Genomic DNA, 111,477 nt, shown 5'->3' with positions numbered 1-111,477 from the left:
CACGGCGACCACGATGGCCACTGACATGGCCAGATTGACAAGGAAGTCGTTCGAGGCCTGCTCGACCACCACATGCTGCTGATAGATCGGCAGAATATCGACACCGAAGGGGATGTTCGCATCCAGCTCGGCGAACTTGGCGTCAGCCCGTTTGCCGACCTCGACGATGTTTTCCGTCGCCAGACCGGCGATGCCGAGGGTAAAGGCTTCGGTCCCGTTAAAGCGGATCATGATGTCCGGATCGTTCTGACGCGCGCGATAGACGTCGGACATGTCGAACAGGTTGATCACCTGCCCTTGCGAGCCGACAGACAGGCCCGCAATGGCCGAGACACTGTCCGAACCCTCGGCCGTCAGAATGGTGGTGCGGGTATCTTCAGACCGCAAAGACCCCGAGGAATTCACCGAATTCGCATTGGCTATGGCTTCGTTGATCGCTTGCAGCGGGACGTTCTGGTTCACCGATATCGCCAGGTCGGGTTCGACAAAAATCGCCTCGTCCGGCAGGCCCTGAACCTCGACATCGGCAACGCCGTCCACGGTCAGCAGTTCCCGACGCAGAAACGTTGCCAGTTCATGCTTTTCGGCGTCCGAGAACCCTTCGGCGGTCACCGCATAGAACAGGCCGAACACATCACCGAACCCGTCATTCACGTAAGGTTGGCTGACACCCGACGGAAGCCCCCGGGCGGCATCACGCACCTTGGCCCGCAGGCGGGTCCAGATATCGGGCAGTTCGGTGCCGTCGTAGGTCGACTTGATCTCTACTTCGATCAGCGATTGTCCGGGTTGGTTGACCGAGGTGATGACATCCACCTCGCCCATCTGCTGGATCGCGGATTCAAGGGGTTCGGACACTTCCAGCGCCACCTGTTCCGCCGTCGCACCGGGATACTGCGTGGCGATGACCGCGTTCTTGATGGTGAAAGCCGGGTCTTCCAAACGACCAAGCGACGTGAACCCCCAGATGCCCCCAAACAGAGCGATAAGGATGATCAGCCATGTGTAAAGCGGTCGATCAATCGAGGCGCGCGCGATGTTCATCTGTCAGCCCCTCAGTTCGCGAAGCCGGTGAACCGGCGCACGGGCTGACCGTCTGTCAGCACGGCGCCGCCAGCCACAACAACTTCGTCACCGTCGGACAAGCCCGTCAACACCCGAACATCGCCCGTCTGCGTGGGCTCAATCGTCACCGGAACGCGGCGGACCGTGCCTTCATCCGCACCAGCGGGCGAGAACACCATGACGCTCAGCTCGCCTGTTGCATCAGCAACAACGGCCGTCGCTGGCACAACGATGCCTGTGCGGTCATCCTGAACCTTTACGTTGACGGTGACGGACGAGCCGGGAAGAATTTGCAACCCCTCGGGCGGGGTCAGGCCGAACTGGATGCGGAAGGTCTGCCCGACGCTGGAGGTTTCAGCGTCGAATTCACGAATTTCCAACGGGAAGACTTCATCACTTACCGGGAACTTGGCAGTGATGGTGATGTCGTCATTCTGGCCCGAGCGTTGGAACAGGATCTCGGGAACGTCGACCTCGATGCGCAATTCGGACATGTCGTGAATGCGGACGATGGGCGTGCCTGCCGATACGGTGGTGAAAGCTTCGACCGCGCGGCTGGAAACCAGCGCGTCAAATGGTGCGGTCAGTGTTGCGTGTTCCAGTTCGTATTCCGCGTCGCGCAGAGCGATTGCGGCCAGTTGCGCTTCGGTCTCTGCGTCATCGACCGCCACCTGACTGGCCGTGGTGCCACGCAAACGCGACAGGCGCGCGACGGTTCGGTCGGCCTGTTCCTTTTGCAGCCGCGCCCGCTCAAGCCGCAGTTCGAATGGCTCCTGATCCAGTCGCGCGATCAGGCCGCCTTTGGGGATGACAAACCCTTCGTTGACCGGCATCTCGACGATCTGACCCGCGACCTGAAAGGCAAGATCGACCGTCTGCCGTGCCGCAACACGGCCGAAAAACTGGCGGGTGAAACCGGGCGCCGTTTCGCGCACCTGCATCAGCTTGACCGGTTTCGGAGTATCTTGAGCGGCAATCGGAGTTGCCAGAACGGCCAGTGCAAGGCCCAGAGAGCTCAGGAGTTTCATTTCTTCAGTCCCTCGGGAATTCCCGTTTTCAAAACGTTGTCACGGATTTTGCGCGCCAGTCGCGCGAATTCGGCTGTTTCTTCGTCGTTCAGGCCCGAGGCCCTGTGAAACAGGTCCCCGGCCTCGGCCACCAGCATGTTGCGGGCTTCTTCACCCTGCTCGGTCAGCACCAGCAACCAGGCGCGGCGGTCTTCTGGGTCACGCTCGCGCGTCAGATAGCCTGCTTTTTCCAGCGAATCCGCGGTGGCGGTGATTGTGGACGGCACGCTCAGCATATCCGCAGCCAGGACCCCCATGCGTTTCGGCTGATCCAGCTTGATCAGCATGTGGCATTCAGGGTGGCTCAGGTCGGTCTCGATGCAGTCAAACGTCTCTTCCAGTTTCCAGTACAGGGCATACACCCCCATGATCGCCTGAATCTCGGGGCTGAGGCGGCCAAGTCTGGTACTGATATCGTCGGGCATGGGGGATCTCCGCGCGCGTTGGGGCGTCATATACTTCAGTTTCTGAACTATTCAAGATATGAAACTGCCGCGTTGCGCGCATTCCCTTAGGTCAACATACCTTGATCAAATCACACCGTGACTGCATTTTGGGCAAATCCGAAACATTCAGGGCTCGCCATGTATACCCCCGCCATCACCGGTACCGGTGTCTTCACGCCTCAGAACGTCATCACCAATGCCGAGCTTGTCGAGGCATTCAACGCTTATGCCGACAAGCAGAACGCCAAGAATGCCGAAGCCATCGCCGCCGGACAGATGGAGCCGATGCAGCATTCATCGGAAGAGTTCATCGTCAAGGCATCGGGGATCGAGAACCGTTACGTGATGGACAAGAGCGGCGTGCTGGACCCGGACGTGATGCATCCAATGCTGCGGCAGCGCAGCGATGATGAACCCGGCATCATGACCGAAATGGCGGTGGACGCCTGCAACAAGGCGCTGGCACAGGCGGGGCGCACGGCGGAAGATGTTGATCTGGTGATCTGCGCGGCCTCGAACCACGAGCGCGCCTATCCGGCAATTGCGATCGAAATTCAGCAGGAACTGGGGATCGACGGGTTCGGCTTTGACATGAACGTCGCCTGTTCGTCGGCCACGTTCGGCATTCAGGCTGCGGCGGATATGGTGCGGTCAGGATCGGTGCGTGCGGCGTTGGTGGTGAACCCCGAAATCTGCTCGGGCCATCTGGAGTGGCGCGACCGTGATTGCCATTTCATATTTGGCGATGTGGCGACAGCGACGCTGATCGAACGGATCGAAGACGCCAAAGGCCCGCATTTCGAGATCTTGTCGACTCGTTGCGCCACGGCGTTTTCCAACAATATCCGCAACAACAACGGATTTCTGCGCCGCTCGCGCCCTGACGGGCTGACCGACCGGCGTGACATGCAGTTCATGCAGAACGGTCGGAAAGTATTCAAAGAGGTACTGCCGATGGTCAGCAAACATATCAGCGACCACATGAATGCCGAAGGGGTCAGAAACTCTGATCTGAAACGCCTGTGGCTGCATCAGGCCAACAAGACGATGAATGACTTCATCGGCAAGAAGGTTCTGGGCCGCGAACCCGAACCGGGCGAGCAACCAAACATCCTTCAGGATTATGCCAACACGTCATCTGCGGGGTCGATCATCGCGTTTTCGAAATATTCCGACGACTTGCAGGAAGGGGATCTTGGCCTGATCTGTTCCTTCGGCGCCGGGTATTCCGTTGGGTCGGTGATCGTGAAACGCCACGCCTGATGGCCGGTTCTGTCCGGCCTAGCGTGCCGCCGTCACTTTGAAGACCTGGAACGCCGCATCTTCCGTAGTTTGTACCCGCGTGAGGTAGCCAGGGATTTCACCTGCAACCAAGTGCGATTGCAAACCACGACCCTGTGAGGCCCAGGACCAGAATTCGGCACGCGGCGCGGACGTGCAGAGCATGACGTAATCCACATCCAGCTCGGTCAGACGTGATCCGATCTGAGAAGCGTCCGAGCGGAACAGTTCGATCTGCGCCAGAATTCCAGCCTGATTCCGATGGTAATTGCCCGCCAGAACGGAATGGTCGGTATGGCGCAGAACGTTTGCGGCAAAGTCGAAATCAACAAGAACTCTTCCGGCTGGAAGATCACGCAGGGCCGCATAGGCTTGGGGCGTTTTGCAGGATGCGCCCGAGTTTTGCTGTGACTGTCGGGCCGGCATCGCGGATGCGGCAAGGGACGGCCCGGCAAAGCGCCCCAGTTGCTCATCGATACTGGCCCCGGTTTTCGGCGAGATGCAGAGGATGAAAGCAACCATCGCAAGCCCTGACAACGCGCGGCGACTGCTTGCATAAGAGGTGTACAGGACACGCAGGATCTGCGCCTGGACGGCCACCAGCGAAACACCCAGGAATGTCATCATTCTGGACTGATAGAGGAACACCACCAGGCCGGTCACGATCAGGGCCAGAAACAGGGCGTATTCCAGTTTGAACGGGGATCTGACTGCAAAAATCAGGGCGGCTGCCATGCACAGGATCGACATTGCGATCAGGGCCAGCGCTTCGCCCCGGTGCAGTTGCAGAATGACGTTGATCTTCTGGGCTTCCGCCACCTGGCTCAGCCAGTAGTCGCGCATGTCCTGAGGCAGGGCTTCGATCGGGTTGCTGAGACAATGCGGGGCGAAACCGTAAGCGCAGGCCAATGTCACCACTCCGACCGCAACACATGCGCCGATGCGGCCCCAAAGCGACCAGCCAGACCCGATCCAGGCCGCAATGCAAAGACCCACCGCGGCAACGCTCGCCGGCAACGCCACACTGAGTGTCAGGGCGTCACAGCTTGGAAACAGAAAGGCCTGGTGTCCGGTTGTTGCGAGGCTGGTCAGTACAAGCGTCAGGACCAACCCGACGCCAAACGCCATGGTCGGGCGACGGGCCGGGTCGCCGTTGACGATCCAGTCAATGGCAAAAAACACGGCGACGAGTGCGATCTGCAATATCGATTCGGTGCCTATCGATACCGAAAGCGCCAGGCAGGCACCCAACAACCATCCGGCATATGGTTTGTCCCTGCGCAATGCGAACAACATCAGGGCCGTGGCGAACAGAAGAATCTGAGCATTGTGGTGATCAAACGAAAAATAGTCGAACTTCCGCGAGTGTTCGAGCGCCAACACACCCACAACCAGCGCCGAAACAGCACCTTCCCGCGCGCCCAAAACGCTGCCCGTCACCGCAAAGGCCCACAAGGTCAGACCCGCCAACAGTGAGGGCCAGACGAAAGCCGTCACCTGAAGGGCCATATCGGGCGGCAAAACCAACCCGAATGTTCCGTAGAGCAAGGCAATCGGCGCGTCGATCAGTCGGGACCAATGCATCAACGTACCGCCCTCGGGGCCCAGCCGATACTGATGGCTGTCGAACCAGCCCTGCCCCTGCAACAGATCCTGCACGACCACCCAGCGCATTACGTCATCAGAGCCTTCCTGATGACCTCTCAGGGCCATAAGAACCAGAAGGGCCGCATAGGCGCATACAAAAAATCGCAGAACCACACGGTCTGCGAAAAGACTGTATGTTCCCTGCGAATTCTGCATGGTCCTCTGCCCTTGACGCTCTTACCCGCGACGGACCTTAAAGGACAGACGTGACTGAATTGAGGCAAAAAACACAGTCAGCGTTTCTGCCTTCTCGCGCATGAAACCGGTTGGGCTGCACAGGCGGAATGTGGCCAGTCATGGGCGCAACGGCTCCCGGATCCCGGCTAGCTGACGCTTTCTTCTTCCAGATGCAGCTTCATCTCGATCAGAACCTGTTGCAGCAAGCTGGTTTCTTTCAGCAGCCGCTTGGCTTCGTTGACCGTGATGATTCCGTCTTCGATTGCGGCCTGATATTCGGTCATCAGCATTGCGAATCTTTGGCTGAGTGCGATGACATCCGAATTCACACCACCGGTGCGCGGTGTTTCAGTATTGCGGTCGCTGTAGGACAACGTGATGTTTTTCAAATCCGCCAGGGCCGACGTCACATGCGGGTAAGTCGCCGCGTTTTCAAGGCGGGCCACCGCATCCACGGGCATGAACCTGTCTGCGTGTTCGGCATTGTCGGAATAATACCGGCCCAAAGTGGCCTTGGATTTCCCGGTAATCTCGCACGCGGCTTCGATTCCAACATCTTTGACCAGCGCTTCTGTGTGTTTTTTCAGATAGGCCCCGATATCTGCCATTGTTTTACCTTTGTTACCTGCAAACGCCTGCCCGATGTCCAAACGGGGGAAAGCGTGGGTAAATTTCCCATAACCAAGTCATAATTGAAATGTCATACATTGGCTATCCCTCAGATATGCGGGGGATTTTGTGAGTGAGTGGCGGCAGTTCAAGCCGGTAACGAGTAATTGCAGGGCGGTATTGTTGAGCCTTGCTCCGTTTTGGCCACATGTTGGCCGACGGCGTCGCTGTTGCAGATGTGGGGGTTCCATCCCCTAGAGCGTAGCTCGGCCTCTGCGAACGCAACGGCGACGTCGCTCCATCAAAACGATTGATATCTTGTTCCTTTTCCCCAAGCGTTTTAGACCCGCGTCATGGCAAAGCTGTACTTCAACTATTCAACCATGAACGCGGGGAAATCGACCGTGTTGCTGCAAGCCTCGCACAACTATCGCGAGCGCGGGATGCAGACCTACCTGATGACCGCAGCCATTGACGGAAGGGCGGGTGCCGGACGGATCGCATCGCGCATCGGCATCTCGGAGAAGGCCGATACCTTCACGCCCGGCGACGACGTCTTTGCGATGATCCGAAATCGTCTGAACGAAGGTCCCGTAACCTGCGTGTTCATCGACGAGGCCCAGTTCCTGTCCGAAGCGCAGGTCTGGCAATTGGCGCGCGCCGTCGACGATCTGGACGTACCGGTGCTGGCCTACGGGCTGCGGGTGGATTTTCAGGGCAAGCTGTTTCCGGGATCAGCGGCGCTGCTGGCGCTGGCCGATGAGATGCGTGAAGTCCGCACCATTTGCAAATGCGGGCGCAAGGCCACGATGGTGATACGTCAGGACGAAAACGGCAAGGCCATCACCGAAGGTGCCCAAGTGCAGATCGGTGGCAACGAGACCTATGTTTCGCTTTGCCGCAAACACTGGCGCGAGGCGGTGGGCGACTAGACCGGGTTGGGCAACGCCTCGCCCGCCACAAAGGCCACCACGTTATCCAGGGCCATGTGTCCCATGCTGCTGCGCACCTCTTCGGTGGCCGTGCCCAGATGGGGCAGCAGGGTGACGTTTTCCATTTCACAAAGGGCCTGGGGTACTTCGGGTTCGAACTCGTAGACATCCAGCCCGGCCCCGGCAATCTGACCCGATTGCAGCGCCGCGATCAGGGCCGCTTCGTCCACGACCTCGCCCCGCGCGATATTGACCAGAATGGCCGAAGGTTTCATCGTCTCAAGAACCTGCGCATCGATCAGGTGTCGGGTTTCTGCACCGCCGGGAACGGCGAGCACAAGGAAATCGACCAACGCGGCGAGTGTTTCAAGGTCAGGTGTGAACTCGGCCGGAAAGTCCAGTTGCTTGGCGCTTCGGGATTGATAGGCCACCTGCATTTCGAAACCGAAATGGCACCGGCGCGCGATGGCCTGCCCGATACGGCCCATCCCGACGATACCGACGCGTTTGCCCGTGACATGATGGCCCAGCATCTGCGTGGGATGCCAACCCTGCCATTGGCCTGCGCGGACCAGCCGTTCGCCTTCGCCCGCACGCCGGGCCGTGCTCAACAGCAGGGTCATGGCGATATCCGCCGTGGCGTCGGTGACTGCGCCGGGCGTGTTGGTCACTTCGACGCTTGCTGCGCGCGCCGCCTCGACATCGATGTGGTTGTAGCCGACGCCGAAATTGGCCAGGAGCTTGCACCGAGGCGCGCCTGCATCCGTAAAAATCCGAGCCGAAAACTGATCGCCCAGCGTGGGCACGACCACGTCGAAATCCGTCAGAGCCGACAGCATTTCCTGTCGCGACATGGGCGCCGTATCTTTGCGAATCTCTACGTCGAACGCGGCGCGGGCGCGGGCCTCGACTGCCGGCGTCATCGGGCGCGTGATCAGCAATTTCATCAGTGCATCCGCCCGCCTGTCGGAACTCGGCCGTCGGGGCCGATCAGAACAATCTCGCCGTTTTCATCGGGCAGACCCAGCACCAGAACCTCGGACATGAACCTGCCGATCTGGCGAGGGGGGAAATTGACCACGGCCATGACCTGTTTGCCCACCAGAGTCGATGGATCATAATGCGCGGTGATCTGGGCCGACGTCTTGCGTTCACCGATCTCATCACCGAAATCGATCCACATCTTGATCGCGGGTTTGCGGGCTTCGGGATAAGGTTCGGCGCGGATCACCTCACCCACGCGGATATCGACCTTGAGAAAGTCGTCGAAAGAAATCTCACTCACGTGACAGCTCCTTGGATCGGTCGGTTGCGGCCTTGACGGCACGGTGCAGCAAGTCAGGGAAACCGCGTTCTTCATGCATCAGCACCTCAAGCGCGGCCTGGGTCGTGCCGTTCGGCGAGGTCACGTTGATCCGCAGTTGAGACGGATCCTCGTCTGCGGCCTTGGCCAGCGCTCCGGCCCCGGCCACCGTGGATTTGGCCAGTTTCATCGCAAGGTCATGCGGTAGACCCTGCGCCTCGCCTGCTTTGGCAAGCGTTTCAATCAGATGGAACACATAGGCAGGACCGGATCCGCTGAGGCCGGTGACCGCATCCATCTGCGCCTCATCCGTCAACAGAACCGTTTCGCCAATGGCCGAGAGCAGGTTTTCCGCAAGCGTCAGATCATCAGGGGATGCGTTTGAATTCCCGATCAGCGCGGTGATGCACTGACGGATGGCGGCGGGGGTGTTGGGCATGGCGCGAATGATCGGCGTATCGCTGCCCAGAACGGATTCGAAGGTGGCAATCGAGGTGCCCGCCGCGACCGAAACAAACAGCGTGCTGCCACCGCCCAGCGCCTGAATGGCGGGCAATGCCTCGCCCATCATCTGCGGCTTGACCGCGACCAACACCACGGCGGGGGCTTCGGGCAGGGGTGTGTTGATGTTGACGCCCTGCGCTTTCAACCAGTCGGATGGGTGCGGATCGATCACCCAAACGGACGCTGGCGGGAGGCCGTGTTCCAGCCATCCCGCCAGCATTGCGGACCCCATCTTTCCGCACCCCAGAAGCACAAGCCCCTGTTCGGCCACACGCGTCATGTCCATTTGCCCCTCCCGCGTTACATGTCGGTTCGGGGCAAAGCTTTACGCCCGGCCGTAGGCCTCTGCAATGGCCACTTGCATGGCTTCTTCTGGTCCTCGATTGCCCCAGGTGACCAGTTGGATCGCCGGATAGTACCGCTCTGCACTCATGACGGCGGCGGTGATCATCGTGTCGATCTGTTCGGCGCTGGCTGTCTGCCCGCCTGCAAGGACCAGCCCATACCGGTACACCATCAGCTTCTGGTTCGCCCAATAGGTAAAGGCACCTGCCCAGCACTGATCATTCATCTTGTTGAGCAGCTCATAGAGCTGCATTTCCCGCTCGGCCGGCGGTTCCATTTCGAACGAGCACACCATCCGCAGCGTTTCGTCATAGTTGGACCAGGCGAGTGTGATCGAATACGTCCGCCACTGGCCTTCGACGGCCATGGCGATCTGATCGTCCCCAATGCGGTCAAAATCCCAGTCGTGATGTTCGGCCAGATGTTCAACAATGTCGATCGGATGAATGTCTTCTTCGAGATACTGCTCGGAAAGGGCCATAATGCCACCTCACTAATCTCTAGCATTTCGGGGCTGGCAGCGCCCCAGCGCTAGTTGCCTGCTCTACAAACCGGGCTTCCCCCATAGGCCTGTACTAAATATGGTGCGATGTGGCGTTGGTTCTGGCAACCCTATTTGTTGGGGATAACAGCAATAAGTTGTGGACAGAAGGCAACGGGGATCAAAATATTGGATGTCGGGTCAGCTTTGTCTTGATTTAATCCCGCGATGCTTCAGAATGCACGGCACCGCACAATCCCGGCTGGATTGCGCGGCGACAGAGTTTGCCCAAAATTGTGAAAACAGGGAACGCCCGGGGCGTCACTTGTCCTGTTTTGCCTCAAGCGCGGCAATGCGGGCTTCGAGTGCGGCGTTTTCTTCGCGCGCTTTCTGGGCCATGGCGCGGACGGCATCGAATTCTTCGCGGGTGACGAAATCGCGGTCGGCAAGCCAGCGGTCGATCATCGACTTCATCGCGTTCTCGGCCTCTTCCCGCGCGCCCTGCGCGACACCCATGGCGTTTGTCATCAGTTGGGACACGTCGTCCAGGATCTTGTTGCGGGTTTGCATATCTTTACTCCGGTATCGCGGTTGAACTCTATATGGGGAAAGATTGCCGCAGGCTCAAGGTTGACTTGCCCCGCAAACCCCGGGCAATGAGACGCACATGCAGGCTGTTCTGAATTTCCCCGATCTGTCGCCCGAACTGTTCTCGATCTCGCTGTTCGGGATGGAGTTCGCGTTGAGGTGGTATGCGCTGGCCTATATCGCGGGCATCCTGATTGCGTGGCGGCTGGCGGTCGTGGCGTTGCGCCGCCCTGCCCTGTGGCCAGCCGACGGTCCGCCGATGAAACCGGACCAACTGGAAGATCTGGTCACCTGGATCATTCTGGGCGTGATCCTGGGCGGGCGGCTGGGTTTCGTGCTGTTTTACCAACCCGGCTATTACCTGTCGCACCCGCTTGAGATCTTGAAGGTCTGGCAAGGCGGCATGGCGTTTCATGGGGGGCTGCTGGGCGTGATCCTGGCCTCGTACCTGTTTGCCCGGCGCCATCGGATCCCGGCCCTGTCACTGGGCGATCTGGTTGCTTACACCGTGCCACCCGGCCTGCTGCTGGGACGGCTGGCCAATTTCGTCAATGCCGAGCTGTGGGGCCGCCCGAGCGAGCTGCCATGGGCCGTCATCTTTCCCGGTTTTGCCGCACAGGACTGCCCCGGCGTGGTTGCGGGAATGTGTGCCCGACACCCCTCGCAGTTGTACGAAGCGGCGCTGGAAGGTGTTTTGCTGGGCGCGCTGTTGCTGTGGCTGGTCTATCGACGCGGCGCGTTTCACAAACCGGGCTTTGTCATGGGCACGTTTCTGGCGGGTTACGGCGCATCGCGCTTTATTGTTGAATTCTTCCGCCAGCCCGATGCGCAGTTCGTGTCGCCCGGCAATCCGCTGGGGCTTGCATGGCATGTGGGCGGATATGGTCTGACCATGGGGCAGATCCTGTCGCTGCCCATGATCGCGCTTGGCCTGTGGTTTGTCCTGCGCGCAGGGCGGGCAAAATGAGCCTGACCGATCACCTGATCGCCCGCATCCGACAGGATGGACCGATGAGCGTGGCCGACTACATGGCCGAATGTCTTCTGCATCCCACGCTGGGCTATTACACGACGCGTGACCCGCTGGGGGCTGCTGGGGATTTCACCACGGCACCGGAAATCAGCCAGATGTTTGGAGAACTGATCGGGCTGTGCCTTGCGCAATGCTGGATGGATCAGGGCCGTCCCGCGCCATTCACCCTGTGCGAATTGGGGCCCGGGCGCGGCACTCTGATGAGTGATATACTGCGTGCCACCCGAACCGTGCAGGGATTTCACGATGCTGCCCGGATTGTGCTGGTCGAGGCCTCGCCTGCCCTGAAGCAGGTGCAGGCGGGCACCCTGAAGGATTACACACCGAACTGGGCCGACAGCGTCGCAGAGTTGCCGGACCAGCCCCTGCTGCTGGTGGCGAACGAGTTCTTCGACGCGCTGCCTGTCCGGCAGTTCCTGCGCGACGGTGACGGCTGGAGCGAACGCCTAGTCGGCGAACGCGACGGCGAATTGCTGTTTGGGCGGGGCCCCAACGGGCCGCAAGTGGCGCTGACTGACAGGCTTTCGGACACCAGGGATGGTGATCTGGTCGAGCTGTGCGCGGCAGCGATCCCCATTCTGACCGTGATTGCCGGTCGGATCGCCAGCCACGGAGGCGCCGCGCTGATCATCGATTATGGCGACTGGCATTCCTTGGGCGATACGCTGCAAGCCCTGCAAAACCACGAGCCCGCCGATCCGCTGGCGTCACCCGGCCAGGCCGACCTGACGGCACATGTGGATTTTGAGCCTCTGGCCGTTGCGACCCGCGCCTGTGGAGCCAGGCATACACGCCTGACTCCGCAGGGCGTGTTTCTGGAACGGCTCGGCATAACCGCCCGGGCACAGGCTTTGTCCCGGACGCTGAGCGGTTCCGAGCTGGACGCCCTGATTGCAGCGCATCGCCGGTTGACGCACCCGGACGAAATGGGAAATCTGTTCAAGGTGATGGGCCTGTATCCGGCCTATGCTGCGCCACCGCCGGGATTGGAGCCATGACACTGGAAATACTGACTTCGGACTTGCTTTCCCCATTTCGTCACGGGTTCTTCACCCGTCGCGGCGGGGCTTCTTCCGGTATCTTCGACGGGTTGAATTGCGGTTATGGATCGTCAGATCAAACCGAAATTGTCGCGCTGAACCGCCGGCGGGTTGCCGACGCGATGGGTGTTGCGCCCGAGGCGATGATCGGCGTGCATCAAGTTCATTCCCCAACAGTTCTGACGGTTGAACAGCCCCTGGAAGGTGAAAAACCGCGCGCGGACGCGGTCGTCACGGCGACACCCGGTCTGGCGCTGACGATTCTGACGGCAGATTGCCAACCGGTTCTGTTTGCCGATCCCGCGGCCAATGTGATCGGAGCCGCCCATGCGGGCTGGCGCGGCGCGCTTGACGGCGTGCTGGAGGCGACGCTGGACGCCATGGAAGCACTTGGCGCGACGCGCCGGAATATCAACGCCGTCATCGGCCCCAGCATTTCCCAACGCGCGTATGAGGTAGGCCCCGAGTTTCTGGACGCATTTATCGCCGATTCTCCGGAGAACAGCCGGTTCTTTGCAAACGGACAGGATGACCGGTTGCAATTCGACCTGCCCGCCTTTGGTTTGCACCGATTGCGGCAGACCGGTGTCGGGCAGGCGGAATGGACCCGGCACTGCACATATTCCGACCCGGACCGGTTCTATTCCTACCGCCGCACAACACACGCAAACGAGGCCGATTACGGGCGACTGATCTCGGTCATAAGATTGTGATTTTGGCCCAGATTTAGGCACGTCGCCACTTTTACGCCACATTTGTTGTGTTTATCGGACTTAGAATCGTAACGAGTTTTGCCAGCTATCAGATGGTCTTCTGACGTCCCTGTTTCGGACGCTGGCGTGTTGAGTGAAAGGATGGACCGACCATAAATTTCTTGTCTGCAAAACATCCCGGATAAGCCTTATCCATGCCGCAAACGTGCGTCACAAAAGGTTCATAACGGATGCGGGAAACAAACCCGTTCAGAGCAGGACCAGAACATGAAAACCAAGTCTCGCTTTCTCAAAGCCATGGTTGCCGCCACGCGGAGCCAGAAGCTGGAAATGCCGTGGAAGCGGGTATCAAGCCATTCTGTCAGGGTCGCCAGCCGCATCGCGGCACGACGCTGAAACAGAAACACCCTGAGGCCAAGCTGCCGGTCTCGATGGGGTGAACGCGCTTCGGGCATGCTCCTGCCCGATGTGTGGTGCGTCACGATCTGAGGGGGTCGAGGCGAATTCAGGAGTTGTGTGTGTGCGGGCAATTTTCGCCCGTGAAGTACGAGTTTGTCTGGGGGGTCAGTGTGTTGACCATTGGAAAGCGAGATTTTGTCGCAATGCGGGGTCCGACCGGCCGCCGCCCATGTGTCATCCATTTGTTTCAAGACAAAGAACCAGTTCGCCAGGTTGGCCTGTACGGGGATACGCCGCGCCTGACCGGACAATTTGAGGGGACGGAATATTTATGACTATTCCTAGTTCACTGGCCCGTGCGGCCAGAAATGCGATCGAAACGACAGCCATGCTGCGGGAAGCACCGCGGCCGGTTGCGAAACCAAAGGCCCAGCTGCGCCGGTATGAAGTCAGCAGCCTGTTGAAAAACGGAAACGTGGTCCAGACCAGACACATCGCGCCTGCCTTGCCGATGTTCGAAGACGCATTTTGTGCCTTCACGCGCGGATCGCTGGTTGAAACGGAACATGGGCCGATGGCCATCGAAGACCTGATGCCGGGGGATACGGTCCTGACCCAGGATGGCGCGTCCGAAACCGTGCTGTGGAAGGGATCTGTCACTCTGATCCCCGGACGTCCGGATTCGCGGGGCCGCACGCGGCCGCTTACGCGCATAACGGCGGATACATTCGGGATGCAAAAGCCGATGTCGGGTGTAATCGCCGGGCCTGCGGCGCGGATCGTGGGCACGCCGACGCATTTGCGGCATCTGCATGGGAATGGCCCGATTCTGACCCCTGTGTCCGAATTCCAGGATGGAACGGGCGTGATTGAAACAATGCCGCCGACGCCAGTTGAACTGTTTCACATTTGCCTAAAACGGCATTCCGTTATTCGGGTAGATGGTTTACAGTTCGAAACGTATCACCCAGGTGTGAACGCGGTCCGGATGATCAGCCACTCGTTGCGGTCGGTTTATCTGAACCTGTTCGCGCATATCGAATCGCTCAACGATTTTGGTCCGCTGCTGATGCCGCGCGCCGGAGACGGGGAAATCGACGCGATGACAGCCTGAGTGCGATAGCGATTACTGCATTATGGGGGGCATCATGCAGCTGGTACTAAGTTGGATTCTATCCTTGGCGGTGGCTGCCATGCTGCCACCAAACACCGCACCTGCAAAACGTATGGGGGTTACGCCGTCCGGTTCATTCGTTCTTCCAGAACGTCGAACGGCACGCCTGGTTCGTCTTTTGCGCCGCGGATAACAAGCGATGTCTTGACGCTGGCCACGTTTGGCGTGGTCAGCAGTTCACCGGTCAGGAACTGCTGAAAACTGCTGAGATCAGGTGCGACGCATTTCAGGATGAAGTCCACCTCGCCGTTCAGCATGTGGCATTCCCGAACCAGTGGCCATTCGCGGCAGCGCTCTTCGAACGCGCGCAGTTCGGTCTCGGCCTGACTGTCGAGCCCGACCATGGCGAACACCTGCACTTCGAATCCCAGCTCGCGGGAATTCACTTCGGCGTGGTAACCGGTGATATAGCCGGATTCCTCCAGTGTGCGCACCCGGCGCAGACAGGGCGGCGCCGAGATTCCGACCCGTTTGGCAAGTTCGACATTGGTCATACGACCGTCTGCCTGCAATTCCGCCAGAATCTTGCGGTCGATATCATCCAACCGAGTCGTGACCATCAAATGCTCCTGATTTTTGCGGTTCTTATATCAGCCCCCCACGCGCACGCAATAATGTTTCGCACATGCGCAATTTTCTTTGTTTTCAAATCCCTCATTTTCCCCGCACCCTACGCAGGGTCGCTTGCGAGGCCATAAACAGTAAGGGGCTTTAAGCCGGGTCTGTCGGTCGCTATATCGGGGCGACGGGCCAAAAGCCCAATTCAGGCAATTCGAGCGGGGATACCATGGCCGACACACGACACACCAAGGTTCTGATCATCGGATCGGGGCCCGCAGGATACACTGCGGGCGTTTACGCAAGCCGCGCCATGCTGGAACCCATTCTGGTACAGGGCATCGAGCCCGGCGGCCAATTGACGACAACGACCGAGGTCGAGAACTGGCCCGGCGACACCGAGGTACAGGGCCCCGACCTGATGGTACGGATGCAGGATCACGCCAAGGCCATGGGTTGTGACGTGATCGGTGACATCATCAACGATCTGGATCTCAGCCAGCGCCCCTTCACCGCCAAGGGCGACAGCGGCACCACATACACGGCGGACGCCGTCATTCTGGCGACCGGCGCGCGCGCCAAGTGGCTGGGCCTGCCGTCGGAAGAGAAATTCAAGGGCTTTGGCGTTTCAGCCTGCGCCACCTGCGACGGGTTCTTCTATCGCGGACAGGAAATCGTGGTGATCGGCGGCGGCAACACGGCCGTGGAAGAGGCCCTGTTCCTGACCAACTTCGCCAGCAAGGTGACTCTGATCCATCGCCGCGATGAGCTGCGCGCGGAAAAGATCCTGCAAGACCGGCTGATGAAGAACGACAAAATCGAACCGCTGTGGTTCCACCAGCTGGAAGAAGTGATCGGCACCGATGCGCCACTGGGCGTCGAGGGCGTTCGCGTCAAGCATGTCAAAACCGGAGAGATCACAGAAATCCCCTGCAAAGGCGTGTTTGTTGCCATCGGCCACGCGCCCGCGAACGAGCTGGTCAAAGACACGCTTGAAACGCATATGGGTGGCTATGTCGTCACCAAACCGGGCAGCACGGAAACCTCGGTTCCGGGCGTGTTCGCGGCGGGCGATCTGACCGATCACGTCTATCGTCAGGCGGTCACAAGCGCCGGTATGGGCTGCATGGCGGCGCTGGATGCCGAACGGTTCCTGGCGGAAAACGAATAACGCGCGTTCTGAATACTCCGGGGCTGACCCGGCATTTTCAGAACCGCAGGCCGTCAGCCTTTTTCAGGACAGTGCCCCCGGGGTTTAAGGGGGCACCGCACAGCACAAGTTGCGGTGCAATCTCTGATCAGCAGCCGACGCCGCCTGCCAATCCCTTGACCCCCAGCCAGCGGCGTATCAGGATTGCTGAGGGAAAAGCGAAAAGCAGGTGAGCATTTGAACAACGCTCTTTGGCGCGGCGGGTGGTCAACCCGACTCAGGATCGTCAGTGGTCTTGTGTTGTTTGTTTTCGCATTCTTCCATTTCATAAACATTGGCTTGGGCCTGTTTCACACGGATTACCTGCACGGGATGCAGGACGGTCGGAAGGCCATCACCCGCCACAATGTCATCAGCGTGCTTTTCTATGCTGCTCTTTTCACGCATGCAGGTCTGGCCCTGACGTCGATCGCACAACGCAGAACCCTGCGGATGCCCTTCAGCACGGCCTTGCAGGTCGGACTGGGCTTGCTGATTCCGCTGCAACTGATCTCGCACATCGTTCACACGCGGGTCGCGCACGAGGTCTATGACGTCAACGACGAGATGGGATACATCATCATTCTGATGTGGCCCAGTATCGCCGTATGGATGCAAAGCGCCTTGTTGCTGATCGTTTGGATACACGGCTGCATCGGCTTGCATATGTGGCTGCGGCTGACCCGGTGGTGGTCGCGGGTCGCGCCCTATCTGATCGGTGTTGCGGTTTTCGTGCCTTTTTTCGCGTTGGCCGGCCTGCTGACCGAGGGGCGCCGCATATGGGCCGACTTCGCTGATGAATTCCTGCGCGAGCAATATATCGAGCACTACAATTGGCCGTCGCCCGAGACCTTCCAGACCCTGTTCAGTGTAAAAGACTATGGCCTTATGGTGTTCTGGCTGGCCCTTGGTGCAACGGGTCTGGTTTACATCGGGCGCAAACTGTGGCGGCGCAGGCATTCGGTGCGCGTGCGTTACGCCAAAGGGCCTGAAGTTGTCGCGGAAAAAGGCATGACCCTGCTTGAGATTTCGCAGGTAAACGGCGTCCCGCATGCGGCCCTGTGCGGCGGAAAGGGGCGCTGCACCACTTGCCGTGTCATCGTGGAGGATGGCAACGACGCCCTGCCGCCGCCCGGCGATGTCGAAGCGCGCAGCCTTGCTGCTGTGGGTGCATCGTCACAGACGCGACTGGCCTGCCAGATACGCCCGACAGAACCCACCACCGTTTTTCGGGTCTTCAGGCCAGATGGCGGACGCATACGCGGACATGCCAGTCAGGGTCAGGAACGCCAGTTGGCTGTTCTGTTTCTGGACATGCGCGGCTTTACCGCGCGCACGACCGGCCAATTGCCTTATGACATCGTGTTCCTGCTGAACCGGTTTTTCGACGCCGTCGTGCCTGCCATCACCAAGGAAGGCGGTGTCGTGGACAAATACATGGGAGACGGGCTGCTGGCCGTTTTTGAAAAGCCGAATGCAGCGGCGTCCGCCCGTGCCGGATTGAAAGCCGCCATCGACATCAGCCACGCCCTCGATGAATTCAATGCACAGCTCGAGGCCGAAGGCAGCCCCGGCATTCGCATCGGGATGGGTCTGCATCTTGGGGATCTGGTGGTGGGTGAGATCGGCGCGGCGGGGCATGCGTCGAAAACCATAATCGGCGACGCCGTCAATGTCGCCAGTCGCCTTGAAAGCGAAACCAAGGCGCTGAAGGTCGAACTGCTGGTCTCGGAAGCGTTGCTGAAGGCCGCAGATGTCGTCGTGCCACAGGACGAAATCAGGTTGTTCCAGTTGCGCGGCGTGTCTGAACCGATTCCCGCCCTGCCAGTCACCCGTGCGTCCATACTTGAGCAAAACGTCACAAAACAGGAACAGAAATACTCCGCTTGAACGAATAACCTCTGATTGCAAGGATCAGATCATCGATTTGACTTGTGAATTAGAAATTTCTTCCAATTCAAAAATATTCGGCGCATATCCTCCTTTGTTACATTGACGCCTGTGGACTTCGCCTGTCAGCCGGTGCAAACGCCTCGAAACCGCCCGATATCCACTGGCAAATCAACACTGCTACAAGAGTATTCCGATGACGATGTTAAGCAATCTGGCCCCGATCTCCGAACTGTATGTGTCATACGATTCGGCGCAGAAGCTGAAGGTGGAAGCTGCCGATCTGACCAGCTGGGATCTGAGCCCGCGTCAGATCTGCGACCTGGAACTGCTGATGAATGGTGGCTTCAACCCGCTCAAGGGATTTCTGAGCGAAGCAGATTACGACAATGTGGTCGAGAATATGCGTCTGGCCGATGGAACGCTTTGGCCAATGCCCATCACTTTGGATGTCAGCGAAGACTTCGCGGATCGGATCGAACTTGGGCAGGACATCGCTCTGCGCGATCAGGAAGGCGTGATCCTGGGCACCATGACCGTGACCGACCGCTGGACCCCGGACAAGGCGCGCGAGGCCGAGAAGGTCTTTGGCGCCGATGACGACGCTCACCCGGCGGTGAACTATCTGCACAACGTGGCCGGCAAGGTCTATCTGGGCGGACCGGTGGTCGGAATCCAACAGCCCGTGCATTACGATTTCCGTGGCCGCCGCGACACGCCGAATGAATTGCGCGCCTATTTCCGCAAACTGGGCTGGCGCCGCATCGTGGCCTTCCAGACCCGCAATCCACTGCACCGCGCGCATCAGGAGCTGACCTTCCGCGCCGCCAAAGAGGCACAGGCCAACCTGCTGATCCACCCGGTCGTGGGCATGACCAAACCGGGCGACGTCGATCACTTTACCCGTGTGCGCTGTTATGAGGCGGTGCTGGACAAGTACCCCGCCTCGACCACCTCGATGAGCCTGCTGAACCTGGCCATGCGCATGGCTGGCCCGCGCGAGGCCGTCTGGCACGGCCTGATCCGCGCCAACCACGGCTGCACCCACTTCATCGTTGGCCGCGACCACGCGGGCCCCGGCAAGAACAGCAAAGGTGAGGATTTCTACGGCCCCTATGACGCGCAGGATCTGTTCCGACAGTTCCAGGACGAAATCGGCGTTGAAATGGTGGATTTCAAGCACATGGTCTATGTGCAGGAACGCGCCCAGTACGAACCGAATGACGAGATTCTCGACAAGGACAACGTCACGATCCTGAACATCTCGGGCACCGAACTGCGCCGCCGCCTGCGTGAAGGGCTGGAAATCCCCGAGTGGTTCTCGTTCCCCGAAGTGGTCGAGGAACTGCGCCGCCGCTTCCCGCCGCGCTCCAAGCAGGGTTTCACCGTCTTCTTCACCGGCTTTTCGGGCTCGGGCAAGTCGACCATCGCCAACGCGCTGATGGTCAAACTGATGGAGATGGGCGACCGCCCGGTGACGCTGCTGGATGGCGACATCGTGCGAAAGAACCTCAGTTCGGAACTGGGCTTCTCGAAAGAGCACCGCGACCTGAACATCCGCCGCATCGGGTATGTGGCCTCCGAGATCACCAAGAACGGCGGCATCGCCATCTGCGCCCCGATCGCGCCCTATGCCACGACACGCCGCGCGGTTCGGGAAGAGATCGAACAGTTCGGTGCCTTCTGCGAGGTGCATGTGGCCACCAGCATCGAGGAATGCGAACGCCGCGACCGCAAGGGCCTTTACAAGTTGGCGCGCGAGGGCAAAATCAAGGAATTCACCGGAATTTCGGACCCTTACGATGTTCCGGAAGACCCGGAACTACGGGTCGAAACCGAGAATGTCGAGGTCGACAATTGCGCCCATCAGGTGCTGCTGAAACTGGAAAGCATGGGCCTGATCGCAGCAAACTGATTGCGGTCTCATCTGATTGCATTGGGCGGCCTCCGGAGATTCCGGGGGCCGTTTTTTTGGCTTTCAAATGACGATAGCCGCTGGTCCTGATGCTGTTCAGGACCTCAAGGCGGGTGTGAAACTGAGATAGCGAACAGATCTCCGACCATTGTCAGCTTCTGGTTTGGATCCGACCTGAGCTTGTCGGAGCACCTCTGCCTTCAGTCCTTTCCGGATCAAGGACACCGCTTCGTCCTGTGCGTCGCATCCGAGGTCCGCGACCTTTGAACTTATGCTGGATTCTGTTTTGTCGGCAAACCCGACCCAACCCAGGCGTGAGCCCAGATTACGGCTGTGCTGGATGTAACCTGCCGCCTCCGGCCAGAATGTCGGGGGCAGCCCTCGGTCAACGCCCGCTCATTTTATCGGCGCTTCCGGCAGGTCAACCTGCCCGCGCATCAGGATATGCCCCTGACCAGAAACCTTGATGCCTGTCATCGCATCAGGCGGGCCGACACGCGTGACGATGGCTTTCCCGGGGCGCCCCATATCGTGACCCTGCTGGGCGATGAAGCTTTCCTTTTTCATCAACCCGTGTTTCCACAAATAGGCGGCCATCGCACCGGTGGCAGACCCGGTAAACGGATCTTCGGGCGGGCTGGGCGGAGCCAGAAGAAGGCGCGAAAACGTATCCCCCTCATCGGTTGCTCCTTGCAGCGTGACAAGAAACGGTTCGGCCATATCCGAGCCGGAATACCCCGCGGTTTCAGCCACTTTGCGCAATGGGCCTTCAACCAGTTGAGCGGCCCGCAATGCCGTATGATCCCGCAGAACGGTGATGCAGAACGGCAAGCCGGTTGAAACCATCTGAGGCGGCGAAATGATGGCTTCCTGTGGCAGGCTGATCGCCTTCGCCACCAGTTCCGCAGGCACATGCGCACCGAATTGCGGTGCGACCTGAGTCATTTCGATCTGCTCATCCTGCAACCGGATCGAGACCAGACCCGCACCGGTTTCCAGCGTCAGACTATCGCCCGAGATCATGCCGCGGGATCGCATCGCCGCGACGGTGGCGATAGTCGGATGCCCCGCGAAAGGGATTTCGCGGCTGGCCAGAAAATAGCGGACGCGGATGTCAGCCACCTCGGACGGGCCGGTAAAGGTGCATTCGACCAGAGAGGTTTCGCGCACATAGGCCATGCAGACCTGTTGCGTCAGGCGCGCACCTTCGTGGACGACGGCACATCCGTTGCCGCCGAAGGCGCGATCACTGAAGGCGTCCACCCAGTCAAAGTCAAACCAGCCCATGATGCCGCTCCTGCCTGTGCATGTGCGGCAAGATCACCGCATGAAAAGAAAATGCCACTTCGTTTCAGCAGAGATTTCGGCCGCCTAGTGAACGGCCACCGGAGACAGATCATGTTCGCGCGCCAGCACAAAGGCCAGCTTGCGGTCTGCGACCAGCGCCAGTTGCTGCCCGTCGGAATCGTGGACGGCGTAAAGCTGATCCAGATCGCCTGCCTGTTCACGAACTTCCCGAGGCAATTCAGATACTTCAACCGTTTTGACATAGACAATACGGTTGCCTTCGGTGTTGATTTCAATCGGTGTATTCATTGCTCTTACCCCTTCCGTATGTTGATCGTCTGAACCACGGTTTCCGGCACGGCGCGGGTCAGATCCACATGCAGCAGACCGTTTTCCATGATCGCCTCGCCCACTTCGACACCGTCGGCCAGCACGAACATGCGCTGGAACTGACGCGCCGCAATGCCGCGATGCAGGAATATGCGCCCCTCGCTGTCGTCGCGCTGACGGCCCCGGATCACCAACTGGCGATCTTCAATCGTGATCGACAGATCCTCTTCGGCAAACCCGGCCACCGCAAGAGTGATGCGGTAGGAGAAATCCGAAGTCTGTTCGATGTTGTAGGGCGGGTACCCTTCATTTCCGGCCTTTGCAGACCGTTCCAGAAGGCGTTCCAACTGCTCGAACCCCAAAAGATGCGGGTATGAGCCAAGAGTAAGTTTCGACACGTATTTTCGTCCTTCTTTGCCAAAGCGACGTGGTGTGCGGCCCCGTTCTGGCAACCGCCTGCAATAGAATATGGGAAGAAACCAGGATGTCCACAAGGTCTGGCGCGATAACGTCTGACACACTATCTTGTTGGCCAAGCACCACAACCAACTCGAGTCGCCAATGAACGCGCCTACCGATCTTTCGATGAAAACAGATGAAGTATTGCGCGTTGAGCTTGAGGTTTTCCGCCGGCAGCACCGCGATCTGGATGAGGCGATTCAGGCATTGCATGACAAAGGAACGGCCGATCAACTGACCTTGCGGCGCCTGAAAAAAGAGAAACTGCGCCTGAAAGACATCATCCGCCTGATCGAAGACCGCCTGACCCCCGATATCATCGCCTGAACGCCCTGTACCGCATTGCCAGCCAACCGGATTTGGCTATAGTGCGCGCTCTTTCTGAGCGCGGGGACGTATGCGGATGAGCGAAGTGAAAGTGGGGATCATCATGGGCAGCCAGTCGGACTGGCCCACGATGAAGGAAGCCGCGGATATTCTGGACGAACTGGGCGTCGCCTACGAAGCGCGCATCGTATCGGCCCACCGCACGCCGGACCGGCTGTGGGACTATGGCAAAACCGCAGTTTCGCGCGGGTTGCAGGTGATCATTGCAGGTGCGGGCGGGGCGGCGCATCTTCCGGGCATGATGGCGTCGAAAACGCGGGTGCCTGTGATTGGCGTCCCGGTGCAGACCCGCGCCTTGTCGGGCGTGGATTCGCTGTATTCCATCGTGCAGATGCCCAAGGGATTCCCGGTGGCAACCATGGCGATCGGATCCGCCGGCGGGGCCAATGCCGGCCTGATGGCGGCGGGCATTCTTGCATTGCAGGATGATGCTTTGGCGGAACGGCTGGACAACTGGCGTGACGCGTTGTCAGCATCGATCCCCCAGGAACCGCAGGGATGAGCCGGATCGGCTTTGTCGGCACCGGCCATATCGCCGCGCCGATCGCGCGGCTGATGGCCGCCAAGGGGCACCAGATCAGCGTGACCGAGCGCAACGCCAAAGTTTCTTCTGCCTTGAAGGCGGAACTGGGCGCGACCATCGCCAAGCCTCAGACCGTGATTGACACCTCGGACATCGTGTTTCTGTGCCTGCGCCCGCATATTGCGGCCGACGTTCTGGACCCGCTGATCTTTCGTGCCGATCAGCAGGTCGTGTCGGTCATGGCGTCGGTGCCCGCCGAGCAACTTGCCGCGCTTTGCGCCCCGGCATCGGATTTCGTGCAGACCATCCCGCTGGGGTTTCTGGAAACCGGCGGCTGCCCGATGGCGGCTTTTGGCAATGACCGCCTGCTGGCGGATCTGTTTGAGCCCGAGAACCCCGTGGTCAAGGTTGCGGATGAAGCCGCGCTGAATGCGCATTTCGCCATTTGTGCCATGGTTCCCGGCATTCTGGACCTGATGGCAACGGGTGCCGAATGGCTGGGTGACGCAACCGGAGATACGGACGGGGCCGAGTTCTATACAACACAGTTGATGGCGGGCTTTCTGGCCTCGATGAGAAAAGGCGCAGCCGGCCGGTTGGCGCAGGAGCGTGACGCCCTGGCGACAGAGGGCACGCTGAGCCTGCAAATGACGGACGCCCTGAAGGACGGGCGCGCGCATGAGGCGCTGCGTTCCGCGCTTGGCGCTATTGGCAAACGTTTGGAGAGTTGAAGATGGCGGAAATGCTCGCCCAAGGTGCAGTGATCGGGATTCTGGGGGGCGGTCAGCTGGGCCGGATGCTGTCCGTGGCAGCCGCCAGGCTGGGTTTTGTCAGCCATATCTACGAACCGGGTGCGAACCCGCCGGCGGGGCAGGTTGCGGATCGCGTCACCACTGCGGCTTATGATGATGCAGAAGCGCTGAAAGCCTTTGCCGGTGCCGTCGATGTCATCACCTATGAGTTCGAGAACATCCCGACCGAAGCACTGGACATTCTGGAAGCGCACCGTCCGATCCGCCCCGGGCGCGAGGCATTGCGGGTCAGCCAGGACAGGTTGACCGAGAAGACATTTCTGCAAGAGCTGGGTCTGAAGACGGCCCCGTTTGCGGATATTGCCGACCTGAACAGCCTGAATGCGGCGATCGAACAGATCGGGACGCCCGCCATCCTGAAAACCCGTCGCTTCGGCTATGACGGCAAGGGACAGGCCCGGCTGCGCAAGCCTGAGGATGCCGAGGCCGCTCTGGCCGATATGGCCGGTGCACCAGCCATTCTGGAAGGGTTCGTGGATTTCTCGCACGAGGTGTCGATCATCGCGGCCCGTGGTCTGGACGGTCAGGTTGCCTGTTTCGATCCGGGTGAGAATGTGCACCGCGATGGCATCCTGCGCACCACCACCATCCCTGCCCGCCTGTCCCCCGCCCAGCGCACAGACGCAATCCTGCTGGCGGCGAACATCCTGAACGCACTCGAATATGTCGGCGTGATGGGGGTCGAGCTGTTCGTGACGCCCGGTGGCCTGATCGTGAATGAGATCGCTCCGCGGGTTCACAATTCGGGCCACTGGACGCAGAACGGCTGTGCTGTCGACCAGTTCGAACAGCATATCCGCGCCTTGGCAGGCTGGCCTTTGGGGGACGGACAGCGCCATTCCGATGTGGTGATGGAGAACCTGATCGGCAACGACATGGACCGCGTACCAGAACTGGCCCGTGAGCGGGACGTGGCGCTGCATCTCTACGGCAAGGCCGAGGTAAAGGCCGGGCGCAAGATGGGGCATTTCAACCGCATCAAACGTTGAGGGTGTCGCGCCTGCGCGCGACGCCTTCAGCGAGAGTATTTGGGAAAAGATGAAGGTTTTGCGGGTCTACCCGAAAAACCGGGCGGCGATGTCGCCTGACATGTAACTGACGCGCCCACCAGCCAGGGTGGCAGCAACGCGATGGGTATCCGCATCCAGGATGACCAGATCCGCGCGTCTTCCCGGCGCGAGCGTGCCCCTGTCCTGCATGTCCAGCACCCGCGCGGGGCCGGACGAGACCAGCGCCCAAGCATCGGCCAGATCCAGCAGACCGGTTCTGGCCAGCATCAGCGCCGCGCGGCGCGGGCTGGGATAGTGGTAATCCGAGGCCAACGCATCACAAAGCCCCATTGCGATCAGTTCGACGGCGCTGGCATTCCCCTTGTGCGACCCGCCCCGCACAACGTTGGGAGAGCCAAGGATAACGTGATCCCCGGCGGACCGCGCGGCCTCGGCGGCTTCAAGCGTTTCGGGGAATTCGGCAATACGCACGCCTTGGTCGCGCCACCATGCCCTTGTCTCGGCGGTCGCGTCATCATGGCTGCCCAAGCGCACCCCCATTGACACAAGTTCGGCGCTGAGTGCTTCGACGGCAGCGGGAACCTGGCTCCTGCGGGCATGCATATTGAGCAGCATCTCAAAATGCGCGTCCGGGTTGCGTCCGGCCTTCAGTGCCTGACCGGTCAGGCGCGGTGGCTTTTTGCCCTGCGCCAAACGATCATGCGGCAGGTGATCATTGAACACCACATAAGGCACCTGCCATTCGGCGATGCGACGGGCCAGACCCTCGTAATCCCCTAACATGTTGGTTTCGAAACGCAATTGCGGGATCAGATCGGTGACGGTGCTGTCCTTGACCGCAGCTATTGCCCGAAACACCTGCGCGGCAAACTCGGGGCCGCGCACGCCACCTTCCCAACTGTAGAACTGGGCCAAAACGGCGGTGGTGATGCCATTGGCGGCCAGTTCGGCTTCGGCTGCCAGAATGCCTTCGTTCATCTGCTTCATCGCGCCGCGCCGAGGGGCGATGTGGCGTTCGAACCCGTCCCCGTGCAGATCGACGATACCGGGCAGGACAAGATAACCGCTCAGGTCAACCCTGCGCCCGGTCCGATCTTGCTGAATGACGCCCTCTGCTATCGAGAGATCGCAGCGCGAAAGACCCTCCTCCGGCAACAGGACCTCTGCGCCGGTCAAAACCAGGTCCAGTGCAGTCATCGTGTGGACTCCGAGTCAGGTTCCGAGCAATCCTGCCCGATGCAGATCTCGTCGATTATCTCCATCACGCCGTCCAGCCAGGTGATCTGCCGATCGAACCGGCCGAATTCGATGAAATGCAGCGCCTGTGCCATAACCAGCGGGTTGTTCATCATGAAGGTGTGGGTCACAGGCAGAACAATGTGATCGGCCATCCCTTCGACCTTGGTGGTTTCAACCGAAACCTTGCCGTCATCCGGCCCGTCGATCAGCGATGAAAACAGCGGGTTGAGCGAATTCTCACCCGCGATCACCCCCAGTTCAAAATCCACCGGCGGCAGGCGGCGCGGAATGCCTTCGGGACCGGTGCCCAATTGCAGGCCCGCCGGGCCGTTCAGATACCCGAACACTTCCCATGCGCTCAGTTCATCGACCAGTTGGCTGCCCTGATTGGGCGGGCCGAGCATGACGACACGACCCAGGTTCTCGGGCCGATGGTCCTTGAGCCAATAGCGCAACAGAATACCGCCCATGGAATGCGCAACGACATTGGCTTTGTCATCGCCACAGGCTGCAAGCGCGTCCGGGATGGTTTGCTCTGCCAGTTCCGGAATACCGATTTCAGTCGATGGATACCCGTGGCGCACAACAGTATAGTCATGCGCCTTGAACAGCTGCTCCATCACGGTAAACGAGGCCTCGGTGCGCGCAAGACCGTGCAGAAGGATCACGCATTTCGCACTGGCTGCGGCTGGAACGAGGCAGAAGAGCAAGGCAATCAGAAGTTTCATAACCGCCAGATAAAGCCTATCGGCCCTCGATAAAAGCCCTAGCCCCGGTGACGTCGCAGCACGGCCAGCGCGATACCGCCCAAAACTAGCGTGGCGCCGATGATCAGCCGTGCTCCGGCAATCTCGCCCAGAAAGGCGACACCGCCAAGAATTGCGATCACCGGCACGCTGAGCTGAACGACAGCCGCCACGGACGGGGCCAGTTGAGGCAAAACACGATACCACAAAGCATAGCCAAGCCCGGATGTTACCGCACCGGACAGGACGGCCAGCAGATACCCCACCCCATTCATCTGCCAAACGCCGCCGGTGGCCAGCATCGCCAGGGCAGTCAGTGGCAAAGCGACAATGAAATTGGCGGCCGTCCCCTCCAGCGGGTTTTTCTCTGATCGGCCCGCTATCGAGTAAAGGGCCCAACCAATACCGGCGGCGGCCATCAAAGCCGCGCCGTTCAGGTCGACCTGAACGGTGCCAGTCGGCCACAGCACATAGGCCAGACCGGTAAGCGCAACACCCGCCCCCGCCACCTGCCGGGCGGTCGGAGTCGCGCCCGTCAGTGCGCCGATCGAAAACATTGTAATTTGCACCGTGCCAAACAGGATCAATGCACCCAATCCGGCATCCAGCGTCAGGTAGGCGATCGAAAACCCGATCATGTAGAGCGTCAACGACCCCGCGCCAATGATCCGCCTTCGATTGCGCAGCGGAAGGCGCCCCCCGCGTGCCAGCACAAGAGCGGCCAGCACCACGGCCCCCGCCAAAACCCGCAGGATGGCAAATCCGGTCGGATCGCTGGCTCCGCTGTCGATGGCCAACCGGTTCAGAATGGAATTCGCCGCGAAGGCGCACATGGTCAGGGCGGTGAGCAAAAACAATCTCATGCCATCCGCATAGCCGTTTGGGCCGGGTTTGCACACTCACTTTCCCGAAGGTCGCAAGACAGACCAACTGCGCTTGTCGAAGCTGCGTCGCAACCCGCTGACAAAACAGAACGGTCAATACAAAACGGGGCCGCCCGAAGGCGACCCCATTCTTAAGCTCAAGGGCTTCCCTTTCGGCAGCTTGGTCATACCGCCAAGCGCCTGTCGGGTCGTCAGAATTCCCCAGAGGCGAATTCGACGTGCTTACATCATGCCGCCCATGCCGCCCATGTCGGGCATGCCACCGCCAGGTGCCGCGCCTTCTTTGGCCGGCTTGTCGGCAACCATTGCTTCGGTAGTGACCAGCAGGCCAGCAACCGATGCGGCGTCTTCCAGAGCGGTCCGAACCACTTTGGCCGGGTCGATCACGCCGAACGAGAACATGTCGCCATATTCTTCGGTCTGAGCGTTGAAACCGAAGGCCGCGTCGTCGCTTTCGCGAACTTTGCCAGCGACAACCGCACCGTCGACACCTGCGTTCTCGGCGATCTGGCGCAGCGGCGCTTCGATAGCCTTGCGAACGATGTTGATACCTGCGTCCTGATCGGCGTTTGCACCTTTCAGAGCTTCCAGTGCTTTACCGGCCTGAACCAGAGCAACACCACCGCCCACAACAACGCCTTCCTGAACGGCAGCGCGTGTTGCGTTCAGAGCATCGTCCACACGGTCCTTGCGCTCTTTCACTTCAACTTCGGTCATGCCGCCGACGCGGATCACGGCAACACCGCCTGCCAGTTTGGCAACGCGCTCTTGCAGCTTCTCACGGTCGTAGTCGCTGGTGGTTTCTTCGATCTGAGTACGGATCTGGGCAACGCGTGCTTCGATCTCGGCCTTCTCGCCAGCACCGTCGACGATGGTGGTTTCGTCTTTGGTGATTTCGATCTTCTTGGCGGTGCCCAGCATGTCCATGGTGACGGACTCGAGCTTCATGCCCAGATCTTCGGAGATGACCTGACCGCCGGTCAGGATTGCGATGTCCTGCAACATGGCCTTGCGGCGATCACCGAAGCCAGGTGCTTTGACGGCAGCAATTTTCAGGCCGCCGCGCAGCTTGTTGACAACCAGAGTTGCCAGCGCTTCGCCTTCAACATCCTCGGCAATGATCAGCAGCGGTTTCTGCGACTGGATCACCTGTTCCAGCAGCGGAACCATCGGCTGCAACGAGGACAGTTTCTTTTCGTGCAGCAGGATCATGCAGTCGTCGAGCTCTGCGATCATCTTATCTGCGTTGGTGACGAAGTAAGGCGACAGGTAGCCACGGTCGAACTGCATACCTTCGACAACGTCGGTCTCGGTTTCCAGACCTTTGTTTTCTTCGACGGTGATGACGCCTTCGTTGCCGACCTTCTGCATCGCGTCTGCGATCTGCTGGCCGATTTCGGCTTCGCCGTTGGCCGAGATGGTGCCAACCTGAGCAACTTCTGCCGAGTCTTTGACTTCGCGCGAGGCTTCTTTGATGCCTTCAACAACCTTGGCGGTTGCCAGGTCGATGCCGCGCTTCAGGTCCATCGGGTTCAGACCCGCTGCAACCTGCTTCAGGCCTTCTTTTACGATCGCCTGTGCCAGAACGGTTGCGGTGGTGGTGCCGTCGCCGGCTTCGTCATTGGTGCGGCTGGCGACTTCTTTCACCATCTGCGCGCCCATGTTTTCGAACTTGTCTTCCAGTTCGATTTCCTTGGCCACCGAAACACCGTCCTTGGTGATGCGCGGCGCGCCGAAGGATTTGTCCAGAACCACGTTGCGGCCTTTGGGGCCCAGGGTCACTTTAACCGCGTCGGCCAGGATGTTCACACCCTTCAGCATACGGTTGCGGGCATCGGTGTCGAATTTGACGTCCTTTGCAGCCATGTCGTTTCTCCTTGAGAAATAAGTTTGAAATGAAGATCAGAGAAAGCGCGCGGGCTTACTCGATGATCCCCATGATGTCGCTTTCTTTCATCATCAGCAGCTCTTCGCCGTTGACGTTGACCTCGGTGCCCGACCATTTGCCGAACAGGATCTTGTCCCCAGCTTTGACAGCCATTGCGATCAGTTCGCCGCTGTCCTTGCGCGCGCCTTCGCCGGTTGCGACGACTTCGCCTTCGCTTGGCTTTTCTTTTGCGCTGTCAGGGATGATCAGGCCGCCTGCGGTTTTCTCTTCGCTCTCTACGCGGCGAACCAGCACACGGTCATGAAGCGGTTTCAATGCCATCTTTGCAGCTCCTTGGGCTCAAAGTTTATCTATCCTCCCCTCACCGGATGGCGAGGCGTTAGCACTCGGAGTGTGTGAGTGATAACGACGCATAGCTAGGGAGTCTGAAACTCCGAGTCAACAAGTTGTGAGAGATTTTTTGCAAGATGGATCAGTCAGCCTGTTCCCAGCTATAGGCCCAGTGTTTCAAGCCTTCCGCTCCGGCTGACGTAAGCCCGTAGATGCCTTTTTCAACCTTCTCGAACCACCCATAGTGATTTTCCCGCATAAGCCGGGTGGCAACCGGGACGCCGACCGACTTGGCGACGTCTGATCCCTTGGTCGGGCCATTCTCGGCCAAAAAGGCCGCACATTTCAGTGCATCCTGCCGATACGCCGTCACGATACCATGGCGCGTCGCGCCCCCGGCGTTCGGGTCACCTTCCAGCCGGTCGAATTCCCGCAGCAACCGTGCGGCCCTGGCTTTGTTCTTGCGGGGCGCATAGGGGCCGGGATCGCACTGAACCTCGACCGTGCCATCAGCCCGCACGGTGATCAGGCCCAGGCCAAGCCTTCGACACAGTGCCAGATTATCTTTCAGCGCCCGCCGGGCCGTTCGGCCCGTGGGTTTGCAGACTGCGATATAGACCAGATCGGTGAGTTTCAGCCGGGTGATCGCCTGATGAAACAGGGCCAGCGTGAAACGCAGTTTCAGTTCGACAATCACCGGCGCATCCCCATCGCGCACCGCAACGATGTCGGCTGCGCCGACTTCGCCCTTGACGGCGTATCCCTGCCGCTCCAGCAGCGCCTTGACCGGGGGATAGAGATCCTGCTCGCGGTTCATGTGGCCATGCTACGCAGATTGTCGGGGAATACCAGACGGGCGGCTTGAACATCGGCAGGTGGCGTGGCTAAGTCTGGGTTCAACTTCTTGACACCATTCAGGCTGGCTCCATGCGTTTGCTCACTTTTCTTGCGTTCCTTCTGTTTCCGATCTCGGCTCAGGCCGCGTGCGAGGGGGTGGACCTGCGACCGCAACTGCCCGAGGAAACCCGGACCAAATTGCAAAGTGCAGTGGCCCAGATCGCTTATCCCGAAGGCAATCACTGGATTGCACGCAAGGGCGACACGGTTTTGCACATCATCGGCACGCTGCACAGTTACGATCCGCGCATGGAAGGCGTAATTGACCGCCTGTCGCCCGAACTCAGCAAAGCGGACGCCTTTTATTTCGAAGTCACCCAGGACGACATGGACGCCTTCGAAAAGACCATGGCCAGCGACCTGAGTGCGGTGATGATTACCTCGGGCCCTACGTTGATCGACCTGATGGCGGAAGACGACTGGGATGCGCTGTCCGCAGCCCTGGCCCAGCGCGGCATCCCCGGCTGGATGGCTGCGAAGATGCGCCCGTGGTTCCTGACCATGATGCTGAGCATTCCGCCCTGCATGATCGAGGACCCGAATGCGACTTATGGAATGGACGCCCGCCTGAACGATCTGGCCGTCGAACAAGGTATCCCGCAGCACTCGCTGGAACGAATCGAAGACCTGATGGCCATGTTCGACAGTCACCCTCTGGAAAAACAGGTCGAGTCGCTTGTGCGCCTGTCCAGGGCGATGCAGGGCAATGCGGACCAGTTGGCCACCATGGCCAACGCGTATCTGGAAGAAAAGCACGCCGAGATCATACAGCTTGCCCGCCTACAGGGGCTGGAGCAGTCGGGCCTGAGCCCCGAGGCCTTTGACGCGGAATGGCGCAATTTCGAGCAGCAGATGCTGGTGCAGCGAAACGCCAACTGGATGGCGCAGATTCTGGACATCAGGGATCAGACAGTTGTGATTGCAGTCGGCGCAGGGCACCTGAGCGATGATTACGGCCTGCTGAACCAGTTGGAAGAAGCCGGATACGTTCTGACACGCGCCGCATTCTGAACGGGCCCGGCGGTTTTCAGACCAAGCGTCGCAGACGGTGGTCTGCGGCGTGACAACGGCATCTACCCGCCCTATAAGGCGCGCAAATTTCCATTCCGCAGGACTCTGACATGACGACGCTAGTATTTGGCCACAAATCCCCCGACACAGATTCCACAGGTTCGCCGATCCTGTGGTCGTGGTACCTGAACGAGGTCAAGGGTGAGCAGACCGAACCCGTACTGCTGGGTGAACCCAACACCGAAGCAACATTCATGCTGGAAAACTGGGACCTGCCCAAGCCGCGGATTCTTGAGGACCTTGCCGCAGGTACCCCGGTAGTTATCGTCGACACCAACAACCCCGCCGAACTGCCGGCCAACATCAATGACGCCGACATCCGCGCCATCATCGACCATCACAAGTTGGTCGGTGGCCTGGAAACCAAAGGCCCGATCGATATCACCGTGCGCCCCCTGGCCTGCACCGCCACCATCATGGTCGATCTGATGGGCGAAGATGCGGCCAAGATGCCCGACGCCATCAAAGGCGCCGCGCTTACCTGCATTCTGTCGGATACTCTGGAGTTCCGCTCTCCCACCACCACGGCGCATGACCGCGAGGTTGCAGAACGTCTGGCGGCCGAGCTCGAGCTGGACATTTCGGCATATGCAGCCGATATGTTTGCGGCGAAATCGGATGTCTCGTCCTTCTCGGACGCCGAGTTGATCCGCATGGACAGCAAGGAATACGAGGTCGACGGCACCAAATTCCGGGTCTCGGTTCTGGAAACCACCGCCCCCGGCGTCGTTCTGGACCGCAAGGCCAGCCTGGCGGACTCGATGGTGGAAGTTGCCAAGGAAGACGGCGTCGATCAGGTGCTGCTGTTCGTGGTTGATATCCTGAACGAAGAGGCCACCCTGCTGGTCCCCAATGATCTGGTCAAAGCCGTGGCCGAGAAAAGCTTTGGTGTTACCGTGGACGGGGACGCCGTCGTTCTGCCCGGCATCATGAGCCGCAAAAAGCAGATCATTCCGAACCTCAAGGTCTGATTTCCGTACAAATCGAATTCATAGGGCGCCCCAGCGGCGCCCTTTTTAGTGTTCGACCGCCTCAGATTCTTCCGACCAAAGGTACAGATTTCCGTCGCGGCGATAGAAGATCATTTTGTGATCTTTGAACAAGTCATCCTCGGTGATCTCTTCCCAATCCGTGGAGTCGCTATTCAGGACTTTGCGGAAATATTGAATACACAGATTGGTCACACCCACCCACAAGAGATCACCGGGGCATGGTTCTCCTTGTTGGGGCTCAAAGGTGTCAGCCCGGAACTCAAAACACGTCTCGAACGGGTAGATACCCCTGCATCTTTCGGCGGCATAATAGAAAATTTGATACGTGAAGAAGTTTGCTCTGGCTGTATTCGCAAGGAACAGAATTTCGCTCCACTGAGTTTCATTCCTTTCGAGATAATAGTACGGCGTGAAAATCTCATAGGCAGTTGCAAAAGCAAAAACCCTTTCGCCAATATCCCTCATATATTTGTATGGCCTGTATGTCAGCGTACTCCAGTCTCGAATGTCAAAACGATCGTCTGGCCTCTTGGGAATGACATCCTCTTCGGCAAAGTTTGCCTTGGCAAAAATAAGGTTCACACCCTTTTGCCCGGAATTGCGGGCTGACGTTGTAATCTTGACCGGCACAATCCCTTCACCCACGGGCTTACCAACATCTGCTGAAACGTTCACTTCGAGCACGTAGTTCTTTTTGACCTCGAACAGACCAAATTGAAAAACTGCCCATAGCCCGGCAAGCGTGATGGCAACGATTTGGAACCATCGGAAAAGCACATCGGTCGTACTGTGGGTTTTGGAATTATCCCCCATGTCACGCTCCGCAAATTCTTTAAAACATTCGCATTACTATACCACAGAACCCTTTTTCGACGAATTACAGGACCGCAGGCGAAGGGTGCGGGATGGTCATTTGGCCCGTGCTTTGGCATAGCTGTCGCCAACGCGATATCAGACCCAGAGGCCCCCATGACCCAGATCGTTTCCTCGCTTTCCGAGATCTCGGACCGTTACAAGGCATTGTTCGTCGACCTTTGGGGCTGTGTTCACAACGGCATCACGGCCTACCCCGAGGCCGTCGAAGCGCTGAAGGCCTATCGTGCCAAGGGTGGACTGGTGGTTTTGGTCACGAACTCTCCCAAACCTCGCGCCGGGGTGGCAGAGCAACTCGTGCAATTCAACGTCCCCGCCGACGCGTATGACACCATCGCCACCAGCGGGGATTCCGCGCGCTCGGCGATGTTCCGGGGTGCTGTGGGGCGCAAGGTTTACTTCATGGGCGAGTGGCAACGTGATGCGGGCTTTTTCGAACCGCTGAAACTGCTGGATCATCCCATCCATATCGAGCGTGTGCCGCTGAAGGAAGCCGAGGGTATCGTCTGCTGCGGCCCGTTCGATCCGATGGCCGACCCGGATGTGAACCGGCCGGATTTCCTGTACGCCAAGCAGATGGGGATGAAACTGCTTTGTGCGAACCCTGACATTGTTGTCGACCGCGGAGAGGTGCGCGAATGGTGTGCCGGTGCTTTGGCCAGGCTGTACACCGAAATGGGCGGTGAAAGCCTGTATTTCGGCAAACCGCATCCCCCGATCTATGACCTGGCCCGACGCCGGTTGCAGGAACTGGGGCACGATATCCCCGACAGCGACATTCTGGTGATCGGCGACGGCCCCCATACGGACATTCTGGGCGGCATGGGAGAGGGCATTGATTCTCTGTTCATCTCGGGCGGGCTGGCTGCGGCCGAGACAAAAACGTCGCATCATCCGCATCACGAATCCCTAACCGCCTATATTGAAAGGGAAAAGATCAATCCAACCTACACGATCGGGCGCTTGAGGTAGCAAGAAAAGACTTGATTTTCTGCAACTGCGAAGTAATAAAGTTGCCAACCTTGGCCAAATGATGGTTTTTTCTTTCACGGCCGATTTCGAGTGAGGGCAACATGTTGGACAATCTTCCGCGCGGAACGATCTGTATCGAAGACATCGAAATGGGCATGTCCCGCCACCTGCGCAAAGTGGTGACGGATGAAGATATCGAAATGTTCGCGCAGGTCTCGACCGACCGGAATCCGGTGCATCTGGACGACGACTATGCCCGCGATACGATCTTCGAAGGCCGTATTGCCCACGGAATGCTGACGGCGGGTCTGATCTCGGCCGTGATCGGTGAACAACTGCCGGGCCACGGCACCGTCTACATGGGTCAGTCACTGAAGTTTCTGGCGCCTGTGCGCCCGGGTGACATGGTCTATGCCGAGGTGAAAGTGATCGACATCGATTTCGCCAAGCGCCGCGTCAAGCTGGACTGCCATTGTTCGGTCGAGGGCAAGAAGGTCCTGATCGGCGAAGCCATGGTGCTTGCCCCGTCGCGCAAGTTCGACTGACCCGCAAACACAGTCTTGCAAAAGGCGCCCGACCGGCGCCTTTTTTGTTTGGACACTCAACTGCACAAAAGGTCGTCAGGAAGAACGGGTTCGTTTTCGTCCCTTCAGCGCACCTGATTCCAGTATGATTTCAGACACCACGTGTTCACGCCTGTAGGCCATCACGTGAACCCCGGAAACACCGGCGATGTCCCGGATCTGCTGGATCAGTTCGATACAGATCTTCTTGCCCTCTTCAGCGGGCTTTTCGGCCTTTTCCATCCGCTCGATGACATGATCCGGGATGTGAATTCCGGGCACATTGCTGCGCATCCAGCGTGCCGCGCGTGCCGAAGCGATGGGACCCACGCCAGCAATGATGAACACTTTTTCGTCCAGGCCGGCATCGCGCACCCGATCCATGAACTTTTCAAAAAGCGGAATGTCGTAGATGTAATTGGTCTGAATAAACTCAGCCCCCGCTTCAACCTTCTTTGCAAGACGTTCCGGGCGCCAGTCATAGGGCGGTATGCAGGGGTTTTCCGCCGCTCCCAAAAACAGTTGAGGGGGACGCGTGATCTTGCGGCCTGAAAGAAACTTTCCCTGATCGCGCATCGTTCGGATCGTCCGCAGCAAGGTCAGGGAATCGAAGTCGAACACCGGTTTTGCCCCCGGTTGATCCCCAACCCCGACACCGTCGCCCGTCAGGCACAATACGTTGCTGACGCCCAGCGCCGCAGCCCCCAGAACATCCCCCTGAATGGCGATCCGGTTCCGGTCTCGGCAGGAAATCTGATAGACCGGAGAATACCCCGCGCGGGTCAACAACGCACAGATCCCTAACGAGGACATGTGACAGTTGGCACCAGACGCATCGGTTGCATTGATCGCATCCGCCACTTCACCCAGCGGCTGTGCCGCCTGAAAAACATCTTCGGGGTCAGCACTGTCTGGCGGGTTCAGTTCAGCGGTCACCGCAAAACGACCCGAGCGCAGAACTCTTTCCAGTCGACTGTGCGAGACATAACCTTCGGGAACAGGCACATAGCCGATCGGCTCGACCTCGCTGCGATGGGCGTCGTTCATTTCTTCAGCTCCCGGTTCACCGCATTGGGGGGTTCAGCAGCCAGAGGTGCCGCAGAGGGTTCATTCTCGCGCGCCTCCGGGAATGCCTGCGCAAGCGTTTCGCGTGCAGCGTCACGGGCCTCGCGTTCCTGTGCTGCAATCTCGCGGCTGACCCGCAACCAGGATGATGACCCCTTCAACGTGTGTTCCACGGGCGGAAGGACCTCTTTTATCTTGTCGCCCCCGTGTTGCATACGGCTGGCCCCATCCCAGGCCAAGGCCCAGACACATTTCATGTCGGGTTTGACCTCGCAGAACTCACCGGGACGCACACCGCCACACGGGCCGTTGCGCAGTTGCTTGGGGCAGTTCATCGGGCAGGACATACCCGTCGAAGACAAAACGCATTGCCCGCACATCTTGCAATCAAACAAAAGGCTTTTGACGCCTTTTTCGACCAACGCGATGGGGCGTTCAACGCGGTTGTAGCCGATCTTTGCAAAGACCGGATCCATCGCGACCATGCCCCGTTCGACATATTTGTAGATCCACTCGAACGCACGGGCGTTGCGAATCGCGAACAGTCGCAATCGATACATGGTCTGCCTCCTGTGCTGGGTTCATTTGAACCTGGCCGGGCCATCGTCCGCCCCCAGCGTGGTCCGAGGGCCGGAAACCCAGTCTACACCCAGTATTTTTTTGGGATCAAGCAGTTGGCCGCATGTCGCACGGCATTCCGGGGATGCCCTGTGTGCAATCAGGTCTGACGAAGGGTTTTGGTTTGTTTCGCAAGGACGCATGCCTTGAATTCAAACTGCCGCTTGAACAAATGGCAACGCGACGCTACGCAATCGCCTATGCACATCATCCGGGATTTCCAGTTTGTCGAGCCAGAAGATCGCGGCGCCAGCGTTGCGATCGGGAATTTTGATGGCGTCCATCTGGGGCATCAGTCGGTCATCGAACTGGCCCGCGACGCGGCCCCGGATGCGCCACTGGGTGTCATGACCTTCGAGCCGCATCCACGTGAGTACTTTGCGCCGGATTCTCCTCCGTTCCGCCTGATGCGCGGCAATGCGCGGGCGCACCGGCTTGAAAAGCTGGGTGTGAAGAAACTGTACGAGCTGCCGTTCAACGCGGCGCTGGCCGGGCTTTCCCCCGATGAATTCGCGCGCAACGTGATTTGTGAGGGGCTGGGCCTGTCCCATGTCGTGGTCGGGGCCGATTTCTGTTTTGGCAAGGGCCGCAGTGGGACGGCGGACGATCTGGTTCGGTTCGGGCAAGAGATGGGATTTGGCGTGACGATTGCCCCTTTGATGCAGCGGTCGGAAAACGTGGTCTCGTCAACCGCCATCCGCACCGCGTTGAGCGAGGGTCGCCCAAGGGATGCCGCCGCGATGCTGGGCCATTGGCACAGGATCGAAGGCGAGGTGATCGGCGGCGAGCAGCGCGGGCGGGAACTGGGTTTTCCAACCGCGAACATGTCCATCGAAGGGCTCCACCCGCCGAAATTCGGCGTCTACGCGGTATTGGTCGACGTGCTGGATGGCCCGCATCGGGGCAGTTATCACGGTGCGGCCTCGGTTGGGGTGCGCCCGATGTTCCATGGCGAAGTGCCAAACATTGAAACCTTCCTGTTCGACTTTTCCGGCGACCTGTACGGGGCGACCTTGTCAGTGGGGCTGATCGAATTCCTGCGCCCTGAAATGACATTTGACGGGCTGGATGGTCTGATCGCGCAGATGAATGCCGATTGTGAACAGGCCCGGGGCATTCTGGCCGCCCTATGAGCGCTGATCCGATTGAACGCACCGGCCTGCCCGCCCGGTTCTGGGAGCGCAAACCCCTGCGCAAGATGAACCAGCGCGAGTGGGAGGCCCTGTGTGACGGCTGTGGCAAGTGTTGCCTCAACAAGCTGGAAGATGAAGACTCGGGCGAAGTTGCCCTGACCTGTGTCGCCTGCCGCCTGCTGGACGATGAAAGCTGCCGCTGCACGCAATACGACATCCGGCATCAATTCGTGCCTGAATGCATCGTCATGACACCCGACAATATTGACGAACACGCCTATTGGTTGCCGCAAACCTGCGCGTATCGGCTGCTGTGGGAAGGCAAAACGCTTTACGACTGGCACCCTTTGATATCTGGTACGCCGGACAGCGTGCATGCCGCAGGCGTTTCAGTTCAGGGGCGCACGGTGTCCGAGTTCGAAACCCCCATGGAAGAGTGGGAAGACTACATTATCGAGGAGCCTAGCTGATGTATTTCGCATCTGACAATTCCGGGCCGGTTCACCCTCAGGTCATGGCCAAACTGGCCGAGGCCAATCAGGGCTATCAGATGGCCTATGGCGCCGACACGATGATGAACGAGGTGCGTGACCGCATTCGCAGCATCTTTGAAGCGCCGGGGGCTGCTGTCTATCTCGTGGCAACGGGGACAGCGGCAAATTCGCTGGCACTTGCCACGTTGTCCAACCCCTGGGAAACGATCTTCTGTTCTCCGGTTGCCCATATCCATGAAGACGAGTGCAACGCGCCCGAGTTTTACACCGGGGCCAAGCTGACCCTTGTTCCCGGCGGCGACAAGATGTCACCGGACGCGTTGCGCGGGTCCATCCTGGGCGAAGAAACCCGCGGGGTACACGGGCCGCAGCGCGGGCCGGTGTCGATCACCCAGGTCACCGAGCGCGGATCGGTCTATTCGCTGGAAGAGTTGCAGGCGGTGTGCGGGGTCGCAAAGGAATATGGCTTGCCCGTCCATCTGGATGGGGCCCGGTTCAGCAATGCTCTGGTGGCCCTGAATTGTTCTCCGGCTGACATGACATGGAAAGCCGGGGTGGACGCGGTCAGCTTTGGCGGCACGAAAAACGGGCTGATGGGCGTTGAAGCGGTGGTGTTCTTTGACGAGAGCAAGGCCTGGGAATTCGAGCTGCGGCGCAAGCGCGGGGCGCATCTGTTTTCCAAGCATCGCTACCTGTCCGCTCAGATGGCGGCTTATCTTGAGGATGATCTGTGGCTGAAGCTGGCGCGTCAGGCCAACGCAAACTGTGCCCGGCTGGCCGACGGCCTGCGTGCAAAAGGGGCCGAGTTCCTGCACGAACCACAGGCCAATATGATCTTTGCCGCTTTTTCACGCGCGAAGCACAAACAGCTGCATGAGGCCGGGGCGATCTACCACCTCTGGGGGGCCGAGCTGGAAGGTGATGATGACGATGAAAGCCTTGCATGCCGACTGGTCTGCGACTGGTCGATCGGGACAGCCGAGATCGATCAGTTTCTCAGCCTGTTGTAACCCCCGTTCCTCGGCCAGCTTTCCAGAGCTTTCGAAGCAGCACGCTGGTTTCACGGGGGTGCGAAATGGGCAGCATGTGCCCCGCACCTTGAACGACCTCATGGCGTGCGTTCGGTAGACGACGCTGCAATCCATCACAGATTGCGGGGATCGTCGGATGGGTCTTTGATCCGCTCAGCAACAGGGTTGGCATCGATACGTGCTTGCATCTGTCGGGGTCAAGCAACCCGGCGCGGTCATCGTACAGAACGGGGTAAGACGCAGGAACAACATGAATCCCACGCACCATTCCGGCGCGCGTCCGCTCTGGCAGGTCCGGCCATTTTGGGCCGATACCGGTGCTCCACATCCGGTTGAACAACCGCGCGGCCAGCGCTTCGTCGCCTGCTTGGAACGCTGCTTCAATCGGTTGTGACCCTCGCCGGTGCTGATCGTACAAATGGGGCGCGTCCTGTTTTGCCACGGCAAAGAACACGGGCTCGATCAGGGTCAAGCTTCGAACAAGGTCCGGATGCTCGATGGCCAGTCTGAGCGCAACGATCGCCCCAAAGGAATGGCCGACCAGATCCATGGGCTTGGTCAACTCGACCGCCGCCAGCCCTGTCACAGCGTCAAAGAAATCGCTTTGACCGTCCCAATCCGGACTGCGCCCATGAGACAGCATATCAGGTGCAACAAGACACACGCTGCCATCCAATGCCTTGGACAGGCCAGACCACGCGCCGGAATGCGCAATGGTGCAATGAAGGGCAAGCACTTTGCGCCCTCCGTCGCCCAATCGTCTGACGAAGACGGATTGCATCGCCGTCGGTGTTGTCATCCTTTCATCTCGGACAGATGCCGATCCAGATCATCCAGACGATCCTGCCCCCAGAAGCGTTGACCGTCCGGCGTGATGTAGAACGGCGCGCCGAACACGCCGCGATCCACGGCTTCTTCCAGATTGGCGGCATAGGTCTCGGCCCCGACCAGCAGTCCACTGTTGGCCAGTTCCGGGTCAAACCCGGCATTTGCAAGGCAGTCCCGGATCACATCATCCTGAGCGACGTCTTTTTCTTCGGCCCAGCAGGCGCGCAGGATCAACTGGCACAACTTGCCCACGTCGCCCGAACCATCCCTGATCGCGGCGATGATCGCATAAGAAGACGGTGCCATGTTGGTCGGCCAGTGCGCCGGTTGCAGGTTGAACTCCATCCCCAGTTTCTTCGATTGGCGCAGCAATTCCTGAGCGCGGTATTCGATGCGCGAGATATGACGGTCTTTTGGCGGCGTACCCCCGGTGCGTGCGAACAGTGCCATGATGTCCAGCGGTTTGTAGCTGATCGATGCTCCATGTTTCGCCGCAATCTCTTCCAGCCGGTTTCCAGCCAGGTAGCTATAGGGCGAAATTGTCGCAAAATAGTAGTCAATCCGGGTCATGTTCACTTTCTCCGCTGCGTTACCTTTGCGGGACGGTAAGGCCATGCTAAGCGGTGTCAACATCACGAATCTGTCACATTGCCATTGCTGCCCGGGGACCTCAGCCGATGCCGACACTTCACGAACCCAAGCTTATCGCTGGGAACGCCAACCTTCCACTTGCTGAAACCATCGCACGCCGCATGAGCCTGTATCGCGGCGTTGACCAAGGATTGGTCGATGCGCGCGTTGAACGTTTCAATGACGGCGAGATCTTCGTCGAAGTGTTCGAAAACGTACGCGGCGAGGATATGTTCATCATCCAGCCGACCTCGAACCCGGCCAATGACAACCTGATGGAACTGCTGATCATCGCCGACGCGCTGCGCCGTTCGTCGGCACAGCGGATCACCGCCGTGATCCCGTATTTCGGCTATGCCCGCCAGGATCGCCGCACCAAGGCCCGCACGCCCATCAGCGCCAAGCTGGTGGCCAATATGCTGACCGGTGCAGGGATCGAGCGGATTCTGACGATGGATCTTCATGCCGCGCAGATTCAGGGCTTTTTCGATATGCCCGTCGACAACCTCTACGCCTCGCCGATCTTTGCGCTGGATGTCAAAAACCAGTTCAAGGACAATCTGGATGAAATCATGGTGGTTTCACCCGACGTCGGCGGCGTGGCCCGCGCACGTGAACTGGCCAAGCGCATCAATGCCCCCTTGTCGATCGTTGACAAGCGTCGCGAGAAAGCAGGCGAAGTCGCGGAAATGACCGTTATCGGGGATGTGAAGGACAAAATCTGCCTGATCGTCGACGATATGTGTGACACCGCCGGAACGCTTTGCAAGGCCGCGCAGGTCCTGTTGGACAATGGCGCCAAGGAAGTTCACTCCTACATCACGCATGGCGTCATGAGCGGCCCGGCGGTCGAGCGGGTGACGAACTCGGTCATGAAGTCACTGGTGTTGACCGATACGATCCAGCCGACCAAAGAGATATTGAAGGCGAAGAATATCCGCATCGTTCCCACTGCGCCAATCTTCACCCAAGCAATCCTGAACATCTGGAACGGAACCAGTGTGTCTTCGCTGTTCGAAGACAAGACGCTGACACCGATCTACGAATCCATGTATCAGATGGATTGAGCAATAGGGGGCGGCCGAAGGTGTCACCCCTTGATTTCTGAAATGCCGATTGCGCAGATATCTGACCATGGGGCGCGATCGGCGACACAAGTGGAAACACCCCCATGACTGCCAACAAACGTATTGTTCTTTCCAGCGATCACGCGGCAATCGAGCTGCGCCTGTCCGTGGCCAAACACATCGCGCAACAAGGTTGGGACGTGGTTGATATCGGCCCGACAACCCCGGAAAGCACCCATTACCCCAAGCACGGCAAGGCCGCGGCGCAAGCCGTTGCCTCAGGAGATTGCAGCTTGGGTATTGTCCTCTGCGGCACCGGGCAGGGTATCATGATGGCTGCGAACAAAGTGCCCGGCATCCGCTGCGGAGTTTGTTCAGACACATTCTCGGCCCGCATGATCCGTCAGCACAACAATGCCAACATGCTGTCGATTGGCGCGCGGGTTGTCGGTGAAGGTCTGGCGCTGGACATCGTTGACGCATTTCTGGGTGCCGAATTCGAAGGCGGCCGCCACGCCACGCGCGTGGACATGATCGAAGCGCAGGACGACTGAGCCCAATCTGTCGTTCAAACGTCCGAAAAAATAGGGCACCCCCGGATCAGGAAATACTCCAGTCGTCCGGGTGAGCCACCTCTCCTATCGCAGTCCAGCTTGCGCGGATGCGGGCAATCCGCGTGTCGGACCAGGTCCGGAATACTGCGTCGAATCCTTCGGTTGTGATATGTTCGGCCTGAACTTCGGCACGTAGCGCCGAGGACGTGTCCACATCCCACAGAGAGATCCCGATCTGCACCACGGGCGGGGTTCGAAATGCTTCTTTGAACCGAATGGGGGTTCGGCGTTCGCGCGGCCCCTGCCCGGTCCACATTTCGCCGCCTTCGGCAAATTCCGAAAACAGGACATTCTCGCCCTGCGCAATTCCAATCGGATGGGTTAGGAACTTTTTCATCATATCATCATTATTCTTGAATTCCCGTAACTTACCCCGGCATTTCGGCAAAAGCACGACAAAAAAACGGCCCCGCAATTGCGAGGCCGCTCAATTTTTTCACTGGTGGGCCCGTTACAGGCTCATATGTGTTCCAAGCGCTTCCATGTCGGCCAGCAGCTTGGCTGCGTCGTCGACGATGGTCTGATCATCGCCACCCTTGGCTGCCTCATGCGAGGCGCGGGCGTCTTCGATCAGCTCGTCCAGATGCGCGCGGGTCACTTCATCCACCGGGATGGCCTTTTCGGCCAGAACCGACAGGCTGTCGCCGTTGATCTGGGCAAACCCGCCGGTGACCAGGTATTCGCTGGACCCTTCGGGTGCCTCAACCTTCAGCAGACCGGGGCGCAGCGTGGTGATGGTGGGGGCATGATCGGGCATTGCCGTCATGTCCCCGTCCGCGCCGGGAATCTGGACCGCCGTCGCGCTGAGCGAAGCAAGGCTCCGCTCGGGGCTGACGAGGTCGAATTGCATCGTGTTTGCCATCAGGGATACTCCTTAGGCGGCTTCTGCGGCCATCTTTTCCGCTTTGGCGATCACGTCGTCGATACCGCCTACCATCAGGAAGGCCGCTTCGGGCAGGTGATCGTATTCGCCGGCCACAACGGCCTTGAACGACGAGATGGTGACATCCAGAGGAACCTGAACGCCGGGCGAACCGGTGAAGACCTCGGCCACGTCGAACGGCTGCGACAGGAAGCGTTCGATCTTACGGGCACGGGCCACGGTCAGTTTGTCCTCTTCCGACAGTTCGTCCATGCCGAGGATGGCGATGATGTCCTGCAACGACTTGTAGCGCTGGAGGATCTGCTGAACGTCGGTCGCAACCTTGTAGTGCTCTTCACCAACGATGGCCGGGTCGAGCAGACGCGAGGTCGAGTCGAGCGGGTCAACGGCCGGATAGATACCCTTTTCCGAGATCGCGCGGTTGAGAACGGTGGTCGCGTCGAGGTGCGCGAACGAGGTTGCCGGCGCAGGGTCGGTCAGGTCGTCCGCAGGCACGTAAATCGCCTGAACCGAAGTAATCGAGCCCGACTTGGTCGAGGTGATCCGTTCCTGCAAGGCGCCCATGTCGGTGGCCAGCGTCGGCTGGTAGCCCACCGCCGAAGGAATACGACCCAGCAGAGCCGATACCTCGGAACCCGCCTGCGTGAAGCGGAAGATGTTGTCGACGAAGAACAGAACGTCGGTACCGGACTGGTCGCGGAACTGTTCGGCCAGGGTCAGACCGGTCAGAGCAACACGTGCACGCGCACCCGGAGGTTCGTTCATCTGGCCGTACACCAGGGCCACCTGGCTTTCCGACAGATTGTCGGGCTTGATGACGTTCGATTCGATCATCTCGTGGTACAGGTCGTTCCCTTCACGGGTCCGTTCACCAACGCCCGCGAACACCGAGAAGCCCGAGTGCACTTTTGCGATGTTGTTGATCAGTTCCATGATCAGAACGGTCTTGCCCACACCGGCGCCGCCGAACAGGCCGATCTTGCCGCCTTTGGCGTAGGGCGCCAGCAGGTCAACCACCTTGATGCCGGTGACCAGGATTTCCGACTCGGTCGACTGTTCGTCGAACTCGGGCGCGGGCTGGTGGATGGCGCGGGTTTCGGATGCTTCGACCGGGCCTTTTTCGTCGATCGGTTCGCCGACCACGTTCAGGATGCGGCCCAGGGTGGCGTTGCCGACCGGCACCGAGATCGGTGCGCCCGTGTCGGTCACGGCCTCGCCGCGGACCAGACCTTCGGTCGCGTCCATCGCGATGGTGCGGACAGTGTTCTCACCCAGGTGCTGAGCAACTTCCAACACCAGGCGCTTGCCGTTGTTGGTGGTTTCCAGCGCGTTCAGAATTTCAGGCAGCTGATCTTCGAAGTGCACGTCGACGACGGCCCCGATGATCTGTGTGACTTTGCCTTTTGCATTCGCCATGTTTCGTCTCCGGTTTTCTTACAGCGCTTCGGCGCCGGAAATAATTTCAATCAGCTCGTTGGTGATCACGGCCTGACGCGAGCGGTTGAACTGGATCGTCAGCTTGTCGATCATTTCACCCGCGTTGCGTGTCGCGTTGTCCATCGCGGACATCCGTGCACCCTGTTCAGACGCCCCGTTTTCGAGCAGAGCCGAGAAGATCGCAGTCGCAACCCCCTTGGGCAGCAGGTCGGCCAGAATGGCTTCTTCGCTGGGCTCGTAGTCGAAGATGGCACCGCTGTCGTCACCCGCCGCTTCGTCCTCGAACGAGGCGGGGATGATTTGCTGTGCCGTCGGGATCTGGGTCACGACGTTGACGAACTTCGAGTAGAAGATCGTGGCAACGTCGAACTCACCCCCGTCGAAGCGGGACAGGATGTCCTTCGCGATGTCCTGCGCGTTGGTGTACCCCAGACGCTTGACCTCGCTCAGGTCCACATGTCCAACGAACAGATCACCCAAATCACGCTTGAGCGCGTCGCGGCCTTTCTTGCCGACGGTCAAAACCTTGACCGTCTTGCCCTTCAGGCGCAGCTCTTCCGCCTTGGCGCGGGCCAGCTTGGCGATGTTCGCGTTGAAGCCGCCACACAGGCCGCGTTCAGCTGTCATGACAACCAGCAGATGGACATCATCACTGCCCGTACCCCGGAGCAGCTTGGGGGCGCTGTCGCTGCCCCCGACCGAAGCCGCCAGCCCCGCCATCACGGCATTGAACCGTTCGGCATAGGGGCGCGAGGCTTCGGCAGATTCCTGGGCGCGGCGCAGTTTCGCGGCCGCGACCATCTGCATGGCCTTGGTGATCTTGCGGGTCGATTTGACCGACTCGATCCTGTTTTTAAGGTCCTTCAGACTAGGCATCAGAACCTCCTATCAAGCGAAGGTCGCGGCGTATTCGTCGATCGCTGCCTTAAGCTTGTCTGCCGCGTCACCCTTGATCTTGGGATCTTCGTCGGTGATCCACTGAAGCAGGTCAGCATGCTTGCCACGCAGATGCGCCAGCAGGCCGGCCTCGTAGCGGCCCACATCCGAAACGTCGATCTTGTCGAGATAGCCGTTGGTGCCGGCGAAGATCACGCAGACGATTTCCGCGTTGGTCAGCGGCGAATACTGCGGCTGCTTCATCAGCTCGGTCAGGCGTGCACCACGGTTCAGCAGTTGCTGGGTGGCGGCGTCGAGGTCGGAACCAAACTGCGCAAAGGCAGCCATTTCGCGGTACTGAGCCAGCTCCAGCTTGACCGGACCGGCAACCGATTTCATCGCGTTGGTCTGAGCCGACGAACCCACACGCGAAACCGACAGACCGGTGTTCACGGCAGGACGGATGCCCTGATAGAACAGTTCGGTTTCCAGGAAGATCTGGCCGTCGGTAATCGAGATCACGTTGGTCGGAATAAAGGCCGAAACGTCACCACCCTGGGTTTCGATGACCGGCAGAGCGGTCAGCGAGCCCGCGCCGAAATCTTCGTTCAGCTTCGCCGAACGTTCCAGCAGACGCGAGTGGAGGTAGAAAACGTCACCCGGGTACGCTTCACGGCCCGGCGGGCGGCGCAGCAGCAGCGACATCTGACGATACGAAACAGCCTGTTTCGACAGGTCATCATAGATGATCAGCGCGTGGCGGCCATTGTCGCGGAAGTATTCCGCCATCGCAGTCGCGGCGTAGGGTGCCAGGAACTGCATCGGTGCCGGGTCCGAAGCGGTCGCAGCAACGACGATCGAGTATTCGATGGCACCGGATTCTTCCAGTTTTTTCACCAGCTGCGCAACGGTCGAACGCTTTTGACCGATCGCTACGTAAACGCAGTACAGTTTCTTCGACTCGTCGTCGCCGGCTGCGTCGTTATAGCTTTTCTGGTTCAGGATGGTGTCCAGAGCAACGGCGGTTTTACCGGTCTGACGGTCACCAATGATCAGCTCACGCTGGCCACGGCCGATCGGGATCATCGCGTCAACCGATTTCAGGCCGGTTGCCATCGGCTCGTGAACCGATTTACGCGGGATGATGCCGGGGGCTTTTACGTCTGCAACGCCACGCTTGGTTGCGTTGATCGGGCCTTTGCCGTCCAGCGGGTTGCCCAGACCGTCCACAACGCGGCCCAGCAGCTCGTCGCCGATCGGAACGTCCACGATCGAGTTGGTGCGCTTGACGGTGTCACCTTCTTTGATGTCACGGTCGGAACCGAAGATAACGACACCGACGTTGTCGCTTTCCAGGTTCAGCGCCATGCCCATGATGCCGCCGGGAAATTCGACCATCTCACCGGCTTGCACATTGTCCAGACCGTATACACGGGCAATCCCGTCACCGACGCTCAGCACGCGACCGATCTCGGCCACTTCGGCTTCCTGACCAAAATTCTTGATCTGGTCCTTCAGGATTGCAGAAATCTCTGCAGCTTGGATTCCCATTTATCCGACCTCTTTCATTGCATTCTGTAGGGAGTTCAGCTTCGAACGGATCGAACTGTCGATCATCTTCGAGCCCACTTTAACGACAAGACCGCCGATGAGGCTTTCATCCACGGTCGCATTGATTGTCACCGTCTTGCCCACGCGCTCGGACAGTGTCTTGGACAGTTTTTCCATCTGGGTCTTGGTCAGCGCCTTGGCCGAGGCGACCTCGGCGGTCACTTCGCCGCGCTCTTCGGCCAGCATGTCGCGCAGAACCTTCAGCAATTGCGGCAAGACGAACAGGCGACGCTTCTGCGCCATCAGACCCAGTGTGTTGCGCAGGATGGGGTTCAGACCCATCTTGTCTGCGATCGCAGTGATCGCGCCTTCCTGTTCAGCGCGGGACACCAGCGGCGAGGCGATCAGGTCGCGCAGCTCTGCACTGTCGTCCAGCGCTGCTGCCAGATCATTGATGCCGGATTCCAGACCTGCAAGGTCGTTGTTCTCTTTTGCGATCTCGAAGATCGCGGTGGCATAGCGCTCGGCGATGCCAGTGGAAATCGAAGCTGGTTCGGACACGTCCACCCTTCCGATATTTTGGGCCCCGAATTCGCGTGCGGCAGCTACCCCGGGGGCGTGAAGAAACCCCGTCCTTGAAGGGCGGGGATCAAAATCACCGGGGATGTAGCAGAGCCGAACCAACCAAGCAATACGCTATAGCGGTAACAGAATTATCCACAAATTGTTATTTTTCATGAACTTACGGCAAGTGCGACGGTTTGAACACATTGGCCCAGTTGAAAAATGTTACGAATATGCAGGTTTTTGCGATTCCTGTGACTTTTTTTCCTCTGTTTTTCACATGGAATTGCCCGGGTTTGTCAGGCGGGCTTCAGCAAGCCGTCAAGCGCCTTGATCGGCTTTTTGACCGCATCCTTGGTCACGCTGCCGCTTGGCGGGCGGATATGTTTGCTGACTTCGACCATCAGCACCCCACCCGCCATCACCGTCGGAATCCGCTGGCCGGTCTTTTCGATCAGATTGCCGGATTTCAACCAGAAACGCCGGAATGACGGAGGCATGTACAAGGCCGAGCAATGCACCTCGGGCAGAAAGTGATGCGCCTTGAGCTGGTTTTCCAACTGAGTTGCAGAGTACGGACGTCCAAACCCGAACGGGGTCTTGTCCGACCGTGACCACAGGCCCGCCCGGTTGGGTACGATGAAGACGGCCCGGCCACCGGGGCCCAGCACGCGCCAGCATTCGTCAAGCAACTGGTTTGGCCGTTCCGACGTTTCCAGCCCATGCATCACCACAAGCTTGTCCACGTGGCCGGTCTCGATCGGCCAGAGGGTTTCTTCGGTCAGGACCGAAACGTTGGGCATGCCTGCCGGCCATGGCATCACGCCCTGTGGTCCCGGCATCAGCCCGATGACCCGGCGCGCATCCGACAGGTAGGGGCGCAGCAAAGGGACCGCGAAACCGAATCCCGCCACTGTCTGGCCCTTTGCTTCGGGCCAAAGCTCGATCAGACGCCCGCGAATAGCCGCCTGCGCCGCACGCCCCAGTGTGCTGCGGTAATAGAAGTTCCTCAGATCCTGTACATCAAGATGCATTGCGGACATCCGGTCAATCGGCTTAGCTGGGCGCAGTCTAGCAATGAAAGGGCAAAAAGCCATGCCTCTTGAAATCGTTACAATCCCGTGCCTGAGCGACAATTACGCCTTTCTGGCGCATGACGCCGTCACTGGCCAGACCGCCCTGATCGACGCACCCGAGGCCGGACCGATCCTGAAAGCGCTGGATGACAGGGGGTGGTCACTGTCACATGTTCTGTTGACCCATCATCACTGGGATCACGTGGACGGGCTGGCGGAAATATTGGCCAAACAGCCGGCAAAGGTCATCGGGGCCGCTGCTGACGCAAATCGCCTGCCGCCGCTGGATCAGCAGGTCACCGAGGGGGACAGTTTCGAGATAGGCGGCGAACCGGTTCAGGTTCTGGACGTTTCCGGGCATACGGATGGCCATATCGCTTTCTACATGCCGCAGAGTTCTGCCGTGTTCACCGCCGACAGCCTGATGGCGCTGGGTTGTGGACGCCTGTTCGAGGGCACGCCCGCACAAATGTGGGCCTCTCTGAGCAAGCTGGCCGCCCTGCCGGACGACACTTTGGTCTGTTCAGGGCATGAATATACACAATCCAACGCCAAATTCGCGATTACTGTCGATCCCGAAAACCAAGCCTTGAAAGATCGCATGGCGGATATCGACCGCGCGCGTGCCGCCGGGAAAGCCACTGTTCCTTCCATTCTGGCCCTTGAAAAGGCCACAAATCCGTTCCTGAGGGCCGCCGATCCGGCGATTCAGGCGAAATTGGGTATGGTCGGCGCTGACCCCAAGGCCGTTTTTGCCGAAATCCGGGCTAGAAAAGACCGGTTCTGATGCCTATTTCCCCCTCTTCACGGCCACGGTCACAACAAATGTGACTGTCAAGTGAAAGAAAACCCTTGAAGCCGCGCCACGATCAACCAAACTCTAATAGTATGAGGACATGGTTGAGATGGGGTTCCGGCCGAAAGCCCGCCCCTTTCTGACCCAAGACAGAGGAGCACCCGCGTGCCTTCATTCTCGAGCACATTGGAACAAGCCATCCACGCGGCCTTGGCGGCTGCGAATGAACGGCGCCATGAATTCGCAACGCTGGAGCATTTGCTGCTGGCCCTTCTGGAAGAACCCGATGCCGTGCGCGTCATGAAAGCGTGCAGTGTTGATCTGGAGGAGTTGCGCAGCACTTTGGTGGAGTTCATCGACGAGGACCTTTCGAATCTGGTCACCGATATCGACGGATCCGAAGCCGTACCCACCGCAGCGTTCCAGCGCGTCATTCAGCGCGCGGCGATCCACGTTCAAAGCTCGGGCCGGACCGAAGTGACCGGCGCCAACGTACTGGTTGCCATATTCGCCGAACGCGAAAGCAATGCCGCCTATTTTCTGCAAGAGCAGGACATGACCCGTTACGACGCGGTCAATTTCATCGCGCATGGTGTCGCCAAAGATCCGGCCTATGGCGAAAGCCGCTCGGTATCCGGTGCGGATCAGGTGGAAGAAGACGCCCAGACCACATCCGGTGAAGCCGAACAGAAAGAAAGCGCGCTTGGAAAATACTGCGTGGATCTGAACGCCAAGGCTCGAGCTGGCGATGTCGATCCGCTGATCGGACGCTCGGACGAGGTGGAACGCTGCATCCAGGTGCTGTGCCGCCGCCGCAAGAACAACCCGCTGCTGGTGGGGGATCCGGGTGTGGGCAAGACCGCCATCGCAGAAGGCCTTGCGCACAAGATCGTCGGTGGCGAGGCCCCCGATGTGCTGGCCAACACCACGATCTATTCGCTGGACATGGGCGCGCTGCTGGCCGGAACCCGCTATCGCGGTGATTTCGAAGAACGTCTGAAAGCGGTTGTGACCGAGTTGGAGGATCACCCGGACGCGGTGTTGTTCATCGACGAGATTCATACCGTGATCGGTGCCGGGGCGACCTCGGGCGGGGCTATGGATGCCTCGAACCTGCTGAAGCCTGCGCTTCAGGGCGGCAAGCTGCGCACCATGGGCTCGACCACCTACAAGGAGTTCCGTCAACACTTCGAAAAGGACCGCGCGCTGAGCCGCCGTTTCCAGAAGATCGACGTGAACGAACCTTCGGTGGAAGACAGCGTAAAGATCTTGCGCGGGCTGAAGCCCTATTTCGAAGAGCATCATGACATCAAATACACCGCCGATGCCATCAAGACGGCGGTGGAGCTGTCGGCGCGTTACATCAACGACCGCAAACTGCCCGACAAGGCCATTGATGTGATCGACGAGGCCGGCGCGGCGCAGCATCTGGTCGCGGAAAGCAAGCGGCGCAAAACCATTGGTGTCAAAGAAATCGAGGCGGTTGTCGCCAAGATCGCGCGTATCCCGCCCAAGAACGTCACCAAGGATGATGCGTTGGTGCTGAAAGACCTCGAAGCCTCGCTGAAACGGGTGGTGTTTGGTCAGGATCTGGCCATCGAGGCGCTGTCCAGCGCGATCAAACTGGCCCGTGCCGGTCTGCGCGAACCTGAGAAACCCATCGGCAACTACCTGTTCGCTGGTCCTACCGGGGTCGGGAAAACCGAGGTGGCGAAACAGCTGGCGGATACGCTGGGTGTGGAGCTTTTGCGGTTCGACATGTCGGAATACATGGAGAAGCACGCGGTCAGCCGCCTGATCGGTGCCCCTCCGGGCTATGTCGGGTTCGATCAGGGTGGTTTGCTGACCGACGGTGTCGACCAGCATCCGCATTGCGTGTTGTTGCTGGACGAGATCGAAAAAGCGCATCCGGACGTGTTCAACATCCTGTTGCAGGTGATGGACCATGGCGAGTTGACCGATCACAACGGTCGCACGGTGAACTTCCGCAATGTGGTTCTGATCATGACGTCGAACGCCGGCGCGCAAGAGCAGGCCAAAGCCGCCATCGGTTTCGGGCGCGATCGGCGCGAAGGCGAAGACACGGCCGCGATCGAGCGCATGTTCACACCGGAATTCCGCAACCGTCTGGACGCCGTGATCTCCTTCGCACCGCTGCCGAAAGAGGTCATTTTGCAGGTGGTCGAGAAATTCGTCCTACAGCTTGAGGCGCAACTGCTGGATCGCGGCGTGAGCATCGATCTGACGCCCAAAGCTGCCGAGTGGCTAGCCGACAAGGGATATGACGACAAGATGGGTGCACGCCCGCTGGGACGTGTCATTCAGGAACATATCAAGAAGCCTCTGGCCGAGGAGTTGCTTTTCGGCAAACTGGCCAAGGGCGGTGTGGTTCGTGTCTCGGTCAAGAAGGGCGAACTGGATCTTGAAATTCTTGGGCCGGACCAACGGCGCATTTCAGGAGACAAGCCACCTCTGTTGACGGCAGACTGACCGGAGAACAGACAATTCCTTCAAAGCCCGGCGATCACCATCGCCGGGCTTTTTCTCTGTCGGCAGCATGAAATGCGACGGAACCAGGCTTCTGCTACGTGTCATCTTCAATGATGAACACAAAAACAGGGATCGGCACGTGAGCAAAATTTCAATCCTCTGGGGCGCCGCCTTTGCCCTTTCTGCCGCGGCCGCGGTGGCAACCGCACAGCACAGGTTTCGCTATCACGACGAAACGACCGCAGAACCGCTGAGGTTGGTGCCCGCAACCGAAAACCCCGGAGATAACAGCGCCTCGGTGAAACAGAAAGGCGGAAAAATCAAAGTGACGGGCAATGGCATTCCTGATCATCTGGTTGGCCTGTTTCCAAACCGAGGCAATCCGCACCAGATCGAACAGCAGAAGGTCAGGTTGAAATTGCCTGCACAGCCCGCAGCCGAAGGCGCAGTCACGCCGCTGCAAATGGGGTGGAACTTTGGCGTGTCGCTCAATGGGGTTGTGTTTGACCCGCTGGCGGCCGAGTTCTGGCATGGCGACCCCCGCTCCGGGTGGTCCTACGATGCGTTGGGAGGTGGCATTTCTTTAGGGCTGGATGCCAACTATGCCCATGTACAGCCGAACGGAAAGTACCACTATCACGGTGTACCGACAGGGTTGGTCAAACGTCTGGGATGGTCACCGTCCGAGCACTCACCGTTGATCGGCTACGCCGCAGATGGCTTCCCCATCTATGCTGTGACCGGTGTTGTTGAGGGCAAAGTGACTGAAATGACGTCGTCCTATCGTCTGAAATCCGGTCGCCGCCCCGGTGGCAATGCACCGGACGGGCGGCATGACGGCACCTTCAACGAGGATTACGTTTTTGTTCAGGGTCACGGCAAGTTGGACCAATGCAACGGCGCCTTTACCGTTTCAGCAGAATACCCGTCAGGAACCTATGCGTATTTTCTGACCGAGGATTACCCGGTGGTGCCCCGATGCTTCATGGGCACACCAGATCAGAGCTTTCGCTTCGGCAGACGGTAATCGGTTTGGCCCCGTCACGCGGATTGCGCAGCCAAGAGTAAGGGTTTTGCTATCTTTCCGTGAGTTTCAGCTCGATCCGGCGGTTCTGTGCCCGCGCCTCGGGCGTGTCAGCCGGGTTGACGGGCTGGAACTCTCCAAAACCGTTCGCAGACAGACGGTTGGGTGGAATGCCCAACGCGTCGACCATATAGCGCACAACAGACAACGCGCGACCCTGGCTGAGTTCCCAGTTGTCCCGGTATCGGCCCGAACCGGCCAGCGGAACGTTGTCGGTATGGCCGTCGACCCGGATCACCCAGTTCAGGCCGGGCGGAATTTCGGCGGCGACACTGCGCAGGATGTCGGCAACTTTCGCAACCTCCTGCCGCCCTTCCGCGGACAGCACGGCTGATCCTGTCGGAAACAAAACCTCGGACGAAAAGACAAAGCGGTCGCCTTCAATCCGCACGCCTTCCTGATCGCCAAGGACATCCCGAAGACGTCCGAAAAACTCCGAACGATAGCGTTGCAGATCTTCCGCCTGCGCTGCCAGTTCCTCATTCTGACCGGCCAGGGCTTCGGCCTCGGCCTCGAGACGCAGGCGTTCGGCTTCTTCCAGCAGTCGGCGGCGGCGTTCTTCCGAAGCGGCACGGGCCAGCGCGGCATTCAGGTCCTGCCCCAAAGTCTGGATTTGGATCTCGGCGGCCTCGTTGCGCTCTTCGAAATCGTCCAGCAGGGCCTGCAATGACCCCAACTGCCCGCGCAGGGCGGCAATCTGCTGGTTCAGCAGGGCCGCCTCACGCTGGGCCTCGGCAGAGATTTCTTTCTCCTCCGACAAGGTCGACTCGGCCAGTGCCAGCAAGGCCTGCCTTTGTTCGGCCAGAGTGCGTTGCTCATCTGCATCCGCCTGCGCTTGCGTTTGCGCCTCCAGAGCGGCTTCAAGCTGGGCGCGCAATTCCTCAGGGCTCACGTCGCCGAATTGCCGCTCAAGCTCAGCCCGCGCGGCTTGCGCGGCGGCCAGAAGGGTCAGCGTGTCTTCGGCCTCCTTGCGTTGTGCCTCCAACGCGAGCGTCATGGCCGTCAGCTCGGCATCTGCATCCTGAAGTCGGTTTCGCAATGCCTCAGCAGCAGCAGCTTCGGCCAGACGGGAGGCTTCCTCATCGCTCAGTTGCTGTTCAAGGGCCGTGATTTCCGCCGCGCGTTCCTTGCCGCTTTGCTCGAGATCCGCAACCATTGCTTCCAGCGCCTCGCGGCGGGCGGCTGCCAAACGGGCCGCTTCGGTCTGTGCATCGATTTCGTCGCGACTTTGTGCAAGGGCAAGGTTCAGCGCCTCTTGTTCCGTCAGCAATTGCGCGCGCTCGGTCTCAAGCGCCGCAATGTCGCCCAAAGCCTGTTCCTGTTCGGCAAGCAGCGCCGCAACCTGTGCTTCGAAATTCGTGATACGGGTCTGCGCCTGATCCAGCGCGGCGGCCTGACGGTCGCGTTCGGTGGTCAGTGAGGCGATCAGCGACTGCGCTTGCGCCAGATCGTCTTCGGCCTGCGACAGCGTCGTGTTCAACGCGCCCAGCCTTGCCTGCAAGCGGCTGTTTTCACGCTCTTCCAAACCCAGCGCGCCCGCAAGCGCTGCAACCTCGTCTGCCAGTGTCGTCAGTTCGTCTTCCTGCCCCGAGATGGTTTCGCGCAACACGAACTGAATCACCATGAAGATGGTCAGAACGAAAGTCAGCACCATCAACAGCCCCGTCATCGCGTCCACGAATCCGGGCCAGACCGAGCCCTGAAAGCGTTGACCGGTGCGGCGGGACAGCGCCATGGGCTACTCTCCTTCCGGCGTGGTGCGCACCGCACCCCGCGGCAGAGTCAGGGCCTTGACCAGCAGTTCGATATCCTTGCGGAATTCGTTCATGCTTTCCTGCCGACCCGCCGAAATCTCTTCGAGAATGCGCAGCAGTTGCACATCCATCGAGCGCAGGCGCATCCGGCTTTCGGCGTCGATGCCATCGCCTGCACCGTGTTCGCGCATGTGGTCAAGCAACGCATCCTGCCCCAGCGCGACACGCTCCAGAGCAGACGTGACGCTTTCGGTATTGGCCTGACGATTGTTCATCTCGGCAATCACATCGACCAGTTGCCCCAGCTTGGCCGAAACCTCAGCCCGCTCACTTTCCTGAGCGGCGAACAGATCCTGCAATGCATCCATCTGTTCGGACATGGCATCCAGCACAGGTGTCAGTACAGCGATCTCTGCCCCGCCCTCTTCGCCGCTGGAAAATCCAACGCGGGTGATCGAGGACAGCCATTCTTCGAGCTCGCGATAGAAGCGGTTCTGCCCGTGCCCGGCAAACACTTCGAGCAGACCAACAATCAGCGATCCCGCCAGACCCAGCAGAGACGACCCGAACGCAACACCCATCCCCTGCAACTGCGCCTCGAGCCCCGTCATCAGACGATTGAAGACGGCCAGCCCCTCTTCGCCTTCCTGCGGGTTCAGGCTGCGGATTGTGTCGACAATGGCTGGAACGGTTGTCGCCAGGCCGAAGAATGTACCCAGCAGACCCAGATAGATCAGAACGTTGGTTATGTAACGCGTGATTTCCCGTTCTTCTTCGACACGCTCGGCCACGGAATCCAGAATGGACCGGGTAGAGGTGGAGCTGATCTGTGAGCGCGCGCCTCGCTCGCGCAGCAGCGATGCCAAAGGCGCCAGCAACTGTGGTGTGCGCGCATCTTCGCGAACAACACCACCGACAAAGGCCTCGATCCAGCGCACGGACCCGATCAGCTGCGTAACCTGATAAAAACAGGCGAAGACGCCGATAAAGAACACAATCAGGATGAAGCCATTCAGATACGGATTGGCATAAAAAACCGGCAAAACGTATGGAAGCGCCAGAAACACCCCCAGCCCGGACAGGCCGATCGCCATCAACATCAACAGAATTTGTCGAATTGGATGCGAGAAATGGGGTCTCGCGCCCTGATGTGCCTGCGCCATGCGCGTGGTTCCCGATTTTTGCCTGCTTTGCGTCGAATCTAGCGGGATTCCGCGCGTGACGCCAAGAGTTTATGCGGTGATATCGCGGACCCGTTGCGCCAACCACTCAAGATCGTGATCACGCAGGCCGATCTCGGCCAGATGTTCGGCAGTATTATAGAGGTATTCGTCATTCGGCCCACGCCCGCCGACCGCATGTGCGATGATCCGGGCCTGTTCCTCCAACGGCATCCCGCCGCAATACTGGACGTGGTCGGCATCGATCACATAGGTCACGGCATTTACGACGCCTCCGCTTTCCAGATGCACGTCCAACATACGTTCGACATAGGCCGAGGAAATCAGCTCGCGCTCGCGCAGCTCGTGCAGCGTACGGTCTTCGTGCCCCGCCTCGACCGCAAGGGCCAAACCGGTGCAACTTGCGTTCGCCTGTTCGTCCAGTGCCAGCACCAGGCCGGGTTTTTCTTCGGTCCCGCGGTGGTGGATCGAGCTCATGCAGAAGGACCGGGAATAACCATGAAGTGTCGCGCGTTCACTGCGCGCCACCGGAAAGCCCGGATTCCACAGCAGCGATCCATATCCGAATACCCACATCGTCATTGCACTGGTCCTTGCCTGTTTCGGCCTATAAACATCAATTCCAAGGCGGAAAAAAGGGCCATTTCGGATGCGTCTGATACGAGTGTTGATTTTTGTTACCCTTGCGTGGAGCGCGTATTGGTTCGTGGCCGGGTATGGCCTGCGCTCTGCGATCACTGGCTGGTTCGACCAGCAGGAGGCACGCGGCTGGCAGGCGGATTTCTCGGATGTCGCAACGGCCGGGTATCCAACCCACCACATGACCCGTCTGAACAATCCGGCACTGGCGGATCCGGTAAATGGCACGGCGTGGAGCGCGGACTGGATCGAATTCAAAAGCCCGGCCATCTGGCCCGGTCGTCAGGTATTGCGCTTCGCTGACACACCGCAACGCCTGTCATACTTCGACCAGACATCAACAATTGTGGCTGACGAATTGCTTGCCGAGCTGCAATTGCAGCCGGGCGTCTCGCTCGTGCTGGAAAAAATGGCTTTGACGGCCGGGGCCTGGTCGGTGACGGAAAGCTCCACCACGCTGGCCTCGGGTGACACGCTAAGCCTGATCATGGAACAAACGCCAGTTTCGGAAGCCTATGCCATCACCGCCCGCGCGGATGGGTTCACACCGGGGGAAAGGCTGCGGGCAGTGATGCATTCCGCAAGTTCCTTGCCACAAAGCTTTGAAACGCTGGAACTGGAGATGGTCACCACCTTCGACAAGGTTTGGAGCCGGTCCGCCCTCGAAGACGGCCGTCCGCAGCCCGTGGCCATCGACCTGCGTCTGGTCGAAATCAAATGGGGTGAGTTGCGCCTGTTCGCGACCGGCGATCTGGACGTGGACGCCCAGGGTATTCCGACCGGAGAAATCGCCGTCAAAGCCGAAAACTGGCGCGACATGATCGCCATGGCGAACGCGGCGGGCGCCCTGCCCGATCAGGCCGTAGATCCCGTCACCCGAGGGCTGAACTTTCTGGCAGGGCTGGGCGGCAACCCCAACGCGCTGGATCTGCAACTGAATTTTCGCGATGGTTTCGTGGCGCTCGGGCCATTGCCTTTGGGCCCCGCCCCGCGCCTGATCCTGCGTTAACGGCAGTAAGGTCCGCTGCGGTAGCGGGCCGTATCAAGGTGGAAATGATCCTTGTGATAACGATCTGAATTTGGCCCCAGCACGGTGCCGAACGGACCGCACGCTCCGCGCCAGATTTTCTTGAGCTGTTTCTGAGACGGGTTCTTGCGCCACCCGTTCAGGACGGTCACCACCTCACCGTCGGCCATTTTGAAACCTGAGATATCGATCGCACGCCCCTTGCCGTGTTCGGATATCCGCGCGCCTTTGCGGTTGTTGCGGGTTCGGCAGGCATAATGGGCGGCGATTTGCAATTCGACCACGGGCCCGCGGCGTTTGAAGGTGGGTTTGACGGTCTTGTCGACCCACTTGTTCAACGCAATGGCGGTGCCACAATCCATAGTCGAGGGACGGCTGAGCGTCACACCCGAAACCGAGGTGATCTGCACCGCGTCCTTGACACCGCAGGCTGAATTCTTGCTGCCCACGCGGCCAACAGGCTTGCCCTGAATGGCAATATCCCCGCAAACAGACCCTTTGCGCAGCTTGCGCCTTTTGAACAACACCTGCTGTTCGACGGACTCCGGTCGCAAATAAGGCATCAAGGACGTGTCCGGCCCCAGAAGTGGCAGTTCCGACGGGCGCGCCGCCGCGGCGGTGACTTGCGGGGAAACCGGGCGCGAAACCGGACGCAGGTTGGCAGTGTCAGAGGGGGCAGGCGTGCTGACAGCCTTCTGAACAAGCGAGGGACGCATGAGAGGCACCAAAGACTGGTCAAGGGGCGCCGCCTGAACTGGCGCGGCACCCAAAGCCACGACCCCGATCAGAATATGCCCCCAGCGCAGTCTCATGAACTTGCCTTTCCCCGCCCAAAGTCCGGTGCATCCGTATCCTGCCCGGCATCGATGATACCGCGACGAATAGCACGGGTGCGGGTGAAGTAGTCAAATAGATGATCACCGTCCCCGGTACGGATGGCGCGTTGCAGGGCAAAAAGCTCTTCGGTGAACCGGCCCAGGATTTCCAGCGTCGCATCCTTGTTGGACAGGAACACATCCCGCCACATGGTCGGGTCGGACGCGGCAATCCGGGTGAAGTCCCGGAAACCGGCAGCCGAATACTTGATGACCTCGCTGTCGGTTACCCGTCGCAGATCGTCGGCTACGCCGACCATCGTGTAGGCGATCAGGTGCGGCGCATGGGACGTCACGGCAAGGACCAGATCATGGTGATCCGCATCCATCTCATCGACATTCGACCCCATGCCCTCCCAAAGCGCGCGCAGGCGGGCAATGGCATCCGGGTCCGAACCCTCGACCGGGACCAACAGACACCAGCGATTGTCAAACAGCTCGGCAAACCCGGATTCAGGGCCGGAATGCTCGGTCCCAGCCAAGGGGTGCGCGGGTATGAAGTGCACGCCGTCGGGGATGTGCGGTTGCACCGCCCGAATGACGCCCCGCTTGACCGAACCCACATCCGAAACGGTGGCGCCGGGTTTCAGCACGGGTGCGATCTCTTTTGCAACTGCGCCCATAGCCCCTACAGGCACACACAGGACGACAAGATCGGCACCTTCGACCGCATCGCGTGCCGTGTCGCAAACACGGTCGCACAATCCAATCCTGCGTGCCGTTTCTCGGGTTTCCTCGGACCGGGCATAACCCGTCACTTCCCCGGCCAGCCCTGCACGTTTCATCGCCCAGAACATGGACGAAGCAATCAGGCCCAGCCCGATCAGCGCAACGCGGTCGTAAATCTGGCTCATGCTGCGCCCTCTTTGAATGCAGTGATCGCCGCAACCACACGGCGGCAGGCTTCTTCGTCGCCCACGGTGATCCGCAAGGCGTTCGGCAGGTTGTAGCCTGCAACCCGGCGGACAATCAAACCCTGCGTTTTCAGGTAGTCGTCGCAGGCCTCGGCTTCGGCCTGATCGGCAAAACGTGCAAGGATGAAGTTGGTACAGGACGGGTCCGAAGGCACGCCTGTCTTGGCCAATTGATCGGCCAGCCACACGCGAAGCCGCGCGTTTTCGGCCTGACAGAAGGTCAGGAATTCCACATCGTTTACCGCAGCTTCGGCCGCCGCCAATGCGGTCAGCGACAGGTTGAACGGCTGGCGCACCCGGTTCAGCACGTCGATGATCGGTTGATGCGCATAGCCCCAGCCGACACGCATACCGCCCAGCCCGTACACTTTTGAAAAGGTGCGCGTCATGATCACATTCTCATGGGCGTCAACCAGCGACGCCCCACCATCGAACCCCTCGACAAATTCCGCATAAGCGCCGTCCAGAACCATCAGGCAAGTATCGGGCAGACCCAGCGCCAGACGTTCCAGTTCGTCGTTCGAGATCATGGTCGAGGTTGGATTGCCGGGGTTGGTGACAAACACGATCCGCGTCTGCCCCGTCACCGCGGCAAGAATGGCATCCACATCCACCTTGCGGTCACGCTCGGCCACCATGACCGGCGTCGCACCGGCCATACGGGCGATGATCGGGTACATGGAAAACCCGTGCTCGGTATAGATCACCTCGTCCCCCGGCCCCGCATAGGCCTGAGCGACGAACTGCAATACCTCGTCGCTGCCGACACCGCAGATGATCCGCGCCGGGTCCAGCCCATGGCGTGCGCCGATGGCCGCGCGCAGGCTCGCGTGGTCGGTGCTGGGATAACGATGCAGAGTGGCCGCGCTGTCGCGCACCGCCTCTATGGCCCTGGGGCTGGGTCCGAACGGGTTCTCGTTCGAGCTCAGCTTGATCACATGCTCCACTCCCGCCACATGCGACTGGCCGCCCTGATACAGCGCGATGTCCATAATGCCGGGTTGTGGGGTGATCTTGGTCATGAGAGGCTCCGTTCAATGGGCCTCTCATACCTGTCTCAAAGGGTTGAGAAAAGCGGCAATTCCCTCATGCGGCCTTGAAGCGCGCTGTTGCCGGGTCAGCGTTGTAGTAAGGCGTGAATTCTTCGGTCCGGTGCGACAGGTCATTGACGCTGTCGATGATGAACTGAACCGTTTCCTCACTCATCAGATATGAGAAATTCAGGCGCACCCAGCCGGGTTTTTTCATTTCTTCCCCTGCGGACAAGGCAGCGTGCAGCGCCTCGGACGTTGCCTGATCGATCCCCAGCAAGCGGTGGGCATAGGGTCCGGCACAGGCACAGCCGCCCCGCGCCTGAATACCGTAGATATCGCTGAGCATCCGGGTGAACAGCTGCTGATGCACGGGCCGACCCGCATTGTCGCGCACCAGGAAGGAAAAGATCGGCAGCCGATGCGCGCTCTCGACCCCAAGCAGGGTCAGGTTCGGGTTGTTCTTCCAGCCGTCCAGCGCCATTTGATTGTACTGCGCCTCGCGCCGGGCGATTTCGTCCGTTCCGACGACATCCTTGACGATGAAGGCCAGCGCCGCACGAATGTCTCCGATCACGTTGGGTGTCCCGGCCTCTTCGCGAGTGGACAGATCGGCACTGTAGTCATGCCGCCACGGTGATACGAAGCTGACGGTTCCACCACCCGGCCAGCTGGGACAGGTCCGTTTCACGGCAGTTTGGTTCACAACCAAAACACCTGACGCGCCCGGGCCACCGGGAAACTTGTGCGGCGAAACCACGATCGCATCCTTGCGGGCATCTTCGGGTCCCATGTCCATCGGCAGGTAAGGCCCGCCACCGGCATAGTCCCAAACGGCCAAAGCACCATACGCCTTCAGCATCCGTGTGACCGGATCGGGATCGGTGATAATACCTGTTACGTTGGACGCGGCAGAAAACGATCCGACCACCAAATCGGCATCCGCATGGGCCTCGAGCGCGGTTTTCAGCGCATGCAGGTCCACACCACCGCCCTCGGCTTCGGGGATTTCGACGACACGTGCTTTGCTTTCGCGCCACGGCAGAATATTCGAATGATGCTCATATGGACCGATCAAGACAATCGGCTGGTCAGCCTCTGCCACCCCTAGCAGGCTGACCAGCCGATTGAGCCCCGCAGTGGCGCCAGACCCGGTAAAGATCACCGCGTCCTCTTCCCGAGCACCAACAATGCGGGCTATTTCCGCCCGCGCTTCGCGGCGCAGACGTGTCATGTAGGATCCGCAGTAGGAGGCCTCGGTGTGACTGTTTGCGTAAAACGGCAAAACGTCCTGCGCCACAAAATCCTCGACCTGCCGCAATGCGCGGCCCGAAGCGACGTAATCCGCATAGACAAGCGGCACGTCTCCATGCAGACCCGGGATCAGAACATTCTCGCCGATCAGCCCATCGCGCAGATTTGAATTGTGAGTGGTGGAACAGAGTTCCGCACGAAATTTGGACAGGGTCATTGCATTGGCTCCTTACTGCCCTACCAATGTGATATTTTTGAACCGCGAAAACTTCACCTATCTTTGCGTAGATTTTTAAGATTTCGTGTCATATGATCCGTTATGACATCAAAATTAGATCAAATTGACACGCGCATTCTGAAAGAACTGCAAAAGGACGCCACCCTGTCGCAGCGCGAATTGGCGGATCGTGTAGGACTTTCTCAAAACGCTTGCTGGCGGCGCTTGAAGGCCCTGAACGAAAACGGTGTGCTGATCGGGTCCACGGCCCGCATCGCACGTGAGAAACTGGGGTTGAGCCTTGTCGTCTTTGTCATGCTCCGCACACGACACCACTCCGCCGAGTGGCTTCAGGCGTTTCGGAGCCATGTTCTGACGATCCCGGAAGTCGTGGATTTTCATCGGATCGGAGGCGATTACGACTATCAGCTGAAAGTCGTAACGCAGGACATGTCGTCATATGACAAGGTCTATCAACGATTGATCGAGAAGGTCGAGTTGGACAGCGTGACCTCGTATTTCGCGATGGAAGCGATCGCCGAAGGCAGACCCCTGCCGATCTGACCCGCACGTCATCTGGCCAACAACCCTCACGGAAAGCGCGGGCTGTCGCGATGGCGGCAGAGGCCTCATCAAACAAAAAAGACCGCGCAAAAAGCGCGGCCTTTCGGAATTCGGTTGCTGCGAAGATCAGTTCTTCGCGTAGAATTCGACAACCAGGTTCGGTTCCATCATGACCGGGTACGGCACATCGCCCAGCGACGGAGTGCGCACGAAAGTCGCGGTCATCTTCGAGTGGTCGGCGTCGATGTAGTCAGGAACGTCGCGCTCGGCCAGCGCGGCGGCTTCCAGGACAACAGCCAGTTGCTTGGACTTGTCGCGCACCTCGATCACGTCGCCTTCTTTGACGCGGTAGGACGGGATGTTGACCCGCTTGCCGTTCACTTTGACGTGGCCGTGGTTCACGAACTGGCGCGCGGCAAAGACGGTTGCGACGAACTTGGCGCGGTAAACCACAGCGTCCAGACGGCGCTCCAGCAGGCCGATCAGGTTCTCACCGGTGTCGCCCTTCACACGCTCGGCTTCGGCGTAGATACGGCGGAACTGCTTCTCGGTCAGGTCGCCGTAGTAGCCTTTCAGCTTCTGCTTGGCACGCAGTTGCAGACCGAAGTCCGACAGTTTGCCCTTGCGGCGCTGGCCATGCTGGCCGGGGCCATATTCACGACGGTTGACCGGGGATTTCGGACGACCCCAGATGTTTTCGCCCATCCGGCGGTCGATTTTGTACTTGGCAGACGTGCGTTTGGTCACGGCTGATCTCCTTCGTTAGGTCGAAGCCCTGACGGGCCACTATGAAGGGCGTTGTCCTCTTGAGGTCTCCCCCATGACAGGCATCCCCTTGCGGGGGCCACCAACACCAATGAAGCCGCGCTTATATCCGCGATGCCGGCGGAGTCAACACAGCATTCCGCAAAGTTCAGAAAAAACGATCGGGGCAGACAGCCAGCGGACCGGGCATCGCGCCGAAACCGTCTGGCGGCGCCTTGAAATCTTAGTTTGAGGTCGGGAAAGAAACGACCGTCGCGCCGCCTTTCGCGGCCGGGCTCGGGATCATCGCAAGCTCGGTCACTTCGACAATCCAGAACTCTTCATCCCGTGGCGGGCAAGCGCCTTCGAACACGAGAGTCCGCGACGTATCGTTGCCATCGCCAACAATCCTGGCAGTGAATGTCTGCGCACCGTTGGTAAGGGCAAGGGTTCCGGTCACATCGCCCGAAATCTCACGGACAATTGGAAACTGGCTGTTCACGTGGGTCGCAACGCCCCCCACATTTCCGATTTTTCCGATGCTTTGCTCGGCAGTCTCACTCATGACGATTGCTTGTCCACGCCATGACCATGCTGCTCCGACCGCCATGCAGGAAAGGGGCGCATCTTCAAGCCCGTCAATTTCCGTCTGACACCAGGAAATAGCTATTTGACCGTTTGTTCCGGCTCTCATCCGCCCACTCGCACTTACCAGCACCCCAACACTCAATTTTCTCCTTATCAGCACAAATTCCGGCGGAAAAGAGACAGAACTGTAGCAATCACAAGAATGTTGTTAATGTGACTCAATATTGCCGCCACCCGTCAGGGGTGACGGCCCGTCGATGACGGTTGTGACCAGCGATGGCCGAAACCAATGCCCCAAAAACACGCGAGTCCTGAGCGTCAACGGGGCTGAAGGGCCTTTGTTTGAGGCAATTTCAAATTGGCAGAAGAAATTCACCCACGTCGCCCCGGGGACGCCGGGATCACCGGTGCCCTGCGCGCCAACCGAAGCCTGACTCCGATAGTTGTCTTTGAACCCGCCCGGGATAGTCGGATACGATTGCATCCACGCCCAGATCGATCATCCTGCCGATATCTTCATGTTCATTGACGGTCCACACGACGACGCACAGGCCCAGTTCTTTTGCGCGCGTGACGTTTTCGGGCGTTACATCCGCAAAATACGGGCACCAAAGCGAACCACCGGCCTGCTTTACCAAGTCTGGTATTTCGTCGCGACGACCACGAAAGTCGGGACAAACGGATTTTGAGGAATCCTCGCCAACATCGTCGGCATTTTCCGGAAGTTGCGTCAGGTAGGATGAAGGCATATCCGAAGCTTGCCTCTGACATTCCGCCAACAGATTCCAATCGAAACTGTGCAGCACCGCGCGCGAAGACAAACCCTTGCCGCGAACGTCCCGAAGTACTCTCCGGACAAAGTTCTCTCGGTAAAGCGCATCATGGGCCAGGTCGGGGTCCGACTTCAGCTCGAGCATCAGATGGGCATCACTGTGTTTCGGGTCATCGACCAAATCGAGCAGATCCAACAGCTTTGGCACATGGACGTCGTCCATTTGCGCCTGATCCGGGAAGCGTTGGCCATAGGCGGATTGCCCGTCCAGACGCCCGATATCGAATTGTCGGATCTGTTCGTAAGTCAGCGAGGATACTTTCGGCTCTTCCCCGGTCAGGAACACACCATTGCTATCGCGGAAACTGGCCGAATGCAGGCGATGATTGTGCGTAATCACCGGCACATCATCGGCCGTCAGGACAACGTCAAACTCAAGAAGCGGGACGCCGATGGAAAGTGAAAAGTCGAAGCCGACCATGCTGTTTTCAGGCAACACGCCCCGTGCCCCCCGATGCCCCACTACCCGGATCAGGTTTTCGCCGCCGCGAAAGGCCTCAACCTGCTGAAACGCCATCAGCCTTCCAGCCTTCTGCCTGTCGCGTGGTCAAACAAATGCATGTTCTCCGGTGCCACCGAGAACCGCATAACAGGATGGCGTCCTTCGATCGGGTGGACACCGGGAAGGCTTGCGGTGATCGTGCTTTCAGAGCCCGACAGGTGACCGTGCAGCAACGTGTTGGCCCCAAGCGGTTCAGCCATCTGAATCGCGGCTTCAAGCGGGCCATTGTCATCCAACAACAGGTGCTCTGGTCTTATGCCAAGCTTCACGGCGCTGTCTGCGCCCCCGGAGGGTCCGACTTCGATCTCTCCGATCTTGATCGCCCCGTTTTCGCGCCGTGCTTCAAAAATGTTCATCGCCGGGCTGCCGATGAACTGCGCGGCGAACAGCGTTTGCGGGGTTTCATAGACTTCCAGCGGCGTGCCGATCTGCTCGGCGATGCCGCCATTCATCACGATCATCCTGTCCGCCATCGTCATTGCTTCGACCTGATCATGCGTGACGTAAAGCGCCGTGATCCCAAGTTTCTCCTGAAGTTCGCGTATTTCCAGACGCATCTGAACACGAAGCTTGGCGTCGAGGTTCGAGAGCGGCTCATCAAACAGGAATACAGCGGGCTCGCGGACAATGGCCCGGCCCATCGCAACCCTTTGGCGCTGACCGCCGGACAACTGCCTGGGTTTGCGATCCAGCAAAGGTTCAAGCTGCAACAGCTTCGCCGCCTGGGTCACCTTTTGATCGATCTGAGCCTTGGGCAACCCGGCGATCCTCAGGCCATATCCCATGTTCTGACGCACGGACATGTGCGGATAAAGCGCGTAGTTCTGGAACACCATGGCGATGTCGCGATCCATGGGCTCTTTGTCATTGGCGCGTTCACCGCCGATCCGGATTTCGCCGGACGTGATCGTTTCCAGCCCCGCCACCATCCGCAACAATGTGGACTTGCCGCAGCCTGACGGGCCGACGATCACGATGAACTCTCCATCGGCAATATCGACATCGACACCGTGGATCACATCCGTCGGGCCAAAGCTCTTTTTGACATTCTCTAAGGTAACTGTTGCCATTTCTTACTTCTCGCTATCGACAAGGCCACGGACAAAGAGCTTTTGCATCGACACCACCACGATGACCGGCGGGATCATCGCCAGAATGGACGTCGCCATGATCGTCGGCCAATGTGCAAAGTCGTCACCGGACGGAAACATCTGTTTGATACCCATCACGATGGTATTCATCTCGGGATCGGTCGTGATCAGCAGCGGCCAAAGGTACTGGTTCCAGCCATAGATGAACAGGATCACGAACAGTGCGGCGATGTTGGTCCGGCTCATCGGCACCACGATATCGATGAAGAACCGCATCGGTCGCGCGCCGTCGACCCGGGCGGCCTCGGCCAGTTCATCGGGTATGGTCAGAAAGAACTGACGGAACAGGAAGGTTGCCGTTGCCGAGGCGATCAGGGGAAAGATCAGCCCGTAATAGCTGTTGAGCATACCGAACCCGGCGACAACTTCGAACGTCGGAACGATGCGGACTTCGACCGGCAGCATCAGGGTCAGGAAGATCAGCCAGAAGAACGTCGTTCGTCCGGGAAAGCGGAAATAGACGATCGCGAAAGCCGACAGCAGAGAGATGATGATTTTGCCGACTGCAATTCCGATTGCCATCACCAGACTGTTGAACAGCATCGTGGCCACGGGCACATTTACCCCCGAGAAAAGCGCCGCCTTGTAGTTCACCCAGAACTGATCGCCGGGCACGACTGGCATCGGCGGTGAGACGATCTCGGCCTGGGTCACGGTCGAAGCCACGAAGGCAAGCCATATCGGGAAGAATATGATCAGGACACCGAGGATCATCAAAGCATGGGACAACCAGATGCCCGCGCCGCGTTTTTCGACCATTCCGTGTTGTTGGGCTGCCATCAGTAATGCACCCTCTTTTCCACGTATTTGAACTGGATGACCGTCAACAGGCCCACGACGATCAGCAAGATGACCGATTGCGCCGAAGACGAGCCGAGGTCCTGCCCCACAAACCCATCCGAGAAAACCTTGTAGACAAGGATTGTGGTCGACTGTTGCGGCCCGCCACCGGTGATTGTGTGGATCACACCAAAGGTTTCGAAAAAGGCATAAACAACGTTCACCACCAGCAAGAAGAACGCCGTCGGCGACAGCAACGGCAGCACGATCGTGAAGAACCGGCGCCAGAAATGCGCGCCGTCAATCGCCGCCGCCTCGATCACGGATCTTGGAACGGATTGCAGGGCAGCGAAAAAGAACAGGAAGTTATAGCTTATGCGCCCCCAGGCAGAGGCAACGACCACCAGCCCCATGGCTTCGGTGCCGTTCAGAACGTGGTTCCAGTCATACCCAAGCTGGCCGAGGTACCACGACACGACGCCGACGCGCGTGTTGAACATGAACAGCCACAGAACGCCCGCAACCGCCGGGGCAACAGCGTAGGGCCAGATCAGCAACGTCCGATAGACCCCGGACCCTTTGATCAATCGATCCGCAATGACCGCAAGAAACAAGGCAGGGATCATCGAGCACAACGTGACCAGCGTGGAAAACACCGCCGTTGTCACGAAAGAGGCGCGATAAAACTTGTCACTCAGCAGGAATTCAAAGTTGCCGAGCCCCACGAACTGGGACGACAGCCCGAACGGGTCAGGTATGAACAGCGACTGCCATATGGCCTGACCGGCGGGGTAGAAAAAGAAAACAGCGGAAATGATGACCTGAGGGGCGATCAACGCCAATGGCAACAGCCAGCCGCGAAAGGTGACGCGTTTTTCCATCCTGAAAACCCACCGAAGAAAGAAAATGCGGGCCCTGAAAAGGCCCGCATGACGTTACGACTTATTGATTGGCGGATTCGAACCGGCGCAGCAACGCATCACCGCGTTCCTTCGCGCTGTCCATCGCTTCCTGAGCCGTTTTCTCACCGGACCAGATCGCCTCGAGCTCTTCGTCGATGATGCCGCGAATCTGGTCGAACGATCCCAGGCGCAAGCCTTTCGAATTTGCGGTCGGCTCTTTCGCGGTCATCTGGATCACTGCGACGTCGGTGCCCGGGTTTTCGTCATAGAAACCAGCGGCACGCGTAACCTCACCCGCCTCTGTGGTGATTGGAAGATAACCGGTGTTCTGGTGCCAGGCCGCTTGTACGTCAGGTGATGACAGGAAGCTCAGGAACTCTCCGACGCCTTTGTACTCTTCCGGCTCGTGACCCTCCATTACCCAAAGAGACGCGCCACCGATGATGGTGTTTTGCGGTTCACTGGTGACGGATTCCCAATAGGGCAGCGGACGCACGTCAAAATCGAACTCGGCCTCGGCTTTGATGCCGGCGTATCCGGCCGAACTTTCGGTGAACAATGCGCACTCGCCTGACCGGAAGTTCGCACCGCCTTCGTTTCTGCGACCGGTATAGATGAACTTGCCGTCCTTGGCCCAGTCACCCATCGCGGTCAGATGTGCAACCTGCACCGGACCGTTCAGCATCAGCTCGGTATCCAGACCGGCAAATCCGTTGTCACGTGAGGCAAAGGGAACGTCGTGATAGGCTGACAGGTTTTCAAGGTGAATCCAGCTTTGCCATGCCGTCACCAGCGGGCAATCCTCGCCACCCGCCTTCAGCTGTTCAAGGACTTCGCCGACTTTTTCCCAAGTGGACAGATCCGTGTCCGGATCAACGCCCGCCGCTTGCATGGCATCGCGGTTGACCCACAGGACCGGCGTCGAGGAGTTGAAGGGAAGCGACAGCATCTCTCCGTCAGTGGTTGTGTAGTAGCCTTTGACGGCGCCAATATACGCGTCGGGATCAAAAGACGCGCCGCTTTCGGCCATCACTTCATAGACCGGCTTGATCGCCCCTTTGGCTGACATCATTGTCGCCGTGCCGACTTCGAACACCATCAGGATATGCGGCTGCTCACCGGCCCGGAAGGCAGCAATCCCGGCATTCAGGGTTTCCGAGTAGTTGCCCTTGTGGCTTTCGACCACGACGAACTCATCCTGACTGGCGTTGAATTCTTCAACCTGTCCTTTGACAAGTTCACCAAGGCGACCGGTGAAGGCATGCCAGAACTGGACTTCGGTCTGCGCCATTGCCGCCAAGGGGGACAAGGCCGTGGTGATGGCAAGAGCGCCAAGCAGATTCTTTTTCATGATTCCTCCCATGCATCAGGGTTGATGCTTCGTTGATTACCGACCGCAACGCGTAACCGGCACACATGACGATTTCACGACGTTAACGTTACAAAAATATAATTCAAGGCCTATCTACTTGGTGAAAAAATAACATAGTGTTATGAAACGGCGCAGCAGATCGGGATCGGCAATGAGTCAAATTCTGAGAGTTCGGCAGTTGGAGGCCCTGATGGCCGTGACCACCAAAGGGTCTGTCACGGCCGCCGCGGCTGATCTGGGCGTAACCCAGCCAGCTGTCAGCAGATTGCTGTCCGATCTTGAAAAATCGCTTGGGTTTCAGCTTTTTGACCGCCGCGAGGGCCGATTGGTGCCAACGCAGGAGGTTCGTTACCTCTTGCCCAGCGTCGAGCGCGTTCTCGAATTGATGCGGCAAATCTCTGATGTCAGCCAGGATATCACACAACGCAAAGCAGGGCACATCCGTGTCGCTTGCCTGCCGGGATTTGCCACCAGCCATTTGCCCAAAGTCGTCGCCGGTTTTCTGAAAGATCGGCCCGGCGTCACCCTGACGATCGAACCTGACAGACCTGAACGCATTCTGGAATGGATGATCGGCGAGCAGTATGATTTCGGTATCACTGACAGCTTTCACGGTCATCCGGCGGTAGAAAACAGGGACATCGACGTTCGCACGGTATGCGTGTTCCCCACCGGGCACGAGTTGGAAGGCCTTTCCGAAGTTACCCCGGCGGATCTTGCACATAGCAAAATCATCCACACCCGACGCGACAGCGACTTTTTCGGGCGGCTTTCGAAAGTATTTCAACATGCCAATGTCGAATTGAACTCGCATATCGAGGTCAGGCAGTTCACGGCAGCATGCGAATTGGCGCTGGAAGGTGCCGGTGTCTCGGTCGTAAGCGAACTAGATGCTGTCCAGTATACGTCGAGGGGGTTGAGTTATCGGCCGTTCAAGCCGTTTTTGACGCATACCCTCTCGTTGGTGCGTCCAATTTTGAAGCAACCGTCATTGGTAACGCTGGAATTCATCGAACAGTTTCAGGAAAGCCTGGACCCTTTCAAAGTCGGGTAACACGGCCTTTCGGCGGAAAGTCGCATGTGATCTGCTCATGCTCGGCGGGATCGAAGGCGACTCTCCCTGTCCTGCCCCGGATCCGACTGATGTTGGCACGGCGCCGCAGCAGTTTACCGCAACGCCGTCCGACGTGGTGTTTCTTCAGATCGCGGCCTTTCGGCTTTCATCCAGGTAAATTTCACGAAGGCGTTTGGCTATCGGCCCGGGTGTACCATCACCCAGCGCGACTCCGTCGATTTCCACCACGGGCATCACGAAAGCACTGGCCGAGGTTGTGAACGCCTCGTCAGCCTTTTTGGCTTCGTCGATGGTAAACAGGCGTTCTTCAACTTCCATCTGCGCTTCGGCCGCCAGGCGCAGCACGGCCTTGCGGGTGATCCCGTGCAGGATGTCGTTGGACAGCGGGCGGGTCACGATCTTGCCGTTCTTGACGAAATAGGCGTTGTTGCTGGTGCCTTCGGTTACAAAGCCGTCCTCGACCAGCCATGCATCATCGCACCCCGCTTTCTTGGCCATCATCTTGCCCATCGAAGGGTAAAGCAGCTGCACGGTCTTGATGTCGCGGCGGCCCCAGCGGATGTCCTCGATCGAGATGATCTTGGCACCTTTCCGTGCCGCCGGACTGTCAGCCAGCCCGGGCTTGTTCTGGGTGAACAGAACGAGGCTGGGTTTGGTATCGGCCGAAGGGAAGACAAAATCCCGGTCACCGTCACTGCCGCGCGAGACCTGAAGGTAGACCAGGCCCTCTTCGATGCCGTTCAGATCAACCAGCTTGCGATGGATTTCCAGCAGCTCTTCCTTGGTGCAGGGCTCGGCCATCTCCAGCTCGTCCAGAGACCGCTTCAGGCGTACTGCGTGACCTTCGAAATCAATCAGCTTGCCATCCAGTACACTGGTCACTTCGTAAACCGCATCAGCAAACAGGAAGCCACGGTCAAAGATGGATACCTTGGCCTCGGTCTCGGGCAGGTATTCGCCATTTACAAAAACGGTTCGGGTCATGTTTGTCTCCTCAGCCCCAGAGCGCCGCTTCGGGCGGGTGAACTCCGGCGTCGTCAAAAATCAGCGGGGTGTCGCGGTCTTCGGCCAACAGAAGCGGGCCGTCAAGGTCCGTCACCATCGCACCCTGCGCCAACAGTGTCGCGGGCGCCATGGCAAGCGAACTGCCAACCATGCATCCGACCATGATGTCATACCCTTCCGCGATTGCAGCTTTGCGCAGCTCAAGCGCTTCGGTCAGGCCACCGGTCTTGTCGAGTTTGATGTTGATGACATCGTATTTCCCCTTCAGCCCGGGCAGGCTGGCGCGATCATGGCAGGACTCGTCGGCGCAGACGGGCACCGGGCGGTCCATTCCAATCAAAGCGTCGTCGTCACCGGCCGGCAACGGTTGCTCGACCAGCGCCACGCCCAGACGTACCAGATGCGGGGCGAGGTCGGCGTAAACCTCGGCCGACCAGCCTTCGTTCGCATCCACAATGATCTTGGCGTTCGGAGCACCGGCGCGCACCGCCTCAAGCCGCGGCATGTCATCTGGCGTGCCCAGCTTGATCTTCAGAAGCGGGCGATGCGCGTTCTCAGCCGCCTGGGACTGCATCGCCTCGGGCGTGTCCAGCGACAAAGTGTAGGCCGTGATCTCAGGTCCGGGCACTGGCAGGCCCGCTAAATCCCAGGCGCGCTTACCCGCGCGCTTGCTTTCCAGATCCCACAAAGCACAATCCAAGGCGTTCCGGGCGGCACCGGCAGGCAGCAGATCCATCAGCGACCGACGGCTGAACTCAGCAGGCAGACCGGCGATCTCGGCCTCGACCGACTCGAGCGTTTCGTCATAACGCGCATAAGGAACGCACTCGCCCCAGCCCTGATGCGTTCCGTCCGACACCCGCACTGTCAGCACCTTTGCTTCGGTCCGAGACCCGCGCGAGATGGTGAACACCTGCGCCAACTGAAACACATCGCGAGAGACCTCTATCTGCACAGGCCCGCTCCTTCATCTTTTTCCAAATACTCCCGCCAGCGGCGGAACCGGCCCGCCACCGGCGGACCGGTTGGATCACATCGCGGCCAGCGCGTCCACCAACTTGCCCGAGCCGAACCGGAACGGATCGGTCGCCGGCAGCCCCATGTCCGTTTCGATCCTGGCCAGATATGCTGTCGCGTCCTCTTCGGACATGTGCTGCGTGTTGACGGAAATACCGACGACCTGACAATCGGGGTTCGCCACTTTGGCCAGGGCCAGCGCGGTGTCACGCAGGGTTTCGAGCGTCGGCAGCTGATAGGTCGGCAGACCACGCATGTGCTCGCGGGTCGGTTCATGGCTCAGGATCAGCGCGTCAGGCTGGCCGCCGTGGATCAGCGCCATGGTCACACCGGAATAGGATACATGGAACAGCGATCCCTGGCCTTCGATCAGGTCCCAGTGATCGTCATCATTGTCAGGTGTCAGCCATTCGATCGAGCCGGCCATGAAATCCGCAACTACGGCGTCCAGCGGCACGCCATCGCCGGTGATCAGAATGCCCGTCTGACCAGTCGCGCGGAAGGTCGACTTCATACCACGCTTGCGCATTTCCGCATCCATCGCCATTGCGGTGTACATCTTGCCGACCGAACAATCGGTGCCCACGGCCAGACAACGCTTGCCCTTGCGCTTGATCCCGTTGGCAATCGGGTAATCGACCTCAGGTACACGCACATCGTGCAGCTTTCGACCCGTCGCTTCGGCCACCGCCACCAGATCGGGCTCGTCGCGCAACAGGTTGTGCAAGCCAGAGGCCAGGTCAAACCCTTCCTCAAGCGCCATGACCAGAACCTTTTTCCATTCCTGGCTGATGACGCCGCCACGGTTGGCCACACCTATAACCAGCGTTTTTGCGCCGGCCGCTTTGGCCTCGGTCAGGGTCATATCGGTCAAACCCAGATCAGCCTTGCAACCGTCCATACGATATTGGCCGACGGCGTTTTCCGGGCGCCAGTCCTTGATGCCCACAGCCACTTTGGCCGCCAATTGGTCGGGCGCATCGCCCAAAAACAGCAGGTACGGTGTCTCGATCATTGCGGTCACTCCTTTGATTCCGGCCTAAGCTAGAGAAGCGCTTAAACGAGCGTTTCGCGTTTTGATCCGCCAAACACGACAAGTGCGCGATGTTCTTGCGCCATTGACCCAGAAAGCGCAAAATTATTCGAAGTTTTCAAAATGATTAAACTTTAATCACCACTTCTCGGCTGCTGGAATGCAGCTTTCTGCAACCGCATTGCCGCAGATGCACAATCTCCTTGCGCCAGGTTGCGCAATTTAATACCTCATTGGGCGAGAAAATCGCAATTTCATTACCCATACGAGGTCCAGATGAGCTTTCGCATCCAACCCGCCGCGCCTGCACGACCCAATCGCTGCCAACTGTTTGGTCCGGGATCGAATACCAAACTGTTCCCGAAAATGGCAGCTTCTGCTGCGGATGTGATCAACCTTGACCTCGAGGATTCGGTTGCGCCTTCGGACAAGGACATCGCCCGCGCCAATGTCATCGAAGCCCTGAACACTGTTGACTGGGGCAACAAATACATGTCCGTTCGCATCAACGGATTGGATACCCCCTATTGGTATCGTGACGTTGTCGACGTGTTGGAGCAGGCAGGCGACCGTCTGGACCAGATCATGATCCCCAAAGTCGGCTGCGCATCGGATGTCTATGCCGTGGATGCCCTTGTCACCGCCATTGAACGCGCCAAGGGCCGGACCAAACCGATCAGCTTCGAGGTCATTATCGAATCCGCTGCCGGCATCGCGCATGTGGAAGAGATCGCAGCCTCCTCACCCCGTTTGCAGGCCATGAGCCTTGGGGCCGCAGATTTTGCGGCCTCGATGGGAATGCAGACCACGGGCATCGGCGGCACACAGGAAAACTATTACATGCTGCGCGAGGGTGAAAAACACTGGTCCGATCCCTGGCACTGGGCCCAAGCCGCCATCGTTGCGGCCTGCCGCACCCACGGGGTGCTGCCAGTGGATGGGCCATTCGGGGATTTCAGCGATGATGAAGGGTACATCGCTCAGGCGAAGCGCTCGGCCACGCTGGGTATGGTCGGCAAATGGGCGATTCACCCCAAACAGATCGCACTGGCCAATCAGGTCTTTACTCCGTCGGATGAGGCCGTTTCCGAGGCCCGCGAAATCCTGGCCGCGATGGAACAGGCAAAAGCCAACGGTGAGGGCGCAACCGTCTATAAAGGCCGCCTTGTCGACATCGCCTCAATCAAGCAGGCCGAAGTCATCGTGGCACAGGCCGAACTGATTGCGGCGGGCAGCTAAGCCCCAAAAAAAGGGCGCTCGATGGAGCGCCCTTTTATGAATTCCTCAACGGCCAAAAACGTCATTGGGCGTCCATGTGAAGCGTTCCCCCTTCTTTCCTGACTTCATCATCAGGCAAGAGGTTCCCAGTTTCTGGAAATAGACGATCTTCAATGGATACCAGCCCGCCTTGGGCACCTCCACTTCGGTGCGTTGATTGGCTTCACAGCCCTGAATACCCTTGACAAGGCCAATCTGCTGGCCGCCAACCCAAGCTTCTATCCCGTCATTCGACCACGTTTCCAGCTCGTAAACGCCCGGTGAGTCAAACCGCATATACCCTGTGACCTCGGCGGCAACGTTGTAGGCCTCGTCGAACGTCATGACGTCCTCACCCTTGCTTGTGTCCCTGTAATCCAACCCACGCAACGGCTTTCCGGGCTTCGCCTTAGACAGCATGCTTTTTGCCTGACTCAGATCCCGGATCTTCTTGTGTTGATTTCCTGTACCAATGTATTTGACATTCAACCCTGCCTTCGGAGAAGGCTGTGGATTGGCAGGTTGCAGTTTCAGCGGGGCAGACAAAGCGGCCCCGGCAACTACCGACATGGCAACTGCGGTCGCCACTGTTCGAACGAGTTTCATCCTAATCTCCCTGTTTGCGTGCCGTTTTGGCTGGGCATATCCCCTGGCAACGTCATTACAGTGACACTAGGCCCTGAAAATTTGCGCTGCAAGAGAGTGTGGCTTCACAATTGCAGTGGCTACGCACGCAGATCCTTGGGCGACCCCATGACCACATAGGACGTGATCGACGTGACATGCGGCAACGTTCCCAGCACCTCGGTATGGAAGGTCTTGTAGGACGGCAGATCGGCGCATTCGACTCGCAGCAGGTATTCGATCGTACCGGTGATGTTGTGACATTCGACCACTTCGGGGGCTTGTTGCAGGGCACGCTCAAACCCCTCTTGCGCCGCTTTCGTGTGTTCACCAAGACCAACCCCGATATAGGCGACAAAGCCGACACCCATCGCGGCCGGGTTCAGAACCGCACGATAGCCGGTGATCACGCCGGCCTTCTCAAGCTCTTGAACACGACGCAGGCAGGCGGAAGGCGACAGCCCGACCCGTTCGGCCAGTTCCAGATTGCTGACGCGCCCATCACGGGTCAGTTCGTGCAATATCCGGCGATTTATCTGATCATTCTTCATCACAAGTTGCAGAAATAGCCGAAACGCGCACGAAAAAGCAATTTCATTTGCTGCCGGTCGGACGATACTTCGCAGTATGACCTACGACATCCTTCTGGCCCTCATCGCCTTTGCCTTCGTGACATCCATTACGCCCGGGCCGAACAATCTGATGCTGATGGCATCGGGTGCGAATTTCGGCTTTCGGCGTTCGATCCCGCATATGCTGGGCATTGGCGTTGGCTTCACGCTCATGGTGCTGCTGGTCGGGGCCGGGCTGGTTCAGGTCTTTGACAGATATCCGGTCAGTTATTCAGTGCTGAAGGTCGTGTCGGTGATCTATCTGCTTTATCTGGCATGGAAGATCGCACATGCCGCACCGGCCGGGGGCGCTTTGGCAGCGGGGACTCCCATGACGTTTCTACAGGCCGCTGCCTTTCAGTGGGTGAACCCCAAAGCCTGGGCCATGGCCCTGACCGCCACGACCGCTTACACGCCCAGTCAGACCCTGCACGCAATTGCCCTCGTTGCGCTGGTTTTCGGGGCGGTCAACCTGCCATCGGTGAGCACATGGACCTTTCTTGGACAGCAAATGTCGCGGGTGCTGACGAACCCGCGCCGGTTGGTTTTGTTCAACTGGACAATGGCGGTACTGCTTGTGGCCTCGCTCTATCCGGTTCTCTGGCCCGGTTGACCCGCTACGACAGCAGGCAAGTTTCGGCCAGCACATCCTCGGGCGCGGTGTCGGGTGGGTACAGGGTCAGACGCCGCGTTAGACTGTCGTGGGTGCAGGTCAGAACGCGCAGCGCGGGGTCCTTCTTGGCGGCGGCCTTCAGTATCCGTTTTTCCATTCGCCCATCTGAATTCGAACATCTTCACCACTCGGGTCTTGCCGAGTTGCATCCGGAGCACCATCAGGCCATATAGCAGGGAACTTTCGCGTTGAGAGGCGTCATGACCCAGTATCTGGATTTCGAAAAACCGCTGGCTGAAATTGAAGGCAAGGCTGAAGAGCTGCGTGCGCTGGCCCGCACCAACGAAGAGATGGACGTAACCGAAGAAGCCGCCGCGTTGGACGCCAAAGCCGCCAAACTTTTGGATGAGCTTTACGCCGACCTGACCCCATGGCGGAAATGCCAGGTCGCCCGACACCCGGAACGCCCGCATTGCAGCGATTACGTCGATGCCCTGTTCACCGAATTCACCCCTTTGGCCGGAGATCGCAATTTTGCCGATGATCTGGCCGTGATCGGCGGGCTTGCGCGTTTCAACGATCAACCGGTCATGGTGATCGGCCATGAAAAAGGCAGCGACACCAAATCGCGGATCGAACGCAATTTCGGCATGGCCCGCCCCGAAGGTTATCGCAAGGCGGTCCGCCTGATGGAGATGGCCGGTCGGTTTGGCCTGCCGGTGATCACCCTGATCGATACTGCCGGCGCCTATCCCGGCAAGGGCGCCGAGGAACGTGGTCAGTCCGAAGCGATTGCCCGGTCGACCCAGATGTGCCTGAAGATCGGTGTGCCGCTGGTGTCGGTCATCATCGGCGAAGGCGGCTCGGGCGGGGCCGTGGCCTTTGCCACCGCCAACCGCGTGGCAATGCTGGAACACTCGGTCTATTCGGTGATCTCGCCGGAAGGTTGCGCATCGATCCTGTGGAAAGATGCAGAAAAGATGCGTGAAGCGGCCGAAGCGCTGCGTCTGACCGCTCAGGACCTTCACAAGCTTGGCGTTTGCGACCGGATCATCCCGGAGCCCAAGGGCGGCGCGCATCGCGATCGTCCGGCCGCTGTCGAAGCTGTACGCGCGGCTCTCACCGATATGTTGGCGGAACTGGACGGCAAAGATGCGGCGACCCTGATTCAGGACCGCCGTCAAAAATTCCTCGATATCGGCTCAAAAGGGTTGGCGGCGTAACCGTCAGCCACCCAACCTGCGCAACAAGGCAACCGAGGGCTCTCCGGTGACCGCCAGGCCATTGGCGCTTTGATACGCGCTGATGGCTGACGTCGTGTTTTTGCCGATCACCCCGTCCGCGCCCTTCGTATCATACCCTTGGGATGTCAGCCGACGTTGCAATTCCTTGCGGTCGTCCAATGTCAGACCGTTTTCATCTGGCCCGAACGACGCCTGAAACGGCGCGCCGCCGGCAATTCTGTCCGCCAGATGACCGACCCCGATCGCGTAACTGTCCGAATTGTTATAGCGCTTGATGACCTGAAAATTGCGGAAGACGGCAATGCGCGGTCCGGGCACCTGCGGTTGCAGCACGGCCACCGGAGTACCGGAAACCGTTCCGACCTCGCCCCCCCAGGGCTGCCCCCGCACCCAGCCTGCGCGCGACAGGTAAGCAGCGGTCGAAGCCAGCGAATCCGTCGGATCGTCCGACCAGATATCCCGCCGCCCGTCGCCGGTGAAATCCACCGCATAGGCCAGGTAGGAGGTTGGAATGAACTGCGTATGCCCCATCGCACCGGCCCAGCTGCCGGTCATCTTGTCAGGCGTGGTGTCGCCATTCTGAAGGATCTTCAGCGCCGCGATCAACTGGCTTTCAAAGAACTGACCACGCCGCCCATCATAAGCCAGTGTCGACAGAGCTGACACAACGGGCACATCGCCGCGACGCGCCCCATAGCGGCTTTCCAGCCCCCACACTGCAACGACGATTTCCTTGTCTACTCCGTACTGCGCCTCGATCTGCGACAGCGTCCCGTTGTATTGCCGCAGCATCTTCTGGCCGGTGCTGATCCGCTCGTCCGAGGCGGCAATGGCCAGATAATCCTCGAGCGAACGCTTGAACTCTACCTGATTGCGGTCGCGCTCGATCACATCGGGAAGGTACCCTGCCCCCTGAAAAGCGCGGTCAATTGTGGATTGTGAAATTCCCTGCGATGCCGCCCTGCCCTTGAACCCGGCGACCCAGGCATCCCACCCTGCATTGGGAACGGACCGCATACGCGACGCAGGCGCGCTGGATGGCGCATTGCCACCCGTGCAGGCGGCCAACAATATAGATCCAAGGCAAATGGAAAAAGTCCGGCGAGTGATCATGGCTGTGGTCTGCTCTTGTTTGTGATTTGCCTCGAGAGTAACCCAGTCGGGCTGAACAGGCCAGAACAGTGAAACCCTCTACCTTGTGCGCAGAAAGGTCGGCGGAATGCCGCTCAGCTCACCAGCAAACGCAGTCCCTGCGTCACGTCCGAGCGGACCGCCAGGCGCAAGCCCGGTTCGTCCCCTGCCTTGAGAGCAGCAATGATCAGCTTGTGATAATGCGGTGGTTCAGTGCGCCTGAGACGCCCGTAAAGCGCCCTCATCGTCGGCCCGAGTTGCAGCCAGACCGTTTCGGCAATGGCCAGCATCGCGGGTGCCTGAGCCCGCAGGTACAGGGTGCGGTGAAACTCCTGATTTGAACGGATGTACCCAACCGCGTCCCGCTTGGTCACCATCTCGGCAACGGTCATGTTGATGGTCTGCAACCGGTCGATCAGCGCAATATGCGCCCGGGGCAGAGCCCGGCTGGCCAGCTCGACTTCCAGCAACGCGCGCAACGCCGCCAATTCTTCGATCCGGTCGTTGGTCAATTCAGGTGTCGAGACCCGGCCGGAATTGGACAGAAACAAAGCCCCCTCGGCGGCCAGACGGCGCACGGCCTCTCGCGCCGGAGTCATCGAGACGCCGAATTCCTTGCCGATGCCACGCAAGGTCAGCGCCTGACCCGGCGCCATCTCGCCATGCATGATTCGAGATCTCAGGGCGCGGTACACCCGGTCATGAGTGGCAGTTTGGGTGTCAGACGGGCGTGTGCTCAGCATCCGCTTATGTGATCACAAAACAGCGCAAGGTCAACTCGGCTTTGCGTCAAACCTGTATCGATGCAACTCTGCCCCATTGTCGCGCAACCAGCGACGGGGTTGCTGATAGGGGCCGAAAATGCGTTCCACCTGCTCCCAGAACGCGGGCGAGTGGTTCATCTGGGCAAGATGCGCCACCTCGTGTGCGGCCACATAATGCAGCACCTCGGACGGCGCGAGAATGAGCCGCCACGAGAACATCAATCCACCGTGCGAACTGCATGATCCCCAGCGTGACCGCGTGTCGCGCAGGCTGAGCGTGCTGTACGACCGCCCCAGCATTGCCGCGTAATCATCGCACGCACCGATCAGACGGTCCCGCGCCAATTCCTTCAGAAACCGGGCCAATCTGCGCGCCTCGGCCCCTTCCGGCACTGCGACCTCGTCCGCCAGCAACTGAACGCGCCGACCCTTCGCGGGCACGATTCGCCGGACAATGCCTTCAATCGGTATCTTCTGCCCGAACTGCACCACGGCCGTTTCCGGCCTGTCCTGCAAATGCTGGCGAATCCACTCTTCCTTGGTACGCGCGAAACTCAGCGCCTCGGATTCAGGCACTCCGACCGGATAGGTCAGCGTAACCCGGCCATCCAGTTGAGAAATTCGCAAACTGATGCGCCGCGCCCGGGCGGATTTGCGCAGCCTCAGCGGCACCGGCGGCGTCCCTGGCAATGCGTGCTCTCCCATATCGCGACCTCTCTTGCGCAAAGACTTTGACAGTGCCCTCTGCCTGTGGCAGGTGAGCTGAATCATTTAGACGACTCACCTGATATCAAGGGGATTTGACATGCCCAAGGAAGAATGGGGCGTAAAGCGCGTTTGCCCGACCACCGGTAAGCGATTCTACGACCTGAACAAGGACCCGATCATCAGCCCCTACACTGGCGAGATCGTGGAGCTTGAAACATCCAAAAGCCGCATGATCGCGGCGGATGCAGAAGATGCCGCCTCGGTCAAGGCGCGTGAAAACGCGTCGGAAGAGGAGCTGGTACTGGATGACGACGACACTGTTGACGTCGAACTGGATGACGATCTGCTGGATGACGATGATGACACCAGTGATGACGTTTCGCTGGATGATATCACCGACATATCTTCGGAAGACGAAAACTGATCACGTCAAAGGCGACCACAGGGTCGCCTTTTTCGTTCCACTGACAGCTTGGTGCGGAAATTCGCGTTCGATTCCATTTTTGGACTTGCACTCGTCGTCACTGTCTCCTAAACGTCCGTCCACCGCATAAGCGGTACCTAGATGGGGCCTTAGCTCAGTTGGGAGAGCGCTTGCATGGCATGCAAGAGGTCAGGGGTTCGACTCCCCTAGGCTCCACCAAAACCTAACAGAACAACTAGATAGCAAGCATTAGAGCGGTGTGACACACAGGTGTGACACAAAATGAAGCTGCATGCGTACCTCTCACTATCCAGACACGGCATTTATTACTTCCGCTGGCCCCTACCCGATACAAGACCAAAACCCCACACCAGACCAAACACCACACGTAGGACCCTGCGGGTGTCTTTGCGTACAAGATGCCCTAAAGAGGCTGGCACTCTGGCACGGCGTCTTGCAGTGTGCGGCGACACAATAAAAAAGCACATAGAAGCATCGGGCATGAACCACGGCGAACTGCGCACAAAGGTGCGTGAGCACTTCACGGAAGTACTAAAGAAGGCAAAGGCACGTAGGGATGAACTCGGCCCCTATTCCGAGCTAGAGAAGGAACGCATCGCCGACACCATCCGCCACCATGAAGCGGGTAATGAAGACTACTGGGACCTGCTTGGCAGAGACTACGCCCGCTCAGAACTTGATAAGTTTTGTAACGGCGCGGGGGTTGAGCAGCCCAAGACGCGCGAAGACGCTTTTCTGATTTTAGGTGAAATTAAGAAAGCTCAGTTGGCACTGGCCAATGCTTTGCTGGAACACGATAAGACTTTTGAGAAATACGATTTTGGCACGCAGCCCAGCGCGCCTGTGAACGCCCCAGAGAGCGGTCAGCCTAGTTCCGACACTGTCCCAGCTAAAGTTGCGAAGAAGTCCACAGACGCGCCTTCCAGCCCGCTCCTGTCCGTCCTGTTTGCCGAGAGAAAAGCTGAGGCGGAACAGACAGGTCAATGGTCAGTCAAGCTGGTGAACGACTATCAGGCTTGGACAGACCTATTCATAGAATTGCAAGGCGACCGCCCGGTACTAGACTACAAGAAAACAGACGCACGCGACTTTAAGAATGTCCTGATTGAGCTTCCAAGCAACAGGAATAAACTACCGCAAACGATAGGCCTAACACCTAGAGAAGCAATACGAGCAGCTAAAGACCACGGTCTGCAAACGCTATCCGTAAGTACAGTCAACAAGGCCTTGGGAAGGCTGCAAGGGATATGGAAGTGGGCGGACAAACAGTTGGACGAAGAGGTCGTAGACATCTTTGGACCGATGAAGATAGCTGACAACAACAACGCCAGAAACCAACAAGACCCGTTCAGCAAAGAGCAACTGCAGATCATCTTCAACAGCCCCCTGTACACAGGGTGCAAATCGAGGCGGTTCCGCACAGTGCCGGGAGATACAGACCTAAGCGATACCAGTTGGCATTGGCTTCCGCTGCTCGGCCTATGGACAGGCGCACGTCTGAACGAGTTGTGCCAGTTGAGCGTTGAAGACATCGACCAAGAAGAGGGCATACCCCTAATTCGGGTCCAAGAGGGCGACGAAGACCAGCGCGTCAAGTTCGGCAAAAGCAGGCTTGTTCCCATACACCCCGAGTTAGTCCGGCTAGGCTTCCTCCGCTTTGTACAGTCTCAACGACAGGCAGGCCGCGAGCGGATATTCCCTGAACTAAATCTGGGGGCTACAGGCTACTACTCAGATCAGGCCAGCAAAGACTTTAACCGCTACATCGACAGAATTGGCGCGAAGACGGCCAAGACCTCTTTCCACTCTTTCCGCCATAACTTCAAAGATGCTTGCCGTCATGCTGGTGTACAACCTGACATCAATGACATCCTCTTGGGTCATGCGCTGCCCGGTATGGCGGGGCGCTATGGCGACGGCAACGTTCCTTTGCCGGTGTTGTATGAGGCAATGCGCAAGGTCACGTACAATAAAATGTCCTTTGAACACGTCAAAGGCTATCCGTAGCATGAGGTCACAAACTGGCCTGCCGTCCGACAACTAAGTTATGAAGCATGACTGCTTATCGAAACAGAAGACACGCTACTCGTCACCTCCCGAGATGTCTGCCAGAAGCAATGTCTCGGCCTTTATAGATCTTATCTCGGAGACCAATTCTCGCAACTCGTTTACGAGCAGGTCCTGATGTTCCTCTGGTTCGCCTTCTTGGTCATCTTCATGCAATTCCGGTTCGGGTGGCTGCAAGTAGTCCATCTCCCCGCCTTTCTTGCTAAAGGCGACGTATTTTTTAACAGCCGTTTCGAGGTGCGCATCGTGTTCTGGCTCATAGGCGTCTCCAGCGCGCTCCTTTAGGCCCTCAATTATTTCCTTTACCAGATCGCCCTCTCGTTTCTTTAGATCATCCCTCATAGACTTCTCAATCGTCTCGTTCGAAATGCGCTTATGCCTTAAATCTTCGATCGCGTTTTGAACCCGCAGGACATCTAGAACGATCCCAGAAACCTTCTTTGACATAAATGCGAACGCTGAGATGAGCATCAAGCTGCCCGTCACGCAAACAACTATTGAACCATTTGTTGCACCCACGACTTTCAAATCATGTGGCGTCTGCCCAACCAAGTGACCAACGCCTCTTGCGATGTCGTTCCAGTCGCTGGACCACTTCTTCATATCCGCGATATCTCGGATTGAAGCATCCTGCTTAAACTGGATGCGCGCCGAAGCCACGTCAATGTTCGGATCATCCGTTACAACATCTGGTTCGAAGCCATTGTTTTTCAACTCCGTAACGAGCGAATTGAGTGTTTGGACAGCGTTTCTAACGCTTGTCAATGCTTGACTGATTTCAGAAGCTGAAGTTGCAGGATCATAGCTCGACCGGGTTACAACACGCTCGACAAACTCAGCACCTCTGTTCCCGAGATATTGCGCAACACCCATATCGTCGAGATGTGCAACCTGTTGGAAGTTAAGCTCCGTCATTGGCATCGACTTGAGGACCAAAATCAGTTCCTCCAACGGTTCTCGGACTGGTTGCTTCTGGTTCTGTGACGCATTGTGGTTGAGGACGGTTTGGAGCTTTTGGTATTGTTCGCCCAGATTTGGACCCACCTCATCATACCAACGAGCCAGTTCGAACACTTCTGCTACTTCCATTCTCTAAATAACCCCTACTGATGCCAATGCATTTTTTGAATGATCTGGCTCATCTTTCGGGAATTCTTCGACGATATTCAACTCTTGTCTCGCAAAGATGTAACTGCACAATGTTCCAACAGAATTTTCCGGCATATTTTTTCGTGCCCCTATCTATAGGTATCTGAGGGCGGGCTTCCCCCTTACCCCCCTCAAGCCTCAACGCCATAACTGGATTGCATAAGTGAAAAACCGAACCGCACACGGGCAATTAGTGGTTAAATCCCTGATTGCATGATCGCGCAAGTTACAGATATTGTGCCAGCAAAGAACGAGGCCAAAGATGTCGCTGCTGTGGCTATTGCCAACCAGTGTGCAACGTCCCTAATCTTCTGTCGCTTAGCAGCTTCCTCCTTACGCACAACGTACGGATGCTCCCATGTCAATGTCACCAGAGAAGCAATACCGTGGTCCATCAGATTAACCAAGTAAGCTAGAACAGCGGTCAAAGCTCCTGCACCTACACCGACCGCGAACCAGAGTATTGGCCATACGAGGTATGTGGAATTGAACTCTGCGGCACCGGCACTAGCCTCAACTGCTCCCAGAAAAGCCAAAAGAGAGATTACAGCCGCACCGTTCACAAGAATTAGCGTGCGTATCGCTAGCGCAGAAGTGTCTAGCGCTGCCTTCAAGTAGTCGTTTCGTTCCGCTGCATTTCGATCATGTGAACGAAGAGCGTGATCGCGGTTGAATTCTTCAAAGTATCTTGCACGTTCAAAGTCATTATTGTCATCAGTCATACCTTATCATGTACGAAGCCAAACCCAGCAACGCAAGATGCTGAGGTGTCGGCATTCTAGAACAGGAGCCTATGCTCGCTACACGTGCTAGGGTTTGCTACCGTGCCAGTGTCAAAATTGATTGACGCCAATCTGGGCGATACCAACTGAACTTGAACGGGAATTCAATTCGGACGTCCAAAGCAGCAATTTGTGAGCCGTGTTTCACTAGGCCCTGCCCCAGTGACACAACTGGCACAGATGCGAATAATGTCTCACAGATGTTGACTTTACCTTTTGAGACGATATGTACCTCAATGTCTAAGACTTTGAGAGGCAGAACAGATCATGCTTGTTGGCTATGCAAGAACTTCCACTTTGGATCAAACGGCGGGGCTTGATGCTCAACTACGGGAACTGGAACGGGCCGGGTGTGAGAAGGTATTCACCGAACAGGTATCCTCAGTGGACGTGAGAGCGCGTGAGAAGCTCACAGAGGCGCTGAACTTCATTCGTGAGGGTGATCACCTAGTAGTCACCAAGCTGGATCGTCTGGCGCGCTCTATGACCCACCTGATGGAAGTTCGCAGCCAGCTTGACGCCGCTGGGGCGCACCTGACGATTTTGGGCCTAAGTCTCGACACTGCCACGGCCCAAGGGAAGCTGATGTTGAACCTGCTGGGAAGTGTTGCCGAGTTTGAGCGCGAGATCATGCTGGAACGTCAGCGTGAAGGAATTGCCAAGGCCAAAGCTGCCGGAAAGTACAAAGGGCGCAAGCCAACCGCATTGGCAAAGTCTGACGAGGTGCTTGCTCTGGCAGGTAAAGGCGTCGGCGCTACCAAGATCGCTAAAGACCTCGAAATCAGCCGTGCATCGGTATACCGGATACTCAATGCAGGTCAACGCTGACCGCTGCTACCCCATTTGTTGGCGGAAAGGAGAGGTGAAATCTGTCCCTGAACAGATGTACGCTCGTGCCGGGTTATCTATCTTCTTTGCAATCTGTGTGCATATTTGCTGAGACCGACTTAGCCCTCCCTCAATTGAATACATAAAACCGGATAGGTGACGAAATCCCGTCATCTGTCTGCCGCTGCACGGTTATGTATTGGATTGAATACCAGATTGTACCAATCCTGAATGGTATACCTGATGTATGAACATAGTATGTGACCATAGATCACTATCATAGTTGATATTCATAGCATGCTTACCGGATGTATATACTGATACTATACACCTTAGCTAATAGCTGGATAGTATTCCATATATATAGATATACGTATATACATAGTGTATCTAGTTGTGTGATACACAGAGTATGCACACTGACTGTATATACCTAGTATAGTAGATCAATATCTATACATAGCACCATGGTGCAAATCACCTGTATAGCTAGCCATGGTAAACCACCAAATTGATATACTTGGTATATATAATAGATAGCAAATTGCTTATCTATCTGATTTAGATGTCTTCCGGCCTGCCAGCATGAAAACTTGTAGGCTTTGGTACTGCACTGCCAGCATCGAAACGTGACGGCTGCTGAACCACTTGGAGGCTGGATGCATCCAATCTCGGCTTCAAGTCCGAAGTTGGTTGGTAGGTCGGCTTAGTGCTTTTGTCGGGCTGGCGTTTGCTGCGTACCACGAACAGCACTACTACCCCTACAATGATAAGCAGTATCAATACTTCCACAGGATCGGGCCTTGTTAATTGTTTAGTTCAAAACAAACGCAGAGAAGTCCGCAAACACACTGCACGTTATGGTGGATACTGGTGTGAGTGAGAGGTTTTTCCAGTGGAAAATGGCCTAAATCACGTCTTGAACATCCGCCTTGGACCCAAGGCATAACTGGTCGCTACAAAATACCTAGTGTACCAACGTTGTAATGTGTCTTCCTCTGCATTAGCGTCCCGAACCATGGTCATAAGGCGATACTCCCGTGTTCTGCTAGTCAGCGTTCTGGTCATCCTGACCGGGTTGGGCACCATTGCTCAGGCCCTATCAATTGGCTGCATCGGCCACCACTGTGAAGGCCAAATGCAATCGGCGAAACACACTGTCGAAGCAATGAGCAGTGGCGATATCACAACCTCAACCACCCACCATGACCCGGACAGTTCAGGAACCGAGGAATGTAACCCCGCTTTCTGTCAAGCAGTTGTATTGCTGTCCCAGAACCGTGAAGCCGAGCAGGATCAACTGGATATTGACCCCGAGTTCCAGAGTAGAGCCCAAGCCAAGCTGAATGAACCAGACAGCCCTTACAGGCCCCCTGACCTTTGAAGCAGCGTAAATCCTTGCGGACGTAAGCGAACGGCACGTGCGGCTGTTCGCGATGTGTCGCAGCGTTACCAGCTTCCAGAATGTCAGGACCAGCCCATGAAAAAAAGATACTTACTAGTCGGCGTATGCACCGTCGCTGCCGTCGCCGCTTTCATAACTCTTCGACCCGGTTCAATCGAAGAGGCCGCACCACAGGAACCACTTGAAGGCGATGCTATGGTCGCAATTCAGATGCCGCCCATCGAGGGTAATGCCGCAATCGGCCAGCGTGTCTTTGAGGTCTCCTGCGCCTCCTGCCACGGCGTCAATGCGGTCGGTGTAGAAGGCGCAGGACCGCCTCTGATCCACAAAATATACGAACCCAGCCACCACGCTGATGAAGCCTTTCAGAGGGCGGTTTCACAAGGTGTAAGAAGCCACCATTGGCAGTTTGGCGACATGCCGCCCGTGGAAGGTCTGACGCGAGGTGACGTTGCCATGGTGATCGCGTACATTCGTGAAATTCAACGTGCCAACGGGATCAATTGAGGACAAGACCATGAAAAAGATCATAACGCTCGCACTCATGTCTGCCCTTCCCAGCGGCGTACTGGCGCATTCCAAGGTCGATGAAACAACCCCTGCCGACGGAGCCACAATAACTACTGTGCCCGCTGAAATCGGCCTCAACTTCTCTGAGGACATCCGACTGACACTGATAGAGATAGCCCATGAAGAACACTCGGCAGTAAGCCTAGATTTGGGCGACCAGACAAGTTTTGGTCAGAAATTCACGATCCCACTGCCGAGCAATGGAACGGGCACCTATGTCATTGAATGGCGAGGCTTAGGTGAAGATGGCCATGCGATGCAGGGCGAGTTTTCCTTTACCGTGGAATGAGCATGCCAGACATTTGGGGTATTGCCGCAGTCTTCGCAAAGCTGGGGCTCTACATCGGCTTTGCGGGCTCCACCGGGCTAATGATTGTTAGCTGCCTCTATTCCGGCTTTGTCGCACCGATTCACCGAGTGATGAAGCGCCAAGCTAGGGCCTTAGCGTGCCTTGCTCTCGCCGCAACGGTAGTTGGCTTCATGCTTCGTGGAGCCGCCTTAACAGGCGGAATTGACGGCATGGTCGATCCAGAGATGCTTGGTCTACTTTGGCAGACATCCGTGGGCGACGTCCTTGTCTACCGCCTTATCGGCGCAGTGATGATCCTTGTGGGACTGTCTGTTCCTCGGTTTGGTCTATGGATCGCATTGTTGGGTGGCACAGTGGCTTTGTGGTCCTTTGCACAGATCGGGCACGTGCCCGAACTAGAGAGTTTTGGCGTCCAACTCTTGCTCCTGTTGCATCTGCTATGTGTAGCCTTCTGGGTGGGCATCTTTAGCCCGCTGCGGAGTATGGCTCTCATGCCTGAACACCTGACAGATGCTGCTGAACTTGGTAATAGGTTTGGGCAAACTGCCGCGCTGGTTGTACCGGCTTTGATCGGTGCTGGCCTATGGATGGCTTGGTTACTTATCGGCAATCTCCAAGGGCTCTTGTTCACTGGCTACGGGCAGGCACTGTTGTTCAAAGTGTTCCTTGTGGGGCTGTTGTTGATCCTCGCCGCAGCGAACAAGCTCCGATTTGTTCCGTCCATGCAAAGTGGAGAGGCTAAAGCAGCGCGACACCTCGCTCGATCTATCGAGGTCGAGGCAATAGTCGTATTAGTGGTTTTGGCGACAACGGCGACACTCACCAGCGTACTAACACTTCCGAGTTAAGGTAGGTAGAGATGAACAAACACCTGTGTGCACTCGCTCTATGCAGTATTGGTACTAGCGTCGCTGCAGACCATGAGTTGTTAGACAGAGACCTTGCGAATGGGCAGGAACACTACGCAGAGCACTGTGCCTCATGTCATGGAGTTAATCTGGAAGGCCAACCCAACTGGCAAACACCCGACGATGACGGAGTGTTACCTGCACCACCACATGACGTGACAGGGCACACATGGCACCATGATAACCAGCTACTGTTTGAGTATAGCAAACTAGGTGGAGCAGACGCATTGGCGGCACGCGGCATCCAAGACTTCAATAGTGGCATGCCCGGCTTTGAAAGCACCCTAACTGACGAAGACATATGGGACGTGCTGGCCTACATACGTTCCACTTGGCCCGACGATGTTCAGCAAATGCAGGCCAGCCGCAACCTTCCGCACCAGTAGAAGACAGTAGTCTGGTGTGTGTTTGGATGTACACAGTTCAACGTAGCAGGTTGTGCACTTCTATGTGTGACACTATGGTGAGACACACTGCAAACCAACACACTACAATAGTGTTTACTATCAGTGCATTAGGCGTTCTGTGGCGTTTCCCCTAGGCTCCACCAAAACCTAACAGAACAACCAGATAGCAAGCATCAGCGCGGTGTGACACACAGGTGTGACACAAAATGAAGCTGCATGCGTAACCGGAAGAGACCAAGCTTGTTCACCGCTTGTCTTTCGAACCATCAAGACGCCGACCTGCCGAATTCACTGGGGTCTGAATCCGGCAGCTGACCCTCAGAATCTCAATGACAGACAGGACATGCCACCATCAAGCTTTGCACAATCGGTATTGTCAATTTCAATGACCTCATAGCCTTCGCGATCCAGCATCTCTGCGGTGCGAGGGAAGCCAGCGGCCATCAGCACCAGATTGTTGAACCGGATCGCGTTTGCCGCTGCCTCTTCACCGTCTGCAACATGCAGCACCCGGTAGCCTTCAAAGCAGCCCGAAGCGTCCAATCGCCGGGTCGCAAGGATTGTCTCGGCATCCATCAGCGAACAATCCGTTTTGAAGTGCAAAACGCCCTCGGGCGTGAACACTTCCCGCAGTTTGTAACCCCATTCAGAGGTGATTTTCGCCAGTTCCTCGACACCTTCCGCGTCGGTGCGGTCTGACCGGCCCACAAGGATTTCGCGACCGGTTACAAGGATGTCTCCGCCCTCGATATGGCCGGGACCTTTGATCTGTGTGACCGTATCATAGCAGGCCCGCAGAGCCGGAGCGATCTCGGCCACTTCCCCCATCCGCGAAGGCGCGCCCGGCCGCATCAGCACAGCACCCTGCGGCAGGCACAGCGCCGTATCTTCGACAAACTGCGCGTCAGGGAACGCATCCAGAGGATCAAGCTCAATCACCTCGGCCCCGGTGCTTTTCAGTGCTGCCACATATGACCCATGCGCGGCCATCATCCCATCGAAATCCGGGTTTCCGATATCTTCTGCGCGCAATCCATCAGCTATGGTCGGTGCCGGGCGGCGGGTGATCGCGCGGGAAAACTCAAAAGTTGGGTCTGACATGTTTCAATCTCTCTGAGGTTCGAATTTCGGAGCGGTGACTTCGATCATCGCGGGCCCGTCCAGGGCCGCCGTTTCGCGTAACGCTTGTGCGACGGCCTGAGGGTTATCGGGAACCCTGGTGTGTGGAATGCCAAAGGATCTGGCTGTCGCTGCAAAATCGGGGGGTGTGGGGTCACATCCAATGACCGTCACACCTGCATCCTGCATCGATGTGGCGATTTCCCGGTACCCGTGATTGTTCCAGATCACGAACGTGACCGGCAGGTTTTCGTCTACTGCGGCCATTGCTTCCGGCATTGAAAACTGCGCTCCGCCATCGCCGACGATGCATATTACCCGCGCCGTTGGATCGGCAATCGACGCGCCGATGGCGGCGGGTATGCCATAGCCGAGCGCACCATACCCCGTTGCCGCATTGAACCAGCCACCTGTCCGGTCGTGGTCATAGTAAAGATTGCCGGCATAAATGGGCTGGGTGGAATCCCCGACCATCAGAGCATTCGGAGACGCGGAGCGCATCGCATTCAGTATCTCCACCTGTTTGCGATAATCCGGGCCGATCTCCTGCCAGGCCGCGTCGCGCGTTGATCTGGCACGTTCCGCACCGTCGCTTTGCCGTGCCCTCTGCGGCAGGGCCTCATACAGTGCTGGCACAACCAGGTCGACGTCGCCTTGAATGGCAATCGTTGCCTCATGCCGTGAAAGCTGATCGCTGCACCGTTCAACCCGTATCAGGCCGGACAGTTTCGCAACCTGACCGGTGGCATACATGTCATAATCGGTTGGCCCAAGCTCGGTTCCCAAGGCCAGAACGCAATCGGCGCTTTCCAACAATGCGCGCACCGCCTTCAGGCTGGGGCTGGCCGGAACGGTCAGAGCGTGCCCGTGCATCAGGCCGCGCGCATTGACGGTTTGCACAACAGGGGCATCCAGGGCTTCGGCCAGTGCTTGCAGTCCCGCCTCGGCACGTTTCGCCCCGCCGCCCGCCAGAATGACGACTTTCTTTGCGTCAGTCAGTTGCCCTGAGGCCTGCCTGATCAAAGCCGGGTTGACCGGAGGATCAGGGTCAGGCGTCTCGACTGCTGTTTCCTGATATTCCGCCGCTGCGATATCCAGCGGGACCTCTATATGTACCGGCCCGGGGCGACCGTTGGTGAGGTTGTGAAAAACACGCGCCAAGACCGGGTCCAGAGCGCCGGGGCCGGTGACCTGTTCGGACACCAACGCAACCGTTTTCGCCAGCCCCATTTGGTCTGGCAATTCGTGCAGATGCCCCAAACCCTTGCCAAGCGATCCGGTTTTGTTGACCCCGGACACCACCAGCATCGGTATTGAATCGGCCCGCGCCTGCGCCATCGGCGTCAGCGTATTGGTCAATCCGGGGCCGGTGATCACAAAGGCAACACCAGGCTTGCCCGCCACACGCGCATAGCCATCGGCCATGAAACCTGCGCCCTGTTCGTGTCTGGGTGTAATGTGCCGGATGCCCGAAGCGGCAAGACCTCGGTACAGTTCCACCGTGTGAACGCCTGGTATTCCAAAGACGCAGGTCACATCCCTTTGGCAAAGCTTGGCAACCAGAGCTTCGCCAATTGTCATACCGCTCATGCGACCTCACGTGATTTGCTGTTGGCGTGATCGATGATACGGGAAACCGCAATTCCAAAGTCCGTGTCACTGATCGTCAGGGCGACCCGCACCCAGTCCTTCAGGCTGTCCCCAAAGGCGGACCCCGGCATGACGGCCACCCCGGCCTGTAGCAGGTCCCAGGCATAGGCTTCGCCATCCAGCCCGGTGGCAGAGACATTGATGAGTGCGAACATTCCCGCCTCGGGCCGGTGAACTTTCAGATCCGTTTCCGCTTCAAGACGATCGGCCAGCAGGGTCGCGCGGCCAGAAAAGCGGGCGGCCATGCCGGGGGCAACCTCGGACCCGTCGCGGATCGCTTTTTCGGTCATGTCCGCGATGAAAGGCTGATTGCCAAAAAGCATGGTCTCGGAATAGGGCAGCAGCGCTTCGCAGAACGCGGCGGGCCCGACACACCAGCCACTGCGGAACCCCGGAGCGGCATGAGATTTCGAAATGGATGATACGCCAATGACACGATCCGCCAGTTCCGGATCCGCCAATGGCGAAACAAATCGGGCACCGTCAAAGATCAATTCTTCATAAACCTCGTCCGAGATGATCCACAAGTCATGCGCAATCGCCAGCTGCCCGATCTCGGCAATGTCCGCGGCGGTCAGGATCGCGCCCGTCGGGTTATGCGGCGTAGTCAGAAGAATGGCACGGCTGCGCGGAGTGATGCGGGCCGCGATATCTGCGGCCTGCATGCGAAACCCTTTCTCGGGCCGCAGCGGTACGGGCACCATCTCGGCCCCAGATGCGCGAACGACACCTTCATAGGTCGCGTACATCGGATCGCCGACCAGCACTTCGTCGCCCGCCTCGGCGACCCCGGCCATGGCGGCAAACAGGGCGGTCTGCGTCCCGGGAAAGCACAGAAAATTCTCAGGCCCGAATGCCCGCCCACGCGAGGCAGAGTAGCGCGCAGCCAGCGCGTCTAGCAGTCCGGCTTCTCCGCGCCCATTGGAATACCCTGTCCGCTGCGCCCGCAATGAGGTTACGGTGGCTTCGACCAATGCGTCCGGCACGGGCACGTCCGGTTCTCCTATCGTCATTTCGACGATATCCGCTCCGGCCTTGATAAGGTCGCGCGCTTTCAGGTGCACGCCCCATTTGGCGCCCCCCAAGCCCGCCAACCGTTCTGTCACGGATGTGGTCTTCATGACTGCTCCACTTCTTTGGTCAATGGAATCCCGACGATGGCGCTGACGGAATCCAAACCGATCTGCGCCAGTTGGCCTTCGGAAAAAGCATCCGGAAGCGCCCCCCCTTCAAGCCACAGCCCGTCGATCACCGCGTTGCAGGCGATGGCCAGTTGCATTGCCTCTGACGCATCAACCGAACGCCCAGTTTCTTGCAGCGCAGCAACGATCAGCTTCTCGAGGTGATCCCGGAAATAGTTGTAGGTTTGCTGGTGAATGCGCTGCATTTTCGGGTCATGCTGCACCTTGTTCAGGAAGCCTGCCCACAAGGCCACAGCGCTTGGATCGACGATTGGTGGTCGCAGTGACGCGTCGACGAAGTTGGTCAGCCGAGAAACCGCGCTTCCCTTTCCTGACGAAGCAGCTGTCTGGTCTGTCAGCGTATTCATGTGGTGCTCATACGCCGCCTGAACCAGATCTTCCTTGGATGAGAAATAGTGCCGGATCAGCCCTTGGGTCACGTTCGCGCGGGCTGCGATCTCACGCACTGTGGCGCCCCGAACGCCCATCTCGGCGATCAGATCCAAAGTCGCCAGAATCAGCGCCTCGCGGCGAAACTCGGCAGACTCACGTTTGAATTTGCGGCTGTCGTCCTGCACGTCAGTGTCATCCATGGCATGGAGTTATTATACACTTGCATAATTGCGAGATTCGGGGCTTACTGCAAGCTGAAATCAGAAGATTCTTGGATATGGACACAGCCAAAGCAGTTTCACCCGCACCCGAAGCAACCACGCCCGACGAGGCGATCAAGGTTGAGGATCTGCACAAATCCTTTGGCACGCTGGAGGTTTTGAAAGGCGTATCCCTGACCGCAAACAAGGGGGATGTTGTTGCCATTATCGGGGGGTCAGGCTCTGGAAAATCCACCATGCTGCGCTGCATCAACTTTCTGGAAACGCCGAGTTCAGGAAAGATCAACATTGGCGGCGAACTGGTTGAAATGCACGCGGATGGCAGCCCTTCCAACCGCCGTCAGATCGAACGTATCCGCACACGGCTGGCCATGGTCTTCCAGCAGTTCAATCTGTGGACACACCGTACGCTTTTGGAAAACGTGATCGAAGTGCCCGTGCATGTCCTCAAGGTGCCGAAGGCAGAGGCGATCGCGCGGGCGCATGAACTGCTGAAGAGGGTGGGCCTCGGCGACAAGGCCGACACCTATCCGGCCTATCTTTCGGGTGGTCAGCAACAGCGCGCCGCCATCGCCCGGGCGCTTGCGGTCGATCCTTCGGTGATGCTTTTCGATGAACCCACGTCGGCGCTTGATCCCGAGCTTGTTGGCGAGGTTCTGACCGTGATCCGCGATCTTGCCGCCGAAGGGCGCACAATGCTGCTTGTCACCCATGAAATGAAATTTGCACGCGAAGTCGCAGACCACGTTGTCTATCTCTTCGAGGGCCGTATCGAAGAGCAGGGTCCGCCTGCCGAGGTCTTCGGCAACCCGAAATCAGAACGCTTGAAGCAGTTCCTCAGCTCGGTCGCCTGATCCGGAAAAACAACACATAATGAACCAAAAGGGAGTATCAAAATGAACATCAAGAAAGTGCTCGCGTCCGGCCTTGCCGCCGCTGTCCTTTCGGCTGGTGTCGCCAGCGCCGAAGAGGTCAAGATCGGCATCGCGGCCGAACCTTATCCGCCCTTCGCGTCGCTGGACAGCTCAGGCAACTGGGTCGGTTGGGAGATCGATGTCATCAATGCGGTCTGCGCCGCTGCGGAGCTTGACTGTGTCATCACACCGGTCGCCTGGGACGGTATCATCCCGTCGCTGACCGGACAGCAGATCGACGCCATCATGGCATCAATGTCGATCACCGAGGAGCGGCTGAAAACCATTGATTTCAGCGATCCTTACTACAACACACCTGCCGTCATCGTCGCGGACAAATCGATGGATATCGAAGCGACCCCCGAGTCGCTGGCCGGTAAGGTTGTCGGCGTTCAGGCTTCGACCATCCATCAGGCTTATGCACAGGAATACTTCAAGGATTCCGAGCTGAAAGTTTATCAGACTCAGGATGAGGCCAACCAGGACCTGTTCGCAGGCCGCATTGACGCCACACAGGCCGACAGTATTGCCATGGCGGACTTCGTGAACTCGGATGCCGGGGCATGCTGTGAAATCAAAGGCGCCGTCGCAGATGATCCGGCTATCCTGGGGCGAGGCGTTGGCGCCGGTGTTCGCAAGGGCGATGATGACCTGCTTGCAGCGCTGAACAAGGGCATCGCGGCAATTCTTGCCGATGGAACGCACGAGAAGATCACCTCGAACTATTTCTCGGCCAGCATCTACTAAGCTGTCGCTGTGACCGGACTGTTGGAATCGCTTGGATTGGCGCAGAGCGCAGAGCTACTGTCGCTGTCGCCACCGGGTTGGGGGGGCAATCTGCTGCGCGGATTGTCCCACTCATTGCAGATCGCTTTTGGTGCATATGCGCTTGGCCTCGTGATCGGATTGTTCGGAGCCTATGGCAAACTATACGGCGGGAAGGTCACACGCGACCTTCTTGCCATTTACACGACCGTGATCCGGGCCGTGCCGGAACTGGTCTTGATCCTGATCCTGTATTACGTGGGATCTGACATCATCAACAAAATCTCCGCTGCAATGGGTGGAGGCCGGGTCGAGGTCAATGGCGTCGCCGCGGGCATTTGGGTTCTCGGCGTTGTTCAGGGCGCATATGCAACCGAGATTCTGCGCGGAGCCATTCAGGCGGTTCCACCCGGACAGATCGAGGCGGCCAAGTCCTACGGGATGCCCGCATTCATGACCATGCGGCGTGTCACGATCCCCGCCATGATGGGTTTTGCTGTACCCGGTCTGGCCAACTTGTGGCTGATTGCCACCAAGGACACTGCACTGCTCGCGGTCGTGGGGTTCAACGAACTGACACTGGAAACCCGGCAGGCCGCCAGCAGCACCCGGGCCTATTTTACCTTCTTTCTGGCAGCGGGTTTTCTCTACCTCATGGTCACTCTCTTTTCGGGTGGTATCTTCGCGCGGATCGAGAAATGGGCGCGTCGCGGTCAACCTTCTCTGAAAGGAGGTGGCAGATGATCGACCTCAGGTCCTTGATGCAACCCCATCGGATCGTGATGATGCTGATCTTTGCCGGGATCGTGATCTGGTGTGCCATGTCTTTGCGATGGGACTGGTTGCCAAAATACGCCCCGCTTGCCTTGCAGGGGATCTGGACCACGCTCTGGCTGCTTGTTGTCACCGTCGTTCTCGGATTTCTGCTGGCCGTACCACTCGGGTTGGCCCAGGCCGTTGGGCCCTGGTACCTTGCGGCCCCGGCCAAGGCGTTTTGCACCATCATTCGGGGCACACCCCTGCTTTTGCAGCTTTGGTTGCTGTATTATGGCCTCGGCTCATTGTTCCCTCAATTCCCATGGATACGATCGTCCGAGCTTTGGCCGTATCTGCGTCAGGCCTGGCCTTATGCGGTGCTGGCTTTGACGCTTTCTTATGCCGGCTATGAAGGTGAGGTGATGCGCGGAGCCTTCAAAGGCGTCGCCAAAGGTCAGCTGGAGGCGGCAAAGGCGTTTGGCATGCCAAGGCTGACGATGTTCCGCCGCATCTGGTTGCCGCAGGCAATTCGCAATGTCCTGCCGACCCTGGGCGGTGAAACCATTCTCCAGTTGAAGGCGACGCCCTTGGTTGCCACGATTACGGTGGTTGATATCTATGCCGTGTCATCCCGGGTGCGGTCCGACACGTTCATCATCTACGAGCCGCTCATCCTGCTGGCCGTATTCTATATTCTCGTTGCTGGTATTATTGCCCTGATGTTCCACTGGCTGGAAGTGAAGGTGCTGGGAACCGGAAGCCGCAATGGGTCTGCCGGATAATACCAGCCGGAAGTGAAGCGAGACCCACGGCCCCGCTCCGGACACAGGTTTCGTCGGCGCGTTTTCAGACCGATTGAAACCATGGGCACACGGTCAAGACGGTTGCCCGGAATGGCTTGGGGAAGGTTCGGCTTGCAGCCCTTGCGACGTAGGTACCGGCAACCCGGGACTGGTGCCTGGCCTTCTTATCCATTGCACAACGACCTGGAACACCGCGCCGCAATCGTCTGGTCGGCGCAGTGGCGGATGTCACGAACTGATCGTGCCCATTGGCTCTGTTTGCCAATCAGAACAACGCTCAGATGGCCAGATATTCCTCACGAAGACTGGTGTCCTCAAGCACTTCTTTTGCCGTTCCGTCGAACACGATGGTCCCGGTATCAAGGATGATCGCGCGGTCCGCCAGCTCCAAAGCGCGCACGGCGTTCTGTTCAACGATGATCGTTGTCATACCCTGCTGCTTGACGTGTATGAGGGTTTTTTCGATTTCGTCGACAATGACAGGCGCCAAACCTTCATAGGGTTCATCCAAAAGCAGCACTTTGATGTCCCTGGCAAGAGCCCTGGCGATCGACAGCATCTGCTGTTCGCCACCCGACAGTGTAATCCCTTCCTGCTTCCTGCGCTCTCCGAGACGCGGAAACAGCTCATAAAGCCGTTCAAGGGACCATCCGATCGGAGGCGCAATCTGTGCAAGTTGCAGGTTTTCTTCGACTGTCAGGCCGGGAATGATGCGTCTGTCTTCCGGTACAAGACCAAGGCCCACTGCCGCCGCTTCATAGCTTGTCATGTTGTGCAACGGCTTGTGGTCCAACCAGATTTCGCCATGTCTGACTTCTGGATCTCCAACTCTCGCGATCGAACGCAGCGTCGAGGTCTTGCCCGCGCCGTTGCGTCCAAGAAGGGCAAGAATCTCGCCTTCATGTACGTTGAAGCTGACGCCCTGCACGATGTAGCTTTCTCCATAGTAGGAGTGCATGTCCCAAACGGAAAGAAACGCAGGGGCGGTGCTGGCCAGATTGGCGTTTTTCGAAAAGTCAGGTTTCTCGTTCATAGCTTTTCCTTACGCAGCCTCGCCCAGATAGGCCTCGCGAACCTTTGGGTTTCCGCGGATGTTTTCGGGAGTATCTTCAACCAAAGGCGTGCCCTGGGCCAGAACAGTGATGCGTTCGGCAAGGCTGAAGACGACATGCATGTCATGCTCGATGATCGCGATGGTGATATCGCGTTCATCCTTGATCTGTTTCAGCAGGTCGATCGTGTTGTTGGTATCCGCCCTCGCCATCCCCGCCGTCGGTTCATCCAGCAGCAACAGCCGCGGATTCTGGCTGAGGCACATGCCGATCTCGAGCCGTCGCTTGTCGCCCCGCGACAGCGAGGCCGCGTGCATCTCACGCTTGTCGGCCATGTTCATCTCTTCCAGCATCGCTTCGGCCTGTTCGACAACAGCCTTTTCGTTGGCGATGGTTTCATAAGCATGCATCCGGAACGCCCCATCCCGCATGGCGAAGATCGGAATCAGCATGTTCTCCATCACTGTCAATTCACCAAAAATCTCTGGTGTCTGAAACACGCGGCTTATGCCCATCTGGTTGATCTGGAAGGGCTCAAGCCCCAAGACCGAGGCGTTGTCGAACAACACGGACCCGGTGTCTGGCATGAGCTTGCCGACCAGACAATTCAGCAAGGTCGATTTGCCCGCCCCATTGGGCCCGATGATTGCGTGAACCGAATTCTCCTCGACGCTGAGATTCACATCCGTGAGTGCCTTGAGGCCGCCGAAGCGCTTGCTGACGTCTTTGACTCTTAGAATTGCCATGGCTCGCCCCTTATTCCGCCGGTTCCGTTTTACCCGACGTCGCGTCGTCGGATTTTGATTTCTTGCGCTTGAGCCGGTTCAGCAAACGCTGACCACCTTCGACAAGACCACCCGGCAGGTAGATAACGACAAGCATGAAAAGAATGCCCAGCGTCAGATGCCAGCCCTTGCCGATGAACGGATGGATCACGAATACCACCGCGTCCTCCAGCCCGTCAGGCAGGAATGCAAACCAGCTGTGCAACACGTTGTCGTTGATCTTCGAGAAGATGTTTTCGAAATACTTGATGAAGCCCGCACCCAGCACCGGACCGATCAAGGTTCCCGTGCCGCCCAGGATCGTCATCAGAACGACCTCGCCCGATGCGGTCCACTGCATCCGTTCGGCACCTGCCAGCGGGTCCATTGCGGCCATCAGCCCACCAGCCAGGCCGGCATACATGCCCGAGATGACAAATGCCGCCAGCGTGTACGGTTTCGAATTCAGGCCGGTATAGTTCATCCGCTGCTGGTTCGACTTCACCGCCCGCAGCATCATCCCGAAAGGTGAACGAAAGATTCGGATCGCCAGGTAGAAGACCACCATCATAATCACCGCGCACAGATAGTATCCCGCGTTGAAATCAAAGCTCCACGCGCCCACGTCCAGCGTGTAGGTCGCGCGCATCGGCAGGCCGAACAGATGCGGCAGATCCGGCGAGTTCGCCCCTTGCAGTATTTGTGGATCATCCGCGTAAACCTGCAATCCCGTTTCCCCGTTCGTCAGGTTGAACTTGGGGTTGGACAACACCGAATAAGCCAACGCAAAGCTCATCTGGGCGAAGGCCAGCGTGAGGATCGAAAAATAGATGCCCGACCGGCGCAGGCTGACAAACCCGATCAGCAAAGAGAACACTCCGGCGACCACAACGCTGAGTGCGATAGCCGGGATGATGTTGTAGCTCAGCAGCTTGAACATCCATACGGCGGAATAGGATCCAACGCCCAGAAAGGCCGCGTGACCGAAGGACAGGTATCCGGTAAGGCCGAACAGGATGTTGAAGCCGATGGCAAAGATGCCAAAGATCACGAAACGTTGCATCAGGTCCGGATAGCCCGCGTTGAATTGCGCCATGGCGCTGCCTTCGGGGAACGGATTCAGGATGAAGGGCGCCAGCATCGTAAGGATGCCGACGATGATCAGCAGGCTGGTGTCTTTTTTGTTCAGTCCCAACATCGATTATTCCTCCATCACGCCTTTGCGTCCCATCAAACCGCGCGGGCGTGTGAGCAGCACAATAATGGCAACAAGGTAGATGATGATTTGGTTGATGCCCGGGATCGTCGTCGTGGCCCAGGTCGTAGAGGCGAAGCTTTCGAGAATGCCCAGCAGAAAGCCAGCCAGCACGGCGCCGGGAAGAGACCCCATGCCGCCAACGACAACCACAACGAAACTGAGGACCAGAAAATCCATCCCCATGTGATAGTTTGGTGGGTTGAGCGGCCCGTACATGACGCCCGCCAAACCGGCCACCGCGGCAGCAATACCGAACATGATCGTAAAGCGCCGGTCGATGTTGATCCCCAGCAAGCCCACAGTTTCGCGATCCGCCATGCCGGCGCGCACAACCATGCCGAAGGTGGTGAATTGCAGGAATGAGAAGACGGCACCGATTATGGCGACCGCAAAGCCGAAATAAACCAGGCGCCAGATCGGGTAGATGATCGCGTTGGGATCAAACCCGATCATTGTGCCAAGGTCGATAGAGCCACTCAGCGCGTCGGGCGGCGGGGTCTGGATGGGGTTGGCACCAAAGAAATACTTTACGATTTCCTGCAACACGATCGCCAGGCCGAACGTGACAAGGATCTGGTCTGCGTGGGGGCGTTTGTAGAAATGCTTGATAAGCCCGCGTTCCATCACATAGCCAACCGCCAGCATGATCGGGATCGCAAACAGGATTGCCAATGGAACGGACCAGTCGATGATCGTCGCCCCGAACTCCGGGCCAAACCATGCTTGGACATAAGGTGTTTCCACTTTCAGCGGGTTGCCAAGAAAGTCGGTTTGGCTCTCGTCGATGGTTACAAAGCTCAGGTTCATGAGCTTTTGCAAAGTGACGGCACAGAACGCGCCGATCATGAACAGGGCCCCGTGGGCAAAGTTCACAACGCCGAGCGTCCCGAAAATAAGCGTCAGCCCCAGCGCAATCAGCGCATAAGCCGACCCTTTGTCCAGACCGTTCAGAATTTGCAATAGGATGGCGTCCATTGGCCCACCTCAGGGTTGGTCAGTGTGAATTGAGTGGCACAACAGGATCAACCCTGCTGTAGATGTCTGGCCACCATTTTGGCAGCCAGACTTTGATACGCGGTCTTATGCGCCCGGGTTACACTCACCCAATGCGCCACCGGCGAACATCGGATGCTCCGGATCGTATTCGACCTGCGCGCGTGGCGTGATCTCGACGATCTCCAGAGTGTCATAGGCGTTGGTCGGGTTCATGTTGCCACGCACGACCAGCACATCCTTGAAGCACTGGTGATCCGCGCCGCGATACCAGGTCGGGCCGTTGCCCAGGCCGTCGAACTCGAAGTCTTCCAGCGCTTCCGCAACACCGCATGGGTTGAATGTACCGGCACGCTCGCAAGCATCCGCATAAAGCAGAACCTGTGCATAGCAGGTCTGGGCCGAGTTGGACGGCGGCTTGCCGTATTTCTCGCCGAAGGACTTCACGAAAGCCTTGGTGCCTTCATCCTGCAACTGCCAGTTCCAGTTCATCGAACCCAGCACGCCCTTGATGTTCTCGCCCGCACCGGCGGCCATCAGTTCCGAATACAGCGGCACGACGATCTTGAAGTCCTTGCCGTTGGCGACCTTGTCGAGCAGGCCGAACTGAATCGCGTTGGTCAGCGAGTTCACCATGTTGCCGCCATAGTGGTTCAGAACCAGAACGTCCGCGCCCGAGTTCAGAACCGGAGTGATGTAGGACGAGAAGTCTGTTGACGCGAGTGGCGTTTTGACGGTGTTGACCGTTTCCCATCCCAGGGCTTCGGTCGAGGCGACGATCGACTCTTCCTGGGTCCAGCCCCAGTTGTAGTCCGCCGTCAGGTGATAGGCGCGGCGGTCGTTGCCCATCTCGGCGGCCAGCACCGGCGCAAGCGCAGCGCCCGACATGTAGGCGTTGAAGAAATGGCGGAAACCATTGGCCTTCTTGTCCTTGCCGGTGGTGTCGTTGGCGTGGGTCAGACCTGCCATAAAGATCACACCCGCTTCTTGACACAGGCCCTGAACCGCAACGGCCACGCCCGAGGACGACCCGCCGTTGATCATGATCGCACCGTCTTTTTCGATCATCGACTTTGCAGATGCACGCGCGGCGTCCGACTTGGTCTGGGTGTCACCTGTGACGAACTCGACCTTCTTGCCGAGGATGCCATTGCCCTTCAGCGCCTTCGACGTGAAGGTGTTCAGGCAACCGCCGTCGCCCTCTCCGTTCAGGTGTTCCACCGCCAGCTGTTGCGCCAGCAGCTCGTCATTTCCCTCTTCCGCATACGGCCCGGTCTGGGGAACGTTGAAGCCCAGGGTCACGGACCCTCCGGTTGGTTCGTTGGTGTAAGCGGCAGCCGACGAAGCCGTGAAGATCGTAGGCAGGGCCAGACCGGTGCCTGCAACGGCACCAGACTTCAACACGCCGCGGCGTGTGACAGATTTGTTGGTCATTAATTCCTCCCATTTCCCTTTCTTTCGTCGTCTGGCTCCTCTTCCAGCAGACGAAAGCGCACTTATGTGCATTTCAATAATGGAAACGCAGTGGAAAATTTCACAACAAATTACTGGATTTGAAACAAAATTTTGTAAACGTCTTGACGAAATTCAAGATCATTTGAAAAACTCTCTGGCGTTGAATAATTTAAATATATATTTTTCATATATTTAAATGTAAATATAGACGACGCAATTGCCAGACATGACAGCAATGTTCGTTCACTGCTGCGCCAAAAGACGATTTCCCATGCAAAGCCAGCCTTTTCAACACGTTGAATGGAAACAAGCTCTCTGCCCCTCCCTCATCTGACGGTCCAGTTTGATTGTTGTTGGCGCAAGATCGTCCACGGGGCGGCCGGTATGATTGTGTCCGGCGCGGGTGGGCGGCATCCCAGCGCAACGAGCAGTCTTTCATGTTCCGGTGTTTCGTCCATTCCACGATCAGGATCCGTTTGCCCGAGCCGCCCCCCGGATTTCGGACACTGACGTCATCTGTGACTTGCCGAGCCGGCGCGCGGCGCGACCGACCTTTGGTCAGGGAACCAAAACCGCTGCCCCTTGCAATCGCCCGGCGCTCAGATCCGCGAGGGCTGTGTTGGCGTCCTTCAGTGAATATCTTTGTGTCCGTGTCTGGATACCTGCGGCTTGGGCCATTGCAAAAAACTCCTCACCATCCTGACGCGTCAGGTTTGCGACAGACAGGATTTGACGTTCCCCCCAAAGATCGCTGTAGGGAAAGGATGGAATGTCGCTCATGTGAATTCCGCCGCAAACCACCCGGCCGCCCTTGCGGACAGCTTGCAGCGCTTTGGGCACAAGGGCACCGACAGGTGCAAATATGATTGCAGCATCCAGTTCCACCGGTGGTCGTTCGTCGGACCCACCAGACCAAACCGCGCCAAGATCACGCGCAAACTTCTGCGCCTCGATATCCCCGGGCCGGGTCAGCGCATATACTTTCCGGCCCTGCCAGACGGCCAGTTGTGCAAGGATATGCGCGGCGGCTCCGAATCCATAAAAGCCGATATGCTTGGCATCCTGCGCCATTCGCAGACAGCGAAATCCGATAAGCCCGGCACATAACAACGGTGCCAGTGCAACCGGATCGGCAACCTCTGGCAGGGCAAAGACATACCGTGCATCCGCAAGGCAGGCTTCGGCAAACCCTCCGTTTCGCGTGTATCCCGTGAACACCGGCGCGTCACACAGGTTTTCCTGCGCGCGGTGGCAATAAGGACATCGACCACAAGTGGACCCAAGCCACGGCACGCCCACGCGCTGACCGGTTTCCAGCCCTGTTACAGCATCTCCCTTTCGCAGGACCCGTCCCACGATTTCGTGGCCCGGAACCAGTGGAAGTTCAGGATGTTCGAGGTCACCATCGACGATGTGCAGATCCGTGCGACAAACACCACAAGCCTCGATCTGGATCTGGATATCATGATCGCCCGGCGCCGGAAGTTCGATGTCTTCCAGTCTCAGCGCACGGCCGGCCTCGTTCAAAACCATTGCGCGTGTCATGGTCCAACTCTCCAGATTTGTCCGCCCGTGGTCATCTGTGTATTGCCTCTTTTCGTTGCAAATTGCGGGCTCGGCCTTCGACAAAGCCGCAAATTTGGCACAGGGTTCCGACGACCTGCACGATAACACAACTGCGCCGCAGCAAGGCTTGATCCATCGCAAAGTCCCGGATCCAACCGAGCGACCAAAACCTCGGTTGCACCCGAAGGACTTGTTCGGGTGTCCAAGTGTGATTGACCAGGCAATGAGGGGTCAGACCTTCGCCACCGGTTTCAGGTCTGATGAATGTAGCTGCCCGGCGCTTTGGGCAGGTTTTCGGCCCCTCTTCGTTTTCCGCCCATCGGCGGCGGCGCAGTTTCGCCCGATGAACGGTCTTTGATCCAATCCACCATCGCAGGCCACCAGGAACCTTGCTTTTCCTTGGCCGACTCAAACCACTCATCCGGCGAGGTATACAGCGCGTCTGCCGGCCTGTGGCCCAACCGATAGTGGCGGTGCTTGTGCCCCGGTTCGCTCAGGATACCGCCATTGTGACCGCCGTTGGTCAGCACGAAGGTGAGGTCTCCGTCGGTAAACAGCCGGATTTTGTACACTGATCGCCACGGAGCAATGTGGTCGGATTCCGTTCCGACCACAAACATGGGAACGCGAATGTCCTTGAGCGCGACGACCCGCCCTTCGACGGAAAAGCGCCCAGCGCTCAGCCGGTTTTCCAGGAACAGACCGCGCAAATATTCGGAATGCATTCGCGCCGGCATTCGGGTCGTGTCATTGTTCCAGACGGTCAGATCCGTAGGCAGGTCGTCTTCACCCAGAAAATAGCGGCGCACAGCCCGGGCATAGATCAGATCTTCGGCGCGGATTGTCGTGAAAGTTCGCGTCATCTGAGGGCGGTCAAGATAGCCCTGCAACCACATCAGATCTTCGACAAAAGCGACCTGACTGTCATCGATAAACAGCAAAAGCTCACCGGCTTCGGCAAAATCAACCTGCGCCGCCATCAGCGTAACGCTTGCAAGCCGGTCATCACCATCGCGTTGCATCACCGCAGCTGCAATCGCCAGAAGTGTGCCCCCCAGGCAATAACCATTGGCGTGGATCTTTTTACCCGGAACGATTTTCTCGATGGCCTCGATCGCGGCCATGACACCGTTCAGGCGATAATCCTCAAGGCTGAGATCAGCCTGATCAGCCGTGGGATTGACCCAGGAAATCATGAAAACGGTAAAGCCCTGCTCGACCAGATACCGCACCATGGAGTTTTCCGGAGAAAGGTCGAGCACATAGTATTTCATGATCCAGGCAGGCACGAAAAGGATCGGTTCCGCCTGCACGCGCTTGGTGCGCGGTGTGTATTGAATCAGCTCGAACAGCGCGTTGCGATAAACGACCCTGCCGGGGGTCGCGGCAATGTCTTTACCGATTTCATAACCCTGAGGGGCAGGTTCGTGCTGTTGCGTTATGGTATGGGCAACATCCTCAAGGAAGTGGGCGGCGCCCTCCATCAAATTGCGACCGCCGGTCTGGAACGTGCGATTGATGATTTCCGGGTTCGACCACGGGAAGTTCGAAGGAGAGACAAGATCAAGTGCCTGGCGAACCTGAAATTGCGCCCGTTCGGCGTCGCGGGGGGCGATGCCCGGCATTTCGTCCGTTGCGGCCTGCCACCAATCCTGTGCGCTCAGAAAAGCCTGCTGCCAAAGGGAAAATGGCGCCTTTTGCCAGCCGGGCGCATTGAAACGGTGATCCTGCTTGCGTGGCTGAAAAGGTGGAGCGGCCCTCGCACCGGTCGCCATCTCGCTGGCATAGACCCAGAGTTTGGCCGTATCGCGTGCTGCACGCTCTGTCAGTTCAAGCTGGCGTCCGGGGGAACGACCCAGGTGCAGGGCCCAATCCATCCAGGTGGCCATTATCGAATGCGGGGAAACACCGGCTGTGGCACGGGCAAGGGCCGCGCGCGTTGCGCGGTCAAGTTTCTCATAGGGGTGTGGCGGGGCATTCTTGCCGGTATCTGCCGCGCAAACCCCGGCCTCGGCAGACAGCTTGTCAGGTGAGAGTTTGGTCATCTGGGTTCTCCGATCCGGGCAGAGTGCTAAAATGCTGCAAACCTAAGCCTATGTGCCCACCAAGCCCCGAGGCGACCAGTCAACCGCCCGTTTTCTGATTGGACGTACCTGTTTGCACACCGGACCAGGCGAGGCGTCCTGAAATGGCCGCGAGCGCTTGGGATCCCGTGTTACCAGGAACCGTTCGCTATTTTGGCAACATAAAGAACTCTTCCAGTACAATCTTGCCATCCTCAACGGAATAAATGGCAATCTCGCTAAGGTTCATCCTTTGTCCGGTGTCTTTCTGCACGACCTCGGCATTGAAACGCACCCCAAAGCGATTGGGCGGATGAACAAAAGGACCGTCCGCCGTAAGTGTCAGGATATCATGCGTTTTCAGCCAGTCTTCCCGTTTTGCCTTGATGGCGTCGCGGCCCTTTGTGATCCGAAATTGCCGTACCGGAGGCACAACCGCCTCTATGGACTGAGCGTTTTCCGCGTACATCTCGTCAACGCTTGCCAAGCCATTGCGATCACGCATCGCCTGAACAAACGCCCGCCCAATTTCGACTAGTCTTTCCATGCAAGACCTCCTGATACGTTGGTGACTGTATCTCGGCGGGCCGCGTTCAACCTTGACAAAGATCAAAATGAGACGGCCCTGCAAAGATTGGCCACATAGCTTGCTTCGGAACAGGCAGAACAGTGCCTTGCAGATTTGGACGCAGCAAGTCGCCGTCAATTGTCGGGCAAGATGTGTCCCTGCGGGTCTTGGCGCATCTTCACTCCTTGACGGTTAAGATCAGCCTGAAATCCTCCGCTACACAATCAATACAATCTGTTCCATGGGTGCTGATGGGCTTCATGCAAATCGGATCAACCTCTCTGCAATCGGACTGTGATTTCGGACAGCCGGGACCAGGATTGGAACGTGATCGGCAAAGCAAGTGCGGCTTCAGAAAACTCCCATGAATAGCTGACAATCGAAAAAATCATTCCAGGTGTCGCATCCAGGTTCTGCGTCGCGAACCACAGGTTGAACAGGATCAGACCTATCAGCAGAACGAAGATCACACCGTACAGGAAGGCTTCGGTATCCGAGAGCTTCACTTCGAAACGACGCAGTTTCGTCAGGTGGACAAGCACCGGGCGGTTGCGGCGGCGTTCCAGAACGCTGACCTGATGTTCCATCTGCTCATTCAGCGCACGGTTCCATTGCCAGAACGTCGAATGAAACAGGGCGTAGATGCATACCATTCCGACAAGCACCCCACAGGCTGACGGAGCCAGCACCGGCGAGAAGTAAAACAGCAATATTGCTGAGACGACGAACTGCATGATCCCTGAAACTGCCGAAGGCAGGATCTCTTCCAGAAAGTCGGCCAGTTCTCGCCCCATTCCGATCCGGGCGTTCAGCGAAGAAATCGGCAGGTTTGAAAAACGCGCAGCAAGCGCCTTGCCCAGCTCGACGCGGATCGTTCCGTAGACACGCGTATCGTATATCCGCCGGATCACGCCGATCAGCGTGAGGGCGACCATAAGAGCGCCCAAATGCACAAAGGGCTGAAACTGTCCGCTTAGCAATCCATCTATGGCAAAGCCGATAAACAGCGGGATCAAAACGGATAACACAGTTTCCGACAGTATCAGAAACCAGGTGATCCCGACACGCCACCGAAACACGCTCAGCAACGTGCCGATCGTCAGTTTTCTGTCCCTCAGCATACGGCATCACGGATCATAGTGGACACGAACGCGGACATCGCCTGGCCAGACCGAGGCGGCCTTGAAATCAGGCATGTCCTGAGGGTTCGGGGCGCCGGTTGAACCCAGCCCCTCCAAAAGCTTCGTCTCGGTCATGTTCAGGTCTTCGTCCTTGTTTTCGTCGTGAAACAGCAGCACCGCATAGGGGCCCGCGGTCAGGTCGGGAAACTCATGGCTGACGCTGCCTTTGCGGGACGGAACCTGGGCGTAGTCAATCGCGCTCTGGACATCCAAACCGTCAAAGGCGCGCGCGTCGTCGAAAACAAGGATCACAATGTTTCCCTTGGCGTTGCGGATACCTTCCACGGTCACGTTCAGACCATCCGAGGCGGCAGGCGCTGCAAGCGCCATCAGGGCAATTGCGGGGGCCAGAATGCTTCGTGTCATGACTGTGTCCTTTCTCCGGAAGGGTGCGGCGGGACTGGCTTGAAGACGACAAGAACATCTTCGGCAATGGCGATCAGCACGGGCACCAGCAGCAGCATGAGGGCGGTGCCGAACAGTTCGCCAAAAGCCAAAGAGATGGCGGCAGGGATCAGATACTGCGCCTGTTCCGAGGTTTCCGTCAGCAAGGGCAGCAGGCCGATCACCGTCGTTGCGGTGGTCAGAAAGATCGCCTTGAAACGTCCGATGCCAGCGCTTGTCAGCGCCAGGTTCACGGGCTGGCCGTCCTCGCGCGCCTGATTGTATCGGGTGATCATGACCAGGCTGTCGTTCACGATCACGCCGGTCAGCGCCAGCATGCCGAAGAACGAAAACAGCGACAGCGACACATCCATGATCAGGTGCCCGACCGCAGCCGCGATAAAACCAAAGGGCACGATGGCCAGAATGACGAAAGGTTGCCAATAGCTTTTCAACGGCACGGCCATCAACACATAGATCAAAACGGCGGCCAGCAGCAGCGCACGTTTCAAGCCACCGCTGATGTCGGCCATCTCTTCCAGTTCACCGGCGGGCAGAACTTTGACGCTCGGGTACTTTTCGCGGAGTTTCGGGACCAGCTGTTCGAACACCGCCTGACCAACCTCTTCGGGGGCAACACGGTCACGGTCGATGGACGCGGCCACGATATTCATGCGCTTGCCATCGCGGCGATCGACGGTGCCAGAGGTGTAGGTGCCCTGGATTTCGGCAACCGTCTCAAGCGGCACCCAGGCACCGGATGCGCTGCGCAACTGGGTCTGCATCAGATCGGCGAGCGTATCGCGATTTTCCCGTGCGTTCTGCACGACCACGCGGATTTCGGACCCGTCGCGCCGGACCTTGGTCACCTCGGCCCCGCCGAACCCATAGCCGATTTGTTTGGCCAGGGCCTCGGTGTTGAAGCCAAGGTGCCGCGCGTCCGGGCGCAGGCGGAGTTTCAGTTCGGGCTGGCCGCCCGCCAACCCATCCCGAACATTCGCCACGCCATAGATGTTCGACAGGAAGTCTTTCATTTCGGCACTGGCCTGTTGCAGCAGGTCTTCGTCTTTGGACGCCAACCGGATGCGGAACCCTCCGGCGAGTGTTTCCGACCCGGTGAACTCCAGTTCGGTGGCGCCTTCGACCGCTCCGACCCGGTCGCGCCATTCGCGAACCACGGAAAGGATCGGAACATCCGGTCGTTCGACCACTGGGATCATCTCGGCATACATTTGCGCGTTTCCTGCGCCGTCGATGATGCTGAACACCGTCTGAACGGGCGGCGTGGCCATGCCCGCGCCCTCGGCAAGCTCGGCGTTCAGATCGTTCAACACAGTTTCAATCCGGTCCACGTTCGCGCGGGTCAGCACAAAGGGCGCGCGGGCGTCCATTTCCAGGTTCATCGTGATGATTTGACCGGGCACTTCGGGAAAGAACACCGTTCTGACCTTGCCCTTGTACATCAGGCCAAGCCCCAGCGTCGCGGCGGCGACGAACAGGATCAGTACGGCATAGCGCTGCCGCACCGCGGCGACAAGCAAGGGCTGATAGATGCAATCCCGCACCCAGTCCAATCCGCCCTGCGCGGTATCCTGTACGCGGCCCCAGAGGCGGGTCAGCAGGTACCTGCGCTCTTGCCCCATCGAAATCTGCGCCAGATGGGCGGGCAGGATGAACTTGCTTTCGATGAGCGAAAAGATCAGCGTCAGGATCACGATCCCCGCGAACCCGGCCAGCACCTTGCCCAACGGGTTGTCGATCAGCAGCATCGGGAAGAACGCCGCGATTGTCGTCAGCACGCCGAAGACCGTTGCGACCGCCACGCGGTGCACGCCGCGTTCGGTGTCCTGGATCGGGTCCTTGCCCTTTCGGCGTTCCTCGAAAACGCTTTCTCCGACCACTACCGCATCATCGACCAGAATGCCCAGGGCGATGATCAGACCAAAGGTGGTGACATCGTTCAGCGAATAGTCCACCCATTTTGAACCCGAAACGGCCATGGCCCCCATGACCGAAACCGGAATGCCCATGGCGACCCAGAAGGCCAGGCGCACGTTCAGAAACACCGACAGCATCAAAGTCACAAGGATCAGCCCCTGCACCCCGTTGGACCGCAACAGCGCCAGCCGGTCCGAGATATAGCCGGCGCTGTCGCCCCAGACCCCGACCTGAACCTGCGACGGCAATTGGCGGCTGAACTCATCCACCGTGCTGCGCACGACATCACTGATCGTCAGCAGGTTCTCTTTCTGCCC

116 protein-coding genes and 1 tRNA gene (2 of these 117 cut by a window edge) are annotated in these 111,477 nt (G+C 58.4%); 45 read left to right on the top strand and 72 right to left on the bottom strand.

Annotation, left to right across the window (positions count from 1 at the left end; translation table 11 throughout):
- The 3 genes in view from ACR0DJ_RS02045 to ACR0DJ_RS02035 are tightly spaced (at most 11 nt apart) and all read right to left on the bottom strand, a layout consistent with a single transcriptional unit that may run on beyond the window.
- Positions 1–1,044, bottom strand: partial view of an efflux RND transporter permease subunit gene (locus tag ACR0DJ_RS02045; protein ID WP_480683700.1) — the 5' portion only. 1,998 nt of this gene lie to the left of the window's left edge; only the first 1,044 of its 3,042 coding nucleotides appear in the window; it begins with the start codon at positions 1,042–1,044; its stop codon lies beyond the left edge, outside the window.
- A gap of 11 nt (positions 1,045–1,055) precedes the next feature.
- Positions 1,056–2,093 (bottom strand): efflux RND transporter periplasmic adaptor subunit, encoded by a 1,038-nt coding sequence (locus ACR0DJ_RS02040; RefSeq protein WP_480683699.1) that lies wholly within the window; start codon positions 2,091–2,093, stop codon positions 1,056–1,058.
- On the bottom strand, positions 2,090–2,557 hold the full coding sequence (locus tag ACR0DJ_RS02035; protein WP_170346078.1) for a MarR family winged helix-turn-helix transcriptional regulator: 468 nt from the start codon (positions 2,555–2,557) through the stop codon (positions 2,090–2,092). Before ACR0DJ_RS02035 ends, ACR0DJ_RS02040 begins: the two co-directional genes overlap by 4 nt.
- Before the next feature lie 159 nt (positions 2,558–2,716).
- Between ACR0DJ_RS02035 and ACR0DJ_RS02030 the strand changes: the two genes are divergently transcribed.
- Complete coding sequence (locus tag ACR0DJ_RS02030; protein ID WP_480683698.1) at positions 2,717–3,841, top strand: beta-ketoacyl-ACP synthase III; 1,125 nt, start codon at positions 2,717–2,719, stop codon at positions 3,839–3,841.
- A gap of 18 nt (positions 3,842–3,859) precedes the next feature.
- On the opposite strand, the gene ACR0DJ_RS02025 is transcribed toward ACR0DJ_RS02030, so the two are convergent.
- Both ACR0DJ_RS02025 and ACR0DJ_RS02020 read right to left on the bottom strand, forming a co-directional pair.
- Positions 3,860–5,662, bottom strand: coding sequence for a hypothetical protein (locus tag ACR0DJ_RS02025; RefSeq protein ID WP_480683696.1), 1,803 nt, complete (start codon positions 5,660–5,662; stop codon positions 3,860–3,862).
- A gap of 167 nt (positions 5,663–5,829) precedes the next feature.
- The gene (locus ACR0DJ_RS02020; protein ID WP_257599271.1) at positions 5,830–6,291 is read right to left on the bottom strand and encodes a hypothetical protein; all 462 of its coding nucleotides are present in this window, start codon (positions 6,289–6,291) and stop codon (positions 5,830–5,832) included.
- 354 nt (positions 6,292–6,645) lie between these two features.
- On the opposite strand from ACR0DJ_RS02020, the gene ACR0DJ_RS02015 reads away from it, so the two are divergent.
- A complete protein-coding gene (locus tag ACR0DJ_RS02015) occupies positions 6,646–7,224 on the top strand; it encodes a thymidine kinase (protein ID WP_480683695.1) in 579 nt (192 codons plus the stop codon).
- Here ACR0DJ_RS02015 and ACR0DJ_RS02010 read toward each other — a convergent pair.
- From ACR0DJ_RS02010 to ACR0DJ_RS01990, 5 genes are all read right to left on the bottom strand, one after another.
- The gene (locus ACR0DJ_RS02010; protein ID WP_480683694.1) at positions 7,221–8,171 is read right to left on the bottom strand and encodes a 2-hydroxyacid dehydrogenase; all 951 of its coding nucleotides are present in this window, start codon (positions 8,169–8,171) and stop codon (positions 7,221–7,223) included. The two genes, ACR0DJ_RS02015 and ACR0DJ_RS02010, sit on opposite strands and share 4 nt — an antisense overlap.
- Positions 8,171–8,509, bottom strand: a complete 339-nt coding sequence (locus tag ACR0DJ_RS02005; protein WP_117867910.1) for a tRNA-binding protein — start codon at positions 8,507–8,509, stop codon at positions 8,171–8,173. The genes ACR0DJ_RS02010 and ACR0DJ_RS02005 overlap by 1 nt, the downstream gene beginning before the upstream one ends.
- Complete coding sequence (proC, locus tag ACR0DJ_RS02000) at positions 8,502–9,317, bottom strand: pyrroline-5-carboxylate reductase (protein WP_425078828.1); 816 nt, start codon at positions 9,315–9,317, stop codon at positions 8,502–8,504. Before proC ends, ACR0DJ_RS02005 begins: the two co-directional genes overlap by 8 nt.
- 39 nt (positions 9,318–9,356) lie before the next feature.
- Positions 9,357–9,857: a type III secretion system chaperone family protein gene (locus tag ACR0DJ_RS01995; RefSeq protein WP_117867906.1), complete on the bottom strand. Its 501-nt coding sequence runs from the start codon at positions 9,855–9,857 to the stop codon at positions 9,357–9,359.
- A 321-nt stretch (positions 9,858–10,178) separates the two neighbouring features.
- On the bottom strand, positions 10,179–10,427 hold the full coding sequence (locus ACR0DJ_RS01990; protein WP_117867904.1) for an accessory factor UbiK family protein: 249 nt from the start codon (positions 10,425–10,427) through the stop codon (positions 10,179–10,181).
- 97 nt (positions 10,428–10,524) lie between these two features.
- On the opposite strand from ACR0DJ_RS01990, the gene lgt reads away from it, so the two are divergent.
- The 5 genes from lgt to ACR0DJ_RS01965 all read left to right on the top strand — a co-directional run bounded on the left by lgt (position 10,525) and on the right by ACR0DJ_RS01965 (position 14,744).
- Positions 10,525–11,412, top strand: a complete 888-nt coding sequence (lgt, locus tag ACR0DJ_RS01985; RefSeq protein WP_480683692.1) for a prolipoprotein diacylglyceryl transferase — start codon at positions 10,525–10,527, stop codon at positions 11,410–11,412.
- Positions 11,409–12,476: a class I SAM-dependent methyltransferase gene (locus tag ACR0DJ_RS01980; RefSeq protein ID WP_480683690.1), complete on the top strand. Its 1,068-nt coding sequence runs from the start codon at positions 11,409–11,411 to the stop codon at positions 12,474–12,476. The genes lgt and ACR0DJ_RS01980 overlap by 4 nt, the downstream gene beginning before the upstream one ends.
- Positions 12,473–13,231, top strand: coding sequence for a peptidoglycan editing factor PgeF (gene pgeF / locus ACR0DJ_RS01975; protein ID WP_480683689.1), 759 nt, complete (start codon positions 12,473–12,475; stop codon positions 13,229–13,231). Before ACR0DJ_RS01980 ends, pgeF begins: the two co-directional genes overlap by 4 nt.
- Before the next feature lie 267 nt (positions 13,232–13,498).
- The gene (locus tag ACR0DJ_RS01970; RefSeq protein WP_256367481.1) at positions 13,499–13,627 is read left to right on the top strand and encodes a hypothetical protein; all 129 of its coding nucleotides are present in this window, start codon (positions 13,499–13,501) and stop codon (positions 13,625–13,627) included.
- 334 nt (positions 13,628–13,961) lie between these two features.
- Positions 13,962–14,744 carry a Hint domain-containing protein gene (locus ACR0DJ_RS01965; protein ID WP_170346068.1) on the top strand — a complete coding sequence of 261 codons (783 nt, stop codon included), beginning with the start codon at positions 13,962–13,964 and terminating at the stop codon, positions 14,742–14,744.
- Between the two features lie 119 nt (positions 14,745–14,863).
- Here the strand turns inward: ACR0DJ_RS01965 and ACR0DJ_RS01960 are convergent, their stop codons facing one another.
- Positions 14,864–15,364 (bottom strand): Lrp/AsnC family transcriptional regulator, encoded by a 501-nt coding sequence (locus ACR0DJ_RS01960; protein ID WP_152458979.1) that lies wholly within the window; start codon positions 15,362–15,364, stop codon positions 14,864–14,866.
- Positions 15,365–15,591: 227 nt separating this feature from the next.
- Here ACR0DJ_RS01960 and trxB point away from each other — a divergent pair, with 227 nt between their 5' ends.
- The 3 genes from trxB (at position 15,592) to ACR0DJ_RS01945 (ending at position 20,356) form a co-directional block, all read left to right on the top strand.
- Positions 15,592–16,533, top strand: coding sequence for a thioredoxin-disulfide reductase (trxB, locus tag ACR0DJ_RS01955; protein WP_480683688.1), 942 nt, complete (start codon positions 15,592–15,594; stop codon positions 16,531–16,533).
- A 216-nt stretch (positions 16,534–16,749) separates the two neighbouring features.
- On the top strand, positions 16,750–18,441 hold the full coding sequence (locus ACR0DJ_RS01950) for an adenylate/guanylate cyclase domain-containing protein (protein ID WP_480683687.1): 1,692 nt from the start codon (positions 16,750–16,752) through the stop codon (positions 18,439–18,441).
- Positions 18,442–18,637: 196 nt separating this feature from the next.
- Positions 18,638–20,356: a bifunctional sulfate adenylyltransferase/adenylylsulfate kinase gene (locus tag ACR0DJ_RS01945; protein WP_170346065.1), complete on the top strand. Its 1,719-nt coding sequence runs from the start codon at positions 18,638–18,640 to the stop codon at positions 20,354–20,356.
- 396 nt (positions 20,357–20,752) lie between these two features.
- Here the strand turns inward: ACR0DJ_RS01945 and ACR0DJ_RS01940 are convergent, their stop codons facing one another.
- The 3 genes from ACR0DJ_RS01940 to ACR0DJ_RS01930 form a co-directional block, all read right to left on the bottom strand.
- Positions 20,753–21,643 carry a PhzF family phenazine biosynthesis protein gene (locus ACR0DJ_RS01940; protein ID WP_480683686.1) on the bottom strand — a complete coding sequence of 297 codons (891 nt, stop codon included), beginning with the start codon at positions 21,641–21,643 and terminating at the stop codon, positions 20,753–20,755.
- An 84-nt stretch (positions 21,644–21,727) separates the two neighbouring features.
- Entirely contained in the window at positions 21,728–21,952 is a 225-nt protein-coding gene (locus ACR0DJ_RS01935; protein WP_117872546.1) for a DUF1150 family protein, read from the bottom strand.
- A gap of 5 nt (positions 21,953–21,957) precedes the next feature.
- Positions 21,958–22,371 carry an Hsp20 family protein gene (locus tag ACR0DJ_RS01930; RefSeq protein WP_058275530.1) on the bottom strand — a complete coding sequence of 138 codons (414 nt, stop codon included), beginning with the start codon at positions 22,369–22,371 and terminating at the stop codon, positions 21,958–21,960.
- 163 nt (positions 22,372–22,534) lie between these two features.
- On the opposite strand from ACR0DJ_RS01930, the gene ACR0DJ_RS01925 reads away from it, so the two are divergent.
- The 4 genes from ACR0DJ_RS01925 to ACR0DJ_RS01910 all read left to right on the top strand — a co-directional run bounded on the left by ACR0DJ_RS01925 (position 22,535) and on the right by ACR0DJ_RS01910 (position 25,143).
- A complete protein-coding gene (locus ACR0DJ_RS01925) occupies positions 22,535–22,759 on the top strand; it encodes a YdcH family protein (protein WP_152458986.1) in 225 nt (74 codons plus the stop codon).
- Positions 22,760–22,835: 76 nt separating this feature from the next.
- On the top strand, positions 22,836–23,321 hold the full coding sequence (purE, locus tag ACR0DJ_RS01920) for a 5-(carboxyamino)imidazole ribonucleotide mutase (RefSeq protein WP_170346063.1): 486 nt from the start codon (positions 22,836–22,838) through the stop codon (positions 23,319–23,321).
- A complete protein-coding gene (locus tag ACR0DJ_RS01915) occupies positions 23,318–24,073 on the top strand; it encodes an NAD(P)-binding domain-containing protein (protein ID WP_480683685.1) in 756 nt (251 codons plus the stop codon). The genes purE and ACR0DJ_RS01915 overlap by 4 nt, the downstream gene beginning before the upstream one ends.
- Before the next feature lie 2 nt (positions 24,074–24,075).
- Positions 24,076–25,143 carry a 5-(carboxyamino)imidazole ribonucleotide synthase gene (locus ACR0DJ_RS01910; RefSeq protein WP_480683684.1) on the top strand — a complete coding sequence of 356 codons (1,068 nt, stop codon included), beginning with the start codon at positions 24,076–24,078 and terminating at the stop codon, positions 25,141–25,143.
- A 66-nt stretch (positions 25,144–25,209) separates the two neighbouring features.
- On the opposite strand, the gene ACR0DJ_RS01905 is transcribed toward ACR0DJ_RS01910, so the two are convergent.
- The 6 genes from ACR0DJ_RS01905 to ACR0DJ_RS01880 all read right to left on the bottom strand — a co-directional run bounded on the left by ACR0DJ_RS01905 (position 25,210) and on the right by ACR0DJ_RS01880 (position 31,068).
- The gene (locus ACR0DJ_RS01905; RefSeq protein ID WP_480683683.1) at positions 25,210–26,361 is read right to left on the bottom strand and encodes an alpha-D-ribose 1-methylphosphonate 5-triphosphate diphosphatase; all 1,152 of its coding nucleotides are present in this window, start codon (positions 26,359–26,361) and stop codon (positions 25,210–25,212) included.
- A complete protein-coding gene (locus ACR0DJ_RS01900; RefSeq protein ID WP_170346059.1) occupies positions 26,358–27,131 on the bottom strand; it encodes an alpha/beta fold hydrolase in 774 nt (257 codons plus the stop codon). Before ACR0DJ_RS01900 ends, ACR0DJ_RS01905 begins: the two co-directional genes overlap by 4 nt.
- Before the next feature lie 38 nt (positions 27,132–27,169).
- Entirely contained in the window at positions 27,170–28,012 is an 843-nt protein-coding gene (locus ACR0DJ_RS01895) for a DMT family transporter (protein WP_480683682.1), read from the bottom strand.
- Between the two features lie 243 nt (positions 28,013–28,255).
- A complete protein-coding gene (gene groL, locus ACR0DJ_RS01890) occupies positions 28,256–29,899 on the bottom strand; it encodes a chaperonin GroEL (RefSeq protein WP_170346057.1) in 1,644 nt (547 codons plus the stop codon).
- Between the two features lie 55 nt (positions 29,900–29,954).
- A complete protein-coding gene (gene groES / locus ACR0DJ_RS01885; protein ID WP_152458994.1) occupies positions 29,955–30,242 on the bottom strand; it encodes a co-chaperone GroES in 288 nt (95 codons plus the stop codon).
- Between the two features lie 151 nt (positions 30,243–30,393).
- Complete coding sequence (locus ACR0DJ_RS01880; protein WP_257599286.1) at positions 30,394–31,068, bottom strand: DUF2161 domain-containing phosphodiesterase; 675 nt, start codon at positions 31,066–31,068, stop codon at positions 30,394–30,396.
- A 110-nt stretch (positions 31,069–31,178) separates the two neighbouring features.
- Between ACR0DJ_RS01880 and ACR0DJ_RS01875 the strand changes: the two genes are divergently transcribed.
- Positions 31,179–32,159: a TraB/GumN family protein gene (locus ACR0DJ_RS01875; protein WP_480683680.1), complete on the top strand. Its 981-nt coding sequence runs from the start codon at positions 31,179–31,181 to the stop codon at positions 32,157–32,159.
- Between the two features lie 110 nt (positions 32,160–32,269).
- Complete coding sequence (locus ACR0DJ_RS01870; protein WP_480683679.1) at positions 32,270–33,190, top strand: manganese-dependent inorganic pyrophosphatase; 921 nt, start codon at positions 32,270–32,272, stop codon at positions 33,188–33,190.
- Positions 33,191–33,235: 45 nt separating this feature from the next.
- On the opposite strand, the gene ACR0DJ_RS01865 is transcribed toward ACR0DJ_RS01870, so the two are convergent.
- Positions 33,236–34,024 carry a hypothetical protein gene (locus ACR0DJ_RS01865; RefSeq protein WP_480683678.1) on the bottom strand — a complete coding sequence of 263 codons (789 nt, stop codon included), beginning with the start codon at positions 34,022–34,024 and terminating at the stop codon, positions 33,236–33,238.
- A gap of 156 nt (positions 34,025–34,180) precedes the next feature.
- Here ACR0DJ_RS01865 and ACR0DJ_RS01860 point away from each other — a divergent pair, with 156 nt between their 5' ends.
- Both ACR0DJ_RS01860 and ACR0DJ_RS01855 read left to right on the top strand, forming a co-directional pair.
- Positions 34,181–35,056: a TIGR01459 family HAD-type hydrolase gene (locus ACR0DJ_RS01860; RefSeq protein WP_257599290.1), complete on the top strand. Its 876-nt coding sequence runs from the start codon at positions 34,181–34,183 to the stop codon at positions 35,054–35,056.
- A gap of 101 nt (positions 35,057–35,157) precedes the next feature.
- A complete protein-coding gene (locus ACR0DJ_RS01855) occupies positions 35,158–35,601 on the top strand; it encodes a MaoC family dehydratase (protein WP_117872517.1) in 444 nt (147 codons plus the stop codon).
- A gap of 75 nt (positions 35,602–35,676) precedes the next feature.
- On the opposite strand, the gene ACR0DJ_RS01850 is transcribed toward ACR0DJ_RS01855, so the two are convergent.
- Both ACR0DJ_RS01850 and ACR0DJ_RS01845 read right to left on the bottom strand, forming a co-directional pair.
- The gene (locus ACR0DJ_RS01850) at positions 35,677–36,666 is read right to left on the bottom strand and encodes a methylenetetrahydrofolate reductase (RefSeq protein ID WP_170346051.1); all 990 of its coding nucleotides are present in this window, start codon (positions 36,664–36,666) and stop codon (positions 35,677–35,679) included.
- Positions 36,663–37,244 carry a methylenetetrahydrofolate reductase C-terminal domain-containing protein gene (locus ACR0DJ_RS01845; RefSeq protein WP_480683677.1) on the bottom strand — a complete coding sequence of 194 codons (582 nt, stop codon included), beginning with the start codon at positions 37,242–37,244 and terminating at the stop codon, positions 36,663–36,665. Before ACR0DJ_RS01845 ends, ACR0DJ_RS01850 begins: the two co-directional genes overlap by 4 nt.
- A gap of 258 nt (positions 37,245–37,502) precedes the next feature.
- Between ACR0DJ_RS01845 and ACR0DJ_RS01840 the strand changes: the two genes are divergently transcribed.
- From ACR0DJ_RS01840 to ACR0DJ_RS01830, 3 genes are read left to right on the top strand one after another with little or no spacing between them, the layout of a single operon-like run.
- Positions 37,503–38,435 carry a bifunctional riboflavin kinase/FAD synthetase gene (locus tag ACR0DJ_RS01840; protein WP_480683676.1) on the top strand — a complete coding sequence of 311 codons (933 nt, stop codon included), beginning with the start codon at positions 37,503–37,505 and terminating at the stop codon, positions 38,433–38,435.
- The gene (locus ACR0DJ_RS01835) at positions 38,432–38,905 is read left to right on the top strand and encodes a YcgN family cysteine cluster protein (protein ID WP_170346048.1); all 474 of its coding nucleotides are present in this window, start codon (positions 38,432–38,434) and stop codon (positions 38,903–38,905) included. The genes ACR0DJ_RS01840 and ACR0DJ_RS01835 overlap by 4 nt, the downstream gene beginning before the upstream one ends.
- Entirely contained in the window at positions 38,905–39,939 is a 1,035-nt protein-coding gene (locus ACR0DJ_RS01830; protein ID WP_480683675.1) for a threonine aldolase family protein, read from the top strand. The genes ACR0DJ_RS01835 and ACR0DJ_RS01830 overlap by 1 nt, the downstream gene beginning before the upstream one ends.
- Here ACR0DJ_RS01830 and ACR0DJ_RS01825 read toward each other — a convergent pair.
- Positions 39,926–40,759: an alpha/beta fold hydrolase gene (locus tag ACR0DJ_RS01825; protein ID WP_480683673.1), complete on the bottom strand. Its 834-nt coding sequence runs from the start codon at positions 40,757–40,759 to the stop codon at positions 39,926–39,928. The genes ACR0DJ_RS01830 and ACR0DJ_RS01825 overlap by 14 nt on opposite strands.
- Positions 40,756–41,358 (bottom strand): DsbA family protein, encoded by a 603-nt coding sequence (locus ACR0DJ_RS01820; protein ID WP_480683672.1) that lies wholly within the window; start codon positions 41,356–41,358, stop codon positions 40,756–40,758. Before ACR0DJ_RS01820 ends, ACR0DJ_RS01825 begins: the two co-directional genes overlap by 4 nt.
- A 107-nt stretch (positions 41,359–41,465) precedes the next feature.
- Between ACR0DJ_RS01820 and ACR0DJ_RS01815 the strand changes: the two genes are divergently transcribed.
- The gene (locus tag ACR0DJ_RS01815; protein WP_152459007.1) at positions 41,466–42,485 is read left to right on the top strand and encodes a ribose-phosphate pyrophosphokinase; all 1,020 of its coding nucleotides are present in this window, start codon (positions 41,466–41,468) and stop codon (positions 42,483–42,485) included.
- 104 nt (positions 42,486–42,589) lie between these two features.
- On the top strand, positions 42,590–43,039 hold the full coding sequence (gene rpiB / locus ACR0DJ_RS01810) for a ribose 5-phosphate isomerase B (RefSeq protein ID WP_480683671.1): 450 nt from the start codon (positions 42,590–42,592) through the stop codon (positions 43,037–43,039).
- A gap of 46 nt (positions 43,040–43,085) precedes the next feature.
- On the opposite strand, the gene ACR0DJ_RS01805 is transcribed toward rpiB, so the two are convergent.
- The 7 genes from ACR0DJ_RS01805 to ACR0DJ_RS01775 form a co-directional block, all read right to left on the bottom strand.
- Positions 43,086–43,436, bottom strand: coding sequence for an H-type lectin domain-containing protein (locus ACR0DJ_RS01805; protein WP_170346043.1), 351 nt, complete (start codon positions 43,434–43,436; stop codon positions 43,086–43,088).
- Positions 43,437–43,550: 114 nt separating this feature from the next.
- Positions 43,551–43,961: a F0F1 ATP synthase subunit epsilon gene (locus tag ACR0DJ_RS01800; RefSeq protein ID WP_170346042.1), complete on the bottom strand. Its 411-nt coding sequence runs from the start codon at positions 43,959–43,961 to the stop codon at positions 43,551–43,553.
- A gap of 12 nt (positions 43,962–43,973) precedes the next feature.
- Entirely contained in the window at positions 43,974–45,398 is a 1,425-nt protein-coding gene (gene atpD / locus ACR0DJ_RS01795; protein ID WP_170346041.1) for a F0F1 ATP synthase subunit beta, read from the bottom strand.
- Positions 45,399–45,416: 18 nt separating this feature from the next.
- The gene (locus ACR0DJ_RS01790) at positions 45,417–46,295 is read right to left on the bottom strand and encodes a F0F1 ATP synthase subunit gamma (protein WP_257599297.1); all 879 of its coding nucleotides are present in this window, start codon (positions 46,293–46,295) and stop codon (positions 45,417–45,419) included.
- 12 nt (positions 46,296–46,307) lie between these two features.
- Positions 46,308–47,846 carry a F0F1 ATP synthase subunit alpha gene (gene atpA, locus ACR0DJ_RS01785; RefSeq protein WP_170346039.1) on the bottom strand — a complete coding sequence of 513 codons (1,539 nt, stop codon included), beginning with the start codon at positions 47,844–47,846 and terminating at the stop codon, positions 46,308–46,310.
- Entirely contained in the window at positions 47,847–48,407 is a 561-nt protein-coding gene (locus ACR0DJ_RS01780; protein ID WP_170346038.1) for a F0F1 ATP synthase subunit delta, read from the bottom strand.
- Positions 48,408–48,709: 302 nt separating this feature from the next.
- Positions 48,710–49,444, bottom strand: coding sequence for a class I SAM-dependent methyltransferase (locus tag ACR0DJ_RS01775; protein ID WP_152459015.1), 735 nt, complete (start codon positions 49,442–49,444; stop codon positions 48,710–48,712).
- Between the two features lie 61 nt (positions 49,445–49,505).
- On the opposite strand from ACR0DJ_RS01775, the gene gloB reads away from it, so the two are divergent.
- The 3 genes from gloB to ACR0DJ_RS01760 all read left to right on the top strand — a co-directional run bounded on the left by gloB (position 49,506) and on the right by ACR0DJ_RS01760 (position 53,799).
- On the top strand, positions 49,506–50,273 hold the full coding sequence (gene gloB / locus ACR0DJ_RS01770) for a hydroxyacylglutathione hydrolase (RefSeq protein WP_480683669.1): 768 nt from the start codon (positions 49,506–49,508) through the stop codon (positions 50,271–50,273).
- Positions 50,274–50,447: 174 nt separating this feature from the next.
- Entirely contained in the window at positions 50,448–52,772 is a 2,325-nt protein-coding gene (clpA, locus tag ACR0DJ_RS01765; RefSeq protein ID WP_425078847.1) for an ATP-dependent Clp protease ATP-binding subunit ClpA, read from the top strand.
- 139 nt (positions 52,773–52,911) lie between these two features.
- Positions 52,912–53,799 (top strand): YHYH protein, encoded by an 888-nt coding sequence (locus ACR0DJ_RS01760; protein WP_480683668.1) that lies wholly within the window; start codon positions 52,912–52,914, stop codon positions 53,797–53,799.
- Positions 53,800–53,848: 49 nt separating this feature from the next.
- Here ACR0DJ_RS01760 and ACR0DJ_RS01755 read toward each other — a convergent pair whose 3' ends face one another.
- From ACR0DJ_RS01755 to ACR0DJ_RS01745, 3 genes are all read right to left on the bottom strand, one after another.
- Positions 53,849–55,591, bottom strand: coding sequence for a peptidoglycan -binding protein (locus ACR0DJ_RS01755; RefSeq protein WP_480683667.1), 1,743 nt, complete (start codon positions 55,589–55,591; stop codon positions 53,849–53,851).
- Between the two features lie 3 nt (positions 55,592–55,594).
- Positions 55,595–56,773, bottom strand: coding sequence for a biopolymer transporter ExbB (locus ACR0DJ_RS01750; RefSeq protein ID WP_480683665.1), 1,179 nt, complete (start codon positions 56,771–56,773; stop codon positions 55,595–55,597).
- Between the two features lie 69 nt (positions 56,774–56,842).
- Entirely contained in the window at positions 56,843–57,373 is a 531-nt protein-coding gene (locus ACR0DJ_RS01745) for a gamma-glutamylcyclotransferase (RefSeq protein ID WP_480683664.1), read from the bottom strand.
- Between the two features lie 67 nt (positions 57,374–57,440).
- Between ACR0DJ_RS01745 and ACR0DJ_RS01740 the strand changes: the two genes are divergently transcribed.
- Positions 57,441–58,439 carry a DUF2125 domain-containing protein gene (locus ACR0DJ_RS01740; RefSeq protein WP_257599303.1) on the top strand — a complete coding sequence of 333 codons (999 nt, stop codon included), beginning with the start codon at positions 57,441–57,443 and terminating at the stop codon, positions 58,437–58,439.
- Here the strand turns inward: ACR0DJ_RS01740 and ACR0DJ_RS01735 are convergent.
- From ACR0DJ_RS01735 to ACR0DJ_RS01720, 4 genes are all read right to left on the bottom strand, one after another.
- Positions 58,436–59,269 (bottom strand): extensin-like domain-containing protein, encoded by an 834-nt coding sequence (locus ACR0DJ_RS01735; RefSeq protein ID WP_480619887.1) that lies wholly within the window; start codon positions 59,267–59,269, stop codon positions 58,436–58,438. The genes ACR0DJ_RS01740 and ACR0DJ_RS01735 overlap by 4 nt on opposite strands.
- Positions 59,266–60,186 (bottom strand): prephenate/arogenate dehydrogenase family protein, encoded by a 921-nt coding sequence (locus tag ACR0DJ_RS01730; protein ID WP_480683663.1) that lies wholly within the window; start codon positions 60,184–60,186, stop codon positions 59,266–59,268. Before ACR0DJ_RS01730 ends, ACR0DJ_RS01735 begins: the two co-directional genes overlap by 4 nt.
- Positions 60,183–61,268 (bottom strand): histidinol-phosphate transaminase, encoded by a 1,086-nt coding sequence (gene hisC / locus ACR0DJ_RS01725; protein ID WP_480683661.1) that lies wholly within the window; start codon positions 61,266–61,268, stop codon positions 60,183–60,185. Before hisC ends, ACR0DJ_RS01730 begins: the two co-directional genes overlap by 4 nt.
- 64 nt (positions 61,269–61,332) lie before the next feature.
- A complete protein-coding gene (locus ACR0DJ_RS01720; protein WP_170346027.1) occupies positions 61,333–62,748 on the bottom strand; it encodes an aminotransferase class V-fold PLP-dependent enzyme in 1,416 nt (471 codons plus the stop codon).
- Between the two features lie 102 nt (positions 62,749–62,850).
- Between ACR0DJ_RS01720 and ACR0DJ_RS01715 the strand changes: the two genes are divergently transcribed.
- Complete coding sequence (locus ACR0DJ_RS01715) at positions 62,851–63,312, top strand: Lrp/AsnC family transcriptional regulator (RefSeq protein WP_480683660.1); 462 nt, start codon at positions 62,851–62,853, stop codon at positions 63,310–63,312.
- Between the two features lie 126 nt (positions 63,313–63,438).
- Here ACR0DJ_RS01715 and rpsD read toward each other — a convergent pair whose 3' ends face one another.
- From rpsD to ugpB, 7 genes are all read right to left on the bottom strand, one after another.
- A complete protein-coding gene (rpsD, locus tag ACR0DJ_RS01710) occupies positions 63,439–64,059 on the bottom strand; it encodes a 30S ribosomal protein S4 (RefSeq protein ID WP_170346025.1) in 621 nt (206 codons plus the stop codon).
- Between the two features lie 241 nt (positions 64,060–64,300).
- Positions 64,301–64,621, bottom strand: a complete 321-nt coding sequence (locus ACR0DJ_RS01705; RefSeq protein ID WP_425078856.1) for a hypothetical protein — start codon at positions 64,619–64,621, stop codon at positions 64,301–64,303.
- A 424-nt stretch (positions 64,622–65,045) separates the two neighbouring features.
- Positions 65,046–65,993 carry a glycerophosphodiester phosphodiesterase family protein gene (locus tag ACR0DJ_RS01700; RefSeq protein ID WP_425078857.1) on the bottom strand — a complete coding sequence of 316 codons (948 nt, stop codon included), beginning with the start codon at positions 65,991–65,993 and terminating at the stop codon, positions 65,046–65,048.
- On the bottom strand, positions 65,993–67,048 hold the full coding sequence (locus ACR0DJ_RS01695; RefSeq protein ID WP_480683659.1) for a sn-glycerol-3-phosphate import ATP-binding protein UgpC: 1,056 nt from the start codon (positions 67,046–67,048) through the stop codon (positions 65,993–65,995). Before ACR0DJ_RS01695 ends, ACR0DJ_RS01700 begins: the two co-directional genes overlap by 1 nt.
- 3 nt (positions 67,049–67,051) lie before the next feature.
- Positions 67,052–67,888: a sn-glycerol-3-phosphate ABC transporter permease UgpE gene (gene ugpE, locus ACR0DJ_RS01690; protein WP_152459916.1), complete on the bottom strand. Its 837-nt coding sequence runs from the start codon at positions 67,886–67,888 to the stop codon at positions 67,052–67,054.
- Between the two features lie 20 nt (positions 67,889–67,908).
- Entirely contained in the window at positions 67,909–68,790 is an 882-nt protein-coding gene (ugpA, locus tag ACR0DJ_RS01685) for a sn-glycerol-3-phosphate ABC transporter permease UgpA (RefSeq protein ID WP_152459032.1), read from the bottom strand.
- 61 nt (positions 68,791–68,851) lie between these two features.
- Complete coding sequence (gene ugpB / locus ACR0DJ_RS01680; RefSeq protein ID WP_170346022.1) at positions 68,852–70,162, bottom strand: sn-glycerol-3-phosphate ABC transporter substrate-binding protein UgpB; 1,311 nt, start codon at positions 70,160–70,162, stop codon at positions 68,852–68,854.
- Positions 70,163–70,334: 172 nt separating this feature from the next.
- Between ugpB and ACR0DJ_RS01675 the strand changes: the two genes are divergently transcribed.
- Positions 70,335–71,237, top strand: a complete 903-nt coding sequence (locus ACR0DJ_RS01675; protein WP_480683658.1) for a LysR substrate-binding domain-containing protein — start codon at positions 70,335–70,337, stop codon at positions 71,235–71,237.
- A 144-nt stretch (positions 71,238–71,381) separates the two neighbouring features.
- Here ACR0DJ_RS01675 and ACR0DJ_RS01670 read toward each other — a convergent pair whose 3' ends face one another.
- From ACR0DJ_RS01670 to dgcN, 3 genes are all read right to left on the bottom strand, one after another.
- A complete protein-coding gene (locus tag ACR0DJ_RS01670) occupies positions 71,382–72,242 on the bottom strand; it encodes a D-amino-acid transaminase (RefSeq protein ID WP_480683657.1) in 861 nt (286 codons plus the stop codon).
- A gap of 10 nt (positions 72,243–72,252) precedes the next feature.
- Positions 72,253–73,218, bottom strand: coding sequence for an N-acetyl-D-Glu racemase DgcA (gene dgcA / locus ACR0DJ_RS01665; RefSeq protein ID WP_170346019.1), 966 nt, complete (start codon positions 73,216–73,218; stop codon positions 72,253–72,255).
- Positions 73,219–73,293: 75 nt separating this feature from the next.
- On the bottom strand, positions 73,294–74,295 hold the full coding sequence (gene dgcN, locus ACR0DJ_RS01660; protein WP_425078862.1) for an N-acetyltransferase DgcN: 1,002 nt from the start codon (positions 74,293–74,295) through the stop codon (positions 73,294–73,296).
- A 294-nt stretch (positions 74,296–74,589) separates the two neighbouring features.
- On the opposite strand from dgcN, the gene ACR0DJ_RS01655 reads away from it, so the two are divergent.
- Positions 74,590–75,552: an L-malyl-CoA/beta-methylmalyl-CoA lyase gene (locus tag ACR0DJ_RS01655; protein WP_425078863.1), complete on the top strand. Its 963-nt coding sequence runs from the start codon at positions 74,590–74,592 to the stop codon at positions 75,550–75,552.
- Positions 75,553–75,597: 45 nt separating this feature from the next.
- Here the strand turns inward: ACR0DJ_RS01655 and ACR0DJ_RS01650 are convergent, their stop codons facing one another.
- Together ACR0DJ_RS01650 and ACR0DJ_RS01645 are read right to left on the bottom strand one after the other, a co-directional pair.
- Entirely contained in the window at positions 75,598–76,176 is a 579-nt protein-coding gene (locus ACR0DJ_RS01650; RefSeq protein ID WP_425078864.1) for a PA14 domain-containing protein, read from the bottom strand.
- A gap of 119 nt (positions 76,177–76,295) precedes the next feature.
- A complete protein-coding gene (locus ACR0DJ_RS01645) occupies positions 76,296–76,748 on the bottom strand; it encodes an Lrp/AsnC family transcriptional regulator (protein ID WP_257599313.1) in 453 nt (150 codons plus the stop codon).
- 73 nt (positions 76,749–76,821) lie between these two features.
- Between ACR0DJ_RS01645 and ACR0DJ_RS01640 the strand changes: the two genes are divergently transcribed.
- On the top strand, positions 76,822–77,418 hold the full coding sequence (locus ACR0DJ_RS01640; RefSeq protein ID WP_425078865.1) for a LysE family translocator: 597 nt from the start codon (positions 76,822–76,824) through the stop codon (positions 77,416–77,418).
- Between the two features lie 4 nt (positions 77,419–77,422).
- On the opposite strand, the gene ACR0DJ_RS01635 is transcribed toward ACR0DJ_RS01640, so the two are convergent.
- Positions 77,423–77,575 (bottom strand): hypothetical protein, encoded by a 153-nt coding sequence (locus ACR0DJ_RS01635; RefSeq protein ID WP_170346013.1) that lies wholly within the window; start codon positions 77,573–77,575, stop codon positions 77,423–77,425.
- Between the two features lie 103 nt (positions 77,576–77,678).
- On the opposite strand from ACR0DJ_RS01635, the gene ACR0DJ_RS01630 reads away from it, so the two are divergent.
- Positions 77,679–78,641 carry an acetyl-CoA carboxylase carboxyltransferase subunit alpha gene (locus tag ACR0DJ_RS01630; protein ID WP_152459042.1) on the top strand — a complete coding sequence of 321 codons (963 nt, stop codon included), beginning with the start codon at positions 77,679–77,681 and terminating at the stop codon, positions 78,639–78,641.
- 3 nt (positions 78,642–78,644) lie between these two features.
- Here ACR0DJ_RS01630 and ACR0DJ_RS01625 read toward each other — a convergent pair whose 3' ends face one another.
- The 3 genes from ACR0DJ_RS01625 to ACR0DJ_RS01615 all read right to left on the bottom strand — a co-directional run bounded on the left by ACR0DJ_RS01625 (position 78,645) and on the right by ACR0DJ_RS01615 (position 81,262).
- Positions 78,645–79,775: a lytic murein transglycosylase gene (locus ACR0DJ_RS01625; RefSeq protein WP_425078866.1), complete on the bottom strand. Its 1,131-nt coding sequence runs from the start codon at positions 79,773–79,775 to the stop codon at positions 78,645–78,647.
- Positions 79,776–79,888: 113 nt separating this feature from the next.
- Complete coding sequence (locus ACR0DJ_RS01620; protein WP_480683656.1) at positions 79,889–80,536, bottom strand: GntR family transcriptional regulator; 648 nt, start codon at positions 80,534–80,536, stop codon at positions 79,889–79,891.
- Positions 80,537–80,566: 30 nt separating this feature from the next.
- Entirely contained in the window at positions 80,567–81,262 is a 696-nt protein-coding gene (locus ACR0DJ_RS01615) for a M48 family metallopeptidase (RefSeq protein WP_257599316.1), read from the bottom strand.
- A 100-nt stretch (positions 81,263–81,362) separates the two neighbouring features.
- On the opposite strand from ACR0DJ_RS01615, the gene ACR0DJ_RS01610 reads away from it, so the two are divergent.
- From ACR0DJ_RS01610 to ACR0DJ_RS01600, 3 genes are all read left to right on the top strand, one after another.
- Positions 81,363–81,689, top strand: a complete 327-nt coding sequence (locus ACR0DJ_RS01610) for a TIGR02300 family protein (protein WP_480683655.1) — start codon at positions 81,363–81,365, stop codon at positions 81,687–81,689.
- A 143-nt stretch (positions 81,690–81,832) separates the two neighbouring features.
- A tRNA-Ala gene (locus ACR0DJ_RS01605) sits at positions 81,833–81,908 on the top strand.
- A gap of 282 nt (positions 81,909–82,190) precedes the next feature.
- The gene (locus ACR0DJ_RS01600; protein ID WP_480683654.1) at positions 82,191–83,717 is read left to right on the top strand and encodes a site-specific integrase; all 1,527 of its coding nucleotides are present in this window, start codon (positions 82,191–82,193) and stop codon (positions 83,715–83,717) included.
- 75 nt (positions 83,718–83,792) lie between these two features.
- Here the strand turns inward: ACR0DJ_RS01600 and ACR0DJ_RS01595 are convergent, their stop codons facing one another.
- Positions 83,793–84,866, bottom strand: coding sequence for a hypothetical protein (locus tag ACR0DJ_RS01595; protein WP_480683653.1), 1,074 nt, complete (start codon positions 84,864–84,866; stop codon positions 83,793–83,795).
- Positions 84,867–85,123: 257 nt separating this feature from the next.
- On the bottom strand, positions 85,124–85,648 hold the full coding sequence (locus tag ACR0DJ_RS01590; RefSeq protein WP_480683652.1) for a hypothetical protein: 525 nt from the start codon (positions 85,646–85,648) through the stop codon (positions 85,124–85,126).
- A 327-nt stretch (positions 85,649–85,975) separates the two neighbouring features.
- On the opposite strand from ACR0DJ_RS01590, the gene ACR0DJ_RS01585 reads away from it, so the two are divergent.
- From ACR0DJ_RS01585 to ACR0DJ_RS01560, 6 genes are all read left to right on the top strand, one after another.
- The gene (locus ACR0DJ_RS01585; protein ID WP_480683651.1) at positions 85,976–86,536 is read left to right on the top strand and encodes a recombinase family protein; all 561 of its coding nucleotides are present in this window, start codon (positions 85,976–85,978) and stop codon (positions 86,534–86,536) included.
- A gap of 1,168 nt (positions 86,537–87,704) precedes the next feature.
- Entirely contained in the window at positions 87,705–87,920 is a 216-nt protein-coding gene (locus tag ACR0DJ_RS01580; RefSeq protein WP_480686221.1) for a hypothetical protein, read from the top strand.
- A 96-nt stretch (positions 87,921–88,016) separates the two neighbouring features.
- The gene (locus ACR0DJ_RS01575) at positions 88,017–88,448 is read left to right on the top strand and encodes a c-type cytochrome (protein WP_480683650.1); all 432 of its coding nucleotides are present in this window, start codon (positions 88,017–88,019) and stop codon (positions 88,446–88,448) included.
- 10 nt (positions 88,449–88,458) lie between these two features.
- Positions 88,459–88,800: a copper resistance CopC family protein gene (locus tag ACR0DJ_RS01570; protein WP_480683649.1), complete on the top strand. Its 342-nt coding sequence runs from the start codon at positions 88,459–88,461 to the stop codon at positions 88,798–88,800.
- Positions 88,797–89,669: a copper resistance D family protein gene (locus ACR0DJ_RS01565; RefSeq protein ID WP_480686220.1), complete on the top strand. Its 873-nt coding sequence runs from the start codon at positions 88,797–88,799 to the stop codon at positions 89,667–89,669. The genes ACR0DJ_RS01570 and ACR0DJ_RS01565 overlap by 4 nt, the downstream gene beginning before the upstream one ends.
- An 11-nt stretch (positions 89,670–89,680) precedes the next feature.
- Complete coding sequence (locus ACR0DJ_RS01560) at positions 89,681–90,115, top strand: c-type cytochrome (RefSeq protein WP_480683647.1); 435 nt, start codon at positions 89,681–89,683, stop codon at positions 90,113–90,115.
- A 339-nt stretch (positions 90,116–90,454) separates the two neighbouring features.
- Here the strand turns inward: ACR0DJ_RS01560 and ACR0DJ_RS01555 are convergent, their stop codons facing one another.
- From ACR0DJ_RS01555 to ACR0DJ_RS01540, 4 genes are read right to left on the bottom strand one after another with little or no spacing between them, the layout of a single operon-like run.
- Entirely contained in the window at positions 90,455–91,237 is a 783-nt protein-coding gene (locus ACR0DJ_RS01555; RefSeq protein ID WP_170346007.1) for a dimethylarginine dimethylaminohydrolase family protein, read from the bottom strand.
- 3 nt (positions 91,238–91,240) lie between these two features.
- Positions 91,241–92,845: a 5-guanidino-2-oxopentanoate decarboxylase gene (locus ACR0DJ_RS01550; protein ID WP_480683646.1), complete on the bottom strand. Its 1,605-nt coding sequence runs from the start codon at positions 92,843–92,845 to the stop codon at positions 91,241–91,243.
- On the bottom strand, positions 92,842–94,026 hold the full coding sequence (locus tag ACR0DJ_RS01545; RefSeq protein WP_480683645.1) for a pyridoxal phosphate-dependent aminotransferase: 1,185 nt from the start codon (positions 94,024–94,026) through the stop codon (positions 92,842–92,844). The genes ACR0DJ_RS01550 and ACR0DJ_RS01545 overlap by 4 nt, the downstream gene beginning before the upstream one ends.
- Positions 94,023–94,679, bottom strand: coding sequence for a TetR/AcrR family transcriptional regulator (locus tag ACR0DJ_RS01540; RefSeq protein ID WP_174818450.1), 657 nt, complete (start codon positions 94,677–94,679; stop codon positions 94,023–94,025). The genes ACR0DJ_RS01545 and ACR0DJ_RS01540 overlap by 4 nt, the downstream gene beginning before the upstream one ends.
- A 77-nt stretch (positions 94,680–94,756) precedes the next feature.
- On the opposite strand from ACR0DJ_RS01540, the gene ACR0DJ_RS01535 reads away from it, so the two are divergent.
- From ACR0DJ_RS01535 to ACR0DJ_RS01520, 4 genes are read left to right on the top strand one after another with little or no spacing between them, the layout of a single operon-like run.
- On the top strand, positions 94,757–95,554 hold the full coding sequence (locus ACR0DJ_RS01535; RefSeq protein WP_170346004.1) for an ABC transporter ATP-binding protein: 798 nt from the start codon (positions 94,757–94,759) through the stop codon (positions 95,552–95,554).
- Between the two features lie 42 nt (positions 95,555–95,596).
- Positions 95,597–96,361 (top strand): transporter substrate-binding domain-containing protein, encoded by a 765-nt coding sequence (locus ACR0DJ_RS01530; protein WP_480683644.1) that lies wholly within the window; start codon positions 95,597–95,599, stop codon positions 96,359–96,361.
- A gap of 9 nt (positions 96,362–96,370) precedes the next feature.
- Positions 96,371–97,123, top strand: a complete 753-nt coding sequence (locus ACR0DJ_RS01525) for an ABC transporter permease (RefSeq protein WP_117872369.1) — start codon at positions 96,371–96,373, stop codon at positions 97,121–97,123.
- Positions 97,120–97,917 carry an ABC transporter permease gene (locus ACR0DJ_RS01520; RefSeq protein ID WP_170346002.1) on the top strand — a complete coding sequence of 266 codons (798 nt, stop codon included), beginning with the start codon at positions 97,120–97,122 and terminating at the stop codon, positions 97,915–97,917. The genes ACR0DJ_RS01525 and ACR0DJ_RS01520 overlap by 4 nt, the downstream gene beginning before the upstream one ends.
- A gap of 298 nt (positions 97,918–98,215) precedes the next feature.
- On the opposite strand, the gene ACR0DJ_RS01515 is transcribed toward ACR0DJ_RS01520, so the two are convergent.
- The 11 genes from ACR0DJ_RS01515 to ACR0DJ_RS01465 all read right to left on the bottom strand — a co-directional run.
- Positions 98,216–98,971 (bottom strand): ABC transporter ATP-binding protein, encoded by a 756-nt coding sequence (locus tag ACR0DJ_RS01515; protein WP_170346001.1) that lies wholly within the window; start codon positions 98,969–98,971, stop codon positions 98,216–98,218.
- A gap of 9 nt (positions 98,972–98,980) precedes the next feature.
- Positions 98,981–99,736: an ABC transporter ATP-binding protein gene (locus ACR0DJ_RS01510; RefSeq protein WP_170346000.1), complete on the bottom strand. Its 756-nt coding sequence runs from the start codon at positions 99,734–99,736 to the stop codon at positions 98,981–98,983.
- A 10-nt stretch (positions 99,737–99,746) separates the two neighbouring features.
- A complete protein-coding gene (locus tag ACR0DJ_RS01505) occupies positions 99,747–100,952 on the bottom strand; it encodes a branched-chain amino acid ABC transporter permease (RefSeq protein ID WP_425078872.1) in 1,206 nt (401 codons plus the stop codon).
- A gap of 3 nt (positions 100,953–100,955) precedes the next feature.
- Positions 100,956–101,987 (bottom strand): branched-chain amino acid ABC transporter permease, encoded by a 1,032-nt coding sequence (locus tag ACR0DJ_RS01500; RefSeq protein ID WP_170345998.1) that lies wholly within the window; start codon positions 101,985–101,987, stop codon positions 100,956–100,958.
- A 105-nt stretch (positions 101,988–102,092) separates the two neighbouring features.
- Complete coding sequence (locus tag ACR0DJ_RS01495) at positions 102,093–103,439, bottom strand: substrate-binding protein (protein ID WP_170345997.1); 1,347 nt, start codon at positions 103,437–103,439, stop codon at positions 102,093–102,095.
- A gap of 579 nt (positions 103,440–104,018) precedes the next feature.
- Positions 104,019–105,005 (bottom strand): zinc-dependent alcohol dehydrogenase family protein, encoded by a 987-nt coding sequence (locus ACR0DJ_RS01490; RefSeq protein ID WP_480683643.1) that lies wholly within the window; start codon positions 105,003–105,005, stop codon positions 104,019–104,021.
- A gap of 272 nt (positions 105,006–105,277) precedes the next feature.
- Positions 105,278–107,071 (bottom strand): PHA/PHB synthase family protein, encoded by a 1,794-nt coding sequence (locus ACR0DJ_RS01485; RefSeq protein WP_425078874.1) that lies wholly within the window; start codon positions 107,069–107,071, stop codon positions 105,278–105,280.
- A 187-nt stretch (positions 107,072–107,258) separates the two neighbouring features.
- Positions 107,259–107,636, bottom strand: a complete 378-nt coding sequence (locus ACR0DJ_RS01480; protein ID WP_480683642.1) for a SnoaL-like domain-containing protein — start codon at positions 107,634–107,636, stop codon at positions 107,259–107,261.
- A gap of 293 nt (positions 107,637–107,929) precedes the next feature.
- Positions 107,930–108,778: an ABC transporter six-transmembrane domain-containing protein gene (locus tag ACR0DJ_RS01475; RefSeq protein ID WP_480683641.1), complete on the bottom strand. Its 849-nt coding sequence runs from the start codon at positions 108,776–108,778 to the stop codon at positions 107,930–107,932.
- A 6-nt stretch (positions 108,779–108,784) separates the two neighbouring features.
- Positions 108,785–109,204 (bottom strand): DUF2141 domain-containing protein, encoded by a 420-nt coding sequence (locus tag ACR0DJ_RS01470; RefSeq protein ID WP_480683640.1) that lies wholly within the window; start codon positions 109,202–109,204, stop codon positions 108,785–108,787.
- A protein-coding gene (locus ACR0DJ_RS01465) for an efflux RND transporter permease subunit (protein WP_480683639.1) crosses the window boundary here: on the bottom strand, positions 109,201–111,477 show its 3' portion. It continues 852 nt past the right edge of the window; the window shows 2,277 of its 3,129 coding nt (coding positions 853–3,129); its start codon lies off the right edge, out of view; the stop codon is at positions 109,201–109,203. Before ACR0DJ_RS01465 ends, ACR0DJ_RS01470 begins: the two co-directional genes overlap by 4 nt.

It is taken from the genome of Ruegeria sp. BF10 (assembly GCF_056538725.1).
This window is presented reverse-complemented; position numbering and strand designations above follow the sequence as displayed.

Bases quoted from the DNA above. Each gene is read 5' to 3' on its own strand.
- ACR0DJ_RS02030 (WP_480683698.1), top strand. From the start codon at position 2,717: ATGTATACCCCCGCCATCACCGGTACCGGTGTCTTCACGCCTCAGAAC.
- ACR0DJ_RS02020 (WP_257599271.1), bottom strand. From the start codon at position 6,291: ATGGCAGATATCGGGGCCTATCTGAAAAAACACACAGAAGCGCTGGTC.
- ACR0DJ_RS01695 (WP_480683659.1), bottom strand. From the start codon at position 67,048: ATGGCAACAGTTACCTTAGAGAATGTCAAAAAGAGCTTTGGCCCGACG.
- atpD (WP_170346041.1), bottom strand. From the start codon at position 45,398: ATGGCGAATGCAAAAGGCAAAGTCACACAGATCATCGGGGCCGTCGTC.
- ACR0DJ_RS01935 (WP_117872546.1), bottom strand. From the start codon at position 21,952: ATGAATACACCGATTGAAATCAACACCGAAGGCAACCGTATTGTCTAT.
- ACR0DJ_RS01980 (WP_480683690.1), top strand. From the start codon at position 11,409: ATGAGCCTGACCGATCACCTGATCGCCCGCATCCGACAGGATGGACCG.
- dgcN (WP_425078862.1), bottom strand. From the start codon at position 74,295: ATGATCGAGACACCGTACCTGCTGTTTTTGGGCGATGCGCCCGACCAA.
- ACR0DJ_RS01600 (WP_480683654.1), top strand. From the start codon at position 82,191: ATGAACCACGGCGAACTGCGCACAAAGGTGCGTGAGCACTTCACGGAA.
- ACR0DJ_RS01855 (WP_117872517.1), top strand. From the start codon at position 35,158: ATGTTGGACAATCTTCCGCGCGGAACGATCTGTATCGAAGACATCGAA.
- ACR0DJ_RS01630 (WP_152459042.1), top strand. From the start codon at position 77,679: ATGACCCAGTATCTGGATTTCGAAAAACCGCTGGCTGAAATTGAAGGC.
- ACR0DJ_RS01910 (WP_480683684.1), top strand. From the start codon at position 24,076: ATGGCGGAAATGCTCGCCCAAGGTGCAGTGATCGGGATTCTGGGGGGC.
- ACR0DJ_RS01815 (WP_152459007.1), top strand. From the start codon at position 41,466: ATGCCGACACTTCACGAACCCAAGCTTATCGCTGGGAACGCCAACCTT.
- ACR0DJ_RS01510 (WP_170346000.1), bottom strand. From the start codon at position 99,736: ATGGCAATTCTAAGAGTCAAAGACGTCAGCAAGCGCTTCGGCGGCCTC.
- ACR0DJ_RS01595 (WP_480683653.1), bottom strand. From the start codon at position 84,866: ATGGAAGTAGCAGAAGTGTTCGAACTGGCTCGTTGGTATGATGAGGTG.
- ACR0DJ_RS01575 (WP_480683650.1), top strand. From the start codon at position 88,017: ATGAAAAAAAGATACTTACTAGTCGGCGTATGCACCGTCGCTGCCGTC.
- ACR0DJ_RS02025 (WP_480683696.1), bottom strand. From the start codon at position 5,662: ATGCAGAATTCGCAGGGAACATACAGTCTTTTCGCAGACCGTGTGGTT.
- ACR0DJ_RS01535 (WP_170346004.1), top strand. From the start codon at position 94,757: ATGGACACAGCCAAAGCAGTTTCACCCGCACCCGAAGCAACCACGCCC.
- ACR0DJ_RS01505 (WP_425078872.1), bottom strand. From the start codon at position 100,952: ATGTTGGGACTGAACAAAAAAGACACCAGCCTGCTGATCATCGTCGGC.
- ACR0DJ_RS01730 (WP_480683663.1), bottom strand. From the start codon at position 60,186: ATGAGCCAGATTTACGACCGCGTTGCGCTGATCGGGCTGGGCCTGATT.
- ACR0DJ_RS01670 (WP_480683657.1), bottom strand. From the start codon at position 72,242: ATGACCCGAACCGTTTTTGTAAATGGCGAATACCTGCCCGAGACCGAG.
- trxB (WP_480683688.1), top strand. From the start codon at position 15,592: ATGGCCGACACACGACACACCAAGGTTCTGATCATCGGATCGGGGCCC.
- ACR0DJ_RS01720 (WP_170346027.1), bottom strand. From the start codon at position 62,748: ATGACCCTGTCCAAATTTCGTGCGGAACTCTGTTCCACCACTCACAAT.
- ACR0DJ_RS01490 (WP_480683643.1), bottom strand. From the start codon at position 105,005: ATGACACGCGCAATGGTTTTGAACGAGGCCGGCCGTGCGCTGAGACTG.
- rpiB (WP_480683671.1), top strand. From the start codon at position 42,590: ATGACTGCCAACAAACGTATTGTTCTTTCCAGCGATCACGCGGCAATC.
- ACR0DJ_RS01800 (WP_170346042.1), bottom strand. From the start codon at position 43,961: ATGGCAAACACGATGCAATTCGACCTCGTCAGCCCCGAGCGGAGCCTT.
- ACR0DJ_RS01625 (WP_425078866.1), bottom strand. From the start codon at position 79,775: ATGATCACTCGCCGGACTTTTTCCATTTGCCTTGGATCTATATTGTTG.
- ACR0DJ_RS01845 (WP_480683677.1), bottom strand. From the start codon at position 37,244: ATGTATCGATTGCGACTGTTCGCGATTCGCAACGCCCGTGCGTTCGAG.
- ACR0DJ_RS01480 (WP_480683642.1), bottom strand. From the start codon at position 107,636: ATGGAAAGACTAGTCGAAATTGGGCGGGCGTTTGTTCAGGCGATGCGT.
- ACR0DJ_RS01570 (WP_480683649.1), top strand. From the start codon at position 88,459: ATGAAAAAGATCATAACGCTCGCACTCATGTCTGCCCTTCCCAGCGGC.
- ACR0DJ_RS01875 (WP_480683680.1), top strand. From the start codon at position 31,179: ATGCGTTTGCTCACTTTTCTTGCGTTCCTTCTGTTTCCGATCTCGGCT.
- ACR0DJ_RS01545 (WP_480683645.1), bottom strand. From the start codon at position 94,026: ATGAAGACCACATCCGTGACAGAACGGTTGGCGGGCTTGGGGGGCGCC.
- groL (WP_170346057.1), bottom strand. From the start codon at position 29,899: ATGGCTGCAAAGGACGTCAAATTCGACACCGATGCCCGCAACCGTATG.
- ACR0DJ_RS02010 (WP_480683694.1), bottom strand. From the start codon at position 8,171: ATGAAATTGCTGATCACGCGCCCGATGACGCCGGCAGTCGAGGCCCGC.
- ACR0DJ_RS01735 (WP_480619887.1), bottom strand. From the start codon at position 59,269: ATGAGACTGCGCTGGGGGCATATTCTGATCGGGGTCGTGGCTTTGGGT.
- ACR0DJ_RS01475 (WP_480683641.1), bottom strand. From the start codon at position 108,778: ATGCTGAGGGACAGAAAACTGACGATCGGCACGTTGCTGAGCGTGTTT.
- ACR0DJ_RS01620 (WP_480683656.1), bottom strand. From the start codon at position 80,536: ATGCTGAGCACACGCCCGTCTGACACCCAAACTGCCACTCATGACCGG.
- pgeF (WP_480683689.1), top strand. From the start codon at position 12,473: ATGACACTGGAAATACTGACTTCGGACTTGCTTTCCCCATTTCGTCAC.
- ACR0DJ_RS01515 (WP_170346001.1), bottom strand. From the start codon at position 98,971: ATGAACGAGAAACCTGACTTTTCGAAAAACGCCAATCTGGCCAGCACC.
- ACR0DJ_RS01470 (WP_480683640.1), bottom strand. From the start codon at position 109,204: ATGACACGAAGCATTCTGGCCCCCGCAATTGCCCTGATGGCGCTTGCA.
- ACR0DJ_RS01610 (WP_480683655.1), top strand. From the start codon at position 81,363: ATGCCCAAGGAAGAATGGGGCGTAAAGCGCGTTTGCCCGACCACCGGT.
- ACR0DJ_RS01555 (WP_170346007.1), bottom strand. From the start codon at position 91,237: ATGTCAGACCCAACTTTTGAGTTTTCCCGCGCGATCACCCGCCGCCCG.
- ugpA (WP_152459032.1), bottom strand. From the start codon at position 68,790: ATGGAAAAACGCGTCACCTTTCGCGGCTGGCTGTTGCCATTGGCGTTG.
- ACR0DJ_RS01565 (WP_480686220.1), top strand. From the start codon at position 88,797: ATGAGCATGCCAGACATTTGGGGTATTGCCGCAGTCTTCGCAAAGCTG.
- ACR0DJ_RS01590 (WP_480683652.1), bottom strand. From the start codon at position 85,648: ATGACTGATGACAATAATGACTTTGAACGTGCAAGATACTTTGAAGAA.
- ACR0DJ_RS01560 (WP_480683647.1), top strand. From the start codon at position 89,681: ATGAACAAACACCTGTGTGCACTCGCTCTATGCAGTATTGGTACTAGC.
- ACR0DJ_RS01495 (WP_170345997.1), bottom strand. From the start codon at position 103,439: ATGACCAACAAATCTGTCACACGCCGCGGCGTGTTGAAGTCTGGTGCC.
- ACR0DJ_RS01745 (WP_480683664.1), bottom strand. From the start codon at position 57,373: ATGACGATGTGGGTATTCGGATATGGATCGCTGCTGTGGAATCCGGGC.
- ACR0DJ_RS01585 (WP_480683651.1), top strand. From the start codon at position 85,976: ATGCTTGTTGGCTATGCAAGAACTTCCACTTTGGATCAAACGGCGGGG.
- ACR0DJ_RS01485 (WP_425078874.1), bottom strand. From the start codon at position 107,071: ATGACCAAACTCTCACCTGACAAGCTGTCTGCCGAGGCCGGGGTTTGC.
- ACR0DJ_RS01995 (WP_117867906.1), bottom strand. From the start codon at position 9,857: ATGGCCCTTTCCGAGCAGTATCTCGAAGAAGACATTCATCCGATCGAC.
- ACR0DJ_RS01650 (WP_425078864.1), bottom strand. From the start codon at position 76,176: ATGAAACTCGTTCGAACAGTGGCGACCGCAGTTGCCATGTCGGTAGTT.
- ACR0DJ_RS01635 (WP_170346013.1), bottom strand. From the start codon at position 77,575: ATGGAAAAACGGATACTGAAGGCCGCCGCCAAGAAGGACCCCGCGCTG.
- ACR0DJ_RS01880 (WP_257599286.1), bottom strand. From the start codon at position 31,068: ATGAACCGCGAGCAGGATCTCTATCCCCCGGTCAAGGCGCTGCTGGAG.
- ACR0DJ_RS01715 (WP_480683660.1), top strand. From the start codon at position 62,851: ATGACATCAAAATTAGATCAAATTGACACGCGCATTCTGAAAGAACTG.
- hisC (WP_480683661.1), bottom strand. From the start codon at position 61,268: ATGACCAAGATCACCCCACAACCCGGCATTATGGACATCGCGCTGTAT.
- ugpB (WP_170346022.1), bottom strand. From the start codon at position 70,162: ATGAAAAAGAATCTGCTTGGCGCTCTTGCCATCACCACGGCCTTGTCC.
- groES (WP_152458994.1), bottom strand. From the start codon at position 30,242: ATGGCATTGAAACCGCTTCATGACCGTGTGCTGGTTCGCCGCGTAGAG.
- ACR0DJ_RS01675 (WP_480683658.1), top strand. From the start codon at position 70,335: ATGAGTCAAATTCTGAGAGTTCGGCAGTTGGAGGCCCTGATGGCCGTG.
- ACR0DJ_RS01740 (WP_257599303.1), top strand. From the start codon at position 57,441: ATGCGTCTGATACGAGTGTTGATTTTTGTTACCCTTGCGTGGAGCGCG.
- ACR0DJ_RS01970 (WP_256367481.1), top strand. From the start codon at position 13,499: ATGAAAACCAAGTCTCGCTTTCTCAAAGCCATGGTTGCCGCCACGCGG.
- ACR0DJ_RS01915 (WP_480683685.1), top strand. From the start codon at position 23,318: ATGAGCCGGATCGGCTTTGTCGGCACCGGCCATATCGCCGCGCCGATC.
- ACR0DJ_RS01700 (WP_425078857.1), bottom strand. From the start codon at position 65,993: ATGGCGTTTCAGCAGGTTGAGGCCTTTCGCGGCGGCGAAAACCTGATC.
- ACR0DJ_RS01945 (WP_170346065.1), top strand. From the start codon at position 18,638: ATGACGATGTTAAGCAATCTGGCCCCGATCTCCGAACTGTATGTGTCA.
- lgt (WP_480683692.1), top strand. From the start codon at position 10,525: ATGCAGGCTGTTCTGAATTTCCCCGATCTGTCGCCCGAACTGTTCTCG.
- ACR0DJ_RS01835 (WP_170346048.1), top strand. From the start codon at position 38,432: ATGAGCGCTGATCCGATTGAACGCACCGGCCTGCCCGCCCGGTTCTGG.
- atpA (WP_170346039.1), bottom strand. From the start codon at position 47,846: ATGGGAATCCAAGCTGCAGAGATTTCTGCAATCCTGAAGGACCAGATC.
- ACR0DJ_RS01850 (WP_170346051.1), bottom strand. From the start codon at position 36,666: ATGAACGACGCCCATCGCAGCGAGGTCGAGCCGATCGGCTATGTGCCT.
- ACR0DJ_RS01805 (WP_170346043.1), bottom strand. From the start codon at position 43,436: ATGAAAAAGTTCCTAACCCATCCGATTGGAATTGCGCAGGGCGAGAAT.
- ACR0DJ_RS01940 (WP_480683686.1), bottom strand. From the start codon at position 21,643: ATGGGCTGGTTTGACTTTGACTGGGTGGACGCCTTCAGTGATCGCGCC.
- ACR0DJ_RS01965 (WP_170346068.1), top strand. From the start codon at position 13,962: ATGACTATTCCTAGTTCACTGGCCCGTGCGGCCAGAAATGCGATCGAA.
- ACR0DJ_RS01750 (WP_480683665.1), bottom strand. From the start codon at position 56,773: ATGGCGCAGGCACATCAGGGCGCGAGACCCCATTTCTCGCATCCAATT.
- ACR0DJ_RS01540 (WP_174818450.1), bottom strand. From the start codon at position 94,679: ATGGATGACACTGACGTGCAGGACGACAGCCGCAAATTCAAACGTGAG.
- ACR0DJ_RS01500 (WP_170345998.1), bottom strand. From the start codon at position 101,987: ATGGACGCCATCCTATTGCAAATTCTGAACGGTCTGGACAAAGGGTCG.
- purE (WP_170346063.1), top strand. From the start codon at position 22,836: ATGAGCGAAGTGAAAGTGGGGATCATCATGGGCAGCCAGTCGGACTGG.
- ACR0DJ_RS01860 (WP_257599290.1), top strand. From the start codon at position 34,181: ATGACCCAGATCGTTTCCTCGCTTTCCGAGATCTCGGACCGTTACAAG.
- ACR0DJ_RS01895 (WP_480683682.1), bottom strand. From the start codon at position 28,012: ATGAGATTGTTTTTGCTCACCGCCCTGACCATGTGCGCCTTCGCGGCG.
- ACR0DJ_RS02015 (WP_480683695.1), top strand. From the start codon at position 6,646: ATGGCAAAGCTGTACTTCAACTATTCAACCATGAACGCGGGGAAATCG.
- ACR0DJ_RS02035 (WP_170346078.1), bottom strand. From the start codon at position 2,557: ATGCCCGACGATATCAGTACCAGACTTGGCCGCCTCAGCCCCGAGATT.
- ACR0DJ_RS01755 (WP_480683667.1), bottom strand. From the start codon at position 55,591: ATGGCGCTGTCCCGCCGCACCGGTCAACGCTTTCAGGGCTCGGTCTGG.
- ACR0DJ_RS01550 (WP_480683646.1), bottom strand. From the start codon at position 92,845: ATGAGCGGTATGACAATTGGCGAAGCTCTGGTTGCCAAGCTTTGCCAA.
- ACR0DJ_RS01830 (WP_480683675.1), top strand. From the start codon at position 38,905: ATGTATTTCGCATCTGACAATTCCGGGCCGGTTCACCCTCAGGTCATG.
- ACR0DJ_RS01870 (WP_480683679.1), top strand. From the start codon at position 32,270: ATGACGACGCTAGTATTTGGCCACAAATCCCCCGACACAGATTCCACA.
- ACR0DJ_RS01790 (WP_257599297.1), bottom strand. From the start codon at position 46,295: ATGCCTAGTCTGAAGGACCTTAAAAACAGGATCGAGTCGGTCAAATCG.
- ACR0DJ_RS01990 (WP_117867904.1), bottom strand. From the start codon at position 10,427: ATGCAAACCCGCAACAAGATCCTGGACGACGTGTCCCAACTGATGACA.
- ACR0DJ_RS01865 (WP_480683678.1), bottom strand. From the start codon at position 34,024: ATGGGGGATAATTCCAAAACCCACAGTACGACCGATGTGCTTTTCCGA.
- ACR0DJ_RS01615 (WP_257599316.1), bottom strand. From the start codon at position 81,262: ATGGGAGAGCACGCATTGCCAGGGACGCCGCCGGTGCCGCTGAGGCTG.
- ACR0DJ_RS01775 (WP_152459015.1), bottom strand. From the start codon at position 49,444: ATGCATCTTGATGTACAGGATCTGAGGAACTTCTATTACCGCAGCACA.
- ACR0DJ_RS01820 (WP_480683672.1), bottom strand. From the start codon at position 41,358: ATGACCCGGATTGACTACTATTTTGCGACAATTTCGCCCTATAGCTAC.
- proC (WP_425078828.1), bottom strand. From the start codon at position 9,317: ATGGACATGACGCGTGTGGCCGAACAGGGGCTTGTGCTTCTGGGGTGC.
- gloB (WP_480683669.1), top strand. From the start codon at position 49,506: ATGCCTCTTGAAATCGTTACAATCCCGTGCCTGAGCGACAATTACGCC.
- ACR0DJ_RS01905 (WP_480683683.1), bottom strand. From the start codon at position 26,361: ATGACTGCACTGGACCTGGTTTTGACCGGCGCAGAGGTCCTGTTGCCG.
- ACR0DJ_RS01925 (WP_152458986.1), top strand. From the start codon at position 22,535: ATGAACGCGCCTACCGATCTTTCGATGAAAACAGATGAAGTATTGCGC.
- ACR0DJ_RS02040 (WP_480683699.1), bottom strand. From the start codon at position 2,093: ATGAAACTCCTGAGCTCTCTGGGCCTTGCACTGGCCGTTCTGGCAACT.
- ACR0DJ_RS01705 (WP_425078856.1), bottom strand. From the start codon at position 64,621: ATGAGTGAGACTGCCGAGCAAAGCATCGGAAAAATCGGAAATGTGGGG.
- ACR0DJ_RS01640 (WP_425078865.1), top strand. From the start codon at position 76,822: ATGACCTACGACATCCTTCTGGCCCTCATCGCCTTTGCCTTCGTGACA.
- ACR0DJ_RS01825 (WP_480683673.1), bottom strand. From the start codon at position 40,759: ATGACAACACCGACGGCGATGCAATCCGTCTTCGTCAGACGATTGGGC.
- ACR0DJ_RS01960 (WP_152458979.1), bottom strand. From the start codon at position 15,364: ATGGTCACGACTCGGTTGGATGATATCGACCGCAAGATTCTGGCGGAA.
- ACR0DJ_RS01900 (WP_170346059.1), bottom strand. From the start codon at position 27,131: ATGAAACTTCTGATTGCCTTGCTCTTCTGCCTCGTTCCAGCCGCAGCC.
- ACR0DJ_RS01530 (WP_480683644.1), top strand. From the start codon at position 95,597: ATGAACATCAAGAAAGTGCTCGCGTCCGGCCTTGCCGCCGCTGTCCTT.
- ACR0DJ_RS01580 (WP_480686221.1), top strand. From the start codon at position 87,705: ATGAGCAGTGGCGATATCACAACCTCAACCACCCACCATGACCCGGAC.
- ugpE (WP_152459916.1), bottom strand. From the start codon at position 67,888: ATGGTCGAAAAACGCGGCGCGGGCATCTGGTTGTCCCATGCTTTGATG.
- ACR0DJ_RS01840 (WP_480683676.1), top strand. From the start codon at position 37,503: ATGCACATCATCCGGGATTTCCAGTTTGTCGAGCCAGAAGATCGCGGC.
- ACR0DJ_RS01520 (WP_170346002.1), top strand. From the start codon at position 97,120: ATGATCGACCTCAGGTCCTTGATGCAACCCCATCGGATCGTGATGATG.
- ACR0DJ_RS01655 (WP_425078863.1), top strand. From the start codon at position 74,590: ATGAGCTTTCGCATCCAACCCGCCGCGCCTGCACGACCCAATCGCTGC.